109 protein-coding genes, 4 tRNA genes and 1 pseudogene (2 of these 114 only partly in view) are annotated in these 111,754 nt (G+C 61.9%); 49 read left to right on the top strand and 65 right to left on the bottom strand.

What is annotated here, in order from left to right; translation table 11 throughout:
• The 3 genes from AC1DZE_RS00860 to AC1DZE_RS00870 all read left to right on the top strand — a co-directional run.
• A protein-coding gene (locus AC1DZE_RS00860) for a VIT domain-containing protein (protein ID WP_477699679.1) crosses the window boundary here: on the top strand, window positions 1-2,887 show its 3' portion. The gene continues 128 nt to the left of window position 1, outside the view; only the last 2,887 of its 3,015 coding nucleotides appear in the window; its start codon lies off the left edge, out of view; its stop codon occupies window positions 2,885-2,887.
• 230 nt (window positions 2,888-3,117) lie between these two features.
• The gene (locus AC1DZE_RS00865; protein ID WP_477668019.1) at window positions 3,118-4,095 is read left to right on the top strand and encodes a GMP reductase; all 978 of its coding nucleotides are present in this window, start codon (window positions 3,118-3,120) and stop codon (window positions 4,093-4,095) included.
• Window positions 4,096-4,168: 73 nt separating this feature from the next.
• On the top strand, window positions 4,169-4,558 hold the full coding sequence (locus AC1DZE_RS00870) for a tautomerase family protein (protein ID WP_477668020.1): 390 nt from the start codon (window positions 4,169-4,171) through the stop codon (window positions 4,556-4,558).
• A gap of 9 nt (window positions 4,559-4,567) precedes the next feature.
• On the opposite strand, the gene AC1DZE_RS00875 is transcribed toward AC1DZE_RS00870, so the two are convergent.
• On the bottom strand, window positions 4,568-5,458 hold the full coding sequence (locus AC1DZE_RS00875; RefSeq protein WP_477699680.1) for an alpha/beta hydrolase: 891 nt from the start codon (window positions 5,456-5,458) through the stop codon (window positions 4,568-4,570).
• A 134-nt stretch (window positions 5,459-5,592) separates the two neighbouring features.
• Between AC1DZE_RS00875 and AC1DZE_RS00880 the strand changes: the two genes are divergently transcribed.
• The 5 genes from AC1DZE_RS00880 (at window position 5,593) to AC1DZE_RS00900 (ending at window position 10,115) form a co-directional block, all read left to right on the top strand.
• A complete protein-coding gene (locus AC1DZE_RS00880) occupies window positions 5,593-6,279 on the top strand; it encodes a GntR family transcriptional regulator (protein WP_477672408.1) in 687 nt (228 codons plus the stop codon).
• A gap of 31 nt (window positions 6,280-6,310) precedes the next feature.
• Window positions 6,311-7,183, top strand: a complete 873-nt coding sequence (locus AC1DZE_RS00885) for a phytanoyl-CoA dioxygenase family protein (protein ID WP_477668023.1) — start codon at window positions 6,311-6,313, stop codon at window positions 7,181-7,183.
• A gap of 15 nt (window positions 7,184-7,198) precedes the next feature.
• Window positions 7,199-7,771: a hypothetical protein gene (locus AC1DZE_RS00890; RefSeq protein ID WP_477668024.1), complete on the top strand. Its 573-nt coding sequence runs from the start codon at window positions 7,199-7,201 to the stop codon at window positions 7,769-7,771.
• A 19-nt stretch (window positions 7,772-7,790) separates the two neighbouring features.
• Complete coding sequence (locus AC1DZE_RS00895; RefSeq protein WP_477699681.1) at window positions 7,791-9,149, top strand: NAD(P)H-dependent oxidoreductase; 1,359 nt, start codon at window positions 7,791-7,793, stop codon at window positions 9,147-9,149.
• A 69-nt stretch (window positions 9,150-9,218) separates the two neighbouring features.
• A complete protein-coding gene (locus tag AC1DZE_RS00900) occupies window positions 9,219-10,115 on the top strand; it encodes an NAD(P)-dependent oxidoreductase (protein WP_477699682.1) in 897 nt (298 codons plus the stop codon).
• A 5-nt stretch (window positions 10,116-10,120) separates the two neighbouring features.
• On the opposite strand, the gene AC1DZE_RS00905 is transcribed toward AC1DZE_RS00900, so the two are convergent.
• The 3 genes from AC1DZE_RS00905 to orn all read right to left on the bottom strand — a co-directional run bounded on the left by AC1DZE_RS00905 (window position 10,121) and on the right by orn (window position 14,303).
• The gene (locus tag AC1DZE_RS00905) at window positions 10,121-11,032 is read right to left on the bottom strand and encodes a proline dehydrogenase family protein (protein WP_477699683.1); all 912 of its coding nucleotides are present in this window, start codon (window positions 11,030-11,032) and stop codon (window positions 10,121-10,123) included.
• 388 nt (window positions 11,033-11,420) lie between these two features.
• Entirely contained in the window at window positions 11,421-13,358 is a 1,938-nt protein-coding gene (locus AC1DZE_RS00910) for a DEAD/DEAH box helicase (protein WP_477672560.1), read from the bottom strand.
• A 381-nt stretch (window positions 13,359-13,739) separates the two neighbouring features.
• Window positions 13,740-14,303 (bottom strand): oligoribonuclease, encoded by a 564-nt coding sequence (gene orn / locus AC1DZE_RS00915; RefSeq protein WP_457279974.1) that lies wholly within the window; start codon window positions 14,301-14,303, stop codon window positions 13,740-13,742.
• 35 nt (window positions 14,304-14,338) lie between these two features.
• Here orn and AC1DZE_RS00920 point away from each other — a divergent pair, with 35 nt between their 5' ends.
• From AC1DZE_RS00920 to rsgA, 3 genes are read left to right on the top strand one after another with little or no spacing between them, the layout of a single operon-like run.
• Window positions 14,339-15,628, top strand: coding sequence for a M48 family metallopeptidase (locus tag AC1DZE_RS00920; protein ID WP_477672559.1), 1,290 nt, complete (start codon window positions 14,339-14,341; stop codon window positions 15,626-15,628).
• Window positions 15,625-15,945: a 4a-hydroxytetrahydrobiopterin dehydratase gene (locus tag AC1DZE_RS00925; RefSeq protein ID WP_436157846.1), complete on the top strand. Its 321-nt coding sequence runs from the start codon at window positions 15,625-15,627 to the stop codon at window positions 15,943-15,945. Before AC1DZE_RS00920 ends, AC1DZE_RS00925 begins: the two co-directional genes overlap by 4 nt.
• The gene (rsgA, locus tag AC1DZE_RS00930; RefSeq protein WP_477672558.1) at window positions 15,942-16,925 is read left to right on the top strand and encodes a ribosome small subunit-dependent GTPase A; all 984 of its coding nucleotides are present in this window, start codon (window positions 15,942-15,944) and stop codon (window positions 16,923-16,925) included. Before AC1DZE_RS00925 ends, rsgA begins: the two co-directional genes overlap by 4 nt.
• Window positions 16,926-16,962: 37 nt before the next feature.
• On the opposite strand, the gene hisC is transcribed toward rsgA, so the two are convergent.
• The 7 genes from hisC to rpsP form a co-directional block, all read right to left on the bottom strand.
• Window positions 16,963-18,045, bottom strand: a complete 1,083-nt coding sequence (gene hisC / locus AC1DZE_RS00935; RefSeq protein ID WP_477668031.1) for a histidinol-phosphate transaminase — start codon at window positions 18,043-18,045, stop codon at window positions 16,963-16,965.
• A complete protein-coding gene (locus tag AC1DZE_RS00940) occupies window positions 18,042-19,070 on the bottom strand; it encodes a CobD/CbiB family protein (RefSeq protein ID WP_477672557.1) in 1,029 nt (342 codons plus the stop codon). The genes hisC and AC1DZE_RS00940 overlap by 4 nt, the downstream gene beginning before the upstream one ends.
• A gap of 326 nt (window positions 19,071-19,396) precedes the next feature.
• Window positions 19,397-20,104 (bottom strand): CoA pyrophosphatase, encoded by a 708-nt coding sequence (locus tag AC1DZE_RS00945; RefSeq protein ID WP_477668032.1) that lies wholly within the window; start codon window positions 20,102-20,104, stop codon window positions 19,397-19,399.
• A gap of 66 nt (window positions 20,105-20,170) precedes the next feature.
• Window positions 20,171-20,536, bottom strand: a complete 366-nt coding sequence (gene rplS / locus AC1DZE_RS00950; RefSeq protein ID WP_077595343.1) for a 50S ribosomal protein L19 — start codon at window positions 20,534-20,536, stop codon at window positions 20,171-20,173.
• 141 nt (window positions 20,537-20,677) lie between these two features.
• A complete protein-coding gene (trmD, locus tag AC1DZE_RS00955) occupies window positions 20,678-21,457 on the bottom strand; it encodes a tRNA (guanosine(37)-N1)-methyltransferase TrmD (RefSeq protein WP_477668033.1) in 780 nt (259 codons plus the stop codon).
• 58 nt (window positions 21,458-21,515) lie between these two features.
• Window positions 21,516-22,124 carry a ribosome maturation factor RimM gene (gene rimM / locus AC1DZE_RS00960; protein ID WP_477668034.1) on the bottom strand — a complete coding sequence of 203 codons (609 nt, stop codon included), beginning with the start codon at window positions 22,122-22,124 and terminating at the stop codon, window positions 21,516-21,518.
• A 25-nt stretch (window positions 22,125-22,149) separates the two neighbouring features.
• Window positions 22,150-22,410 (bottom strand): 30S ribosomal protein S16, encoded by a 261-nt coding sequence (rpsP, locus tag AC1DZE_RS00965; RefSeq protein WP_457279965.1) that lies wholly within the window; start codon window positions 22,408-22,410, stop codon window positions 22,150-22,152.
• Between the two features lie 186 nt (window positions 22,411-22,596).
• On the opposite strand from rpsP, the gene AC1DZE_RS00970 reads away from it, so the two are divergent.
• Window positions 22,597-23,133: an N-acetyltransferase family protein gene (locus AC1DZE_RS00970; RefSeq protein WP_477674603.1), complete on the top strand. Its 537-nt coding sequence runs from the start codon at window positions 22,597-22,599 to the stop codon at window positions 23,131-23,133.
• Window positions 23,134-23,140: 7 nt separating this feature from the next.
• On the top strand, window positions 23,141-23,617 hold the full coding sequence (locus AC1DZE_RS00975; protein WP_477674602.1) for a TM2 domain-containing protein: 477 nt from the start codon (window positions 23,141-23,143) through the stop codon (window positions 23,615-23,617).
• Window positions 23,618-23,865: 248 nt separating this feature from the next.
• Here the strand turns inward: AC1DZE_RS00975 and AC1DZE_RS00980 are convergent, their stop codons facing one another.
• The 9 genes from AC1DZE_RS00980 to AC1DZE_RS01020 all read right to left on the bottom strand — a co-directional run bounded on the left by AC1DZE_RS00980 (window position 23,866) and on the right by AC1DZE_RS01020 (window position 30,756).
• Entirely contained in the window at window positions 23,866-24,903 is a 1,038-nt protein-coding gene (locus AC1DZE_RS00980) for an inorganic phosphate transporter (RefSeq protein WP_477646378.1), read from the bottom strand.
• Window positions 24,904-24,920: 17 nt separating this feature from the next.
• Complete coding sequence (locus AC1DZE_RS00985) at window positions 24,921-25,568, bottom strand: DUF47 domain-containing protein (protein ID WP_477659753.1); 648 nt, start codon at window positions 25,566-25,568, stop codon at window positions 24,921-24,923.
• A gap of 363 nt (window positions 25,569-25,931) precedes the next feature.
• Window positions 25,932-26,294 carry a DMT family protein gene (locus tag AC1DZE_RS00990; protein ID WP_457279960.1) on the bottom strand — a complete coding sequence of 121 codons (363 nt, stop codon included), beginning with the start codon at window positions 26,292-26,294 and terminating at the stop codon, window positions 25,932-25,934.
• 21 nt (window positions 26,295-26,315) lie between these two features.
• Window positions 26,316-27,278, bottom strand: a complete 963-nt coding sequence (locus AC1DZE_RS00995) for an AEC family transporter (RefSeq protein WP_477668037.1) — start codon at window positions 27,276-27,278, stop codon at window positions 26,316-26,318.
• Window positions 27,279-27,386: 108 nt separating this feature from the next.
• The gene (locus AC1DZE_RS01000; RefSeq protein WP_477672569.1) at window positions 27,387-27,968 is read right to left on the bottom strand and encodes a DUF3299 domain-containing protein; all 582 of its coding nucleotides are present in this window, start codon (window positions 27,966-27,968) and stop codon (window positions 27,387-27,389) included.
• 69 nt (window positions 27,969-28,037) lie between these two features.
• Entirely contained in the window at window positions 28,038-28,322 is a 285-nt protein-coding gene (locus tag AC1DZE_RS01005; protein WP_477668039.1) for a hypothetical protein, read from the bottom strand.
• A 6-nt stretch (window positions 28,323-28,328) separates the two neighbouring features.
• Window positions 28,329-29,546 (bottom strand): ABC transporter permease, encoded by a 1,218-nt coding sequence (locus AC1DZE_RS01010; RefSeq protein ID WP_477672570.1) that lies wholly within the window; start codon window positions 29,544-29,546, stop codon window positions 28,329-28,331.
• Entirely contained in the window at window positions 29,543-30,199 is a 657-nt protein-coding gene (locus AC1DZE_RS01015) for an ATP-binding cassette domain-containing protein (RefSeq protein ID WP_477672571.1), read from the bottom strand. The genes AC1DZE_RS01010 and AC1DZE_RS01015 overlap by 4 nt, the downstream gene beginning before the upstream one ends.
• Window positions 30,196-30,756 (bottom strand): Fur family transcriptional regulator, encoded by a 561-nt coding sequence (locus tag AC1DZE_RS01020; RefSeq protein WP_477672572.1) that lies wholly within the window; start codon window positions 30,754-30,756, stop codon window positions 30,196-30,198. Before AC1DZE_RS01020 ends, AC1DZE_RS01015 begins: the two co-directional genes overlap by 4 nt.
• 174 nt (window positions 30,757-30,930) lie before the next feature.
• Here AC1DZE_RS01020 and AC1DZE_RS01025 point away from each other — a divergent pair, with 174 nt between their 5' ends.
• The 4 genes from AC1DZE_RS01025 to AC1DZE_RS01040 are packed head-to-tail and all read left to right on the top strand — an operon-like array spanning window position 30,931 to window position 33,751.
• Entirely contained in the window at window positions 30,931-31,086 is a 156-nt protein-coding gene (locus tag AC1DZE_RS01025; protein ID WP_477672573.1) for a hypothetical protein, read from the top strand.
• Window positions 31,080-31,889, top strand: coding sequence for a metal ABC transporter ATP-binding protein (locus AC1DZE_RS01030; RefSeq protein ID WP_477672574.1), 810 nt, complete (start codon window positions 31,080-31,082; stop codon window positions 31,887-31,889). Before AC1DZE_RS01025 ends, AC1DZE_RS01030 begins: the two co-directional genes overlap by 7 nt.
• On the top strand, window positions 31,889-32,794 hold the full coding sequence (locus AC1DZE_RS01035) for a metal ABC transporter permease (protein ID WP_477672576.1): 906 nt from the start codon (window positions 31,889-31,891) through the stop codon (window positions 32,792-32,794). The genes AC1DZE_RS01030 and AC1DZE_RS01035 overlap by 1 nt, the downstream gene beginning before the upstream one ends.
• 51 nt (window positions 32,795-32,845) lie before the next feature.
• Window positions 32,846-33,751 carry a metal ABC transporter substrate-binding protein gene (locus tag AC1DZE_RS01040; RefSeq protein ID WP_477699867.1) on the top strand — a complete coding sequence of 302 codons (906 nt, stop codon included), beginning with the start codon at window positions 32,846-32,848 and terminating at the stop codon, window positions 33,749-33,751.
• A 41-nt stretch (window positions 33,752-33,792) separates the two neighbouring features.
• Here AC1DZE_RS01040 and AC1DZE_RS01045 read toward each other — a convergent pair whose 3' ends face one another.
• From AC1DZE_RS01045 to AC1DZE_RS01055, 3 genes are all read right to left on the bottom strand, one after another.
• A complete protein-coding gene (locus AC1DZE_RS01045) occupies window positions 33,793-34,074 on the bottom strand; it encodes a hypothetical protein (RefSeq protein WP_477668044.1) in 282 nt (93 codons plus the stop codon).
• 85 nt (window positions 34,075-34,159) lie between these two features.
• Window positions 34,160-34,429: a hypothetical protein gene (locus AC1DZE_RS01050; RefSeq protein WP_477668045.1), complete on the bottom strand. Its 270-nt coding sequence runs from the start codon at window positions 34,427-34,429 to the stop codon at window positions 34,160-34,162.
• A gap of 99 nt (window positions 34,430-34,528) precedes the next feature.
• Window positions 34,529-34,987 (bottom strand): hypothetical protein, encoded by a 459-nt coding sequence (locus tag AC1DZE_RS01055; protein ID WP_477668046.1) that lies wholly within the window; start codon window positions 34,985-34,987, stop codon window positions 34,529-34,531.
• A 195-nt stretch (window positions 34,988-35,182) separates the two neighbouring features.
• Between AC1DZE_RS01055 and AC1DZE_RS01060 the strand changes: the two genes are divergently transcribed.
• A complete protein-coding gene (locus AC1DZE_RS01060; protein ID WP_477668047.1) occupies window positions 35,183-36,166 on the top strand; it encodes a M14 family metallopeptidase in 984 nt (327 codons plus the stop codon).
• Window positions 36,167-36,479: 313 nt separating this feature from the next.
• Here AC1DZE_RS01060 and msrA read toward each other — a convergent pair whose 3' ends face one another.
• From msrA to AC1DZE_RS01075, 3 genes are all read right to left on the bottom strand, one after another.
• On the bottom strand, window positions 36,480-37,022 hold the full coding sequence (gene msrA / locus AC1DZE_RS01065) for a peptide-methionine (S)-S-oxide reductase MsrA (RefSeq protein WP_457279947.1): 543 nt from the start codon (window positions 37,020-37,022) through the stop codon (window positions 36,480-36,482).
• 116 nt (window positions 37,023-37,138) lie between these two features.
• Complete coding sequence (locus AC1DZE_RS01070) at window positions 37,139-37,417, bottom strand: hypothetical protein (protein WP_477668048.1); 279 nt, start codon at window positions 37,415-37,417, stop codon at window positions 37,139-37,141.
• Window positions 37,418-37,552: 135 nt separating this feature from the next.
• Window positions 37,553-38,446 (bottom strand): LysR family transcriptional regulator, encoded by an 894-nt coding sequence (locus AC1DZE_RS01075; RefSeq protein ID WP_477699684.1) that lies wholly within the window; start codon window positions 38,444-38,446, stop codon window positions 37,553-37,555.
• Window positions 38,447-38,595: 149 nt separating this feature from the next.
• Between AC1DZE_RS01075 and AC1DZE_RS01080 the strand changes: the two genes are divergently transcribed.
• From AC1DZE_RS01080 to AC1DZE_RS01120, 9 genes are all read left to right on the top strand, one after another.
• Window positions 38,596-39,792 carry an acyl-CoA dehydrogenase gene (locus AC1DZE_RS01080; protein WP_477699685.1) on the top strand — a complete coding sequence of 399 codons (1,197 nt, stop codon included), beginning with the start codon at window positions 38,596-38,598 and terminating at the stop codon, window positions 39,790-39,792.
• Window positions 39,793-39,865: 73 nt separating this feature from the next.
• Window positions 39,866-40,642 carry a YdcF family protein gene (locus tag AC1DZE_RS01085; RefSeq protein ID WP_477699686.1) on the top strand — a complete coding sequence of 259 codons (777 nt, stop codon included), beginning with the start codon at window positions 39,866-39,868 and terminating at the stop codon, window positions 40,640-40,642.
• A gap of 173 nt (window positions 40,643-40,815) precedes the next feature.
• On the top strand, window positions 40,816-41,517 hold the full coding sequence (locus AC1DZE_RS01090) for a TetR/AcrR family transcriptional regulator (protein WP_477668052.1): 702 nt from the start codon (window positions 40,816-40,818) through the stop codon (window positions 41,515-41,517).
• Window positions 41,514-42,707, top strand: a complete 1,194-nt coding sequence (locus AC1DZE_RS01095) for an efflux RND transporter periplasmic adaptor subunit (RefSeq protein WP_477668053.1) — start codon at window positions 41,514-41,516, stop codon at window positions 42,705-42,707. Before AC1DZE_RS01090 ends, AC1DZE_RS01095 begins: the two co-directional genes overlap by 4 nt.
• Before the next feature lie 12 nt (window positions 42,708-42,719).
• Window positions 42,720-45,950 carry an efflux RND transporter permease subunit gene (locus AC1DZE_RS01100; protein ID WP_477699687.1) on the top strand — a complete coding sequence of 1,077 codons (3,231 nt, stop codon included), beginning with the start codon at window positions 42,720-42,722 and terminating at the stop codon, window positions 45,948-45,950.
• Window positions 45,951-46,012: 62 nt separating this feature from the next.
• On the top strand, window positions 46,013-46,696 hold the full coding sequence (locus AC1DZE_RS01105) for a protein-L-isoaspartate O-methyltransferase family protein (protein ID WP_477668055.1): 684 nt from the start codon (window positions 46,013-46,015) through the stop codon (window positions 46,694-46,696).
• 63 nt (window positions 46,697-46,759) lie between these two features.
• Window positions 46,760-47,122 (top strand): rhodanese-like domain-containing protein, encoded by a 363-nt coding sequence (locus AC1DZE_RS01110; protein ID WP_477668056.1) that lies wholly within the window; start codon window positions 46,760-46,762, stop codon window positions 47,120-47,122.
• A gap of 56 nt (window positions 47,123-47,178) precedes the next feature.
• On the top strand, window positions 47,179-48,540 hold the full coding sequence (locus AC1DZE_RS01115; protein ID WP_477668057.1) for a TolC family outer membrane protein: 1,362 nt from the start codon (window positions 47,179-47,181) through the stop codon (window positions 48,538-48,540).
• Window positions 48,541-48,596: 56 nt separating this feature from the next.
• Window positions 48,597-49,613 carry a cupin-like domain-containing protein gene (locus AC1DZE_RS01120; RefSeq protein WP_477699688.1) on the top strand — a complete coding sequence of 339 codons (1,017 nt, stop codon included), beginning with the start codon at window positions 48,597-48,599 and terminating at the stop codon, window positions 49,611-49,613.
• A gap of 238 nt (window positions 49,614-49,851) precedes the next feature.
• On the opposite strand, the gene AC1DZE_RS01125 is transcribed toward AC1DZE_RS01120, so the two are convergent.
• The 3 genes from AC1DZE_RS01125 to AC1DZE_RS01135 all read right to left on the bottom strand — a co-directional run bounded on the left by AC1DZE_RS01125 (window position 49,852) and on the right by AC1DZE_RS01135 (window position 53,993).
• Window positions 49,852-51,228 carry a 3-deoxy-D-manno-octulosonic acid transferase gene (locus AC1DZE_RS01125; protein ID WP_477673632.1) on the bottom strand — a complete coding sequence of 459 codons (1,377 nt, stop codon included), beginning with the start codon at window positions 51,226-51,228 and terminating at the stop codon, window positions 49,852-49,854.
• Window positions 51,225-52,283 carry a lipopolysaccharide heptosyltransferase I gene (waaC, locus tag AC1DZE_RS01130; RefSeq protein ID WP_477673631.1) on the bottom strand — a complete coding sequence of 353 codons (1,059 nt, stop codon included), beginning with the start codon at window positions 52,281-52,283 and terminating at the stop codon, window positions 51,225-51,227. Before waaC ends, AC1DZE_RS01125 begins: the two co-directional genes overlap by 4 nt.
• 324 nt (window positions 52,284-52,607) lie before the next feature.
• Window positions 52,608-53,993, bottom strand: a complete 1,386-nt coding sequence (locus AC1DZE_RS01135; RefSeq protein WP_477672846.1) for a phosphomannomutase/phosphoglucomutase — start codon at window positions 53,991-53,993, stop codon at window positions 52,608-52,610.
• Between the two features lie 243 nt (window positions 53,994-54,236).
• On the opposite strand from AC1DZE_RS01135, the gene AC1DZE_RS01140 reads away from it, so the two are divergent.
• The 5 genes from AC1DZE_RS01140 to AC1DZE_RS01160 all read left to right on the top strand — a co-directional run bounded on the left by AC1DZE_RS01140 (window position 54,237) and on the right by AC1DZE_RS01160 (window position 58,884).
• Window positions 54,237-55,745: a DNA-3-methyladenine glycosylase 2 family protein gene (locus AC1DZE_RS01140; protein ID WP_477668062.1), complete on the top strand. Its 1,509-nt coding sequence runs from the start codon at window positions 54,237-54,239 to the stop codon at window positions 55,743-55,745.
• A gap of 215 nt (window positions 55,746-55,960) precedes the next feature.
• The gene (locus AC1DZE_RS01145; RefSeq protein ID WP_477668063.1) at window positions 55,961-56,482 is read left to right on the top strand and encodes a methylated-DNA--[protein]-cysteine S-methyltransferase; all 522 of its coding nucleotides are present in this window, start codon (window positions 55,961-55,963) and stop codon (window positions 56,480-56,482) included.
• Window positions 56,479-57,429 (top strand): DMT family transporter, encoded by a 951-nt coding sequence (locus tag AC1DZE_RS01150; RefSeq protein WP_477672845.1) that lies wholly within the window; start codon window positions 56,479-56,481, stop codon window positions 57,427-57,429. Before AC1DZE_RS01145 ends, AC1DZE_RS01150 begins: the two co-directional genes overlap by 4 nt.
• Window positions 57,426-57,590 carry a hypothetical protein gene (locus tag AC1DZE_RS01155; RefSeq protein WP_477668065.1) on the top strand — a complete coding sequence of 55 codons (165 nt, stop codon included), beginning with the start codon at window positions 57,426-57,428 and terminating at the stop codon, window positions 57,588-57,590. The genes AC1DZE_RS01150 and AC1DZE_RS01155 overlap by 4 nt, the downstream gene beginning before the upstream one ends.
• Window positions 57,591-58,197: 607 nt before the next feature.
• A complete protein-coding gene (locus AC1DZE_RS01160; RefSeq protein WP_477672844.1) occupies window positions 58,198-58,884 on the top strand; it encodes a hypothetical protein in 687 nt (228 codons plus the stop codon).
• A 32-nt stretch (window positions 58,885-58,916) separates the two neighbouring features.
• Here AC1DZE_RS01160 and AC1DZE_RS01165 read toward each other — a convergent pair whose 3' ends face one another.
• The 11 genes from AC1DZE_RS01165 to AC1DZE_RS01215 form a co-directional block, all read right to left on the bottom strand.
• Complete coding sequence (locus AC1DZE_RS01165) at window positions 58,917-59,576, bottom strand: DUF1345 domain-containing protein (RefSeq protein ID WP_477672843.1); 660 nt, start codon at window positions 59,574-59,576, stop codon at window positions 58,917-58,919.
• A gap of 32 nt (window positions 59,577-59,608) precedes the next feature.
• Complete coding sequence (locus AC1DZE_RS01170; protein WP_477699689.1) at window positions 59,609-60,763, bottom strand: aromatic ring-hydroxylating oxygenase subunit alpha; 1,155 nt, start codon at window positions 60,761-60,763, stop codon at window positions 59,609-59,611.
• Between the two features lie 75 nt (window positions 60,764-60,838).
• Window positions 60,839-61,663: a siderophore ferric iron reductase gene (locus tag AC1DZE_RS01175; RefSeq protein ID WP_477672823.1), complete on the bottom strand. Its 825-nt coding sequence runs from the start codon at window positions 61,661-61,663 to the stop codon at window positions 60,839-60,841.
• Window positions 61,660-63,543, bottom strand: a complete 1,884-nt coding sequence (locus AC1DZE_RS01180; RefSeq protein ID WP_477699690.1) for an IucA/IucC family protein — start codon at window positions 63,541-63,543, stop codon at window positions 61,660-61,662. The genes AC1DZE_RS01175 and AC1DZE_RS01180 overlap by 4 nt, the downstream gene beginning before the upstream one ends.
• Window positions 63,540-64,151, bottom strand: a complete 612-nt coding sequence (locus AC1DZE_RS01185) for a GNAT family N-acetyltransferase (RefSeq protein WP_477672825.1) — start codon at window positions 64,149-64,151, stop codon at window positions 63,540-63,542. Before AC1DZE_RS01185 ends, AC1DZE_RS01180 begins: the two co-directional genes overlap by 4 nt.
• Complete coding sequence (locus tag AC1DZE_RS01190; RefSeq protein WP_477672826.1) at window positions 64,141-65,379, bottom strand: MFS transporter; 1,239 nt, start codon at window positions 65,377-65,379, stop codon at window positions 64,141-64,143. Before AC1DZE_RS01190 ends, AC1DZE_RS01185 begins: the two co-directional genes overlap by 11 nt.
• Window positions 65,380-65,400: 21 nt before the next feature.
• The gene (locus AC1DZE_RS01195; protein ID WP_477699691.1) at window positions 65,401-66,714 is read right to left on the bottom strand and encodes a lysine N(6)-hydroxylase/L-ornithine N(5)-oxygenase family protein; all 1,314 of its coding nucleotides are present in this window, start codon (window positions 66,712-66,714) and stop codon (window positions 65,401-65,403) included.
• Window positions 66,715-66,806: 92 nt separating this feature from the next.
• Window positions 66,807-69,200: a TonB-dependent siderophore receptor gene (locus AC1DZE_RS01200; protein WP_477699692.1), complete on the bottom strand. Its 2,394-nt coding sequence runs from the start codon at window positions 69,198-69,200 to the stop codon at window positions 66,807-66,809.
• Window positions 69,201-69,376: 176 nt separating this feature from the next.
• Complete coding sequence (locus AC1DZE_RS01205; protein WP_477674268.1) at window positions 69,377-70,444, bottom strand: FecR family protein; 1,068 nt, start codon at window positions 70,442-70,444, stop codon at window positions 69,377-69,379.
• A gap of 99 nt (window positions 70,445-70,543) precedes the next feature.
• The gene (locus AC1DZE_RS01210; protein WP_477674269.1) at window positions 70,544-71,167 is read right to left on the bottom strand and encodes a sigma-70 family RNA polymerase sigma factor; all 624 of its coding nucleotides are present in this window, start codon (window positions 71,165-71,167) and stop codon (window positions 70,544-70,546) included.
• 242 nt (window positions 71,168-71,409) lie between these two features.
• Window positions 71,410-71,910, bottom strand: a complete 501-nt coding sequence (locus AC1DZE_RS01215; protein ID WP_477685837.1) for an Lrp/AsnC family transcriptional regulator — start codon at window positions 71,908-71,910, stop codon at window positions 71,410-71,412.
• 265 nt (window positions 71,911-72,175) lie between these two features.
• On the opposite strand from AC1DZE_RS01215, the gene AC1DZE_RS01220 reads away from it, so the two are divergent.
• The 3 genes from AC1DZE_RS01220 (at window position 72,176) to AC1DZE_RS01230 (ending at window position 75,534) form a co-directional block, all read left to right on the top strand.
• Window positions 72,176-73,162, top strand: coding sequence for a Bug family tripartite tricarboxylate transporter substrate binding protein (locus tag AC1DZE_RS01220; protein WP_477699868.1), 987 nt, complete (start codon window positions 72,176-72,178; stop codon window positions 73,160-73,162).
• Between the two features lie 133 nt (window positions 73,163-73,295).
• On the top strand, window positions 73,296-74,426 hold the full coding sequence (locus AC1DZE_RS01225) for an ABC transporter substrate-binding protein (protein ID WP_477699693.1): 1,131 nt from the start codon (window positions 73,296-73,298) through the stop codon (window positions 74,424-74,426).
• A gap of 337 nt (window positions 74,427-74,763) precedes the next feature.
• Entirely contained in the window at window positions 74,764-75,534 is a 771-nt protein-coding gene (locus tag AC1DZE_RS01230; RefSeq protein WP_477674271.1) for a tyrosine-type recombinase/integrase, read from the top strand.
• On the opposite strand, the gene AC1DZE_RS01235 is transcribed toward AC1DZE_RS01230, so the two are convergent.
• The 15 genes from AC1DZE_RS01235 to pip form a co-directional block, all read right to left on the bottom strand.
• Window positions 75,500-76,336 carry a phage/plasmid replication domain-containing protein gene (locus AC1DZE_RS01235; RefSeq protein ID WP_477674272.1) on the bottom strand — a complete coding sequence of 279 codons (837 nt, stop codon included), beginning with the start codon at window positions 76,334-76,336 and terminating at the stop codon, window positions 75,500-75,502. The two genes, AC1DZE_RS01230 and AC1DZE_RS01235, sit on opposite strands and share 35 nt — an antisense overlap.
• 305 nt (window positions 76,337-76,641) lie before the next feature.
• Window positions 76,642-77,904, bottom strand: coding sequence for a hypothetical protein (locus tag AC1DZE_RS01240; RefSeq protein ID WP_477699694.1), 1,263 nt, complete (start codon window positions 77,902-77,904; stop codon window positions 76,642-76,644).
• Between the two features lie 281 nt (window positions 77,905-78,185).
• Window positions 78,186-78,578 carry a helix-turn-helix transcriptional regulator gene (locus tag AC1DZE_RS01245; protein WP_477699695.1) on the bottom strand — a complete coding sequence of 131 codons (393 nt, stop codon included), beginning with the start codon at window positions 78,576-78,578 and terminating at the stop codon, window positions 78,186-78,188.
• Between the two features lie 293 nt (window positions 78,579-78,871).
• Window positions 78,872-79,810 (bottom strand): hypothetical protein, encoded by a 939-nt coding sequence (locus AC1DZE_RS01250; RefSeq protein ID WP_477699696.1) that lies wholly within the window; start codon window positions 79,808-79,810, stop codon window positions 78,872-78,874.
• Window positions 79,811-79,857: 47 nt separating this feature from the next.
• On the bottom strand, window positions 79,858-80,466 hold the full coding sequence (locus AC1DZE_RS01255) for a hypothetical protein (RefSeq protein WP_477699697.1): 609 nt from the start codon (window positions 80,464-80,466) through the stop codon (window positions 79,858-79,860).
• A gap of 134 nt (window positions 80,467-80,600) precedes the next feature.
• Window positions 80,601-80,677: transfer RNA gene (locus tag AC1DZE_RS01260), tRNA-Asp, on the bottom strand.
• A gap of 104 nt (window positions 80,678-80,781) precedes the next feature.
• Window positions 80,782-80,857, bottom strand: a tRNA-Glu gene (locus AC1DZE_RS01265).
• A gap of 83 nt (window positions 80,858-80,940) precedes the next feature.
• Window positions 80,941-81,016, bottom strand: a tRNA-Ala gene (locus tag AC1DZE_RS01270).
• A 74-nt stretch (window positions 81,017-81,090) separates the two neighbouring features.
• Complete coding sequence (gltX, locus tag AC1DZE_RS01275) at window positions 81,091-82,485, bottom strand: glutamate--tRNA ligase (RefSeq protein ID WP_477672313.1); 1,395 nt, start codon at window positions 82,483-82,485, stop codon at window positions 81,091-81,093.
• Between the two features lie 8 nt (window positions 82,486-82,493).
• Window positions 82,494-83,708 carry an O-succinylhomoserine sulfhydrylase gene (locus AC1DZE_RS01280; protein WP_477672314.1) on the bottom strand — a complete coding sequence of 405 codons (1,215 nt, stop codon included), beginning with the start codon at window positions 83,706-83,708 and terminating at the stop codon, window positions 82,494-82,496.
• A gap of 2 nt (window positions 83,709-83,710) precedes the next feature.
• Window positions 83,711-85,240, bottom strand: coding sequence for an amidophosphoribosyltransferase (gene purF, locus AC1DZE_RS01285; RefSeq protein WP_477672315.1), 1,530 nt, complete (start codon window positions 85,238-85,240; stop codon window positions 83,711-83,713).
• A gap of 34 nt (window positions 85,241-85,274) precedes the next feature.
• Window positions 85,275-85,760 (bottom strand): CvpA family protein, encoded by a 486-nt coding sequence (locus tag AC1DZE_RS01290; RefSeq protein ID WP_457279912.1) that lies wholly within the window; start codon window positions 85,758-85,760, stop codon window positions 85,275-85,277.
• A gap of 11 nt (window positions 85,761-85,771) precedes the next feature.
• Window positions 85,772-86,563 carry an SPOR domain-containing protein gene (locus AC1DZE_RS01295; protein WP_477672317.1) on the bottom strand — a complete coding sequence of 264 codons (792 nt, stop codon included), beginning with the start codon at window positions 86,561-86,563 and terminating at the stop codon, window positions 85,772-85,774.
• 91 nt (window positions 86,564-86,654) lie between these two features.
• Entirely contained in the window at window positions 86,655-87,971 is a 1,317-nt protein-coding gene (folC, locus tag AC1DZE_RS01300) for a bifunctional tetrahydrofolate synthase/dihydrofolate synthase (RefSeq protein WP_477672318.1), read from the bottom strand.
• A 132-nt stretch (window positions 87,972-88,103) separates the two neighbouring features.
• Window positions 88,104-89,075: a prolyl aminopeptidase gene (pip, locus tag AC1DZE_RS01305; protein ID WP_477699698.1), complete on the bottom strand. Its 972-nt coding sequence runs from the start codon at window positions 89,073-89,075 to the stop codon at window positions 88,104-88,106.
• A 189-nt stretch (window positions 89,076-89,264) separates the two neighbouring features.
• Here pip and AC1DZE_RS01310 point away from each other — a divergent pair, with 189 nt between their 5' ends.
• Entirely contained in the window at window positions 89,265-89,609 is a 345-nt protein-coding gene (locus AC1DZE_RS01310; protein ID WP_477672320.1) for an ArsC family reductase, read from the top strand.
• Window positions 89,610-89,815: 206 nt separating this feature from the next.
• The gene (locus AC1DZE_RS01315) at window positions 89,816-90,520 is read left to right on the top strand and encodes a glycine zipper 2TM domain-containing protein (protein WP_477672321.1); all 705 of its coding nucleotides are present in this window, start codon (window positions 89,816-89,818) and stop codon (window positions 90,518-90,520) included.
• A gap of 75 nt (window positions 90,521-90,595) precedes the next feature.
• Here the strand turns inward: AC1DZE_RS01315 and AC1DZE_RS01320 are convergent, their stop codons facing one another.
• Both AC1DZE_RS01320 and AC1DZE_RS01325 read right to left on the bottom strand, forming a co-directional pair.
• Window positions 90,596-91,366: an anti-sigma factor gene (locus AC1DZE_RS01320; RefSeq protein WP_477699699.1), complete on the bottom strand. Its 771-nt coding sequence runs from the start codon at window positions 91,364-91,366 to the stop codon at window positions 90,596-90,598.
• Window positions 91,366-91,941: an RNA polymerase sigma factor gene (locus AC1DZE_RS01325; protein ID WP_477650164.1), complete on the bottom strand. Its 576-nt coding sequence runs from the start codon at window positions 91,939-91,941 to the stop codon at window positions 91,366-91,368. The genes AC1DZE_RS01320 and AC1DZE_RS01325 overlap by 1 nt, the downstream gene beginning before the upstream one ends.
• Before the next feature lie 230 nt (window positions 91,942-92,171).
• Between AC1DZE_RS01325 and ppnP the strand changes: the two genes are divergently transcribed.
• Window positions 92,172-92,498 (top strand): pyrimidine/purine nucleoside phosphorylase, encoded by a 327-nt coding sequence (gene ppnP / locus AC1DZE_RS01330; RefSeq protein WP_477674520.1) that lies wholly within the window; start codon window positions 92,172-92,174, stop codon window positions 92,496-92,498.
• A gap of 98 nt (window positions 92,499-92,596) precedes the next feature.
• Window positions 92,597-93,928, top strand: coding sequence for an argininosuccinate synthase (gene argG / locus AC1DZE_RS01335; protein WP_477699700.1), 1,332 nt, complete (start codon window positions 92,597-92,599; stop codon window positions 93,926-93,928).
• Between the two features lie 296 nt (window positions 93,929-94,224).
• On the opposite strand, the pseudogene AC1DZE_RS01340 reads toward argG, so the two are convergent.
• The 3 genes and pseudogenes from AC1DZE_RS01340 to murB all read right to left on the bottom strand — a co-directional run.
• Window positions 94,225-94,482 (bottom strand): annotated as a pseudogene (locus AC1DZE_RS01340) (IS21 family transposase); the annotation flags it as partial.
• 283 nt (window positions 94,483-94,765) lie between these two features.
• Window positions 94,766-95,623, bottom strand: coding sequence for a glycine-rich domain-containing protein (locus AC1DZE_RS01345; protein WP_477699701.1), 858 nt, complete (start codon window positions 95,621-95,623; stop codon window positions 94,766-94,768).
• Entirely contained in the window at window positions 95,623-96,687 is a 1,065-nt protein-coding gene (gene murB, locus AC1DZE_RS01350) for a UDP-N-acetylmuramate dehydrogenase (protein WP_477699702.1), read from the bottom strand. Before murB ends, AC1DZE_RS01345 begins: the two co-directional genes overlap by 1 nt.
• 45 nt (window positions 96,688-96,732) lie before the next feature.
• On the opposite strand from murB, the gene AC1DZE_RS01355 reads away from it, so the two are divergent.
• Both AC1DZE_RS01355 and AC1DZE_RS01360 read left to right on the top strand, forming a co-directional pair.
• A complete protein-coding gene (locus AC1DZE_RS01355) occupies window positions 96,733-97,218 on the top strand; it encodes a YajQ family cyclic di-GMP-binding protein (RefSeq protein ID WP_477668081.1) in 486 nt (161 codons plus the stop codon).
• Between the two features lie 7 nt (window positions 97,219-97,225).
• Complete coding sequence (locus AC1DZE_RS01360) at window positions 97,226-97,903, top strand: retropepsin-like aspartic protease family protein (RefSeq protein ID WP_477668082.1); 678 nt, start codon at window positions 97,226-97,228, stop codon at window positions 97,901-97,903.
• A 26-nt stretch (window positions 97,904-97,929) separates the two neighbouring features.
• Here AC1DZE_RS01360 and plsY read toward each other — a convergent pair whose 3' ends face one another.
• The 3 genes from plsY to AC1DZE_RS01375 form a co-directional block, all read right to left on the bottom strand.
• A complete protein-coding gene (gene plsY, locus AC1DZE_RS01365; RefSeq protein WP_457280957.1) occupies window positions 97,930-98,568 on the bottom strand; it encodes a glycerol-3-phosphate 1-O-acyltransferase PlsY in 639 nt (212 codons plus the stop codon).
• A gap of 36 nt (window positions 98,569-98,604) precedes the next feature.
• On the bottom strand, window positions 98,605-99,117 hold the full coding sequence (locus AC1DZE_RS01370) for an aminoacyl-tRNA deacylase (protein WP_477672430.1): 513 nt from the start codon (window positions 99,115-99,117) through the stop codon (window positions 98,605-98,607).
• A gap of 103 nt (window positions 99,118-99,220) precedes the next feature.
• On the bottom strand, window positions 99,221-100,282 hold the full coding sequence (locus tag AC1DZE_RS01375; RefSeq protein WP_477668084.1) for an aldo/keto reductase: 1,062 nt from the start codon (window positions 100,280-100,282) through the stop codon (window positions 99,221-99,223).
• Window positions 100,283-100,554: 272 nt separating this feature from the next.
• Between AC1DZE_RS01375 and AC1DZE_RS01380 the strand changes: the two genes are divergently transcribed.
• The gene (locus AC1DZE_RS01380; protein WP_477672431.1) at window positions 100,555-101,220 is read left to right on the top strand and encodes a YiaD family glycine zipper/OmpA-like lipoprotein; all 666 of its coding nucleotides are present in this window, start codon (window positions 100,555-100,557) and stop codon (window positions 101,218-101,220) included.
• Between the two features lie 152 nt (window positions 101,221-101,372).
• Here AC1DZE_RS01380 and AC1DZE_RS01385 read toward each other — a convergent pair whose 3' ends face one another.
• The gene (locus tag AC1DZE_RS01385) at window positions 101,373-103,283 is read right to left on the bottom strand and encodes an acetate--CoA ligase (protein WP_477672432.1); all 1,911 of its coding nucleotides are present in this window, start codon (window positions 103,281-103,283) and stop codon (window positions 101,373-101,375) included.
• Window positions 103,284-103,291: 8 nt separating this feature from the next.
• On the opposite strand from AC1DZE_RS01385, the gene AC1DZE_RS01390 reads away from it, so the two are divergent.
• The 6 genes from AC1DZE_RS01390 (at window position 103,292) to AC1DZE_RS01415 (ending at window position 110,241) form a co-directional block, all read left to right on the top strand.
• Window positions 103,292-104,227: an alpha/beta fold hydrolase gene (locus AC1DZE_RS01390; RefSeq protein WP_477672433.1), complete on the top strand. Its 936-nt coding sequence runs from the start codon at window positions 103,292-103,294 to the stop codon at window positions 104,225-104,227.
• 74 nt (window positions 104,228-104,301) lie between these two features.
• A protein-coding gene (gene prfB, locus AC1DZE_RS01395; protein WP_477668088.1) for a peptide chain release factor 2 occupies window positions 104,302-105,406 on the top strand; the annotation gives its coding sequence in 2 pieces (ribosomal slippage) (window positions 104,302-104,382 and window positions 104,384-105,406; 1,104 coding nt in all).
• A gap of 68 nt (window positions 105,407-105,474) precedes the next feature.
• A complete protein-coding gene (pepN, locus tag AC1DZE_RS01400; RefSeq protein WP_477672435.1) occupies window positions 105,475-108,198 on the top strand; it encodes an aminopeptidase N in 2,724 nt (907 codons plus the stop codon).
• A gap of 18 nt (window positions 108,199-108,216) precedes the next feature.
• Entirely contained in the window at window positions 108,217-109,074 is an 858-nt protein-coding gene (locus tag AC1DZE_RS01405) for a tetratricopeptide repeat protein (RefSeq protein WP_477699703.1), read from the top strand.
• A 60-nt stretch (window positions 109,075-109,134) separates the two neighbouring features.
• Window positions 109,135-110,142, top strand: coding sequence for a class 1 fructose-bisphosphatase (locus AC1DZE_RS01410; RefSeq protein WP_477699704.1), 1,008 nt, complete (start codon window positions 109,135-109,137; stop codon window positions 110,140-110,142).
• A 23-nt stretch (window positions 110,143-110,165) separates the two neighbouring features.
• Window positions 110,166-110,241, top strand: a tRNA-Thr gene (locus tag AC1DZE_RS01415).
• Window positions 110,242-110,414: 173 nt separating this feature from the next.
• Here AC1DZE_RS01415 and AC1DZE_RS01420 read toward each other — a convergent pair.
• Entirely contained in the window at window positions 110,415-111,254 is an 840-nt protein-coding gene (locus AC1DZE_RS01420) for a lysozyme inhibitor LprI family protein (RefSeq protein WP_477674312.1), read from the bottom strand.
• Between the two features lie 391 nt (window positions 111,255-111,645).
• On the opposite strand from AC1DZE_RS01420, the gene AC1DZE_RS01425 reads away from it, so the two are divergent.
• Window positions 111,646-111,754, top strand: the 5' end (the start) of a protein-coding gene (locus AC1DZE_RS01425) for an O-linked N-acetylglucosamine transferase, SPINDLY family protein (protein WP_477668093.1). It continues 1,982 nt past the right edge of the window; the window shows 109 of its 2,091 coding nt (coding positions 1-109); its start codon is at window positions 111,646-111,648; its stop codon lies beyond the right edge, outside the window.

The following is a 111,754-nucleotide window of genomic DNA, read 5'->3' on the forward strand; positions in this document are numbered from 1 at the left end:
CAACGGAAAATTCGCGCCGCCGCCCGACTGGCGGCCGCCGGTCATCGCCGTGAACCATGCGGGCCAGCCCATCCAGCTGCGGGCCGTTTCCATCGAAGTCGACCTCTTCGGCGACCAGGCCCGTACCAGCGTGGAGCTGCGCCTTTTCAACCCCAACCCCCGCGTGCTCGAAGGCGAGCTGCAGTTCCCACTGCAGGAGGGCCAGGTCGTGACCGGCTTCGCGCTGGATATCAACGGCCAATTGCGCGACGCAGTACCTGTACCCAAGGCCAAAGGGCAAGAGATCTTTGAAGACATACGCCGCCGGCGCGTAGACCCGGGCCTGCTGGAAGCCGCCGCCGGCAACCAGTACAAGCTGCGCGTTTATCCCATCCCGGCCCAGGGGGAGCGCCGCGTGCTCATCACATTCAACGAGACCCTGCCGCGCCAGCGCGATGCGGGTGTACTGAGGGTGCCGCTGGTGTTCGCGTCAAGCGTGGGCCAATTGCAGGTGAAAGTGCGCGCCCACGGCGCCGCCCACCGGGATGTGGAACTGCTGCAGGCGCCCGCCGGCACCGAGCTGAACGCCAGCGCCACCGGCACGGAACTGGCCCTGCAAAAAAACCACTGGCAGGCCCCCCAGGGCCCTGCGGGCTGGCTTCAGCTGGCGCTGCGCCGCACCGGCAAGCCGCAGGTCATGGTCGGTGAATCTGCCGGCAAGCCGTTCTTTGCCGGGCAACTCGATGTGCGCGATGAGCTGGTGAGACGGCCCGCCCCTGCCCACATCGCACTGGTGTGGGACGCATCGGCTTCGGCCGCCGCGCAGGCCCGGGTGCTGCCGGTGCTGGAGGCCTACTTCCGCAAGCTGGGCAAGCCCGTCAAGCTCAGCCTGCTCGTGGTGCGTAACAAGGCCGAGGCTGTGCGCAGCTTCACCGTCACGCCGGGCCGCTTCGGTGAACTGGCCGATGCATTGCGCGCAGAGCCCTTCGACGGCTCCAGCAATTTTGACGACCTGCCCATTCCCGCCGACGTGGACACCACCCTGATGGTGACGGACGGCCTGATGACGGACGGCAAAAAACTCATTCGCTACACCCACACGGCACCGGTGATGGTGATCAATGGCGCAGCCTCCGCCGACATGGCGCGGCTGGCCAGGCTGGCCGACCGCACCGGCGGAGCGCTGGTCGATGCCGCGCTGCAATCGCCCGACGAGGGCGCGCAAGCCATGCTGATGCACGGCTGGCGTATTGAGAAGCTGGACAGCCTGTCCGCGCGGCAACTCGTGACGCCGACAACGCGGATCAACCAGGGCCGCATTTCAGTGGCCGGTGAGCTGCAAGACAGTACCGCCCGCATCGACATCACGCTGGCGCACCCGGACGGCCGCAAACGCACACTGGCGCTGCAGGTCAGCGCCAAGCCGGTCAGCGGCCACTGGCCCGGCCAGCAGTGGGCCCAATGGCGCAGCGCCGAGCTGGCTGAAAATGCCGGCCTGCACAGCGCAGAACTTCAGCGCATCGCGGCGGCGCACGGTGTCGTGGGGCTCAACAGTTCGCTGATCGTGCTGGAGCTGGCCACCGACTATGCCCGCTACAACCTCCCTGCCCCGCCCGAGCTGGCGGATGAAGTGGCGCGGCTGGGCCAGCAGCAACTCGCACAGGCCGTGCAGACGCGGCAGGCGCACATCGAGGCCATGGTGAGGCAGTTTGACGAGAAGCAGCGCTGGTGGGGCAGGGACTTTCCCAAGGAAGCACCCAAACATGCGGAGCCCAAGGCCGAGAAGCACATCAGCCAGGGCGGCCTGGGCAGTCTGGCCGGCACAGCGCGGTCGCGCGAGCAAGCCCAGAGCGCACCCGCAGCACCACTTTCCTTCGCCCCTGCTGCCCCTGCCGCTGCAGCCCCCGCAGCCGCACCCGCCATGATGGCCGAAGCACGCTCCGACGCCATGGACAAACGCAGCGCCAAGGCGGTTACAGCAGCGCCCGTAGCCACCATCGCGCTGCAGGCCTGGGTGCCCGACGCGCCCTACATGAAGCGCCTGCAGAATGCCGGCAAGGACGAGCTGTACCGCGTCTACCTGGATGAGCGCGCCGCCTACTTGAGCAGCAGCTCTTTCTACATGGATGCGGCCGGCGTGTTCTTTGACCGCGGCCTGCCCGAGCTGGGGCTGCGCGTGCTCTCCAACCTGGCGGAAATGAACCTGGAAAACCGCCAGCTGCTGCGCCTGTATGCCTACCGCCTGGTGCAGGCGCGTCGCAACGACCTGGCCGTGCCGGTGTTCGAACGCATCAGCGAACTGGCGCCCAATGAGCCGCAGTCATGGCGCGACCTGGGCCTGGCGCTGGCCGAGAGCGGCCAGCCGCAGCGCGCCGTCAACGCCTTGTGGGAAGTGGTGTCGCAGCCCTGGAACGGCCGCTTCGCCGGCATCAACATGATTGCGCTGGCTGAACTCAACGCGATTGCCGCCCAACCTGCCGCCAGCAGCCAGCCGGCGCTGGACATGAGTCTTGTGGACACGCGCCTGCGCCGCAACCTGCCGCTGGCCTTGCGTGTGGTCATGGCCTGGGATACCGACGACACCGACATCGACATGTGGGTGAGCGACCCGAACGGCGAAAGGGCCAGTTATGCGAACCGGCTGACCCATCAGGGTGGCGCCATGAGCCCCGACGCCACGGGCGGCTATGGCCCCGAGGAGTTTTCATTAAAGACCGCCAAAACCGGCAAGTACAGCATAGAGGCACAGTTCTACGGCCACCGCCAGCAGGTGCTGTCGGCCGGCACCACCGTGATGGTGCGCGTTACCACCGGGTTCGGCACGCCGCAGGCGCGTGACGAGTGGACGACCTTGCGGCTGGCGCGCGGGCGGGAGACCGTGCGCGTGGCCGAGGTCGAGGTGCGCTGAGGCTGGCGCCTCAAGCCCGGGTTATCAAGATGCCACTATGCATATAAAGGCTATACCGCTTTGCGGGGTAGCGCCCGCTTGAGAGGCGCATAGAATCAATCACCGGGCCCAAGCAATTGCGCCCGGTTTTTTGTTTCTGCCTTGTCTACTTGCCAAGCGCCCGCAAACAAAACCGGTCCAGTCCAAGCGCCTTCTGTTTCTTCAACAGTTTTTTCAAAGGCTTGGGAATCATGGAAATCTTCGACTACGACAACATCCTGCTGCTGCCGCGCAAATGCCGCGTGGAAAGCCGTTCCGAATGCGACGCCAGCGCGACGCTGGGCGGGCGCAGCTTTCGCATCCCGGTGGTGCCGGCCAACATGAAGACGGTCGTCAATGAGGAGATCTGCGCCTGGATGGCGAAGAACGGCTACTTCTACGTGATGCACCGCTTCGACCTGGACAACGTCCAGTTCGTGAAAGACATGAAAGCCCGCGGCGCCTACGCCTCGATCTCCTTGGGCGTGAAGAAACCCGACTACGACACGGTGGACCGCCTGGCCGCCGAGGGCCTGGTGCCCGACTACATCACCATCGACATTGCACACGGCCATGCCGACACGGTGCAGAAGATGATCGCCTACCTCAAGCAGAAGCTGCCGGCGTCCTTCGTGATCGCCGGCAACGTGGGCACGCCCGAAGCGGTGATCGACCTCGAAAACTGGGGTGCCGACGCGACCAAGGTCGGCATCGGCCCCGGCAAGGTCTGCATCACCAAGATGAAAACCGGTTTCGGCACCGGCGGCTGGCAGCTGTCGGCGCTCAAGTGGTGCGCGCGCGTGGCGACCAAACCCATCATTGCCGACGGCGGCATTCGCGAACACGGCGACATCGCCAAGTCGGTGCGCTTTGGCGCGACCATGGTGATGATCGGCTCCATGCTCGCAGGCCTGGAAGAAAGCCCGGGCAAGACCGTCGAGGTGGACGGCAAGCTCTTCAAGGAATACTACGGCAGCGCCTCGGACTTCAACAAGGGCGAGTACAAGCACGTCGAAGGCAAGCGCATCCTGGAGCCGGTCAAGGGCACGCTGGCCGATACCTTGCGCGAGATGGAAGAAGACATCCAGAGCTCCATCAGCTACGCCGGCGGCACGAAGCTGCTGGACATTCGCAAGGTCAACTATGTGACCCTGGGCGGCGACAACGCCGGTGAACACCTGCTGATGTAGGCCGACGGTAACAAATAGTAGCAAGGCCGGCTCCGGCGACAATAGGCCTTGTTCCTGAAGAGACTCACTCCCCTTGCCCACCGCAGCCATTGAAGTACGCCGGCCCTATTCCGGCGAAGAAGAAGCAGCCCTCATGGACGCCGTCCAGGAGGCGTTGACCTCTGCGCTGAAGGTACCGCTCTGGACGACCTCCGTCCGGCTTGTTATCCATGAGCCGCAGCGCTTTCGTGCGCCAGCAGACAAAGGGGACCGCTACACGCTGGTGACGATCGACTGCTTTGTCGGGCGATCCCTGGAAACCAAACGCGCCCTGTACCAGGTCATCGTGCAAAAGCTCGGGCTGTGCGGCATTCCCGCAGATCACGTGAAAGTGCTGCTGCGTGAGGCGTCACGCGAAAACTGGGCGATCCGGGGTGGCCTGCCGGCGTCCGACGTGGTGCTGGAGTACGACGTCGATATCTAGGCTGGTTAGCTAACGCTGGCCAGCCGCCAGCAGTTGCAATGCAAGCCGGTGCAGGCGGTGAGACGGCTCCGTCAGCGCCTCCAGGATGCTGAAGTGGTTGCGCCCCAGATGGGATTCGCAGACCGGCACCACCCCGGCGCCCCAGGCCTGCTGGATCAACACGTTCTGTCGCAGGAACTCCGCGCTTTCGTCGGCACCTGCCACGCCGTACAGGGTGCCGCGGCCCGGCGCCGGCAGCAGGGCCGGGCTGGCCTTGAGCACCTGTTCAGGTGTGAGTTTCAGCGAATCCTTCAGGAAAGGCGTGTGGCGCATGGGTTCAAGGTCGTACAGGCCGGAAATCGACAAGGCATTTTTCAGCAGGTCTGCAGGCAGGTCGCCGGCATAGGCCTTCCAGTCGCACGCCATCAGCATGGCAGCCAGGTGCCCACCGGCTGAATGGCCCACCACCGTGATGCGGGATGGGTCCCCGCCGTAATGGGCAATGTGGCGCCAGGTCCAGGCCAGCGCCGCCACCATCTGCATGGTGATCTGGGGAATGGTCACCGCGGGGCAAAGCGCATAGTTCGGCACCACGACACAGGCGCCCGTTTGCGTAAAAGCCGGCGCCACAAAGGAATGGTCGGCCTTGTCGAGAGACCGCCAGTACCCGCCGTGAATGAACACCAGCACCGGCGCACCGGCCAGGCCCTGGGTGCCGCCCTGTGTGGCGAAATCACCCGCCGGAAACACGTCGAGCATTTCACCCGCATGGTTGCCATAGGGAATATCGATCTGGCAGGGCACGCGCTTGCGAATGGCTTGTGAGCTCTCAGCCCAACGAGCGAAATACACCCCGTGGTCCGGTACCAAAGCCCGGTTGTTGTACATGCGGTCAAGCCAGGCGGGATCGGGCTGGGTCATTGTTCTTCTCCTGAAAGTGTCGAAGCGGCTTCAATGTGCCATCTTGGCACAGCCCGGCCGCCCGCAACCATTTACGGGTAAACCCGAAACTTCAGGTCTTCAGTCGCAATGTATTCTGTATACAGAGTACTAACATGCCACAACAACTGATCAAAATCGAATCCACGCCCGACCTCGTCGACCAGGTCTACCGCAGCCTGCTGGACGCCATCAGCGAAGGCTCGCTGGCGCCGGGTGCGCGCATCATGCAGGAAGACATTGCCGAGCAACTCGCGGTGTCGCGACAACCGGTACTGCAGGCTTTGCGCCTTTTGAAGAAGGACGGCTTTGTACTGGACGCCCCGGGGCGCGGCGTGCTGGTGGCGCCACTGGACGTGGCCTGGCTCGTGCAGATCTACCAGGTACGCAGCGCACTCGATGCACTGGCCGCCCGGCTGGCCGCGCAAGGCCGCTGCCGGCTCGACCCGCAACTGATCAGCCGGGGCCGAAAGGCCGCGCGGGGCGGTGACGTCAAGGCCATGATGGCGACCGACGCGCAATTTCACGCGGCCATTTACACCGCCTCGGGCAACCCGCTGATCGCCCAGAGCGCCCAGCTGCACTGGCACCACATCCGCCGCGCCATGGGTGCTGTGCTGCAGGTATCAACCATGCGCGAATCGATCTGGGATGAGCACGAAGCCATTGCCGAGGCCATCGCGGCCGGTGATGAAACCCAGGCCGAAGCGCTGATCCGCGAGCATGGCGAGGAAGCGGGCCACAACCTGGCAAAACTGCTGTCCAGCGCACTCGGCCAAACCGGCGCCCGCGCGGCGCCCTGAACACCCGACAACACGCAACAGGAGACATGCGATGAAACTGACCCCGGAACAACTTGCGCAATTCGACCGCGACGGCTACCTGTTTTTCCCCGGCCTCTTCACGCCTGAAGAAACCCGGGCGCTCAACGATGCCGTGCCCGAGCTCTACAGCCGGCGCGAAGACTACAACGTGCGTGAAAAAGGCAAGGACGCGGTGCGTACCAACTTCGCCGCGCACATGTACAGCGAGCCGTTTGCCCGGCTCGCGCGGCACCCGCGCATGATCGAGCCGGTGGAAGACCTGCTGGGCGAAAAGCTCTACATGCACCAGTTCAAGATCAACGGCAAGATGGCGTTTGAAGGCGACGTGTGGCAATGGCACCAGGACTATGGCACCTGGCTGAACGACGACATGATGCCCACCGAACGCGCGATGAACGTGGCCATTTTCATGGACGACGTGACCGAGCACAACGGCCCGCTGATGTTCATCCCCGGCAGCCACAAAAAGGGCGTGGTCGATGCCAAACACGACCTCACCACCACCAGCTACCCGCTCTGGACGGTGGACAACGATTTGATCCGCCAGCTGGTGCAGCGCGCCGGTGGAAAGCAAGGCGGCATCGTCAGCCCCAAGGGCCCGGCCGGCTCGATGATCCTCTTTCACTCCTGCCTGGTGCACGCCTCGGGCAGCAACCTTTCGCCCTTCAACCGGGTAAGCGTTTACCTGAGCCTGTGCGCGGTGAGCAACCACATCCGCCGCCACAAACGCCCTGAATACATCGCCCACCGCGACTTCACGCCGATTGAATGCCTGCCCGACGACTGCCTGCTCAAAGACTACCCGGTGGACTTGCCGTGGAAAGACGGCGTGCCGGCGAGCGCGCTGCAAACGTCGATGGAAGAACTGAAATTGGCTGCGTAACCATTGGGAGAACTGATGATGAATATGAATCGCCTGGCTTGTATCGCTTTCGGAATTGGCCAATTTATTGCACCACTCGCAATTGCCGAGGAACTCGGTGGTCCAGGCACTCATTGCGAAACGCACGAGCTGGTCGTGTTGTCGTGCCCAATCGCGGGGAAAAGCGATAAACACATGTCGATTTGCCGCACATCTGCCCAGACATCAGCGAATGCCTACATGCAATACCGTTTTGGCAAACTAGGTCAGACTCCCGAGCTGACATATCCGGCTACGACTCAAATGCACGCCAGGGAAGCGTTTCAGTTTTCCGTACGTAGCCCGAATGGTTGGACAGGTGCAGGTAATCTTCATTTCAAAATCGGCCAAGCGTCGTACACCGTGTACCAATTTTCCTCAGCGCGTTTCCCTGAAGAAGAAGCGGGCGTCGTAGTACGCGTGGGAGAAAAAAAAACCATGTACATCGAATGCGCGGAATCAAGAACGAGTCAATACAAAGACCTTATCGAACTGCGCAAATTGGAATTACCTGAGATGACAACCCCCTTCATCTTCGGTCCAAAAGCAAACAAGATCTATCGAAATTAATCAGCAAGACCCCTCATCCATGAACCTTTACACCAAACTCCAGCAGCGCGCGGCCGAAGGCAAACCGGTGCGCATAGGCCTCATAGGCGCCGGCAAATTCGGCTCCATGTACCTGGCGCAAGTGCCGCGGACACCGGGCGTGCACCTGGTGGCGATTGCCGACCTGTCGCCCGACGCGGCGCGCGCCAACCTTGCCCGTGTAGGGTGGAATTCGGCTGCAGCCCAATCTGAATCAGCGCAAGCAGCTATCAAAACAGGAGCAACCTGGGTCACCGACGACTGGCAGGCGGTGGTGACACATCCGCAGATCGACATCATTGTGGAATGCACCGGCAACCCGATTGCGGCGGTAGAGCATTGCCTGAAAGCCTTTGAACACGGCAAGCATGTGGTCAACGTGACGGTGGAAGCCGACGCTTTCTGCGGCCCGCTGCTGGCGCGCAAGGCGGCGGAGGCCGGCGTGGTGTATTCGCTGGCCTTCGGTGACCAGCCGGCACTCATTTGCGACCTGGTGGACTGGGCGCGCACCTGCGGCTTCCCGGTGGTGGCGGCGGGCCGTGGCCACAAGTGGTTGCCGCATTTTTGCGAATCCACGCCCGAAACGGTGTGGGGCAACTACGGCCTCACGCCCGAGCAGGCCGCGCGCGGCGGGCTCAACCCGAAGATGTTCAACAGCTTTCTCGACGGATCCAAGCCTTCCATCGAATCGACTGCCGTGGCCAACGCCACGGGCCTGACCGTGCCCAGCAACGGCCTGCTCTACCCGCCGGCCAGCGTGGAAGACATTCCGTACGTGACACGGCCCATCAGTGAAGGTGGCGTTCTCGAACGCAAGGGCATGGTCGAAGTTATCTCGTCGCTGGAAGCCAACGGCCGCAAGATTCCCTACGACATCCGCATGGGCGTCTGGGTCACCGTTGAAGCCGAGACCGACTACATCAAGAACTGTTTTGAGGAATACAACGCCCACACCGACCCGAGCGGGCGCTACTTCACCTTGTACAAACGCTGGCACCTGATCGGGTTGGAAGTCGGCGTGTCCGTGGCCAGCGTGGCGTTGCGCGGTGAACCCACCGGTGTGGCGACCTGCTGGAACGCCGATGTGGTGGCCACTGCCAAACGTGACCTGAAACCCGGCGACATGCTGGACGGCGAAGGCGGCTATACCGTGTGGGGCAAGCTGCTGCCGGCCGATACTTCCATGAAGATGGGCGGGCTGCCCCTGGGCCTGGCGCATAACGTGAAGGTCGTGCGCGCAGTCAAAAAGGGGCAGAGCCTGAGCTGGGCCGATGTGGCGATGGACACATCGACCCACGCCTGGAAAGTGCGCCAGGAGATGGAAAGCATGTTTGCGCCGGCGCTGAAAAAAGCGGCCTAGAAAGCTGCCTGACAGCCTTCTTCCCGCCGGTTCCTTCATGATGACTCAAAGCCATTCCGAGGACACGAATTGACCATCACCAGCGACACGCCCCTGCCCCGCATCGCATTTTTGGGTACGGGCATCATGGGCCTGCCCATGGCCAGGCGTCTGTGCGAAGCGGGCTACACGCTGCAGGCATGGAACCGCACGCCGGGCAAGGCCGGCCCGCTGGCGGCGCTAGGCGCCACGCAACATACGCAAGCCAGTGCCGCGGTGGCCGCTGCCGACATCGTCATCAGCATGCTCGAAAGCGGCCCGGTCGTGGAAGACGTGCTGTTCACGCAGGGCGTGGCCGCCGCGACGAAACAGGGCGCGCTCTTTCTGGACATGGCCTCCATCCAGCCGCGCGAAGCGCGCGACCATGCAGCTCGCCTGGGCGCATTGGGCATCGCCCATGTGGATGCGCCGGTTTCAGGCGGCCCGGGCGGCGCGCAAAGCGGCACGCTGGCCATCATGGCCGGCGGCAAGGCGGAAGACTTCGCGCGGGCCCTGCCTGTGCTCAAGCACTTTGGCCACGCCGTTCACGTGGGCCCGCACGGCAGCGGCCAGCTCACCAAGCTGGCCAACCAGATGATTGTGGGCATCACCATAGGCGCGGTGGCCGAGGCCCTGCTGTTCACCGCGCGCGGCGGGGCCGACATGGCCAAAGTCAAGGAAGCGATTACCGGCGGCTTTGCCGACAGCCGCGTGCTGCAGCTGCACGGCCAGCGCATGCTGGAGCGCGACTTCGCGCCGCGCGCCCGCATGGACATCCAGCTCAAGGACATGCGCAATGCGCTGGCCACCGCACAGGAGATCGGCTTTGAAGCACCGGTCACGGCACTCTTTGAGCGGCTCTATGCCGAAGGTGTTGAAAACGGCCTGACGGACCTGGACCAGTCGGCGTTGTTTGTCGAACTGGCCAGCCGCAACGGCATGAGCTGAAGCGCTCAGCGAGTCAACAAGGCGCGCACCAGATAACCCGCGATGCGCGGATTTTCCTTGATGCGCCGCATGCTGTAACCGTACCAGTCCTTGCCGCAAGGCACATAGATGCGGACCGCGTAGCCCTCGGCCAACAGCCGGTCCCGCAGGCCTTCACACACGCCGAGCAGCATCTGGAACTCGAACGTCGAGTTGGCCACACGTCGGCTACGCGCCAGTGTGATCACCTGGTCCACAAGTTCCTCGTCATGCGTCGCGACGCCGACAAAGGTGCCGCTGTCAAAGCAACGCGCGATCTGGCGCAGGAAGTGCGGGTTGATCGCGCGCCGGTCGTGCCAGGCGCCCTCCACGAGATGCTCGCGCGCCTCGACATAGATGCCTTTGCAGACGCGCAGGTTTTCACTCGCGCCGAGCAGCGGGCCAATATCGTCATCGGTGCGGTTGAGGTAGGCCTGCAGCACCAGGCCGACATTGGCATATCCACGCTTTTTCAGGCGCAGCAACAAGTCGATCTCGCGCTGCGTGCAGCTGGCGTCCTCCATATCGATGCGCACAAAAATTGAGTGCGCCTTCGCTGCGTCGAGCAGGCGTTCCAGATTGCGCTCGCAATGGGCCGCGTCGAGCAGCAGGCCGAGCGCTGTCGGTTTGACCGAGATGTTCGCGCGCAGTCCCTCACGCGCGATCGCTTCAAGCACCTTGAGGTATTCGCGCGTCGTGTCGTCGGCTTGAGACAAGGATTTGACGGTTTCGCCCAGGACGTCGACGGTCGCGGAAAAACCATCGATATTGAGCGCCACGATGCGGTTGATCGCATCGGCCACGGTGTCACCGGCGATATAACGGCGCGAGACTTTGCGGATCAGCGCGTGCGGCGCCAGCGGGATGGCAGAGGCCACCAGGGTATTGAACAGGGACATGACGATTTCCAAAAAAGAGAGATGAACGTGACCGCGGACGATGCGGGATCGTCACAAATGAAAAAGGCGGTCGGGATCAGGCACCCCGCCTGGGGCGATCCGGCGAGTGCGGGCAGTGCTTCAGCCTTGCAACAGGACGGACGTCCGGGTGCGCAGGAAGCAAAGAGTCAGTTCTTTGAAAGAGGAGGCCAGGCGGCTGCGTGCATGTGGATGTGTTTTTTGGCAAGCGCCGGACTGCCGGCGCGGCCATCGCATCATAACTTCAGCGGGCGTTGCAGGTGTCCGCGGGTGCGGCCCCCAGTCCGCACGGGGCCATAAAAAAAAACGCCCCAGACATTGTCCGGGGCGGCTTTTTTATTTGCCCTTGCTGGCGATGCTTAATTAAGCATCAATCGCGAAAGGGCTTGGAGAACTTGCCGGGTTTCTTGGCCGCATCGCGGGGCACAAACACCTTGCCGGCAGGCTTGGCAAAACCAGGCTTGCGGTTGGCAAAGTCAGGGCGCGGTGCGAAACCTTCATTGCGGGAAGCAAAGCCTTCGTTGCGCGGAGCGAAGTTGCGGTCTTCACGCGGCGCAAAGCCGGTGTTGTTGCCGCCACCAAAACCACGGTCATCCTGACGGCGCGGGCCGCGGTCATTGAAACCGGAACGGTCGCCATAGCCACCCTGTGGTCCAGGAGCGCGGCCCTGGAAGGGAGCACGATCGTCACGGTCGTTGTGACGAGGTGCGCCGAAGCCGCCACCGCCAGCACCACCGCCAAAGCCACCTGCAGGCTTGCGGCCGGCATAGCCGCCACGATCACCACCACCGCCGAAGCTGCGGCCACCGCGGTCGCCGCGGTCACCGCCGAAGTTGCCGCGTGGGCGATCGGAGGTCGGGGCAAAGCGCTGCTGTGGCTCCAGACCGGCGATCACGCTGGGCTTGAGGTTCTGCTGCATGTAGTGCTCGATGTCCTGGATCTTGCGGCGATCGCGGAACTCGGCAATCGTGATCGCCTGGCCTTCGCGGCCGGCGCGGCCGGTACGGCCAATGCGGTGCACGTAGTCTTCGGCTTTCATCGGCAGGCCGTAGTTGATCACGTGGGTGATCGACGGAACGTCCAGGCCGCGGGCAGCCACATCGGTAGCGACCAGGATCTGGACACGGCCGTCGCGGAAAGCCATCAGGCGGCGGTTGCGCAGGCCCTGGCCCAGTGCGCCATGCAGCGCCACAGCGCTGAAGCCTTCCTGCACCAGGTCATTGGCCAGGCCGTCGCATTCAACCTGGGTGCAGGCAAACACGATCGACTGGTTCATGGTGGTGTCGCGCAGCGAATGATCCAGCAGCTTGCGCTTGTGGGTCATGTTGTCGGCCCACAGCAGAGACTGGGTGATCGACGCATGTTTTTCATGCGGCGAGTCGATCTCGACGCGCTGCGGCTGGCGCATCACACGCGTGGCCAGTTGCATGATGCGCGGCGCAAACGTGGCGCTGAACATCATGGTCTGCTTGCGCTCGATCGTGAGCTGGTTGACTTCGGTCAGGTCGTCGGCAAAGCCGAGGTCCAGCATGCGGTCGGCTTCGTCGACGACCAGGAACTGCACCTGGTCCAGCTTGATCTGCATGCTGCGCTGCAGGTCGAGCAGGCGGCCGGGGGTGGCCACCACGAGGTCGGCATTTTGCAGCTTGGCAATTTGCAGCTGGTAAGGAATACCGCCCACCACGTTGGCAATGCGCAGGCCGCGGCAATGGCGAACCAGGTCGATTGCGTCGGCGCAAACCTGCTGGGCCAATTCACGCGTCGGGCACAGGATCAGTGCACCGGGCGTGGCAGCCTTGAAGTTGCGCGGGCTGGTCGGGTCCTTGCGCTTGGGTTTTTTCAGGGGTGCTTCGCCGCGGGCGACGGCTTCGGCGCTCAGGCGTTCAAATTCGGAGCGCTCAAAACGCTCGGCTTCTTCCTGCTGTTTCAGCAGGGTGTGCAGCACGGGCAGCAGGAAGGCTGCGGTCTTGCCGCTACCGGTCTGGCTGGAAACCAGCAGGTCGGTGAATTTGGCTTTGGGGTCGCTTTTGGCGTCATGGTCCAGGGCCTGCATGGCCTTGGGGATCGTGGCCATCTGCACGGACGTCGGCTGGGTGAAACCCATGTCGGCGACAGCTTGCAGGAGTTCCTTGGCCAGGCCCAACTTCACGAAACCATTGGGTTCGGCTGCAACGGCTTCCAGGGAGGTGGGAGCCATCGAAGGCTCGTCCGAAGAGAAGTCCGGAATCACGTGGATCACGGCCTCAGCGGCGGTATCAATATTTGTGTCGGGCAAAACGTCGCCACGAGCCTCAAAAGAGTCAGTCATGTTTTTTCTCACTAATCACCTGTCCGCAACGCTTTTGGCGAAGGAACAGGAAACTTCACCCCCGCGATGCGGAGGATTCGTTCATGGTTAATAAAACATCAACCATCAAACGAATATGCGGTCCAGGCAGCAGAAATGTGCCCGAAGCGGTGACTCCGTTATTGGAATCAAAAGTGTGAGGTAGATGTACAAATGCAGGGCACCCAGTGCACTGCAAGCCCACGATTATAGCGTGCTTTACGGGTTTCTACCAGTCCCCTGCTCAACCGGGGGCATCGCGGCTTCCTGCCGTCAGCCTGTACCGTGCGCACCCGCTATCATTTCAATAGCTGCTTGCGCTTGTCCTGTCTGGCTAAAACCCCGAAATGACTTACGCAGAATTCACTTCAGGAAGTGTTGCCGATAGTGCTCAAGTTCGTCAATCGACTCGTGCACATCGGCCAGGGCGGTGTGGCTCTGGCGCTTTTTGAAGGCGCTGTAAACCTCGGGACTCCAGCGCTTGGCCAGTTCCTTGAAGGTGCTGACGTCAACGTTGCGGTAGTGCAGGAAGGCTTCGAGTTTGGGCATGTACTTGACCAGGAAGCGCCTGTCCTGGCTGATGGTGTTGCCGCACAGCGGTGAAACACCCTTGGGAACGTATCGGGCCAAAAAAGCCAGAATCTGCGCTTCGGCATCTGCCTCGTCCACGGTGCTGGCCTTGACCTTGTCGATCAGGCCGCTGCGCCCATGGGTGCCCTTGTTCCAGTTGTCCATCTGGTCCAGCAACTCGTCGGTCTGGTGGATCGCCAGAACCGGGCCCTCAATGCGCGGCGTGAGTTGCGGGCCTGTGACGATGACGGCGATCTCGATCAGGCGCTCTTTTTCCGGGTCGAGGCCGGTCATTTCGCAGTCCAGCCAGACGAGGTTCTGGTCTGATTTTTTGAGTAGGGGTTCAGTTTCAGGCATCTTGCGATTCTCGCTGATCGCCTAAACTGCCAGCCATGACCGACTATTCGCTTGTTTTCACCGGGGTGTTTTCCGCCTTTCTGGTGTTGGGGCTGCTCACGAAGTTCTACCTGGCTTCGCGGCAGATCCGCCATGTGGCACGGAACCGGAACGCGGTGCCCGCCGCCTTCTCGGCCACCATTTCGCTGCAGGCGCACCAGAAGGCAGCCGACTACACAATCGCCAAGGCACGCTTCGGCATGCTGGAGATGGCCTTCGCCGCCGCCGTGCTGCTGGGATGGACGCTACTGGGCGGCATCGACATGCTGAACCAGGCGATAGCCGGTTCGGGCCTGGCCGCCTGGGGCGCGCTGGTGCCGCAGCTGGCCCTGCTGGCCGCTTTTGGCCTCATCAGCGGTTTGCTCGACCTGCCCTTCACCTTGTACAGCACCTTCCGCATTGAAGAGCGTTTCGGCTTCAACAAGATGACCTTGAAACTTTGGCTGGCCGACCTGGTGAAGTCGACGCTGGTCGGCATCGTCATCGGCCTGCCCATCGTGGCGCTCATCCTGTGGCTGATGGGCAGCGCGGGAAGCCTGTGGTGGCTGTGGGCCTGGGGTGCCTGGATGGGTTTTAACCTGCTGGTGCTGGTGCTCTACCCCACCGTCGTCGCGCCGATGTTCAACAAGTTCAAACCGCTCGAAGACGAGACACTGAAGGCGCGCGTGACAGCCCTGATGCAGCGCTGCGGCTTTGCGGCCAAAGGCCTCTTCGTGATGGACGGCAGCAAACGCTCGGCCCACGCCAATGCCTATTTCACCGGCTTCGGCGCGGCCAAGCGCGTGGTGTTTTACGACACCCTGCTCAAACAGCTCAACCCCGGTGAAGTTGACGCCGTGCTCGCGCATGAGCTGGGCCATTTCAAGCACAAGCACATCATCAAACGCATCGTCTCGATGTTTGCCATGAGCCTGGCCGGTTTCGCCTTGCTGGGCTGGCTGTCGTCACAGGTCTGGTTCTATACCGGCCTGGGCGTGCGGCCCAACCTCACCGGCGCCAATGACGCCCTGGCGCTGCTGCTCTTTTTGCTGGTGGTGCCGCTCTTCAGCTTCTTCATCTCGCCGGTGTTCGCCCAGTTCTCGCGCAAGCATGAGTTCGAGGCCGACGCCTATGCCGTGGCGCAAACGGACGGCAAGGATTTGCAGAGCGCCCTGCTCAAGCTCTACCAGGACAATGCCAGCACCCTCACGCCCGACCCGGTATTTGTGAAGTTTTACTATTCGCATCCGCCCGCCTCCGAACGGCTGGGCCGCATGATTCCTTCTGTTGAAAGCACCGCGACATGAGCAACCCGATCCACCAAAACCGCCGCGCCCTGAGCGCCACGGAAATCGTCACCCAGTTGAGCAAGCTCAATGGCGAGCAGGCCCTGGGCTGGCGCCTGATCGACGGTTCACTGGAAAAAACCTACAGCTTCAAGAACTACTACGAGACCATCGCCTTCGTCAATGCACTGGCTTTCATTGCCAATGCCGAAGACCATCACCCCGACCTGGCCGTGAGTTACGGCAAATGCACGGTGCGTTTCAACACGCACGACGTCGATGGTGTCTCTGTCAGTGATTTTTTCTGCGCGTCGAAGGTTGACGCCTTGCTGGCTTGAGCAAACCAGCACGCCCTGCCGCTGCCCCCGTCGCGGGCACGCGGCCCGGGCTGGTGGTGGCGGGTTTTGGCCGGCACGTGCTGGTGGAGACCGACACCGGTGAACGGGTGATCTGCCACCCGCGCGGCAAAAAAAGCCAGGCCGTGGTGGGAGACCGCATTCGCTGGCTGCCTTCCGAAGACGAAGGCACCATCGAGAAAATTGAAGAGCGCCGCAACCTGTTTTACCGGCAGGATGAGATGCGCACCAAGTCCTTCGCCGCCAACCTCGACCAGGTGCTGATCCTCATCGCAGCCGAGCCCGAGTTCTCGGAAAGCCAGCTGACCCGCGCGTTGATTGCCGCTGAAGCAGAGGGTATCACCCCCATCATCGCCCTTAACAAAAGCGACCTCACCGAGCCTTTCGGGCGCGCCTGGGCCAAGCTGGCGCCCTACCGGGCCATGGGCTACAGAATGCTCTCGCTGGCCATCAAGCCCAAAACAGCGGCAAGCGGGCCGGCCGATGCCCCGCACCCGGAACTGCAGGAACTGACGGACTTGCTGCGGGACAAAAAGACGCTGGTGCTGGGACCTTCAGGCGCGGGCAAAAGCAGCCTGACCAACCTGCTGGTGCCCGATGCACGGGTGCTGACGGCGGAAATATCGCAGGCCCTCAATTCAGGCAAACACACCACCACAAGTACCACGCTGTACTGGGTGAATACCGGGACGGACGGTCAGAGGAGCACCGCGCTGATTGATTCGCCGGGCTTTCAGGAGTTCGGGCTGCACCACATTGACCCAGTGCAGCTGGCCAACTACATGCCCGACCTCAAGGCGCACGCCCAGGACTGCAAGTTCTACAACTGCACCCACCTGCATGAGCCGGGTTGCGGGGTGATTTCAAAGGTCAAATCGGGGCCCAGCCCAGACGGAATCAGCGCAAGCCGCTATCGTTTGTATAGCGAACTATTTGCCGAGCTGTCGCAACCCCGATATTGACGGGAACTGACGGGCAGCGCCCGTCCGGGCAATAGCGTCAGGCCTTGAGCAGCTCGCGGCAGGCCTGCACCAGCGCCTCACACTGCGCCGGCGTGCCCACGCTGATGCGCAAATGCTGGTCGATGCGCGGCTGCCTGAAATGGCGCACCAGGATGTTTTTTTCGCGCAAGCCGGCCGCGAAGGCCGCTGCGTCGTGGCCAGGATGGCGAGCCAGCAGGAAGTTGGCCTGCGATGGCAAGACGTCAAAGCCGAGGCCTTGCAGCTGCCGGCTTAACAGATCACGGCTCTGGATCACGGCCGTGCGAGTCGCTTCAAAATAAGCACGATCCTCGTAAGCCGCCACGGCACCGGCGATGGCCAGGCGGTCCAGCGGATAGGAATTGAAGCTGTCTTTCACCCGCTCAAGGGCTTCAATCAGGTGGCGCTGGCCGGCGGCAAAACCAACGCGCAATCCGGCCAGCGAGCGCGACTTGGACAGCGTGTGCACCACCAGCAGGTTGGGATAACGCGCAATCAGTTCAATGGCGGTTTCGCCGCCGAAATCCACATAGGCTTCGTCTACCAGCACAACCCGCTCGGGCTGTTGCTGCAACAGTTGCTCGATCTGCGCCAGCGGCAGGCCGGTGCCGGTGGGCGCGTTCGGGTTGGCAATCACCACGCCCGCGCATGGCGCGGTGTAATCCGCCACATGGATGCGCAGGGACGCATCCAGCGGCACGAGCCCGGCCTCAATGCCATAGAGCCCGCAGTACACCCTGTAAAAGCTGTAGCTGACATCCGGCATCAACAGCGGCTGGCCGTGGCGGAAAAATGCGCAGAAAGCGTGCGCCAGCACTTCATCCGAACCATTCCCAGCAAACACCTGGCCGGTGTCTATGCCGTGGTAGCCGGCAATCGCCCGCCTGAGTGCATTGGCCTGCGGGTCGGGATAAAGCTGCAGGCCGTTTTGCGCCGCGGCCGTGATGGCGGCAACGACACGGGGCGATGGCGGGTATGGGTTCTCGTTGGTGTTGAGCTTGACCAGGTCCGCAACACCGGGCTGCTCCCCCGGCACATACGGCACAAGACCGCGCACCGCAGGGCTCCAGAAGGATTGCCCGGAAGGCAGGCTGCCGCTCATCCGAGCAGGCGTGCCAGGGTCAGCAGCGCCAGCAAGACCATCCACAGCACCACGGAACGCCACACCAGCCCCACGATGCTTCGCAGGTGCGCCACTTCGGGCTCCCGGCCAGGCGTGGCTTCTGTGGCGATGCCGTCTTCCGCATCCAGGCCACCCGCCTGGAAACTTTGCGAGGTGTCCGCCGAAAACGTGGTCTTGAGCGCTTCGCCGCCCAGGCGCACGTTCACGGCACCGGACGTAGCAGCCAGGATGATCCCGTCGTTGCGGTTTTCAGAGGCCGAAGGTGCGCCAGCTGGAAACCGATGCGTGTAGTTGCGCCAGGCATCAATGGCGTCTTCAAAACTGCCGACCACCGCGAAACCCAGCGAGGTGACACGGGCGGGCACAAAATCAATCACGCCCCAGGCACGGCTTGCGGCAAGCTGCAGCGCCGTGCTGGCGCCCTCGCCTGCAGCGGCGGCGGTCCTTCTTTTATAGGCCCAGTAGCGTGAAACGAACTCACTCATGCGGTAGAGCACGGCGCCTGCGGGCCCCAGCCCCAGCGCAGCGAGCACCGAAAACCAGCCCAGCACGCCGAACACATGGCGGTGCGCGGCCAGCACCGAATATTCAATCACGTGGCGGACAATTTCGCTGCGCGGAAGCTCGCTCGCATCGACCTGGCGCCACTGCGCCAGCAATTCGCGCGCTGTCGTTTCGTCGCCGTCATCCAGCGCGTCGCGTATGTCCGTGAAGTAGTGGCTGAACTGCCGAAAGCCCAGCGTGACATAGAGGATTGCCACGTTCCATGCAAAAGCCAGCACGGGGTTGATGGTCCACAGCAGCCAGTGAATCAGGAAGGTGACCAGCGCCGGCACCAGCACGGCGACCGTCCATGCGATCCAGCCGTGGTGCGGTTTGCCGGCATCCAGGCTGCGGTTGGTCCAGCGGGCCCAGCCCCGAAATCCCGCATGAATCCAGTTGCCGCGGGCCAGCGGACGGGCCTGTTCGATGATGAGTGCAAACAAAACGGCAAAAAAGCTCATGAGGAATCATAACTTGGCCCCCACGCTTTTCACTTCGTGTAATGCGCTGCCCCCCGAGGGGGCCGCCCGCCTGCGGTCTGGCATAGCCAGCCCCGCGGCTCATGCTGGGTTTAAGAGTTCAGTTAGCACAACCCAGCGGGGCCCGTGCGAGCAGGGGCCGCGGAACTGGCTCTGCCAGGCCGTAGGCGCCGTCCCCTGCAAGGGGAAAAGGGCTACACGAAGTGAGCCCGATAGGGGTGTGCTAATTTTTCGGCTTCGCCGGCCCCAGGCGCCGCCCCCTGGAAGGGGGGAACAGGCTACACGAAGTGAGCCTGGACGGTGGTGGGCTAAGCCACCAGAAAACGATAGAGATTACGCAGCATGCCGGCCGTCGCGCCCCAGATATAACGCTCCCTGGCCTCGTTGCCATCACCTTCCACGGAGGGGTCTGAGTACGGCATGGAAAGCCATTGGCGCAGGGCGCCGTCGAACTCCATCTCGTGGCGGCGATGATTGGCCGGGTTCATCAGGTAGCCCAGCGGCACCTCGAAGACATCTGCGACTTCACCCGGATTGGGCTGCAGCACGAACCCGGGCCTCACCAGCGCCACCACCGGCGTGATGATGAAAGCGGTACCGGTGACGTAGGTCGGCAAGGTGCCCAGCACCTCCACATGGTCGCGCGGCAAGCCCACCTCCTCGTGCGCTTCCCGCAGCGCGGTGTCTACCGCATCGCGGTCGGTTTCATCCGTACGGCCGCCGGGCAAGGCGACCTGGCCTGAGTGCGTGGACAGGTTGGTGGTCCGCTCCGTCAGCAGCAGTGTCAGCTCGTCCCGCATGACCAGCGGAATCAGCACCGCAGCCAGCGCAGGCGTGCGGTCGGTGAATGTCTTTTCAACGCTGTGTTCGGGAGTCCACACAGGCGGATGCCGAAAACGCTGGCGCAGGGCCTCCGGTGAAAGGTGCGCCGAAGGGACCCCCGCCAGATGGTCATCAATACCCAGCACCGGGATGCTGCGCGGGTCAAACTTCGGCAGGGGCCGGGTGTTGTTCATGGAGTGAGAGGTTAGCAGGCAAAAAAAAGCCGCTCGACAGAGCGGCTTTTCAGGGCGGAGGTGCTTTTAGGCAGCCTTGGCGCCCAGCTTTTCCTTGATACGTGCGGATTTGCCGCTGCGGCTACGCAGGTAGTACAGCTTGGCACGGCGCACATCACCACGGCGCTTGACTTCAATCTTCGCGATCAGCGGGCTGTAAACCTGGAACGTACGTTCCACGCCTTCGCCGTTAGAGATCTTGCGAACGATGAAGCTGGAATTGAGGCCGCGATTGCGCTTGGCAATCACCACACCTTCAAAAGCCTGCACGCGTTTACGCGTACCTTCCACCACATTGACGCTCACGATCACGGTGTCGCCGGGAGCGTAAACGGGAATGGTCTTGTTCAAGCGGGCGATTTCTTCCTGCTCAAGGGTCTGGATCAGATTCATGGTTTATTCCATCTAACTTCTTCGCTCATACACGCGCTACGCTAAAGACCGCAAATCCATGGAACACCCGCGGGTGTTCAGATGGTTGCAGTGGCCGCCAGAGGATCGAAAAGCCTTTGATTATAGCAAGTCAGTGCTTTTTCAAGCGTCTTTGTCCGGGTTTTCGACCAAATCGGCCAAAAAAGCCTCGTCACTTTCGCTCAAATTCCCACTCTGCCGTGCCATTTGCACCAATTCCGGGCGTTGGCGCTGCGTCAGCGCCAGGCGTTGTTCACGCCGCCAGCGCTCAATATGGGCGTGGTTTCCAGACATCAGGGTGGTCGGAACGGGCTGGCCGCGCCAGCTTTCGGGCCGCGTGTAATGGGGGCAATCCAGCAAGCCGTCGAGTGCAGGATTAAAGCTGTCCAGCTGATGACTGCCCTCGTCATTGAGCACGCCGGGCTGGAGCCGGGCCACCGCATCGAGCAAGGCCATGGCGGCAATTTCCCCGCCCGACAGCACAAAATCGCCCAGGCTGATCTGCAGGTCAACATGGGCCTGGATGAAGCGCTGGTCCAGCCCTTCGTAGCGCCCACAAATCAATACCGCACCGGCGCTGGCCGACCAGCCTTCAACGCCGGCATGGTCCAGCGCCTTGCCCACGGGAGAAAAAAGCACCGTGGGAACCTTGGGCGCACCATTCGCAGCACGGTCAGCCTGTATTTTTTCAAGGCACAGCGCCAGCGGCTCAGCCATCATCACCATGCCGGGGCCGCCGCCGAAAGGCCGGTCGTCCACGCGGCGGTAGTTGCCGTCGGCAAAGTCCCGCAGGTTCCAGAGCTTCACCTCAACAAGGCCCGATTCGTAGGCGCGGCGGGTCACGCCGCTGACCAGGAAGGGCGCAAAAAGCTCGGGGAAAAGTGTGATGATGTCGAAGCGCATGGGGCTATTGTGTGCGAGCCCGGCGCTTCAGGGCAACAGCTCCTTCGGGCTACAAAAATCAGTAGTCCGGCTGCCAGTCAACCGTGATGCATTTGCCGGCGATATCCACCGCGTCGACATACACGGAGACAAACGGGATCATGCGTTCGGCGGTCAGGCTCGTGCCGTCCTCCTGCTGGACGGTGTACTCCACACACAGGACCGAGTGCGGGCCGGTGGCCATCAGGTCACGCACCAGGCCTAATGGCACCCCTTCGCGATTGACCACGTTCAGGCCGATCAGGTCGACCCAGTAGTACTCATCCTTGGAGGCCGCAGGAAAACTGCTGCGGGGCAGGAAGATGCGTGCGCCACGCAAGGCCTCGGCCGCATTGCGGTCATCAAGGCCCAAAAACTTGGCGACGACGGTATCGGAATGAACTTTGGCCTCGTCCACGCTCAGTGAAACGGTGCCGGAAAACACGGTGAACCCCGGGCGGAATTTGGCGTCAGGCGCCTGCAAAAACCAGGATTTGGCTGCAAAAAGCGCTTCTGGATCGGTGCTGTGCGGCAGGATTTTCACCCAGCCCTTGACGCCCCATGCATCCAGGATGCGCCCGACTTCGATGGCGTCGTGCGGAAGGCTTGAGGGCGTCAAGCCTGCCGACGATTGAAGGCCGGGCTGCATCAATCTCTAAATCAGACCGAGTTCTTCAGGCCGTTTTGACAGCAGCCGTAGCACCTTGCTTGACCAGGCGCAGAACGGTAGGAGACGGCTGGGCGCCCACACCGATCCAGTGGGTCAGGCGGTCTTGCGCAATGCGCAGGCCTTCTTCGCCACCTTTGGCAATCGGGTTGTAAAAACCGATGCGCTCGATGAAACGGCCGTCGCGGCGAACGCGTTTGTCAGCCACAACAATATTGAAAAAAGGACGGTGCTTGGAACCGCCGCGTGCAAGTCGAATGACGACCATGATTTATCCTTCGGGTGGTGGGGCTTACCGGTAAGGTAGATACCCCAATGTTCTGCAGCGCTTGAGACACACGACATGGCCACCCGGCCAGCGAATTGCTGCAAAGCCTGAGATTATAGCCTGTGGAACGGTTTTGGCCCAAATTCACCTCCCCGCCCTTCTCCTATCCCCGAAACCACGACAGACATGCCCCTCATACGCCCCAGCCGCGAAGAAGACATTCCCGCCATCACGGCCATTTACGGCCACCACGTCCTGCACAGCACAGGAACGTTCGAAACCGAGCCTCCCAGCGTGGCCGACATGATGACCCGCCGGGCTGACGTACTGTCCAAAGGCCTGCCCTACCTGATCGCCGAGGAGGAAGGAAAAATTGTGGGCTTTGCCTACGGCAACTGGTTCAAGCCCCGCCCGGCCTACCGGTTCTCAGTGGAAGACTCGATCTACCTCGCGCCTGACCTGCATCGCAGGGGCCTGGGCCGTGCGTTGCTGGCCGAGCTGCTGGCACGGCTTGAAGCGGTGGGCGTACGCAAGGCCATGGCCGTGATCGGTGATTCGGCCAACGCCGGCTCGGTGGGCGTACATCGTTCGCTTGGCTTCAAAGAGATCGGCACCATTACCTCCTGCGGCTGGAAGTTCGGCGCCTGGCGCGACATTGTGATCATGGAAAAGACCTTGGGCGCAGGCGACACGCAGCCGCCGGTGGATGCACTCGCCGCATAATCGCCGCATGCAAGCAACCGCCTCCAAAGCCCCTAAAGCGCCCAAAAACAAAACCCTCGCCGCCTGGCTCGCTTTTATCGGCGGTCAACTCGGCGTGCACCGTCTTTACCTGTTCGGCCTTGGCGACGTGTGGGCCTGGCTGCACCCCATCGCAGCGGCGCTGGGCTGGTGGGGAGTCGAGCGCGTACGGCTTTATGGGCAAGATGACCACCTCGCCTGGGTGCTGATTCCGCTACTGGGCTTTACGCTGGCCGGCACGGCATTGACCGCCATTTACTACGGCCTGATGCCAACGGAAAAATGGAATGCGCTGCACAACACGGGCACGCCGGCCACCCAGGCGGGCAACACCAACTGGCTGACCATAGGCGCCGTGGTGTTTGCGCTGTTGTTTGGCACTATCTCACTGATGTCCAGCATAGTCTTCAGCTTCCAACGCTACTTCGAGTACCAGGTCGAAGAGGCCAAGAAAATCAGCCAGTAGATAGAGCCCCCACGGTCGCTCACTTCGTGTAGCTTCCTGCCCCCCGCGAGGGCCGCCCGCCTGCGGTCTGGCAAAGCCAGTCCCGCGGCTCATGCTGGCTTTAAGAGTTCTTTAAGCGCTACCAGCGGGCAGCCGCGGAGCCGGCTTTGCCGGGCCGCAGGCGCCGTCCCCTGCAAGGGGAAAAGGGCTACACGAAGTGAGCCCGATAGGGGTGAACCTATTTCTGCAGTGAGCCCGGACAGGGGTGTTCAAAAAACTTGCAGGCTGACCCAGTACGCGATCGCGGCCACGAAGGCCGAAGCGGGAATGGTGAAAATCCAGGCCCAGACGATGTTGCCGGCCACGCCCCAGCGTACGGCTGAGGCGCGCTGCGTGGAGCCCACGCCCACGATGGCGCCGGTGATGGTGTGCGTGGTGGAAACAGGAATACCCAGCCCGGTCGCCAGGAAGAGCGTCAGCGCCCCGCCTGTCTCGGCGCAGAAGCCGCCCACGGGCTTTAGCTTGGTGATCTTCTGGCCCATGGTTTTCACGATGCGCCAGCCGCCGAACATGGTGCCAAAGCCGATGGCGATGTAGCAGACGATGACCACCCAGATCGGCAGGTGTTCCGTGGTCGCCATCATCCACACGGGCAAGCCCTGCACATTGCTGGTGGTCGCGGCGATCAACAGCAGCCAGATGATGCCGGCCGTCTTTTGCGCGTCGTTGCCGCCGTGCCCCAGGCTGTAGGCGCCGGCGGACACCAGCTGAAGCCGGCGAAACCACCGGTCGGCCTTCGACGGGGTCGTCCTGCGACACACCCAGGCCACCGCCACCATCATCAGCGAGCCCAGCAAGAATCCGAGCAGCGGCGACACGAAAATGAAGGCCACCACCTTGAAAACGCCCGACGCGATCAAGGCACTCGCGCCGGCCTTGGCAATCACAGCCCCTACGATGCCGCCGATCAGCGCATGCGAAGAGCTGCTGGGAATGCCGTAAAACCAGGTCACGATGTTCCAGGTGATGGCGCCCATCAGCGCGCCAAACACCACATGCGTGTCCACCACGCCCGGCATCACGATGCCCTTGCCGATGGTCGCCGCCACGCTCAGGTGAAAGATGAAATACGCCAGGAAGTTGAAGAAGGCGGCGAACAGCACCGCCTGCCCCGGCTTGAGCACACCCGTCGACACCACGGTGGCGATCGAGTTGGCCGCGTCATGAAAGCCGTTCATGAAGTCGAACGCAATGGCCAGGAAGACCAGCAGGAACACCACCCACAGGGCAGCCTGTACGGTTTGCATGGTTCAGGCGCCCGTGATCAGGAGTTCTCGAGGACGATGCCCTCGATCAGGTTGGCCACGTCCTCGCACTTGTCGGTGATGGTCTCTAACAGTTCGTACACCGCCTTGAGCTTGATCACTTCCCGTACATCGGGCTCTTCGCGGAACAGCCGGCTCATGGCAGAGCGCATGACGCGGTCGGCGTCGGACTCGAGCTTGTCGATTTCCTCGCAGGTCTTGAGCGCCGCTTCAGCCGTCGCGGCATCGCTGACTTTTTCGATCAGCGCCACGGCATCCTGCAGGCGTTCGCAGCATTTGACGCTCAGGTCGGTCAACCGCACGATGTCTTCGGTCATGTGGCGCACGTCGTACAGCGCCATGGTTTCCGCCGAATCCTGGATCAGGTCGGCCACGTCGTCCATGGTGTTGATCAGCTTGTGGATCTGCTCGCGGTCGATGGGTGTGATGAAAGTCTTGTGCAGCGCCCGGTTGACTTCATGCGTGATGCGGTCGGCGGCGCGCTCGGCGTGGTCGACTTCGCGGTTGAAAGCTTCGCGCTTTTGCACGTCAGCGTAGTTCGCGACCAGGTTCGAGAACGCGTGGGCGGCCTCGACGATGCGTTCGGCATGCTGGTTGAACATCTCGAAAAAATTGCCTTCGCGCGGCAGCAATTTGCCAAACAGCATGTCAGTTCCTCAGGGAGTAAGTCAAAAATATGACGTTTTTGTAACAGCTAGAAGTTTAACCGCCCGGGATTTTAGGTAGCTTGGGTGTCTGACGGTGGGTTTACTGCTTAGGCTGCTGGCCGGGGGTTGCCCGGCATGCAACTCACTTTCTTTTGCTTCGCCAAAAGAAAGTCACCAAAGAAAAGGCGACCCTGGTTCCTGCGTCCCTTCGCTTCGCTACGGGCAACCTGCGGTGCTCGGTCCAGCCGGGGTCAAAAACAACTCGCCTGCGGCTCAAACAAGTTTTTGCCCTGATCCGTTTGGCCCTGCGCTCCTCGGCGCATACACAAGGGCCAATCAGGGGCGGGGACAGATACCGGGTACTCAGGCGGAACGGAAGATGAAATACACCGCGCCCACCATGCACAGCGCGGCCCACAGGTAATCGAGTTTCAACGGCTCATTCAGGTAAAACACCGCAAAAGGCACGAACACGCTGAGCGTGATCACCTCCTGCATGATCTTGAGTTGCCCGACGCTGAACTGGGTAAAGCCGATGCGGTTGCCGGGCACCTGCAGCAGGTATTCAAACAGTGCGATGCCCCAGCTGATCAGCGCTGCGATATACCAGGGCGAGGTGGCCAGGTTCTTCAGGTGTCCGTACCAGGCAAAGGTCATGAACACGTTGGACAGCAGGAGCAGGCCGATGGTTTGCGCCGATACCGGCAGGGACTGGAGGAACTGCATCAATGGCTCCGTGAATGAAATTTAGACAAACCGCCCGACCAGCAGCAGCACAATGGTCAGCGTCACCAGGGCCAGTGCGGTGGACACCACGACACTGGCAGTAATCAGGTCTTCCGCGACCTTGTAGCGCTGGGAAAACAAAAACACATTGGCACCGATCGGAAGGGCCGATGCCACCACCATCACCGCCATCGGCACGCCACCCACACCCAGCAGGCGGCACAAGCCGAACACCAGCAAGGGATGCAGCAGGTTTTTCACGCCAGCCAAAGCCAGCGCCTGGCGCCAGTGCTCCCCCACACGCGTGTTGGCCAGCGTCACGCCCACCAGCACCAACGCCAGCGGACCGAAGGCATTGGCCAGCAATTCCAGTGGCTTGTCGACCACCGCGGGAATCGTGAGGCCGGTCTGCGCAAACAGCAGGCCCGCCATGATGGGCAGCGGCACCGGGTGCAGCAGCGCGTTTTTCACGGCCATCAACACCGTGGCCACCGGGTGGCGTGGTGCGGTGGTGACTTCATCGGCCGTGCCCAGCTTCTGTTCGTGCGCCACCGCCAGTTCCAGCACCACCGTGGCGCTGGTCAGCAACACCAGCGAATGCACCGAGACCAGCGTAAACAGCGTCACCAACCCTTCGGGGCCATACATCAACCCGACCAGCGCGATGCCGATCATGACGGTGTTGGAGAAGGTGTTGGCCAGTGCCAGTACGGCGGCGCGGCGGTTAAAGCCCTGAAGCAGCAGGGTGCCACCAAACAACACGACCACGGCCAGAAAGTAAGCCAGCACGGGCTTGAAGTCCAGCTGCTCAATACGCACCTTGCTCATGGTGCGAAACAGCAGCGCTGGCGTGAGCAGCAGAAAGACCAGGTTTGAAAGGTCTTTTATCGCTCCGGGCCTTACCCACTGTGCGCGACCAGCTATGAAACCTGTAGCAATCAACAACACGACGGGAAGCAGGGACACGAAGACAAGCTGGTTCATTGCGCAATCTTAGCGTGCGGGTTGCCAGGCCGTCGCGGTGCCGTCTCCGTATTTTTCGGGACGGCTCCGCTTAAAAAGCGTCAGCCACGGCAGTTTTGTGCGCGGCTCTTACCTGACGCTGGTGGCATCCGTAATGCGGTAGTAAAGGCCGTAAGAGTCGTCGTTCAGGACCAGGAAGCGCCCCTCCACCACCACCGGCTCCATGCTGTATTTCACCGGCGTTTTGGTTTTGACTTCGACCATGCTCTCGGGCCCGCCGGGCAGGCAGAAGGCGCAGGTCAGCGGCACTGACGACAGCAAAAAATGCTTTTGCTTTTCGCCCGGATCCAGCGGCATCATGAAGCCCTGGATGCGCTGGGTTTTCTGGTTCAGCGCCATCTGGTCGAGGGTGAAGACCGGCAGGATCCGGTTTTTCTCGTTTTTGGTTTTCACCGCCGTCAGCACCGACCAGGGCACAACGTCCGTGCGGGCCGCCAGCGGTGGGAACGGGCTGTTGGCGCCATGCACGCCCGCACCCTGCCCGACCGGTATGTCAAACGCCGGCCCTGCCGCGGCAGGCTTGCCGCCATTCGCCAGCGGTGAAGACAGCGTTTGCGCCGAAAGGCCTGCAGCGGCCAGCAGCGTGCTGCAGGCCAATGCCCACTTCAATCCGTGAAGGCTTGGAGTGCGAGGGCGAAAAGAGGCAGTCATGCAGTACTCCAGAAAATCCAGAAAAAAGGTGAGGCCACTTCAGGGGCGTCCCGGTGACGTCAGTGGACGTCAATGAACGTGTTTCATCCCGCAGTATTTGCCGACGGCCAGGCCTTTGCAAGCGGCCTGCAGCTCTTTTTCACAAACTTCGTCTTTCTTGCCCGATTCCAGGCATTTGGCGGCGTTTTCATGGGCGGCGGCCATGGCGCGGTGGCGCTGGATGTCTTCCTTGGTTTCCTTGTCGTTGTGCTGCGCATGGGCCAGCGAGAACGTGGCGCTCAGGGCCACCGCCGCAAACGCGGCCGCAACAGGAGACAGGGTGAGGAATTTTTTGATGGAAGAGAGGTTTGTCATAAGAAGTTACCTTGATTGGAGAAGTTCAAACACACTGACCCGGTAGGCTTCCCAGGCAGGCAGCAACGCAGACGCCAGCGCCACACCCAAAGCCAGCACCGGCACACTGACCAGCTCGACCGGCCATGACAGCGCACCGATCAGGACAGATTTTTCAAGTTGCAGCCCCCAGGCCAGCAGCGCCGTCAGCCCCTGCCCCGCCAGCACCCCCAGCACGGTGGCCAGCAGCGCCAGCCATAGCGCTTCGCACAGCAGCAGGCCGGCCACGCGGGCCGGTGGCGCACCCAGCATGCGCAGCAGCGCCAGGTCGGCCCGGCGCTCACGCACGGCGCCCCACAGCGCGATGAAGACACTCAGGCCCGCCGTCAGCAGCAGCACGCCGGCCAGCGCACGCAGCACGTCGGTGCCCACACCCACCATGCTCAAGAGGCGCGTGATCTCCAGCGCCGGCGCCGCAGCCTGCATCTCGGTGCTGCTGTTGATGTAGCGCGGAAAGGTCACGGCCGCCAGCGGCGTCTTGTACTGGATCAGCGCCAGCGTGATTTCGCGTTCCTCTTCCAGCACCTTGCGGTCGTCGTCGTCCAGCGCGGTGTCGGTTTCATGCACCTGCCAGACGGACTCGGTGGCCGTCAGCACCAGGCGGTCCAGCACGGTGTGGCTGCCGGCCAGGATGCCCGACACCACATAGGGGCTCAGCTTGTGCTCTTCACCGCCGCCGCCCAGGCCGTGCGTGCCGGTAAAGCTGTCGCCCACTTTCAGGCCGGTCTGCTGCGCCACCTGCGCGCCAATGACGGCCTGCATGGGCCTGGACCACAGCGCGCCCTGTGCCAGCTGCGCGTCGTAATGGTGGATGTAGTCGGGCGTGGTGCCCACGATGCGAAAGCCACGAAAACTGTCGCCCAGGCTGATCGGAATGATCCTGGCGACCTGCGGATGTCTTTCCAGTTCCTTCACCGCCGCCAGCGGCACGTTGCCCGTCGGTACGTCAAGGTGAAACACACCTGACAGGATCAGCTGCATCGGGCTGCCCTTGGCGCCCACCACCACATCGATGCCGGCCACGTCACGGTCAAACGCCTGGCTGATCTGGTGGCTGACGAGCAGCAGAAAGGTAATGGAGGCCAGCCCCAGGGTGAGCAGCAGCAAATTCAGCGCCGCCGCCAGCGGCCGCGACCACAGGTAGCGCCATGAAAACACAACGGTCTTGAATGCTATCGTTTTCATAGCTGCTTGCGCTCGACCAATAAGGACTGCAGGCCCTTTTTTTCCTTAAAAAAAGCCCAGACACGTGCATCGTGCGTGGCAATCACCAGCGTGGCGCCCTGCTGCTGTGCCGCGCTTTGCAGCAAGGCCAGCGACGCCGCAGCCGCGTCGTCGTCCAGGCTGGCCGTGGGTTCGTCGGCCAGGATCACGCGCGGCTTGAGCAACACCGCACGCGCCAGCGCCACACGTTGCGCCTGCCCGCCTGATAGTTGAGACGGCTTGCGCTGCGCGAGTGCCTGCACATCCAGCGCGACCAGCGCTTCGGCGATGCGGGCCTCGTCGTCCGGCTGGCCGGCGGCCCACTGCGCCATGGCCAGGTTGCCGTGCACTGTGAGCGCCGTGCTCAGGTGAAGCTTCTGCGGCAAAAAACCAATGGTTTTTGCCCGCCACGCGTCACCTGCACGTCCACCCAGCGCCTTGATGGACTGGCCGGCCACCGTGATGTCGCCCTCACTGGGCGCCAGCAAACCCGCCGCCAGCGCCAGCCAGGTGGATTTGCCCGAGCCCGACGCACCGCGCAGCAGCAAGGTGCCACCCTGCGCGACGTCCACGTCCGCGAAGCGCAGCTCGGGGCCGTTGGCATAACGGTAAGCCAGTTGCCGTGTACTGATCATGAAGAAGTCGCGCCGGTGGCGCAGTCGGCGCACACGCCCCGCACGGCAAAGTCCATGCTCATGCCCTGGTAGCCCAGCGCCTTCAGTGCCTCCAGCGCGGTCTGCGCGGCGCGCTCCAGGTCTTTGGTGCTGGCCTTGAGGGCGCCCGAACGCTTTCCCGACAGCGCGCCCGACAAGGGGCTGTCGCGGTGGCAGCTCTGGCATTCAAAGTGGGGAATGGCATGCACGCTGCTCGGCATGGCCTGGTAACGGCGCACRCGATTGGCGTCCACTCGGCACAGCAGCAAGCCCACCTGCGTGAGCCGGTCGATCAGCCGGTACAGCGTGACGCGGTCCAGTGTCACGCCTTCGCCGGCATCATCGTCGCCGCCCAGCGCGGCCTGCAGCTGCGCGTGCGTGTAGCTGGTGTCCGGGTGGGCCAGCAGCCAGCCCAGCACCAGGCGCGCAGCGCTGGTGCGGCGCAGGCCGTGGGCTGACAACAGCACATCAATCGGGTCTGCGTCGGCGGTGATACCGGGCTCGGTTTTGGAACGCCTGACAGGTTGGACGGATGCCATGGGATGAAGCCGTTCGGAAAGAGTTTGGCAAAAGAGCGCGCAGTGTATTTTCGCAATGCGCGCACATAACGCAACAATGTTGCATTAGACTATACAGCAATTCAGTTGCATTATTACCGCAACCGAGTGGCTTTTGATAACTTCCCGGCCCGCCTGTTTGTAAAGACGACTCCCTTGCCAGCTTCACCTCCTCCCTTCCCCCCACAGCCTCCGCGCCGCCGCAGCATCCTCGCCTGGCCGGCCTGGCGCCGGGTGCTCGCGGTGTTGCCGGCCGTGGCGCTGCTGTGGCTGGCGGTCGCCTGGGCTTCGGCGGAAATCGCACCATGGTGAACACCGTGAACAACGCCATGGTCACGCTGGACAACCTCACCGTCAGCTACCGGCAGCATCCGGCGCTGCACCACGTCAGCGGTCACTTCGCGGCGGGTTCGCTGACTGCGGTTGTTGGCCCCAACGGCGCCGGCAAAAGCACGCTGTGCAAAAGCATCATGGGTTTGCTGCCCCGTTCGGGCGGACAGGTCACCACGGCAACGCCGCGCGCGCGCATTGCCTACCTGCCGCAACAGGCTGAGCTTGACCGGAGCTTTCCGATGGACGTGTGCGACGCCGTGCTGCTCGGCTGCTGGCCTTCGCAGGGCGCGTGGGGCGGCGTCAGTGAGGCGCAGTGGGCCGCCGTCGGCGCGGCCTTGCGCGCCGTCGGCCTGGAGGGTTTTGAAGCGCGGCCCATCGGCACGCTTTCCAGCGGGCAGTTCCAGCGCGTGCTGTTTGCCCGCCTGCTGGTGCAAGACGCCCGCCTGATCCTGCTGGACGAGCCCTTTAACGCGATAGACAGCAAGACCACCGCCGCGCTGCTGGCGTTGATTCACCAGTGGCATGGCCAGGGGCGCACCGTGATTGCCGTGCTGCATGACGACGCCCAGGTGCGCGAACATTTTCCGCAAACACTCCTGCTGGCGCGCGAAGCCGTCGCCTGGGGCCCCACCGCACAGGTCATGACCGAAAGCAACCTGGCGCAAGCCCGTGCGATGGCCGAGGCATGGGACGAAAGCGCCGAAGCCTGCCGCATCGACGACAAGGCACTGGCCACCCCAACGGCATTGCACGCGCCCGCGCTGCACAAGGCCGCTGCGTGATGGAAGCCGCGCAGCATTCCATCCTTCACGGCGCCTGGGCCGTTCTGTTTGCGCCGTTCGCCGAATACGCCTTCATGCGCCGCGCGCTGGTGGCCACGATGGCACTATCGCTCAGCGCCGCGCCGCTGGGCGTTTTCCTGACCTTGCGGCGCATGAGCCTGCTGGGCGACGCGCTCAGCCACGCCATATTGCCGGGTGTCGCCATCGGTTTCATGCTGTGCGGCCTGTCGCACACGGCCATGGCCGCGGGCGGCGTACTCGCCGGCATGCTGGTGGCCGCGCTGGCCGGCTTCATCAGCCGCGCCACCACGCTGAAAGAGGACGCCAGCCTGGCTGCCGTTTACCTGGTGGCGCTGGCGCTGGGCGTGACGCTCATTTCCGGCCACGGCACGCAGCTTGACCTGCTGCACATCCTGTTCGGCAGCGCGCTGGGCGTCGACACGCCGGGCCTGCTGCTGGTGGCCGGCGTGGCCAGCATCAGCCTGGTCGCGCTGGCGGCTGCCTACCGCGGCCTGGTGCTCGAAAGTTTTGACCCGGTGTTCCTGGCTGCAACGGGCCGCAGCGCCTCTTTCAAATGGTCCTGGCAGCAAGGCTTTTTGATGCTGGTCGTCATCAACCTCGTGGCCGGCTTCCAGACGCTGGGCACGCTGATGGCCGTCGGCCTGATGATGCTGCCCGCGGTGTCGGCGCGCTTGTGGCACGACACCCTGCCCGCGCAGCTCGCCAACGCCGGCGCGCAGGCCATGGCGGCAGGCTACGCCGGGCTGCTGCTGTCTTACCACTTCGATACACCCTCGGGCCCGACCATCATCGGCTGCGCCGGCGCGCTGTACTTTGCCTCGCTGCTGCTGGCACCCGGCGGCTGGCTGCCGCGCACGTTCGCGCGCACGCACCGCACCGCCTGAAGCTGCGCATCTTTCCTTTCTTTACCAACCCGGAGCCCTTCCATGACTTTCATGAAACACCTGGCGCGCAAACTGCTGACACCCCTGGTCGGAGCCGCACTGCTGGCCACCGCCACCGCCGGCATGGCCGCCGACAAAATCCCTGTGGTCGCCAGCTTCAGCATCCTCGGCGACCTCGTCCGTGTGGTCGGCGGTGACCGCGTCGCCGTCACCACGCTGGTCGGCTCCGACGAAGACGCGCACGTATTCGAACCCAAACCCGTGGATGCCAAAAACCTGTTGCAAAGCAAGCTGCTGGTCAGCAACGGCCTGGGCTTTGAACCGTGGGCGCAAAAACTCGTCAAGTCCGCCGGCTACAAGGGCCAGGCGGTGGTGGCTTCACAAGGCGTGAAGGCACGCACCATGCCCGGTGAAAAAGGCGGGAAAGAAACCGACCCGCACGCCTGGCAGGATCCAACCAACGTCGTGATCTACGTGCGCAACATCGCGGCGGCGCTATCACGGCTCGACCCCACCGGCGCTGCCACCTACAAAGACAACAGCGAAGCCTACGTGAAGGAATTGCAGGCACTCGACACCTGGGCCAAAGAGCAGCTCAGCGCCGTCCCCGCCGCCAAACGCAAGGTCATCACCTCACACGACGCCTTCGGTTATTTCGGCGCGCACTACCAGGTCAGCTTCCTGGCGCCACAAGGAATTTCCACCGAAGCCGAACCCAGCGCCAAAGAAGTCGCCCAACTGATCCGGCAGATCCAGCGCGAAAAGATCAAGGCCGTGTTTTTTGAAAACATGAGCAACCCCAAGCTGCTCGCCCAACTGAGCAAGGACGCGGGTGTGACACCCGGCCCCGCGCTGTATGTCGACGCCCTGTCAAAAGCTGGTGGCCCAGCTGACACCTACCTCAAGCTGATGCGGCACAACGTGATGCAGCTGGTGGCGGGAATCAGGCTGAACTGAGCAGGAAATAAAACGGCTGAATCAGGAAAACCGCGCTGACATCAAACATTGCGAAACGCTGACAACATCAAGCGCACCACCGTCAAAACCGCCAGCTGGGCAAAAAGCCAGACCGCAAACAACAGACCTGTTGCACCCCATTTGATGTTGCAGTTTTCGCCCTGGACTGAATAATTTGCAGATACGCCGCGGGCCACATAAGCACAGAACTCTTCCTGCGGGTTGTGATCAAGCGCTCCGTAGCACATGAAAAAAGCCAGAGGCAGGGCCACTAAAAGCGGGATCAGCACCCATGACACCAAACGATCAACGGTGAAGTTCATTGCCAATCTCACTCATTTTTTGCTCTCGAAAATCTGGCCGTTTGCAGCGCGCCACGAATACGCGGATATCGACAGTCAAATGTGTTCAGTCGCGATAGGGTTCATTACTTCGCGGCGCATCCGGCAACTGTTCATCCAGCGACTGGCGGTAGCGGATGCAGCCGCGAAAGAACTGCGGCCAGTCAGGTACGACGGGCACAGGGTCGGTTCTCTCCGGCAGCAGCGCCCACAGCGCCGGATGATGCCAGCACAACTCGTGGCCCGTGCTGTCGCGGTGCTCGCGAATACCCTGGCGGAGTTTTTTGACTTCCACAATGAGTTGTTCACGCGACAAGCCTTCAAGATCGGTGTCCATGCTGCCTCCGTATTGAACATGAGATGTTCAGAGTGTGCGAACACCGACATCATAGGCACGACGGACCAACCGCACTCTGCCACCGGACGCCGATTGGGATCAGTCGTCGCGTCGCCCCGCAAGTCTTGCATAGGCAATGGCATCCGCCAGTTTTTCATAACGGTACTCACGAAACCCATACAGGCGTCCATCGAATGTGATGCCTAGCTCATGCATCAACGCTTCAGCACTCACTGGTGCTTGCACCGCATCGGGCAGTGGCGAAGGTTCTACCCCCACCTTGCTTGCAGCTGGCGATCTGCGCCGGCCGCGCATCAGATTAATGCCAATGGATGCCGCCACGCCAACTGCTCCCCAAACCATGAATGGCACGATCAGCTCCAGCAGTTGCGGCATCACCAGGATGAAGCTGCAACCTGCGTGGGGGCACGCGCGTTGCAGCCACGCGGACCAGGCAGCGTATCCCAATGCGATCCATCCAATCCAGAAAACTATGTGCATCACGGTCTTTCCAGCGCTTTTATTAGAAGTTAAGCCGCAAACCGAAGCTTGCCGCATGCTTGCGATTCCAACAAGGTTGAAGACAGGTGCATGGTTGCCAACTGCCCACGATCATAGGTTCGAAGCCAAACAACACCATCCCCCAAACGCATGAGGGACTCGCGCGAACAACGTTCTTGCCTCCGCCGAAACCGCTGTATAACCAAGCCATCAACGCCATCCACGTTTATCACCCCCAGAGGTGCACACCCCATGACTTCCACCCCTAGCCCCCACCCTACCCACCTGCGCAGCCACACCTTCCACGGCCTCGCCCCCGGTCCGCGCCTGCTGGTCACCGGCGCCGTACACGGCAATGAAACCTGCGGCACGCGCGCCATCACACAGCTGATGGAAGAAATCGACAACGGCAAGCTGGGCATTGAGCGCGGCACCGTGACTTTTGTGCCCGTGACCAACCCGCTAGCCTACCGGCTCAAGCAGCGCATGGGTGAGCGCAACCTCAACCGCAACATGGCGCCGAGTGCAATTCCGCAGGACTTTGAGGACCGCATCGCGAACGTGCTGTGCCCGCTGCTGGATGCGCATGACGTGTTGCTGGACCTGCACTCTTTTCACACGGGCGGTGCGCCGTTTGTGATGATCGGCCCGCAGAACAACACGGGGGCGCTGGAGCCCTTTGACCATGCCGCGGAAGAAATGCAACTGGCGCTGCACACCGGGCCGCACCGAATCGTGGAAGGCTGGCTGGAGACGTACGCCCGGGGCGTGCAGCGGCGCGCGGCAACGGCTGCGGGCGCTGCGGGGGGCGCCCGCGCGCAGACATTGGTGACCGACCCGAACTACGGCGTAGGCACGACCGAATACATGCGCTCACGCGGCGGCTACGGCGTGACGCTGGAGTGCGGCCAGCATGACGACCCGCAGGCGGTGCAGGTGGCGCGGCATGCAATTCAGCAGACGCTGGGCCTGCTGGGGCTGATTACCCAGAAACCCGCGCCGGTGCCGATGGCGCGCGAGATCCTGCGCCTCGTTGACGTGGTGGATCGCGAGCATGCCGGCGACACCTTCACGCGCGAGTGGCGCAGCTTCGACGCCGTGAAAGCCGGCGAGGCCATTGGCACGCGAAATGGCGGCGCACCTATTGCCGCGCCGGCGGACGGCTTTGTGGTGTTTCCGAATCCGCGGGGGGAAGTGGGCCAGGAGTGGTTTTATTTCGCGCAGCGGCGGGCTTGAGCCCGGATGGGCCGGGCCAGCGCCGTTGCGGGGTGGCTACGGCTTGCCGCAAGGTGCCGACATTGCTATCTATTTAATAGCTGCTTGCGCTCGCCCCTATTGGCTTGCAGGCCAATTTGATGGCTAAACGAAGGGCTTTTTTGCTTCAAAACGGGCTAAAACCCGTTTGAAAACCCGAAAAAATGATTTCAAACAGCCCCAACGGCCGGAAAACATGGTTTTTCAGCATTAAAAACGGCATCAGACCAATACTGACAAGCGCAATCAGCTATCTATTTGATAGCAAACTAACAGCACTCACGCTCCAACCCATTCAATCCTTCACACGTGACGCAAAGGTCTTGCGGAATTTGTCGACCTTGGGGCCGACCACGAACGCGCAGTAACCCTGGTTGGGGTTGTTCTCAAAATAGTCCTGGTGGTAGGACTCGGCGGGCCAGTAGTTTTCGAGCGGCAGCACTTCGGTGACGATGGGTTTGCCAAAGGTTTTGTCCTGGCTGACCTGACGGATGAAGTCGTCGATCTCCGCTTTCTGCTCAGGCGTTGAGTAATAGATGCCGCTGCGGTATTGCGTGCCGGCGTCGTTGCCCTGGCGGTTCAGGCTCGTCGGGTCGTGGATGACGAAGAAAATTTCGAGGATCTCGCGCAGCGTGATGTCGGCCGGGTCGTAGGTAAGTTTGACGACCTCGTTGCTGCCGGTGCGGCCCGTGCAGACCTCTTCATAGCTGGGCCGTGCGGCCTGGCCGTTGCTGTAACCCGACTCCACGTCGGTAACACCGCGCACCTTGACATACACCGCCTCGGTGCACCAGAAGCAGCCGCCGCCGAGCGTGATGGTTTGGGGGGAAGAAGGCATGGAAATCTCCGCTGAAATCCGTTGGTCGTACGGGGAGCGGCAATCTTACGCCGGGGCCCGCGGACCCGCGGAGAGGCCCACACATTGCCCCTGAAGCGAACTGGAAAGCGTCCGGTTCAGTCGCGCCGGCGCGGGCCTTTGGTGACGTGCTGGGGACCGACTGCACGGCGCATCAACCGCAGCAGGGCCAGCGCCAGAAGGCCGCCGGCCACGGCCAGGCCGAGCGAGCCCATGCTGAAGACCTTGTCGTTGGTGGCGCCCTTGCTGAGCAGGGCGGCCACGAAGTCGCCGCCGATGAAAGCGCCGAACATGCCGACGCCGAGGCTTTCGAGGATGAGGATTTTTTCGCGGGTGCCCGCGAGCAGGCAGGCGGCCCCGCCGAGAAGGGCACCCACCAAACACCAGATATACGGGTTGATGCCGTTCTCCTGAAGACTATGAACTGCCCCATGGTGACAGCTTTACGCCCCCAGCGGTGGACATATTTTTACCAAGGTCATTCGCCAGGGCACCTGGGCGGGATGGAATCCTCATGCCTTCGTCGCCGGGGCGATTGCGCGCACCGCCTTCACAAAAGCGGCCAGCGCCTGGTGGTCGCGTGCGGTTTTCCAGAGGCAGTGCGTTTCATAAGGTGTGGTGGCGGCATCCAGCGGCACAAAGGCCGCCCCCGCCATGGCCGACTGCCTGAGCGCAGCCGGCACCAGCGCCACACCCATGCCCTGCGACACCAGCGACACCACACTGAGCCAATGCCGCAGTTCGTAGCGGATCTCCGGGTAAAAACCGGCTTCAGTACAGATCGTCAGGATGCGTTCGTGGTAGTCGGGCGAGACGGTGCGCGACACCACGGCAAAGGGTTCGCCCTGTAACTGCTGCAGCGATATCGAACGCTTTCGCGCCAGCGCGTGCCCCGCGGGCAGGCAACCGACAAAGGCCTGGCTGGACACCAGCACCTGCGACAACTCGGGCGGCACGCGTGTGGTGTGCACAAAGCCGAGGTCCAGCCGGTCATGCGCCAGCTCAATCAGCTGCTCGCTGGAGTTGAGTTCCTTCAGCGTGAGGCGCAGCAACGGGTGTTCGGCCTGGAAGCGCTCCAGGATCCTGGGCAGGCCGCTGTACAGCATGGTTCCTGAAAAGCCGATGGCCAGACTGCCGGCCATGCCCTGCCCCACGTCACGTGCATGGCCAGCCGCCTGCGCGGCCTGATCCAGCAAGGCGCGCGCCGCCGGCACAAAGGCCTGCCCGGCGGCGGTGAGTTGCACCGATTTGCTGTTGCGCGTGAGCAGCCTGGCGCCGACCGAGGCTTCAAGCTGCTGGATGTTCAGCGACAGCGGCGGCTGGGAAATCGACAGGCGCCGGGCCGCCCGGCCGAAATGCAGCTCTTCGGCCAGGACAAGGAAATAGCGGAGGTGACGAAATTCCATAAGCCATCCATGAATATGTTTTTTATATCGTTGGATCGATATTTGATATTAGACAACTATTCATGCTTGTCAAACAATCGAGCTGCCCGCGGGCATCCCAGCCACGCGCCCTACACTGCAAACCAAGCCACCTTTTTCGGAGACAACCCATGAAAACCCAATTCAACTGGCAAGACCCGTTTTTCTTTATGGAGCAGCTGAGCGAAGACGAGCGCGCCATAGCCGACGCCGCCCACGCTTTCTGCCAGGAAAAACTGCAGCCCCGCGTGCTGATGGCCGCACGCCACGAAAAATTCGACCGCGAGATCATGAATGAAGCCGGCGCCATGGGTTTCCTGGGCTCCACCATCGAAGGCTATGGCTGCGCCGGCCTCAATTACGTGAGTTACGGCCTGGTCGCGCGTGAGGTGGAACGCGTCGACAGCGGCTACCGCAGCGCCATCAGCGTGCAAAGCTCGCTGGTCATGCACCCCATCAACGCCTACGGCAGCGAAGCGCAAAAGCAAAAATACCTGCCCAAGCTGGCCACCGGCGAATGGGTGGGCTGCTTCGGCCTGACCGAGCCCAACCATGGCTCCGACCCCGCCAGCATGCTGACGCGCGCCAAGCCGGTGGACAGCGGCTTCATCGTCAAGGGCGCCAAGATGTGGATCACCAACAGCCCGATCGCCGACGTGTTCATCGTCTGGGCCAAGCTGGAAGACCCCGACGGCAAGGTCGGCGGCCAGGAAAGCATTCGCGGCTTCGTGCTTGAGAAGGGCATGAAGGGCCTCAGCGCCCCCAAGATCGAAGGCAAGATGAGCTTGCGCGCGTCGATCACCGGCGAGATCGTGATGGACGACGTGTTTGTGCCTGAAGCCAACCTGCTGCCCAACGTGAGCGGCCTCAAGGGCCCCTTCGGCTGCCTGAACAAGGCGCGCTACGGCATCGCCTGGGGTGCGCTCGGTGCGGCTGAAGACTGCTGGTTCCGCGCCCGCCAGTACACCATGGACCGCCAGCAGTTCGGCCGCCCGCTGGCACAAAACCAGCTCATCCAGAAGAAGCTGGCCGACATGCAAACCGAGATCACGCTGGGCCTGCAAGGCTGCCTGCGCGTGGGCCGGCTGATGGACGAAGACAAGTCCGTGCCGGAAATGATTTCGCTGATCAAACGCAACAGCTGCGGCAAGGCGCTGGACATCGCCCGCCTGGCGCGCGACATGCACGGCGGCAACGGCATCCATGACGAATACCATGTGATCCGCCACATGATCAACCTCGAGACGGTTAACACCTACGAAGGCACGCACGACGTGCATGCGCTGATCCTGGGCCGTGCCCAGACCGGCTTGCAAGCCTTTTATTGATGGCCTTTCAGGGCTCCGGACCAATCAGGACGAGCGCGAGCAGCTATATTTTTCATAGCAATCAATACAACGCATGGAATTCGGCGCGCTCAAGCCTTTGCTAACCAGCCTGGCGCTCCCGCCGGCCTTGCTGCTGTTGCTGGCCCTGCTGGGCCTCGTGCTGGCCTGGCGAAATAAAAAGGCCGGGCTGGCGCTGGCAACCTGTTCAGTACTGCTGCTGGCGCTGCTCAGCTGCCACGGCACGGCCGTATGGCTGGCGCGCACCGTGCTGCCGCAGTTTGCCGCCATGCCGGTGGCCAGCCTCAAGGCCCAAAAGGTGCAGGCCATCGTGGTGCTGGGCGGCGGCGTGCTGCCTGAAGCAGCTGAATACGGCAGCAGCCAGCCGGGCGCGCACACGGCGGCGCGGTTGCGCTACGGTGTTTGGCTGGCCCGGCAGTCGGGCTTGCCGCTGGCCTTTACCGGCGGCATGGGCTGGGCGGCCAGCAGCGCACAGACCGATTCCGAAGCCGTGGTGGCCGCACGCACGGTGCAGCAGGACTATGGCATGACACTGCGCTGGAACGAAGCCCAGTCGCGCGATACATGGGGCAATGCCCGCCTGCTGGCGCCTGTGCTGCGGCAAAGCGGTGTGCAGCGCATCGCGCTGGTCACCGACGCCTGGCACATGCCGCGCGCTGTCCGGGCTTTTGAGCGTGCCGGCCTGACGGTGACGCCCGCCCCCATGGGCCAGGTGCAGCCGGCGCAGCACGACCTGATGGAATGGGTGCCTTCCGCCTCTGGCCTGGTGGTTTCACAGCAGGTACTGCGTGAGTGGCTGGCGCTGATGGTTGGCCGGTTCACACCCGTTTAGACAGCCGGCCTCTCGCGGGGCCCTTTCGCCTGGGCCCGCGGCAGACCCGGCTGCTTTACCGCGGGTTTACCTTTCAGGGCACTACCGGCTCCCCCGCCTCGGTGTAGCCTAGGCGGTTTTGGTTGACGGTCGGAAAGTAAGCAGATATATTACTAACCAGTCAGTCAGTAACTATGTCACTTTCCAAATTATTTTGCGACAAAACCTCCGCGGTCGCCGCCAAACGCGAGCGCCGCAAGGAAGCACGCCCCGGCGAACTGCTGGACGCGGCGCTAGACCTGTTCGTGGAAAAAGGCTTTGCCGCCACCCGCGCCGAAGAAGTGGCGGCGCGCGCCGGGGTCTCGAAAGGCACACTGTTCCTTTACTTCCAGAGCAAGGAAGAACTGTTCAAGGCCGTGGTGCGCGAAAACATTTCGGGCCGCTTCACGGAATGGCGCACCGAGCTGGACACCTTTGAAGGCACCACCCCTGAATTGCTGGCTTACTGCATGAACAGCTGGTGGGAGCGCGTGGGCCTGACGCGCGCGTCGGGCCTGACCAAGCTGATGATGAGCGAGGCCAAGAACTTCCCCGACATCGCGGCCTTCTACCAGCAGGAAGTCATCATGCCGGGCCACGGGCTGATCCGCAGCATCCTGCAGCGCGGCATGGACCGCGGCGAGTTCCGCCCCATGGACCTGGACTATGCGGTCTACCTGGTGGTCGCTCCCATGATTTTCCTGATCCTGTCCAGGCACACCGCCGGCATCTGCATCAGCAGCGACGCGGACCTGGATGCCCAAAAATACATCGCCTTCCAGGTGGAAACCATCCTGAACGGCATCTCCGCGCCAGCCGGCGTCGCCGCACAGGCCAACAGGAAAGCCGCAACATGAAACGATGGGTCAAGTGGGCGGTCGCCGGGCTTATCGTGCTGCTCATCGCGGGCGGCGTACTGCGTGCACTGTCCGCACGCAAGGCCCAGCAACAGGCGCTTGCCGCAAGCACCGCTGTCAAGGACATGGGGCAGGTCGAGCTGGCCGCCACCGATGTGGTCAAGGCCCAGACACGCGACGTGGTTCAGGGACTGCCGGTGTCGGGCTCGCTCAAGGCCGTCAACTCCGCCGTCATCAAGGCGCGCGTGGCCGGCGAGCTGCAGGGTCTCACGGTTCGCGAAGGCGACGTGGTCAAGGCCGGCCAGGTGATTGCGCGCATCGACGCCACCGAATACCAGTCACGCGTGCGCCAGGCCCGCGAGCAGGCCGAGTCGGCCAAGGCACAGGTCGACGTGGTGCAGCGCCAGTACGACAACAACAAAGCGCTGGTTGACCAGGGCTTCATCTCGAAGACCGCGCTCGACACCTCCCTGGCCAATCTCAATGCCGCGCAGTCCACCTACAAGGCAGCCCTGGCCGCCACCGAGGTCGCGGCCAAATCGGTGGACGACACGATCCTGAAAGCCCCCATCTCCGGCCAGGTGTCGCAGCGCCTGGCGCAACCCGGTGAACGCGTGGGCATCGACACCAAAATCGTCGAGGTGGTGGACCTGAGCCGGCTCGAGCTGGAAGCCACCTTGAGCGCCACCGACTCCATGGACGTGCGCGTGGGCCAGACCGCGCAGCTGCAGATCGAAGGCAGCCGCCAGCCCGTCACGGCCAAAGTGGTGCGCATCAATCCCACAGCGCAGGCCGGCAGCCGCAGTGTGATGGCTTACCTCAGCATCGACAACCCGGGCGCAGCAGGCGACGCCGGCGCGCCGCCCTTGCGCCAGGGGCTGTTTGCGCAGGGCACGCTGGGCACGGCCAGCGCTTCGCTGCTGTCGGTGCCGGTCAGCGCCGTGCGCACCGACAAACCCACACCTTATGTGCAGGCGGTTGAAAACGACCTGGTGGTACACAAGAGCGTCGAGCTGGGTGCGCGCGGCACCGCCGGCAAAGACAGCGTGGTAGCCGTCAAGGGCCTGGCCGACGGCGCGGTGGTGATACGCGGCGAGATCGGCCCATTGCGTGAGGGCACCAAAGTGCGCTTCACACAGCTTCCGGCTGCGGCGCAAGCGGCCAGTGCACCCGCCAAGCCGGCGCCCTGAGGACTCACGCGCATGTGGTTCACGCAGGTCAGCCTCAGGAATCCCGTGTTCGCCACCATGGTCATGCTGGCCATCGTGGTGCTGGGACTGTTCTCCTACCAGCGCATGCAGGTCGACCAGTTCCCGAACATCGACTTTCCGGTGGTCGTCATTACCGCCGAATACCCGGGCGCTTCGCCCGAAATCGTTGAAAGCGAAGTCACCAAAAAAATTGAAGAAGGCGTCAACTCGATCGCCGGCATCAACGCGCTGACCTCGCGCAGCTACGAAGGCCAGTCGGTCGTCATCATGGAGTTCCAGCTCTACGTCGACGGGCGCCGCGCTGCCGAGGACGTGCGCGAAAAGATCGCCGCCATCCGGCCCACCCTCCGAGATGAAGTGAAAGAGCCGCGCGTGCTGCGCTTCGACCCGGCAAGCCGGGCGATCTGGTCCGTTGCAGTGTTGCCCAATGCCCAAAGCGGCAATGCCATGTCGGCCGTGGAGCTCACCAACTGGGCCGACCAGGTCTTGAAAAAGCGCCTGGAGAACGTACGCGGTGCGGGCTCCGTCACGCTCGTGGGCGGCACCAAGCGCGAAATCAATGTCTACCTGAATCCGCAGGCCATGGAGTCGCTGGGCATCACGGCCGACCAGGTGGTCAATGCCGTGCGCAACGAGAACCAGGATTTGCCGGTGGGTGCCATCCGCTCGCTGCAGCAGGAGCGCGTCGTCAAGATCGATGCGCGCATGAAGCGCCCCGAAGATTTCGGAAAAATCATTGTGGCGCGCAAGGGCGCTGCGCCGGTCACGGTGGACCAGGTGGCACGCGTTGCCGACGGCGCACAGGAAATCGACAGCCTGGCGCTGTACAACGGCCAGCGCACACTGCTGCTGTCGGTGCAAAAAGCGCAGGACGAAAACACTATTGCCGTGGTCGATGGCTTGAACCAGGCCATCAAGGACATCCAGCCGCAATTGCCGCCCGGTGCGCGACTGGAGCTCATCACCGATGGCTCGCGGCCGATTCGTGTGGCCGTTGAAAACGTGCGCCGCACGCTGATTGAAGGCGCACTGCTGACGGTGCTGATTGTTTTCCTGTTCCTGAATTCGTGGCGCTCCACGGTGATCACCGGGCTCACGCTGCCGATCTCCATCATCGGCACCTTCCTGTTCATGAACCTGTTCGGCTTCACCATCAACATGATCACGCTGATGGCGCTGTCGCTGTGCGTGGGCCTGTTGATTGACGACGCCATCGTGGTGCGCGAGAACATCGTGCGCCATGTGCAGATGGGCAAGGGACCCTACCAGGCCTCGCTGGACGGCACGCAGGAGATCGGCCTGGCCGTGCTGGCCACCACGTTTTCCATCGTGGCGGTGTTCCTGCCGATCGGCTTCATGGGCGGCATCATCGGCAAGTTCTTCCACGAGTTCGGCGTGACCATCGTGGCGGCGGTGCTGATCTCGATGTTCGTGAGCTTCACGCTGGACCCGATGCTCTCCAGCATCTGGCACGACCCTTCGATAGAAGCGCACGGAAAACGCCATGCGCCCGTCACTTTCTACGACAAGACCATAGGCCGCGTCACCGGCTGGTTTGACCACGCCACCGACTCGCTGAGCAACAGCTACCAGGGCATCCTGCGCTGGTCGCTGGGCCACAAGCTGGCCACCCTGGCCCTGGCCGTGATGATTTTTGTCACCAGCATTTTCATGGTGCCGCTGCTGGGCACCGAGTTTGTGCCCAAGGCCGACTTCTCGGAAACCTCACTCAACTTCTACACGCCGGTAGGCTCCTCGCTGGAAACCACCGAAGCCAAGGCGCAGCAGGTGGAAGCCATCATCCGCGAATTCCCCGAGGTGAAATACACGCTGGCCACCCTGAATACAGGCAATGCCCAAGGCAAGATGTACGCCAGCATTTATGTGCGCCTGGTGGACCGCAAGGCACGCACCCGCAGCGTCGACCAAATGTCGGGCGTGCTGCGCGAGCGCCTCAAGCAGGTGCCCGGCATCACCGTGACGCACGTCGGGCTGCTCGACGCGGTGGGCGGCAACAAGCAGGTGGAGTTTTCCCTGCAGGGAACGGATTTGAAAGAGCTGGAGCGCCTCACGCGCGCCATCAACGACAAGATCCGCGGCATCCCCGGCCTGGTAGACCTGGACTCCAGCGTCAAGGCCGACAAGCCGGTGATTGAAATTGATGTGCGGCGCGACGCAGCCTCCGACCTGGGCCTGTCGGTGTCGCAGATCGCTGCCTCATTGCGCACATTGGTGGCCGGGCAGACGGTGGGCAACTGGCGCGCGCCCGACGACCAAACCTACGACGTGAACGTGCGTCTGGCACCCGATGCGCGCAATGCGCCGCAGGACCTGGAGCGTCTGCCCTTCATGAGCACCCCTGGCAGCAGCGCCGACGGCGCCGCGCATATAGTCCGGCTCAACCAGGTAGCCACCGTGAAGGAATCCACCGGGCCCAACCAGATCAACCGGCGCGACATGGCGCGCGAAGTCGCCATCAACGCCAACGTCTACAACCGCTCGGCCGGCGAGGTGTCGAACGACATCAAGGCAGCGCTGGAGAACTTCAGCTTTCCGACCGGTTACCGCTACCAGTTCAGCGGCTCCACCAAGAACATGGCTGAATCCTTTGGCTACGCCGTGTCGGCACTGGTGATGGCCATTTTGTTCATCTACATGATCCTGGCCAGCCAGTTCAAGAGCTTTTTGCAGCCGATGGCGCTGATGACCTCGTTGCCGCTGACGCTGATCGGTGTGGTGCTGGCCCTGCTGCTGTTTCGCTCCACGCTCTCTATGTTTTCCATCATCGGCGTGGTGATGCTGATGGGGCTGGTCACCAAGAACGCCATCTTGCTGGTGGACTTTGCCATTCGCATGCGTGCCGACCAGGTGGACGTGGATGGCCACCGCGTTCCGGGCATGAACCGCAGCGATGCGCTGCTGCATGCCGCCAAGGTGCGGCTGCGCCCCATCCTGATGACCACGCTGGCGATGATTTTCGGCATGGTGCCGCTGGCTTTTGCCCTGACCGAGGGCTCGGAACAGCGCGCGCCCATGGGCCAGGCCGTGATCGGCGGTGTCATTACCTCTTCGCTGCTGACCTTGGTGGTGGTGCCGGTGACGTATTGCTACCTGGACGACCTGGGCCAGTGGTTCAAGCGCAAATTCGGCCCCAGAACACCGCCGCAAGACCCCGCAGACATGCCTGCCGCAACGCCGGCCACCGTCATGGGCGACCGCTAAAATCAAAGGTTTATCTCGTGTACAGCTCACCCTCCCCCATTTCGCCAACCTACAGGTCCGCCATGAACTACGAACAAGCCCGATTCAACATGATTGAGCAGCAAATCCGCCCCTGGGAAGTGCTGGACAACCAGGTCCTTTCCCTGCTGGCCGTGGTCAAGCGCGAAGACTTTGTGCCGGCCGCCCAGAAGGCACTGGCCTTTGTCGACATGGAAATCCCGCTGGGCACCGGGCCCGGCCAGTGCATGCTGGCGCCCAAGGTGGAGGCCCGCATCCTGCAGGAACTGGCCGTGCAAAAGCATGAAAAGGTGCTGGAAATCGGCGCTGGCTCCGGCTACATGGCCGCACTGCTGGCGCACCGTGCGCAGCAAGTGATCACGCTGGAGATCGACCCCAAGCTCGCACAGACCGCACGCGACAACCTGCAAAGGGCAGGCCTTTACAACGCCGAAGTGCGCACCGGCGACGGCGCCGCAAAAATCGCCCAGGCCGTTTCCAGCAACGACCCGCTTCGTGGACCGTTTGACGTGATCGTGCTCAGTGGCTCGGTCGCCGAAGTGCCGGCTTCGCTGCTGTCCCTGCTCAAGGTGGGTGGCCGCCTGAGCGCCATCGTGGGTTTTGAGCCGGTGATGCGCGCGACCCTGGTCACACGCGTAGCCGAAGACGCCTGGCGTACCACCCAGGCCTGGGACACCGTGGCGCCGCGCCTGCTGAATTTCCCTGAGCCCTCGAAATTCAGCTTCTGAGCCTGGCCGCCGTACACAACTTCACCAACGCCAAGCACGCATTCCAACGCAGGACAGCCGACCATGATTCCCCAACTGAGCCCCGTCAACTTCGCCGAGTGGCGCAACAACGCCGGGGAAGGCGCGCCCGCCCTGCCTGTGGTGCTGGACGTGCGCGAGCCCTGGGAACTGCAGACGGCCTCGGTCAAGGAGGACGGCTTCAGGCTGGTGCACATCCCGATGCGGGAAATACCCACGCGCCTGGCTGAGCTGCAGGAAATCGGAGCCGGCACCGGCCAGCCGATCGCCTGCCTCTGCCACCACGGCATGCGCAGCCTGCAGGTGGCCAACTATCTGACACAAAGCGGCTTCACCGAGGTCGTCAACCTGCAGGGCGGCATTGACGCGTGGTCGCAGCAGGTGGACCCGTCGGTCCCTGTGTACTGACCTTTGCCGCCGCTGCGCACCGTACTCACTCCATCCACCCATTCCTCAGGACCTTTATGACCACGCCCAAGAAACCGCCGGCGCTACGCCTGTCGATGTTGCCCCTGTCGATTGCCGTCACCGCAGCGCTGATGATGGCGGCGCCGGCCGCGCAGGCCCAGAGCCTGGTGGAACTGTATGAGTCGGCCCGCGCCTTCGACGCTGCCTACCAGTCGGCCAAGCTGCAGTACGACGCCAACCTCGCCAGGGCCGACCAGGCCAAGGCCGGCATCTTGCCGACGGCAGGCATTTCGGCGGGTGTGTCGCGCACCGGCTTTGAAAACACCGCACCGGTGATAGACCGCAGCTTCAACACACAAAACGCCACGCTCAACCTTTCGCAGCCGCTGTACCGACCGGCCAACTGGGCCACCTACCAGCAGGCCTCCAGGCAGGTCGAGCAGTCCCAGGCGCAACTCGAAACCGCCAACCAGGACCTGATCGTGCGCACCAGCCAGGCGTACTTTGACGTGCTGGCCGCACAGGACACGCTGACGTTTGTCCGGGCGCAAAAAGCCGCAGTGGCCGAGCAGCTGGCGTCGGCCAAGCGCAACTTTGAAGTGGGTACATCCACCATCACCGACACCCGCGAAGCGCAGGCGCGCTACGACCTGGTCATCGCCCAGGAAATCGCCGCCGAAAACGATTTGCGCGTCAAAAAAATCGCGCTGGACACGCTGGTCGGGAAAACCGAAACGCAACCCAAACCCCTGCTGGCGCCCGTCAATTTGCCGGCCGTGGTACCTGCCGATGTGAACATCTGGGTGCAGCAATCAGAAGCAGTGCACCCGAATATCCGTCTGGCGCAAAGCGGGCTGGAGATCGCCGACCTGGAAGTCAAAAAAGCCGAAGCCGGCCACAAGCCGACGCTGGACGCGACGGCCAGCTACAACGTGACGCGCAACCCGTCGGGCACGGCCACCACCATCCCGCCGTTTGCCTTTCGCACCAACACAACCACCATCGGTGTGGTGCTGAACGTGCCGCTGTTCGCCGGTTTTGCGACGCAAAACCGCGTGCGCGAAACCCTCTCGCTGAAAGACAAGGCGCAAAGCGACCTTGAAGGTGCGCGCCGCACCGTGGCCCAGGCCACGCGCACGGCCTATTTCGGCGTGCTGTCGGGCCAGGGCCAGGTCAAGGCGCTGGAAGCCGCCGAGCTGTCAAGCCAGAGCGCACTGGATGCCAACAAGCTGGGTTACCAGGTCGGCGTCCGCATCAACATCGATGTCCTCAACTCGCAGAGCCAGCTGTTCCAGACCAAACGCGACCTGGCCAAGGCGCGCTACGACGTGCTGTTGGGCGACCTGAAACTGCGCCAGGCCAATGGCACGCTGACACCGGAAGACCTGCAAAAAATCAACGCACTGCTGGCCAGGTAAATCGCGGTACGCTTCACAACACTCCAACAAAGGCCCGGCCCGGGGCCAGAATTTCCATGTTGATGCCCGCACACAATCCCCTGCCCTTGCCGATAGAGGCTGAACGCGTGACCGATGCGCCGGTACACATCCCCAAAGGCCCCAGCTTCGAGCTGATCGAGGAAACCACCTGGGAAGAACTCAAGCGCGCGGGACGCCAGCAACCGTTTGACAAACCCGTGCTGGTCAAGGGCGGCATCCATCACTGGCCGGCCTGGAAAAAATGGTCGTTTGAATTCCTCGCCGACGTCTGTGCCGGCAAGGGCGCCGAGGTGCCGGTCAAGTTTACCGATGGCCTGGTCGAACAGGGCGTGACCAAGGGCCGCCCCTTCCTTCCGGTTGCGCCCTACCTGCGGGAACTCGGCAAGGCGGCGCAACGCACGCCGGACCCCATGGCAGGTCTGCTGCCCAAGCCGGTGCGGGACAGCTACAAACCCGGCGAGCGCTTTCACCTGAACTGGGCCCACATGCAGTCGTTCAAGCCGACGACCTTGTACCTGGCGCAGTGGGACATCCTCGAAAAATACCCCGAGCTGCGGCGCGACCTGCTCATCAAGAGCCTGTGGCCCGGCCGCATGACCTGGGAATACGTGTTCATGGGCCCGGCCAATACCGTGACCGGCCTGCACAACGATTTCCCGCACAACTGGTTTGTGCAACTCCAGGGCGTCAAGGAGTTCATCCTTTTCTCACCCGACCAGCGCCAGCACATGTGCCCGGCCGCCAAATACGACTGGGGTGCCACGCTGAGTGACATCAACGTCTCGCGCCTGCCCGAGCAAGTCCGCGAACTCGCCTCCTTCGAAAAAGCCCATGGCTACCACGCCCGCGTTGAAGCCGGCGATGCCCTGTTCATCCCCAAGCGAACCTGGCATTCAGTGGTGTCAGTGGAGCCCTCCATCAGCCTGGGCATGTTTGGCCTGACGCCTTATGAAGTGGCGACCGGCGGCGCCTGGGCCACGCTGCGCGACTGGGCGCATCACCTGCGCCTTTATGCCTGGGGCAACTGCACTTGTCATCAGGTACTGAAGTAGCCCCCAAGCTCCCACTTCGTGTGGCTACCCCCCCCGACGGGCCGCTGCGCCTGCGGTCTGGCAAAGCCAGTCCCGCGGCCCCGGCCTGAAAGGGGAAATCCGTGCTCGCTAGATACTAGATGAGTGTCAGGATGACGTAGGTGCCGAAACCGAAGAGGCACGCGGCCATGAAGAGCAGCATCCAGAACCAGATCGGTACCCGTAGTTTGGTTTTGGATGGTTCGGTCATGGTGTGGCCTTACTTCGCTGGGGCTGCCAAAAAGCTCTCGAGCGCACTCACCGTCTTCACCGTGGCGCCCCGATTGCGGTCGGCGAAGGCCAACCCGGCCGCCACGGAGGCTGCGCGTGCTTCGGGTTTGTCCATCAGCTTTCGGGCGGCACGCACGCCCTGCTCCATGTCGACCACACGCCGGGCTGCACCGCCCTCGATGGCCAGCTCGGCGGCTTCGGTGAAGTTGAAGGTATGGGGGCCCATCACGACCGGGCAGCCACAGGCAGCCGCCTCGATCAGGTTTTGCCCGCCCAGCGGCGCGAAGCTGCCGCCCAGCAAGGCGACATCGCTCATCGCGTAATACAGCGCCATTTCACCCAGCGAGTCGCCCAGCCACACATCCGCATGCAGCGCATCGTCGTTCACGGCCGGACCGCCCGCCGTATCGGGCCAGTGCGAGCGGCGCGAGACGCGCAGGCCGTGCTGCTGCACCAGAGCCTCCACCTCATTGACGCGTTGCGGGTGGCGCGGCACCAGCAACACCCTGAACTGGCTTCCCGGCCCCTCCTTGTGTGCTTCTGCCTGCAATTCATTTGCTACAGAATTGATAGCTTGTTGCGCCCGTTCAGATTGGGCTGTGGCACTTAATTGCTTTAAAAATTCCTGCTCTTCGCCTTCACGTGAGCTGGCAAACATAAGCACCGGAAGTCCGAGCGTCCGGCGCCAGACCTTGCCTTTTTCCAGCTGGGCGTCGTCGGGCGAAGCGTCAAATTTGAGGTTGCCGAACACGCCGCTCACCGCAGCACCCGCCTGGCGAAAGCGCCGGGCGTCGTCATCGGTCTGGGCATACACCGCAGACAACGCCGCGTAAGCCGGAAACGACAGCGGCGACATTTTCAGCGCCTGCTGCAGGGATTTTTCGGACAGCCTGCCATTGACCAGCACCAGCGGCATGGCACGTGCCTGGGCTGCGGCCACCATGTTGGGCCAGATCTCGGTTTCCATCAGCAGGCCCAAGCGTGGCTTGAAGTGGCCAAAAAACCGCGCCACTGCGCCCGGGCTGTCCCAGGGCTGCCATACCTGCACGTCGCCGGGCTGCAGCAGGGCCACGCCCTCGGCACGTCCGGTGGCCGTGCCGTGCGTCAGCAAAATACGCAAGCCGGGGTGTTGCGCGCGCAGCGCCTTGAGCAGCATGGCCGCCGTGCGCGTTTCGCCGAGCGAAACGGCATGCAGCCAAACCAGCTCAGAGGCGGTTTCCACCGGCTGGGTGTAGTGGCCAAACCGTTCCTGCACCGCCTGAAGGTAGCCGGGCTCCTGCCTGCCGCGGCGCGCCAATTTGCGGCGCAGCAGCGGCTGACCCAGCCACATCAGAAGCGAATAAAGTTTCAGGGCCAGCGCACTCATTTCGCCCCGCCGGCACGGGTGGGGCTGCTCACCGCCCAGCAAGCCAGCCAGGCCTGCCAGACGGTTTCCACCGTGGGTGCCGGGCGCGCAAACACGCTGACCTGCCGCCCCCCGTGGCCAAGGGTGCCGGGGCCGGTGCGCCACGCCGTGTCGAAGTTGTAGATCTGCACATGCGGCAAATCCAGCGCCACGGCAATATGGCTGACACCGCTGTCGACACCAATGACACCGGCGCACTGCGCCAGCGCTTCAGTGAGCGCGTCGAGCGGCAGCAGCGGCAGCACCAGGGCGCTGTCCGCGGCGGTTTTGGTCAGCGCCTGCGCAATGGCCTGGCTGGTGGCCAGCTCGTGTGCGTTGCCGTGCGCCAGTGCCACCGGGTAGCCGGCCGCATGGAGGCGCCGCCCCAGCGTGATCCAGTGGTCCAGCGGCCACTCCTTGTCGGCGCGCGAGGTGCCGTGGACCAGTACCACCCGGCCTTTCGACGCTGCAGGTGCTATCTTTTCAGTAGCTGCTTGCGCCCGTCTCTCAAGGGCTGCAGGTATTTTTAATCCAAAATCCGGCGCTCCTTTCGGGGCGTAGCCCAGCGCACGCGCCGCCAGCTCCCGTGAGCGCTGCACCGCGTGAATATGCGGTGTGAGGGTGATGGCCACGTCAGCCACCCATCGCGTAGGTGCCTCATAGCCCGAGCCCTCGGTCTGGTTGGCCAGGGCATAGCGCTTGCCGCCGGGCGCCACCGTGGCAAGCCGCGCTACCAGCGCCGACTTGGTTAAGCCCTGCAAGTCAATGACGGTGTCATAGGCTTCACGTTGAAGGTCCCGCTGGAAGGCACGCCATTCGTTTCGCGTGGCCAGCGTCCAGAATGATTTGCGCCAGCGCCGGATCTCACAGGGAATCACGCGGTGCAAGCCCTTGTGGCGCGCCAGCAGCGGCGCAAATGATTTTTCCACCACCCAGTCAATGCGCGCGTCCGCAAGCGCGGCGTGGATGTCCTGCACCACCGGCAGGGTGTGCACCACGTCGCCCAGGGAGGACAGCTTGACCAGGAGAATTTTCATGAGGTATTTTAGGCCCCCACGGTCGTTCGCTTCGCGTAACTCCCTGCCCCCCGAGGGGGCCGCCCGCCTGTGGCCCGGCAAAGCCGAAAAACTGGCACACCCCTATCGGGCTCACTGCGTGTAGCCCTTTTCCCCTTGCAGGGGACGGTGCCTGCGGCCCGGCAAAGCCGGTTCCGCTGCACCCGCTGGCTTGAAGAGTTCAATGGGCGTAACTAACGGAGGTATTTCACCAGTGGGGGCCGAGGGTCCGGCTTTGCCGGCCCCAGGCGCCGCCCCCTCGAGGGGGGAACAGACTACACGCAGTGAGTCTGGAAGGGGGTGAGCTTAATGTGAGGCGGCAGCGAAGCTGGCGCCGGGCTTGACGCTACGCAGCAGGGTCAGCATGTCGGCCTCGATACGCTCCAGCGCCTGCTGGGTGTGGCCCTCAAAGCGCAGCACCAGCACCGGCGTGGTGTTGGAGGCGCGGATCAGGCCAAAGCCGTCTGGCCAATCCACGCGGACACCGTCAATCGTTGAAATCTTCGCGGGCGCCGCAAACTTCGCCGACTTGATCAAGGCCTCCACCACCGTGTGCGGCTCGCCTTCCTTGCAGGCCACGTTCAGTTCGGGCGTGCTGAAGCTGGTAGGCAGGGCATTGAGCACGATGCCGGCGTCGGGCACGCGGCTCAGGATTTCCAGCAAGCGCGCGCCGGCGTAAGTGCCGTCGTCAAAGCCGTACCAGCGCTCCTTGAAGAAGATATGGCCGCTCATTTCGCCGCCCAGCGGCGAATCGACTTCTTTCATCTTCGCCTTGATGAGTGAGTGGCCGGTCTTGTACATCAGCGGCACACCACCAGCGGCCTCGATCTCGGGCGCCAGGCGCTGCGAGCATTTCACGTCGAACAAGATGGTGCCGCCCGGCACGCGTGAGAGCACGTCGCGGGCAAACAGCATCATCTGCCGGTCGGGGTAAATGTTCTGGCCGTCTTTAGTGACGATGCCGAGGCGGTCGCCGTCGCCGTCAAAGGCCAGGCCCAGTTCGGCCTTGCCGCTTTGCAGGGCCTTGATCAAATCCTGCAGATTTTCGGGCTTGCTGGGGTCGGGGTGGTGGTTGGGGAAATTGCCGTCCACTTCACTGAAGAGTTCGGTCACCTCGCAGCCGAGCGCGCGAAAGATCGCAGGCGCCGAAGCGCCGGCTATGCCGTTGCCAGAGTCGATAACGATTTTGAGCGGACGCTCGAGCTTGATGCCGGACACGATGCGGTCGCGGTAGGCCGTTTCAACATCGACCTGGCGAATGGCGCCGGCCTGGGACGGCAACACCCATGTCTCGCCTTCCATCGCGCGGCGCAGCGCCTGGATTTCTTCGCCATAAATGGCGCGGCCTGCCAGCACCATCTTGAAGCCGTTGTAGTCCTTGGGGTTGTGACTGCCTGTGACCTGGATACCGGAAGCCGTGAGGGTGCTGGCCGCAAAGTACAGCATGGGGGTGGTCACCATGCCGACGTCGATCACTTCCATCCCCACCGCGGCCAGGCCGCGCATCAGCGCTGCACTGAGCGATGGCCCGCTGAGGCGCCCGTCACGGCCTACCGCCACGGATTTCTCACCTTCGGCCAGCGCCGCCATGCCAAAAGCCTTGCCCAGCGCCTCGGCCATTTCCTCATGGATGGTGGAGGGCACGACACCGCGGATGTCGTAGGCCTTGAAGATGGACGGGTTGATTTGCATCGGCGAGATCCTTCAATTTGATGGGTTTGATTGTAGGGGGCGGTCCTTTCGCGAACTGTAGGCCGCCACCGTTTCCAGGGGGCCCGTTCAGACTATGGAAAGCTTCGCCAAAGTGGTATCTAACCGGTCTCCAACGAGGCAAAAAACAGCTAGCCTGGACAGGAATTTTGAAGGCTTTTTCGACCAAAGGGACATGTCCGAAAACGGCTAGTCAACAGCCTGCTGCGGCGTATCATTTCCCTCATGAACCGCGAAACCACCCCTCTTGCCGACAACGACTGCTACCTTGCCCTGAAGGCGCGGGACGCCCGGTTTGACGGCAGCTTTTTCACCGGTGTGACCTCCACCGGCATCTATTGCCGCCCGGTCTGCAGCGTGAAAACCCCCAAGCGCGAAAACTGCCGCTTCTTTCACCACGCTGCCCAGGCCGAGAGCGCGGGCTTTCGTCCCTGCCTGCGCTGCCGGCCCGAGCTGGCGCCGCATTCAGTGGTGTGGTCAATACAGGATGCGTCCTACATCCTGGCGCACCAGGCGGCGCGCCTGCTGGATGAGCCCGAGGTGTGGACCGAGGAAGCACCTTCTGTAGAAAAGCTGGCCGCCAGGCTGGGCGTGAGCGATCGCCACGTGCGACGGATTTTCGAGGCACAGTTCGGCGTCTCGCCCATGCAATACCTGCAGACGCACAGGCTGCACACGGCCAAACAATTGCTGGCCGACACCAATCTGCCCATCACGCAGATTGCGCTGATCAGCGGTTTTGCCAGCGTGCGGCGCTTTAATGCTGCCTTTGTGGAGCACTACAAACTCAACCCCACGCAGCTTCGGCGCCAGGGCCCGGCCCGGGTCGGCGAGGTGGGCGAAGGCGTCATCGTGCGGCTGGGCTACCGCCCGCCCTATGACGTGCAGGCGATGCTGGCCTTCTTCAGCAAGCGCTGCATCAGTGCCATTGAATTCATTGACGCGGACGCTGCGCAGCCCGCTCTGGGCCGGACTTTCAGCATCGAGTCGGGCGGCAAGCTGCATGCCGGCTGGCTGCTCGCAAGCTTTGATGAAAGCCGTTCGCAGTTGGTGCTGCGCGTCAGCGATTCGCTGCGCGAAGTGTTGCCGCTGGTGATACGCCGCGTGCGCACCACCTTTGACCTGGACGCTGATCCGGCCACCATCAACAGCGTACTGCACGACAGTTTTCCCGAAGGCGACGGCCTGCGAGTGCCAGGCGCGCTGGATGGCTACGAGCTGGCGGTGCGCGCCGTGCTGGGCCAGCAGATCACCGTGGCCGCCGCGCGCACGCTGGCGCAGCGCATGGTGGACCGTTTTGGCGAACCCGTGGAAACACCGTGGCCACAGCTGACGCGCCTCTTTCCCGCCCCGGCCGTACTGGCCGCAGCCAGTGGCGATGCGCTCGGGCAACTGGGCATCGTCAGGCAGCGCCAGGCCGCCATCGTGGGAATCGCGCAGGCAGTGGCAGAAAAACGCCTTCAATTGCACAGTGGCGCCGACATCAACACGACGGTGGCTACGCTTAAAGGGTTGCCCGGCATCGGTGACTGGACGGCGCAATACATAGCCATGCGGACATTGCGCTGGCCCGATGCGTTTCCTTCAGGCGATGTGGCGCTACACAAGGCGCTGGGTGTGCAGGAAAAAAAGAACCCGGCACGGGAGGCCGAGTTGGCCTCGGATGCATGGAAACCCTGGCGCAGCTACGCGGTGATACGCGCCTGGAGCGGCACGCTCGAGCGCCCCGGCTGACGGCGCAATAGCGACAACATGCCGATTCATGCGTTCGGGGAATGAATGCAGCGCTTCGATTTCATTGGACGGTCCAGCGCCTTGGCGCGAACATCGCCGGTGAATGATCGAGCCAGTCTTTGCCCGTAAAAGAGACAAGTCAGCTTAAGCCGCCTATTCAGGCCCGAAAAAGACCTGATAAGGCAGAAACTCGAAACCATTCAAAGGTGAACAAGATGAAATTCGACAACTCCGTCGTCCAGACGACCTTCCACAGCCCCCTGGGGGAAATGATCATTGCCGCGACTGACAAAGGCCTGGCCGGCACCTGGTTTGCCGGCCAGCGTCACCTGCCGCCGCAACTCGTGAAACCTTATGTGTGGCGCGAAGACCCGGACCACCCGGTGCTCAGGCAGACCATCAAGCAACTCACGGAATACTATGCCGGCACACGCACCGAATTCGACCTGCCGCTGGACCTGGGTCACGGAACGGCCTTCCAGCAGTCGGTATGGCAGGCGCTGCTGGCCATTCCGCAGGGCGGCACCCTCAGCTACGGCCAGGTGAGCCAGCGTATCGGCAAGCCGCAAGCCGTGCGCGCCGTGGGCGCAGCAGTCGGGCGCAACCCGGTCAGCGTGATCGTGCCCTGCCACCGGGTGCTGGGCTCCGATGGCTCACTCACAGGCTACGCAGGCGGCCTGCACCGCAAAACCGCCTTGCTTAAACTCGAAGGCGCACTTCAGGAGAACACGCTGTGAGTTCCAGTCCCTCCGGTATCGCTGCGCCGGTGGGTGCGGCCCTCACCAGGCCCAAAAACTGGGCTGCCGATTTTGTGATGCTGGCCGCCATCTGGGGCTCGTCCTTCCTCTTCATGCGCATCAGCACGGTGGAGTTCGGTCCCCTGCCCACCGCCGCCGTGCGCGTGGGCATTGCGGCACTGTTCCTGTTGCCCATCGTGTGGCTGCGCGGCCTGTTGCCTCACCTGAAGAAAAACTGGAAGCGGATTTTTTTCATCGGCGTGCTCAATTCAGGCATTCCGTTTGCATGTTTTTCGTTTGCACTGCTGTCCATCACCACGGGCCTGTCGGCCATCCTCAACGCCACCGTCCCCATGTTCGGCGCACTGATCGCCTGGCTGTGGCTCAAGGACAAACCCAATGCCTCGCGCATCCTGGGCCTCTTCGTGGGTTTTGCCGGCGTCGCCATGCTGGCCTGGGACAAAGCCACCTTCAAGCCCGATGCCTCGGGTGTAGCACCGGGCTGGGCCGTGCTGGCCTGCCTGTTTGCCTGCCTCTGCTACGGCATATCCGCCAGTTACACCAAACGTTATCTGTCAGGCATGCCGCCGCTGGTCACTGCGGCGGGCAGCCAGATTGGCGCCACACTGGGCCTGGCCCTGCCGGCCGCCTGGCTGTGGCCGGCGCAGATGCCGGGCGCGCATGCCTGGCTGGCGCTGCTGGCCGTAGGTGTGGTCTGCACTGGGCTGGCCTATATTTTGTTTTTCCGCCTGATCGAAAACGCCGGCCCGCCGCGCGCGCTGTCGGTCACCTTCCTGGTGCCGGTGTTTGCCGTGATCTATGGCGTGATCTTCCTCGGTGAGCATGTGACGGCCTGGATGGTGATCTGCGCCGTGGTGATTGTGTGCGGCACGGCGCTGTCGACCGGCCTGCTCAAGCTGGGCCGCAAAGGCCCGACGCAAGGATGACTTCGGCCCGCAAGACCAAGCTCAAGCTGACCGCGCCCAAGCCTCGCAACCCTCTGGTGGCGCCGGCGTCGCAGCGCAAGGCCGGCTCGCACCGCAAATCCGAAGCGAGCCTGCGCAAGAAGGAAAAGATGGCGCTCAAAAAACAGCTGTTTCAGCTGTAAATATGCGCGTCTCCCGGGTTCGGTGAGAATCGTGGCTCCAACCATCCGATTCAAACAACCAGATCGACTCGCATGCAGCAGTTCGACGTTCATGGCCAGTCGACCTGGCGCCGCACCACTTGATCGACTTCAACAACGTGAATCCAGCGAAACTGATGCCCAATCCCTGTTTCGAGCGAACGCCCAGCCGACAGCTTCGTTGTCCGTCGACGACACGCCCATGCTAAACGTCAGGCCGCACAATCTGCCACCCACCTCATGTCAAGTTCCCACCCTGAAGAGTCGCAGCAACCAAAGCGCGCTACCTGGCGCGGCCTCCTGATAGGCGCTTTTTTGCTCACGATCACCTGGCTCGGCGCTGTAATGCTGGAACCGGATCTTGTGGATGCCTCAGTCCAATCCGCAGATCCTTCCGTCATACGTGTCAACACGCCTATGTATTCTTCGGACAGTTTCCGGCAACCTCGGCCGCCTGGCGCATTGCCTTATGGTCGTTGGGGCTGCCGGTTTCTTTTCTTTTCGGGGCATGGCTAGGCGCGCGGTGGCAAAGTGCGGCCTAAACCTTACCCAATCCGTACCTGACTCGAACTCCAGGCCTATACAAAATATGAACTATCAATACCTGCTCATTGCGATATCCACGGCATCACTGATGGCATGTGCAATTCCACCGACAACAACGGCTCAACAGAAGGCAGTGATAGCAGGACCCAATGATGCCAATGCGAAAAGCTTCCTCCTTACACAGGTGGTCACGCAAGTTCCACTTGGCAGCCGGGTTCTGAATATCCAGTACGGCTGGAGCTGCTTCACTGGCAACTCGGTCGACTGGCGCGGCGGAAGAATCAACCTGACAGATGACGAATTCAAGGATGCCTTTCGCAAAGAGTTCACTCAGTCCAACTACAAGGTTGCGGGCGACCCAAAAGCCCTGTTTGTTGACAAGACCGTTGCGAATGCGGAGTTGCTTGTCGCTGGAGCCATTGAAAAATACGAGTCCAATCTCTGCTTTCCTTTCTCCGGCAGCCCAAATGCAGATATCGGCATTACCGGCAAGCTAAAGGGTTCCACTTACCTGCAGGTTCGCTGGCAAGTCTTTAGCACAGCCTCCGGAAAAGTTGTTTTTGAAACCACGACAGATGGGTCTTTCAACGCTCCGGAAATTACTTCCGGCAGCGTGCCTGAGTTCCTTAAAAAGGCATTTGAGGCAAATGTCAGAAATCTGCTGGCGGAGCAGCGCCTGTATGAACTTGCAAAACCGGGCAAAGATGCCGCAAATGCCAGCCCCATATGATCCATTAGGGACCTCGCGACGTCTGGCTGGCCCTACTGCAACGCGCCCGCCACCACATTGATGCTGAGCGCCAGGATCAGCATATTGAAGCCGAACGACAGCACGCTGTGCACCAGCGTGAGACGGCGCATCTCGCGCGAGGTGACCTGCACGTCGGAGACCTGCGAGGTCATGCCGACCACGTGGGCGTAGTACAAAAAATCGAAATAGTCCGGATCCAGCCCTCCGGGAAAACACAGGCCAGGCCCATCGGGCTCTCCGAGTTTTTCCTCGTGGTAATAGCGGTGCGCGTAGCGAAACGCATAAATGGTCTGCATGAACAGCCAGGAGGCGGCCAGTGCCGCGACTGACAACACGATGCGCAGCGTGCGCTCCATCCCTGACAGATTTTTGGACTGCTGCATCATGACCGTGATGGCCGCGACGCAGGCCATGGTAGCCAGCAGCATCAGCAAAAACAGCACCACGCTGGGCTCATCTTGTGCCTGCGCGCGCTCGCGCGTGCGTTTGGCGTCGAAACGCACGCACAGCCACCAGGCCAGCCACAGGTAAACGCCGACGCCGGCACACCAGCCCAGCAGGCCGCAAAACTGCCAGCCCAGGGGAAGCGGCAGCGCCGCCACGATCAGCCCGGTCACCAAGCCCAGGGTGAGCCGCTGCGGGCCGGTGGTTTCGGAGAAATGTTTGCGCATGGCTGCATTGTGAGGCTAGCGGCATCCCGACTTCAAGGGGGAGACGAGGCACCCATGGTTCGCCGGTACCACTCATGGAAATGCTGCATGCCGTCTTCCAGCGGCGACTGGTAAGGCCCGGTGTCCGAGACGCCGCGCGCCAGCAGCGCGCGCCGGCCCGCATCCATGCGCTCGCCGATCTCGTCGTCCTCCCTGGCGGTTTCCATGTAGGCGGCGCGGTGCGCTTCAATGAATTCCCGCTCGAAGGCCGCGATCTCCTCGGGGTAGTAGAACTCCACCACATTGACCGTGTCCTGCGGCCCCTTGGGGTAGAGCGTGGACAGTACCAGCACATGCGGGTACAGCTCGATCATGTGGGTAGGAAAGTAGGTGACCCATATCGCGCCAAAATCCGGTGGTGTTCCGGTGCGATAGTTCAGGAGGCGGTCGTGCCAGGTGCGGTAGATGTCCGAGCCCGGCGCGTTCAGCGATTCGTGCACGCCGACGCGCTGCATGCTGTACCAGTCGGCAAAATCCCAGCTCAGGTTGTCGCAACTCACGAAGCTGCCCAGGCCCGGGTGGAACGGAGCAACATGGTAGTCCTCCAGGTAGACCTCGATGAAAGTCTTCCAGTTGTAGTTGCACTGGTGAATTTCCACGTGGTCGAGTACGTAATCCGAAAAATCGAACTCGGGCCGCTCGAACAGCGGCGCCATATCCTGAGCCGGGTCGCGCGGGCCTTCGAACAGCTGGCCGTGACAGTTGCGCAAGGAAAAGCGCTGCAGGTTCTTGCAGGGTTTTTGCTCGAACTGCGGCGCGCCCAGCAACTCGCCGCTGCTGTTGTACGTCCAGCGGTGCAAGGGGCAGACGATGTTGCCGCCGGCAGCCGCCAGATTACCTTTCGGGTTGGCTGGCCCGGTCACATTGCCGGTTTCGCCGCCCAGGATCAGGGCTTGCCGGTGCCGGCAGACGTTGGACAACAGCTCCACGCCCTGCGGGTTGCGCACCAGCACGCGGCCGCCGCCTTCCTGCGCGAGCCGGTGCCAGTCGCCGACCTGCGGCACGGCTTTTTCATGGCCGAGGTAGCGGGCGGACTTGTTGAAGATCAATGCCTGTTCGCGCGCGAACAGGGCCTCGTCAAAGTACGCGCCTACGGGCAATTGCGGGTCCGCCGGCAGGACATGCACCAGGCGTGCGATATCGTTCATGGAACTCTCCAGGGCGTGGCGAAACACACCGGCCTTGAGAAAGGCACAGCCGCATCGCGGGATCAATGGCCCGGACTACGAAGGATCGGCCAGCAATCGGGCGATACGCTTGTCGAGCGGGAGCTTGGGGCAGGTGCTGCATTTCTCGCCGTCATGGCGGCGAAAGTAGTGGCAGCACACCTTGCGGTCGAGAGCGAGCGCAGGCGTCCCGTCACGCGCCCGGTAGGCAAAAAGGCCGCAGCCGCCGCTGATGCCGAGCCGGGCCAGCCATTCCTCACCTACCGCGGCGACCTCGCTATCGGCCAGAACTGACCGGCTGCGATGCACTAGCAGCAGCGCGCCCAGCACACACTCAGCCTGCAGCCGGTCGGCGGCGCGTGCATGCAGCGCCACCAGCTGCATGAGTGCCGCCCGCGTGGATTGGCACAGTTCGCGCAGCTCGCCTGTTGCCAGGCGGATGCGTGAAGGCAGCGTCGCGGCCTTCATGGGTGCGTGCACCGGCAATTGAAAGTCGCTGGGAAACCCGTCCACCACGGGTTGTGCCAGGCCGGCGAGCCGCGGAACGTGCGTATCAAGATGCGCGGCGATCACGCTGAGGTACACCGGTTGCCAGATCGCTAGCCCCCAGCAGCGCAGCGCCACATAGTGCGCGCCGGCTTCGGGGTAGGTCTCTGCCCAGTGCCGGCACAGCGCCCGCAACGGGCCCGGCCTGGCCGCTGCGTCGTCGCCATGACGCAGTGCGCTGGGCAGCGGTGCATCGCCCTGCTCGCCGCGCAGCGAGGGTGCGATGCGCCCGGCCAGTTGCAACACGCGGGCGAGGTCAGCGTTGGGCGCGGACGCCCACGCCTGCAGCGGCGCGCCGTCACGCACCGTGTCCTCCGCCCGCATGTCAAAGCTCATGCAACGCTTTCCGCAACCGGTTCTGCCTCGGCCCGGTGCGCGGCGCGGCGGCGGAGCCCGCCTATCGGGTTCACAAGATTGCCGGCCATCTTCAGGCTGGACGCAGGGTCTGCCAGGTTGACCATCTGCACGTTGTTGCCGAGTTGCAGGCGGTTCAGGCAGGAATGCAGGAACTCGGGCACAAACATGTCGTAGTGCGCGAACTTTTCGGCCATCTCAGGGTGGGCATCCTGGTAATCGGATACGCAGTCGGCCACCGATTGCCAGAAGTCTCTCTCGCTGCAGCAGGCGTTTTCCACCAGCACCTGGTTGATGTGGCGCAGCACGCCGTCGAACACATCGATGAAGATGCCCAGCAGCTTGAAGTGGTCGGGCACATCGACCGCCAGCCGGTTGACGCGCTCCGGCAGCAGCGCCTTGGCCTCAATGTTGAGGATGGCGCATTCCTCGGCAATGTCTTTCATGATGGCGCGCACCGGCACATGCTTGTCCAGCACCAGGATCAGGTTCTCGCCATGCGGCATGAAGGTCAGGTCGTGTTTATAGAAGCAATGCAGCAGCGGCGTCAGGTAGGACGCCAGATAGCTTTTCAGCCAGGCCTTTGTGCTTAGGCCAGAGCGGCGGATCAACTCGKGCAGCAGGGCATGGCCGTCCTTGTCGACATGCAGCAGCGCGGCCATGGTCATCAGGCGTTCGCCCGGTTTGAGCAAGGGCAGCGGGCTCTCGCGCCACAGCGCCGAGAACATCTTCTTGTAAGGCGTGTCGACCGGTATTGCAGCCTCATAGTAGTGATTGCGAAAGCCGATGGAGGCGACCTCCTGCAGGATGGTGAAACCGTTCGCGCGCAGGAAGGTGTCGCCGGACACCAGGCCCTTGATGAATTCGTTGATGGCGGGCGTGCCCGACATGTAATACGGTGAGAGGCCGCGCATGAACCCCATGTTCAGGATGGATAGCGAGGTCTTCACATAGCGCTTGCTGCGGTCGCTGGTGTTGAAGAAGGTGCGGATGGACTGCTGGGCGATGTAGTTGTCGCGGCCATAGGCCAGGCAGATGATCTTGCGCTGGGCCACATAACCGGCGAAGGCGATCGACAGCTTGTTGAACCACTGCCAGGGATGGGCCGGCATGAAGTTGTAGTCGGCTGGATCCACGCCCAGCGCGGCCACTTCGCGGCTAAAGCCGTCTACCGTCTCTTGCCCCAGCTCTTCGGCCAGCAACTGCTCGTAGCTGAGCGTGGAGATGCTGGAGAAAGCCGCGTGGTCCTTGTGCACGGCCAGCCAGATGACGCGAATCTCCGAGCCGGCCTCAGGCGCGTAGGCCTGGTAGTCGGCCGCAGTGAAACCCAGCCGCCCGTTGTTGGCAACAAAACCCGGATGGCCTTCCGTCATGGCGACTTCAATGGTCTGGAAGTCAGTGGTGTCGGCCAGCTGGGCGCTGCTGGGTGCGTCTGCCTTCATGCGCTTGTAGGCGCTGCCGAAGAGCGTGCTGCTGATCTCGTCGAGGTAGATGGGCAGCAGCTCCTCGCGTATTCCCAGGCGCTGGCGGCATTCAATGATGAACTGCAGCGCGTCCAGCGACTGGTCTGCGCTGTTCACCAGCTTGCGGATGGATTCCGGTTTGATGTACCAATGGCGCAGCGCCAGACGTTGTGCTTCGAATTGGTAGCACACGGCGCCGTCGTCGGAGCACACCTGGTACAACGCGAAGCCGCCCTGACCGGCACGCAGCAGCTCCGGTTCGATGATGATCTCGTGGGCATATTCGGCAATGGCTTTGCGCAACAGCAGGCGGTTGGCTTGAGCCCAGACCTCCGGCGTCAGGTGGGCGGCGAACTGGGCCGGGTCGTGCGCGATCTGGTGGGCGATGGTGACGTTCATGAATGGACTTCCTCTAAGGTGGCGGCCGTAGCCTGTTCAAAATCCCGCCGTGTGCAAAAGGCGAGGCTGGCGATCTTCTCGGGGAAGACCACATCACGGTCGTAGGCAAAGCCTGCCGACCGGTTCAAGGCATGGACCTTGTGATTGGTGGCGTCGGGCTCCACGACGATGCGCCGCGCGCGCAAGTGTTCGAACATGAAGCGCATCAGCGCATGGAACGCGGTGCGCGAATAACCGACAATGCGCCGCTCAGGCGGCCCGATAAAAATGTGCATGCCCAGGTCACCGGGCCGCACGGTGTAGAAGGCCTTGATGCGGTCCTGCGCGGGGTCGTAGCACTCCGCCAGGAAGGCTGGCTGGCCTTCGTGCCAGCCGATGTAGGGTGTGGCGGTGCCGGAATCCATCATGCGCTGGTAGGCCTCACGAACTTCGTCCTCGGTCTTGTCCTGCATCAGCCAGAAGGCGGCACGCTCCTGGATGAACCAGCGATGCAAAGTCGGGATGTCCTCCGGTATCCGCAACGGGCGGAACACAAAACCCGTCTCGTCGCGGTACAGCCTTTGCACGGCGTCGGCGCGGCGGTGGATCGTGTCAGTCTCAATTGGCATGGGCGGGCTCCTTTAGAGAGGCGGGATGGGCTGACTTGTCGCCTTCCTCCAGATGCCCGGCGCTGGGTACTTTGAGGATCAGGCGATCCAGCAACGCAGTGAGTACAAAGCCACCGGCCGCCAGCAGAAAGGGCACATGCAGCCCGTAGCGATTGACAATCGCGCCCGCCGCAAACGAGGACAGCAGCACGCCCATGTTCTGGAAGAAGTTGGTGATGCTGTAGTCTTGCGCATAGCGCTGCGGCGTGGACAGGCGAAACAGGTTGACCTCCAGCTTGACGATGATCTGGAAGAAGGCCCAGCCGTACAGCACGCGCCCCAGCACGACCAGGAAAGGATCGGGTGCGGCATGCAGCAACAGGCCGACCGCGCCCAGCAGCAGGTTGCCCACCGTGTGGTCGGGCAGGTCCCCGCCGCGTGCCCGTATCCAGGCGTGCAGGCGCAACGCGACGATGGCCACCACGCCCGGTATGGCGAAGGCCATGCCCGACAGCAGCTCGCTGTCGTTGCCAGTGATCTTCTGCCAGTACAGCGCGAAGAAGGGGCGGATCAGGTAGGCGCTGAAGTCAAACATCAGCATCACCAGCGCCAGCTTCAGGATGGGCAGGCGGGCCAGCAGCCCGACGCGGCGCGCTTCGGTGGCTTCGGCCATTGCCTGCTCCCCGGTGTTGACGCGAATGATCTTTCCGCTGCGGATCAGGTAGAAGCAGACCGCCATCTGAAAATAGTCGCCGGCCGCCATGGCAAAAATGCTGGCGCGCGGCCCCCAGGTCTGCAGCACAAAGCCGCCCACCACCGCGCCGAAGATGGCGCCGAAGTGCACCACCACCGACAGGATGCCAATGGTGGCCGCATGCTGCTCCTTGGGGGTCAGGCGCATCATGTACGGGTACATCAGCAGGTAGCTGCTCTTGCACATGAACATCAGCATGGACAGCACCCAGTAGATCTTCACCGTAGGCGCCCAATCGCTCAGCAGGCTGAAGGTGCCGGCGGCAAACTGCGTGTAGACCAGCAGATGCAGCGGCTCGACGCGGCGCGCCACGCGCGCCCACAATGGCAGGGTGCACATCACGGCGATGGAGATCGCCGCCACGTAGGCGCCCACGTGCACAGGGCTGTCGATGCCGTAGCGCACGCTGAAAAACTGCGGGTAAAAGGGAATCAGGATGGCGTCGCTGATGACGGCTAGTACCGTCATCGTGATAATGTGAAATCTCAGGTTCATGTTGGTTGTGTCTCTCAGGCCTCAGAGCAGGACGAAGTCCGCAGTGGACGGAATGGTGAAATCCTGGATCGCGACGCGACGCTCGATCTTGTAGTGCTCCACGCCCGTGAGTTCGCGCAGGATGTAGGAGTTGCGGTAGCAGCTCATGCCCAGGTCCTGGTTGGTCATGCCATGGGTGTGCTGGCCGGCGTTTTGCACGAATATCTCGTTGCCGTTGAAATCGGCGGCGTAATTGCGCGCGAGGCGATAGCGGCCTTGTTCGTCCCAGCGCAGGCGGTGGCGGATGCCGTCAACGAAAGGCGGGATGTTCTCGCGATAACCCGTGGCAAAGACCAGCCCCTCGCTGCGGTGCGCATAACGTGCGTCGCAGTCAAGCTGGCGGAATTCGATCTCGTAGCTGTCACTTCCGGCGTCGTAGCGGCACCCCTGCAACTCGCAATTGGTAATGAGGTGCGTGCGCAGCGGCCCCTGCTTTCGCCTGTCGTCCAGCAGGTCATAGATCTGGTTGATCAGGCTGGCATTGACGCCCTTGTACAGGCTGTCCTGCGCGCGCACGATGCGCTCCTTCTTCCCATCGGCCAGGTTGTAGAAGTAATCGATGTAGTCGGGAGAAAACATCTCGAGCGTGAGCTTGGTGGTCTCCATCTGGAAGAAGCGCGAAGAGCGGGTGATCCAGGTCAGGCTGTAGTCGTGCCCGTCGGCGTCCTTGAGCAGGTCGTGGTAGACCTCGGCCGCGCTCTGGCCGCTGCCGACGATGGTGATGGAGCGCTTCTTCTGCAGCTCGGCCTTGCGGGTGATGTAGTCGGCGGTATGCAGGTAGCGATGCCCGCCCGGCGCGCAACATTGTGGGAAACGGGGCTTGGAGCCAACGCCCAGCACCAGTTTACGGCAGCGCATGACAAAAGGCTCGCGCTGCGGGCCTTGCACACCGGTCACGACATAGCAGCCGTTCTCGATGTCGTGGACGATCTCCTGCACGTCGTACTCGAAGCGCGCGTTGGGCAGGCGCGCCGCCGCCCAACGGCAGTAGGCGTTGTACTCAGCCCGCGTCAGGTAGAAGCTCTCGCGGAAGTAGTACGAATAGATTTTCCCTTCTTCCTTGCAGTAGTTGAGAAAGCTGAAGCAGCTGGTGGGGTCCGCCAGGCTCACCAGGTCGGCCAGGAAGGGGTTTTGCAGTGTGGTGTTGTCAATCAGCATCCCGGGGTGCCAGTTGAACTCCGCATTGCGCTCCAGAAAAACCGCGTTCACCCCGGTGATCGGCTCCGCCAGACAGGCCAGACTCAGATTGAAGGGTCCAAGCCCGATCGCAATAAAGTCATAGACATCATTTTTCATTGCACTGAACTCCCTGATTTCTGGTGCGCCATCCGGCGGCGCATGGTGATCAAAAGAATGCCCGCCGCTGGATACAGCACCGGACCGCGTTCCTACCACTGATACGTCAGGGTCGCGTTGACGCTGCGTGCGTCGCCCCAGTAGCAGTACTGCTGGCTCAGGCACGACGCCACATAGGTCTTGTCGAGGAGGTTATTGACACTCAGGCGAAGGTTGGTGCCCTTGAGCGACGGGTTCAGCTGGGCCAGATCGACGCGCAGCATCAGGTCCACCAGCGTGTAGGGCGGCACCTTCATGCTGTTGGCGTTGTCAACCCAGCTGGAGCCCACATGGCGCACGCCCGCACCCATGGTGTAGCCCTGTGCGAAGTTCCAGTCGCCCCAGACCGAGGCCATATGGCGCGGCGCCTGGTACGGCGTGTTGCCGGTGAAGCCGTCCGACGATTCGGTGAACTTCATGTCGGTATAGGTGTAGCTTGCCAGCACCGAGACCTTGCGGCTCAGCTGCGAACGGGCCTCCAGTTCGAGGCCGCGCGAGCGCACCTTCCCGGTAGGCTCAAAGTAGGTGGCGCCTACCGGGCGTGTGGCGACATTTTTCTGCGACAGGTCGTACACCGCCGCCGACAGCAAGGTGTTGGAGTCCTTGGGCTGGTAGCGTATGCCGACTTCCAGCTGTTTGGTCTCCGCGGGCGGCAGGTTGTTGCCTTGCCGGTCATTGCGCAGGCTGGGATTAAAGCCGTCCGAATAACCCACGTAGGGCGCAACGCCGTTGTCAAACAGATAGACAACGCCGGCCCGCTTGGTGAATTTGGAGCCGCTCCACTGCGCCGGATTTCCCGAACCATACTGGTTGGAGGCCTTGGCCCAGTCCATGCGGCCGCCCAGCGTGAAGCGCCAGCGGTCCAGCTCGGTCTGGTTTTGCAGGTAGAGGCCGGTCTGCTCCAGCTTGCGGTCGATGAGGTCGCTGGTCACGCCGGTCAGGCCCGGGGCGCCGTAACTCGGGTTGAACACATTGACGGGCAGCGCGCTGCCCGACTCCCAGTTCCCACTGACGCGGCGCTTCTGGTAGTCCAGCCCGGTCAGCAGGGTGTGCTTGAGCGCTCCCGTCTCGAAGTGGCCTTCGAGCTGGTTGTCGACCGTGTTGCCGCGTGTCGACTCCGTGGCGCCGGAATAGTAGCGGGTCAACTCGTTGGCGCCGGCCCAGCCATAACCGTAGATCTGGCGCAGCGTGGTATTCGCCGTCACGTGGCGAAAGTTCTGCCGGAACTTCCACGCATCGTTAAAGGCATGCTCGAACTGATAGCCGAGGAAGCGTTGCTTGCGCTGGTATTTCTCGACACTGGAATCTCCATCGAAGAAATACCGCGAAATCAGGCGGCCGTTGTGATTGGCATTGAGACTGGCGTCCGCCGGAACCCCGCTGTGATAGCTGCCCTCCGGGTCATCCTGGAGATAAGCCTGCAGCAACAGGCGCGTGTCGTTTGACGGATTGATCGCCAGGGATGCAGCAATCGCCTGGCGCTCTTCCTTGACTGTGCTGAACTGTGAGTCGAGCGAGCGCGTCAGTGCCGTCAGGCGAAAGGCCATCACACCGTCTTTGTCGATGGGCCCCGAAAGATCGACAGCCGCTTCCCGGCGGTTCCGGTTGCCGGTGGTGACTTGTACTTCCCGGTAAGGCTGGTACTGCGGTGTCATGCTGGTCAGCGCCACCAGGCCGCCCGGCGACGCGCGTCCGTACAGCACAGACGCAGGGCCCCGCACCACGTCAATGCGCTCCAGGAAGTAAGGATCCACCTGCATCGAGGTGTAGCTGCCCTGGTCGCTCAACATGCGCAGCCCGTCAAGCAGGGTGCTGTCTACGCTGCTGTCTTTGAAGCCGCGCAGCGCCACGTAGTCGTAGCGGTTGGACGCGCCCACCAGCCCTGTGAAGGCGCCGGGCGAGTAATTCAAGGCCTCGGAAACGCTGCGCGGTTTCTGGTCTTCCAGCTGCTGCTTGGTCACCACCGAGATCGACTGCGGCGTCTCGATGATGGGCGTGTCAGTCTTGGAGCCCGAGGTACTGCGCTTGGCGACGTAGCCATTGCCGCCGCTGGTGGCCGTTTCCTGCTCCGCGCCGGCCATCACGGTCACCAGCGGCAATGTTGCCGCGCCCGATGACGTTGAAACAGGCTTGACCACAAACACATTGCCGTCGATGGTCGCCGCCAGGCCACTGTCGGCCAGCAACCTGTCCAGCGCCTGCTGCGGCGTCAACCGGCCGGATACCGCGGGCGCCGTCTTGCCAGCCACCAGAGCGGGCTGGACCATCAACTCCAGCCCGGCCTGCTGCGCCAGGTTGTTGAGCGCCTGGGCCAGTGGCTGCGCCGCGAGGCTGATCTGCATGGGGGTGGCGGCGCGCGTGCTGGCGGCCCCCTGGGAGTAAACCACCGAGCTGCCGAGGGCCAGAATCAGGGCCAAAGGGGACAGGTGGAAGCGGGAACGAGGCATGCGTGCAATCTCCGGGAGAAGGTTTAAATAAGAATCCTTCTCATGTAGACGCGTGGGTCCCGGGAAACCCTAGGTCGGGCACAAAGTTTTTTTGTGTCCTGATGTCAGCCGTGCTTCGGCCAGCAGACTAGGCAGCTCAAGCTAATAACCAACGGTTAATGGCGAATGGCGAACGGTTAATGACCGGCGGCGACGATCTCGGCCTCGCCGCCCTGCTCGCGCAGCCGCACCGGCAAAACCTGCGGCAAGACGCGGGCGAAGTTGCCCGGCCGCCGCGGGTCGAACGTGCCCGTCACGCGCAGCGCGGCCACGGCCGGCTCCCGCACCGTCAGGTGCACCGGGCCGTAACGCTCAAACTCGGCCAGGGCCTGGTTCAGCGGTGTGTTGTCAAAACTGACGCGGCTTTCACGCCAGGGCGCAATCCCGGCTGCGGGCACGACAGACACCGCGCCCAGCAATCCCGACATGTCGCTCGCAATTTGCTGGCCCGCGACCAGCTCGACCGCCGCGTCCGTGGCGGACCGTTCGGCGCGCGCCACGCGCACACGCCCTTCTTCCACCGCAACCTGCACACCTGCACGGCCCGGCACACCAGGCGTGTAGCGCACAGAAAACCGCGTGCCGACCACCGTGATGCGCAAAGGCCCGGCCAGCACATCGAAAGGACGCGCCGGGTCACCCATGACCTGGAACATTGCCTGTCCCAGCGGCAGACGTACCACGCGGCGCTCACGGTAAAGCGTGACATCGGCGGTGGTCAGGGTGTCCAGCCTCAGGCGGCTGCCTTCCGGCAAGACCACCTCCAGCTGCTGGCCTCGGGTGGTGGCAAAACTTTGCTCGAACACCGGCTGCTGTTGCCAGAGGCTCCAGGCCATATAGCCCCCGCAGGAAACCATCAACGCCACGGCGGCCAGCGCGCCCTGCGCCACCCAGGCAGACAGCCCCTGCCACCAGGCGCGCTGGCGCGGCGCGGCGCGGGCGGCAGCAACGGCTTTGTCGTCGGCGAGGTTTTGCCTCAGCGTGCGCAAGCCGTCCGCCGGCAGCGCGTCGAGCAAACGCCAGTCGCGCTGGTGGCGCGCGAAGGCTGCGCCGTGGGCGCTGTCTGCCGCAAGCCAGGCCTGGAACGCAGCCTCGTCCGCCGCCTCAAGCTGCCCACCGGTACGCCGCACGAACCAGTCCAGCGCCGCTTCGTCGGGCTCTGTGGACGGTGCGGCTGGCGGATGGGCTGGCGGCGGGGTGTTCATGGTGTGCTTATCGGCTCTTGGATGTAGACGCACGAACAAACTGAAACCCTATGCCGGGAAAGCAAAAATACAAATAAAAATTCATTCGAAAGCCGAAAGTCATTCGCGGGCAGGTTTTCTTCGTCGGAGCACCGGGGTAGAGATGGGGGTAGAAGTTGGGCCGGCGGCGGCGGGCGCCCCGTCGAGCGCGTCTTTGCAGCGCCTGCAGGCGTCCATGGCCAGCTTGATGTGCTGCTCGACCATCTTGCGCGAGATGCCCATCTGCTCGGCCACCTCCGAATGCGGCAGGCCGTCAAACTTGTGCAGGATAAAGGCCTCGCGGCAGCGCAAAGGCAGGGCATCGATCGTGGCCAGCAGGGCATTCACACCCTGCGCGGAAGACGCCGCCGCATCGGGCTCGCAGGCCAGCGGCGCCGCGAGGTTCTCGAGCTCGGCGGCCGAGGCCTCGGCATCGGGATGCAGCGCCTCGCCGCGCACTTCACTGCGGCGGTGCTGGTCGATCTGCAGGTTGCGGGCTGTGCGGTAGAGCAGTGCGCGCGGCTCCGGCACCGCCTGGCCGGAATGCTGCACCGCCAGCACGCGCGCATAGCTCTCCTGCACGACATCAGCCGCGGCATCGCGGTTTCGCACCGTGCGGGAACAGAAGTTCAGCAGTTCTTGGTAATAGCGCTCAAGCACAGGTCGGTCATTGCCATGGAGGTGACGGATCCCTTCAAGCGGCATACGAGATGTGGCGGTGGCTGACCAGGCGCGCGTCGTAGATGGGAATTATTCTCATTATTACCGAAGCGTGCTACCGGGCCAGCACCATTACCTTTGATACCACGCGGCCTTGCTGAACAGCGGTTCGTGAATTCACATGCGGGTCTCAAGGGCCTGAGACATCGCAAGAAGGAAGCGAGGAATGTGCGTTGTCTATGGTCGGTGCGCTTCAACCTTCATCGGGATTGTCAACACCCTGAAAACTACATAACTGGCAGTTCCGTCGTTGAGAGCACCTGCTTCAGCACGACGAAAGTGCGGATCTGCCGCACCCCCGGGAGGTAGAGCAGCTCCGCAGCATGCAGGCGGTTAAACGATTCGTTGTCCTGCGTGCGGACGGTGACGAAATAGTCGAACTCGCCCGTCACCACCACGCATTCCAGGCAGCCCGGCACCTTCTGCACCGCTTTTTCGAAGTCGGCGAAGGACTGCGGTGTGGACCGGTCCAACACCACGCCGATCACGACCAGCATGCCAAGGTTCAGCGAAGCAGGATTGAGCAACGCGACGATGCGCTGTACCAGGCCCATCGACTTCAGGCGCTCCACCCGGCGCAAGCAGGCTGCGGGGCTCAGGTGCACCTTGGCTGCCAGTGCCACATTGGAGATCGATGCATCGCGCTGGAGCAAGCGCAGGATCACTCGATCAACCCGGTCCAAGTCAGGTCGCGGGGCAGTTGTTTCATTCTGTAAACGCACTTTTATTTCTCTTTTTTCTTTAATCACACACTTCTCCAAATTTCTGAATTCAATTATTCGAATAATTGATCTCAAAAGTCAATCATGTTGCAACCCTGTTGCGTGGCCTCGGCGATAGACTTTCCTTGACTCCTCAAGCGGATTTCCGACATGCCCTCCAACTTTGCCGCTTGGGAATTCTGGATATCCCGAAACGCAATGCCTGCAGTTTCCTGTTTCGCAATGGTTGATCAACGCGGCCCATGCCGTATCAAAGAGGAGCAATACGATGATGAACCCAAGGTATGAGAAGCGCTTCTTCCTGGCCATGGCGCTGGTCTTGCTGGCCCCATGGGCCAGCGTTCACGCGCAGGGCTATCCGTCCAAGCCGGTCCAACTGGTCATTCCTTTTCCGCCGGGTGGCGCCACCGACATCGCCGGACGGCTGGTCGCCAAGAAGCTGGGTGAGCGCCTGGGGCAACCTGTGGTTATCGACAACCGGCCGGGCGCCGGCACCGTCGTCGGCGCCGCTTTTGTTGCCAAGGCGGCGCCGGACGGCTACACGCTGCTGATCAGCTCTGGTTCCACCTTCACGGTGAATCCAGCGCTCATGCCCAAGCTGCCTTACGACCCGATCAAGAGTTTCGAGCCTGTCGGAATGGTGGCGCGCGTTCCCCTTGTTTTGCTGGCCAACGCCGATGTCCCGATCAACGACCTGAAGCAACTCATAACAGCAGTGCGCGCCGCGCCGGACAAGTACGTGTACGGGTCGTTCGGCAACGGCACCACAGGGCACTTCGCCGGCGAAATGCTGTGGAGCGCCGCCGGCATCAAGCTGCAGCACATCGCTTACAAAGGCAGCGCACCGGCGATGAACGACTTGATGGCCGGCCAGATCCCCTTCTCGATTGACACCGTCGCGGCGGCGCTGCCGCAGCTGAAGGCGGCCAAGCCGAGGATCAAAGCCATCGCCGTCACTGGCGAGAGCCGCGCGACGCAAATGCCCACGGTGGCGACTGTGGCGGAGAGCGGTTTCAAAGGTTTCTCGGCCGATTCCTGGCTGGCCATTGCCACGCCCAAGGGGGTGCCGGCGGATGTAAAAGCCAAGCTGCAGAAGGCGCTGGCTGAAACCATGAAGGATCCGGAGCTTCGCGAAAAACTCGTTGCGAACGGACTCGAATACGCCTGGGAGCCCGCTGCCACGGTTGCGGCGCGCATCGAAAACGAGCTGCCCCGCATGCGCGTGATTGCCCTGCGTTCCAACATCCGGATCGATTGAACGTGGCGGCCGGCAAGGACCTCGTGGCCTTCTCCGATTGTTACCCGTGGGGCTGGATTCACTATCTACAGCCTCAGGCTTGACAGGTGAAAGCGTTGCACGTGCGAGTTGGACCGCGTTAAGGAAACTGGAAATGAGAACTGGTCAGTTGATTGCCCGCTTGGCGGGCCTGGTTATCGCAAGCGGTATAGCGTCGTCCATACTGGCCGCGCAGCTTGTAGTCGGTCAGGTGGCGCCGTTGACCGGTATTGACGCGAGCCAGGGCCGCGCCTATGCAGCTGGAATGCAGTTGCATTTCAACGCCGTGAACAAGGCGGGCGGGGTCAACGGAAACACCTTCATCCTGGCGCGCCGCGACGACGCTGGACGTCCCGATGAAACACTCACCCAAACGCGCGCGCTTCTGGCCGAGGACAAGCCAGTGGTGCTTGCCGGCTACTTTGGAAGCCGCAATATCGCCCAGCTGGTTAGCGCGGGCGTATTTGAGCGCGAGCGCATCGTGCTGGTCGGCTTCCGCGCGACCGAACTGAATCTGGACGCTCCACAACTTTATGGCGTGCGCGCCACATTGCGGGACGAACTTGCGAGAATCACGGCGCACCTGGCGACAGTCGGAATCACCAGGCTTGGCTTGTTTTACGAAAATGGCCCCGGTGCTGCGCCACTCATCGCCGCCGCACAGGAAGCAGCGGCGAATGCCAAGGCCAGGATCGTACAAACGGCGGGTTATGACGCTGGGACCAGCCGCGTGGCTGCCGCCGCCGACGCCATGCTGCAAGCCTCGCCGCAGGCGATCATCATGATTGCAAGTGGAGGCGCTGCTTCCGGTTTTATTGAGAAATACCGCTCGGCCGGAGGAACGGCTCAGCTGTTTGCACACTCGGGCGCGGACATTGAGCAGATGGCGAAACGGCTTTCTGACGAGCAAATGCAAGGCATCGCGATCGCCCAGGTTACGCCCAGTCCCTACAAATTGACAAATCGGCTTTCCAAGGAGTTCAACGACATCGCGGCAACGGCCGGCGCGCAGGATGTTCCGATCAGCTACGCAATGATGGAAGGCTTCATCGCGGCCAAGGTGATCGTTGAAGCGGCCCGGCGGCAAGGCTCGCGTGTGACCCGTGAAGGTTTTGCTTCCGCTCTGGATGGACTGGACAGCTTTGACCTGGGAGGATATGTCATCGGATTTCGCCCGGGGATGCACAGTGGTTCACGCTTCGTGGAGATGACGATCATCAGCGGGAATGGAAGAATCCGGCAATAGAAAAGCAAGGCCGATACCGCTGCTTTGCGCCCCTCACCCAATCTTGAGGATGCAGTCAGGAAACAAGGGCCGGAAAAGAGAAAAGGGTTAGCAGATACTTACCTGCTAACCCTTATCAATATTGGCGGAGTGGACGTCGCTCACAAAAATAGCCGTCAATATCCATCATTCGCGGCAATCGCAAGCGCCTGAATGATTGCGGCACTGTCGGGTGTCCATCTTTGATCGGCAACTTCCACCCATATCAACGGCTAGATTGATAGCTCATTTGATAGCTAAGTCGAAACGTCCGATAGTCGAACCGGTTATGCTTCCTAAGTGCATTCTAGGAGCAGTCGTGCGCGGGCCAATCAACAAACTTACCGACACAAAGATCGAGGCAAAACTCAAAGAGGCGCAAAAGGCCATCAAGTTGGGACTTGGAAAGCCGATTCTGCTGGGTGACGGAGGGGGGCTGACCCTGCAGATCACCAAAACCGGGACCGCCTCGTGGTTACACCGCTACATGCGACTGGGCAAGCCTATGGCCGTTGGACTCGGCCCGTACCCCACAGTCAGTCTCAAAGTGGCACGCACCAAGGCCGAAGCGTGCCGACAGCAGATCGCAGCCGGCGACGATCCAATCACTGCTAAGCGCGCTGCCGAAACAGCAACCCGCCTGGCGACGTCGAAGGGCAAGACATTTAACGAATGTGCGGCCGAATACATCGCCGATCACCGTGAAGAGTGGAAAAACCCCAAGCACATCCAACAATGGGAAAACACCCTCCTCACATATGCGTCCCCGATCATCGGCAATCGACCGATCTCCAGCATCAGCACCGCAGATCTCAAACGCATACTGAATAGCATCTGGAAGACCAAACACGAAACCGCAACGCGCGTGCGGGGACGCATCGAGGCAGTAATTGATTGGGCAACGGCGCATGAACTGAGAAGCGGCGACAACCCTGCCCGCTGGAAAGGCCATCTTGAACACTTGTTGGCCAAATCCACCGCTGAAATCCTCCCGTTCTTTTTTTGGATTCCGCCAATCCAGGTGCAGCTGCCGCATGGACGCTTGTTTTATCAACTCAACCAGGAACAAGAACCATGGCATCAAAACTAGCAGTCAATACCGCCTTTCCCGAAGGCTTTGAATCCCCGCTTAAAAGAATTTCAATGGAAGAGCGTTGCGATGACGTCATTGCATCTATAGCTAACCGCGCAGGGATCAGCGGACCACCCTCCGAAAAGCGACGCTTCAACCACTTCTGGCGATACACCGCTTCGAGGCGGATGGTTTCATGTGCCAGCAGCATCAGGCGGGAGGTGTTCTGCGTGACCGGGATATTGAGGCGAGTCCTGCTGGCCACCTCGGCGGCCTTGTCGTAAAGCTTCAGCGCAGCCAACTGGGAATGCTGATCGAAATAAACAGACTCGTTGACGTACACGCTGGTGTTGTTTCCAGCAAGTAGACCGGCCAGCGCCAGCCCGTTGATTACAGCGCTAGTTTGCAGGCCGGCTGGTTTCGCGAGCAGAACCGGTGTGTCCACGCGGGTCACGTCCATGCCCCGTCCTCGGACAAACTCCGCTGCGTGCTTCAACGAGAAGCCGAACTTCAAGTCGCGGTTGGCCTCCTGAATGGCGGCGAATGCCAGCATTGGTACATCGCCGGATGAAATGATGTTGTGGCCTTGGCGAAGGAATGCCGGGCTAGTTTCCATCCGGTATTCGCGTTTGGACTTCACCGCCCTGACTTTCAGGGCCTGCTTACCGGCCGCTGTCACGAGCGAGCCCTTAGACCATTGCGCACCGTCGTCGCCGTCGATCTTCATAAACTTGTCGCGCAGTCGAGCGGGATCTGCATCGTGTACACACAGTCCGAGCGTGTCAACCATCATGCAAGCCTCAATGTCCTCAAAGTTCATACGATTTCCTATCTAGAAAATGCACCGCGCCGCCCTGGGCTACTCGCCGCAAAGCTATGTATCGGTGGTGCTGTTAATACGGTTTACGGCCCTGCGGCTGGTGGCAGCTATGCCGTATAGGCTTGCTACTGCTTATCGGCTGCACTGGTACGGCCTGCACTGTTTACAAGCTGTACGGTATTACGACCGCCGCCGGTCGGCTTACAAGCTGTACCGACCGCGAGTACCATGGCGTCTGCACACGCACGCCCGCCGAATACTTCCGCGTGCTGCGCGGCACTGTCGGCGGGCGCCGTTTTCCCTATCTACAGGGAAGTCCCTGACACGGGCAAGACCTCATCGTCATTAATCGACGAAGGCAGCTTTGCTCTCAGCGCCGCGATGGCCTCCGCCACGTTTTTCTTGGAAAGCGTGTGGTCGGCGAAATCAGGGTCATCGCCAGGCAAAAAACGGCTCTCGTAGGCGAGACGGGGGCCTAGGCTCGCGCTGAGGTTCAGTTGAGCGACAACCCAAGGAATCAGAATGTCGATGTTGGCCTCGTCGAGCAGTTCTTTGCGGTAGTCCAGAAAGGCATCGTCGTCATCAAACCAGTCCAGCCGCTTCAAATTCTTGCCTGCGAAGTAGGCGTCCAGTACGGCGCTGGCGCCGTCGGTCAAGCGGCTACGATCCACATCACTCTGATCGGTAGCCAGTGGCAGGTTCAACCACAGGGCATAACGCGTTGCCTCCCAGATGATCCTAAACGGGTCATTCGGATAGTCATCCTTGTTCCACTTGTCGTACCTGGCTGGAAGTTGGTACGTAGCTTCCTCGCCGAAGTGCAATTGCTTGCTCACATCCACTGTGACCTCAACACAGAGAACGCAGCGCGCTCTTGCACGCATGGGCTCTCGCAACTGTGGGGCGATTTTGCCGAAGCTGTAAGGACTCTCCTGATAGTCGCGAGCCAGATGCACCCGCGCTTGGCCGAAGCTCTTGAGGTGAGGAAGGTGAATCAGTTCCACGGTGAAGGCGTGCCGGCTTCCGTCGTCGCTGCGTACACGCGGACCCTTCGTCGTTGATTTGGGATGCGGATAGCTGTCATTGCTGTCCGTCACCTTCGCGTGATTGAGAAGATTCTGAAAAGCCCGGAACGCCTCGGTTTCACTGTCGAACTTGAAGTAATAGACCGCAGTGATGGAGTCCAGCGTGCAATCGTCAGCGGTGATAGATGCCAACTCGTTGTCGGGCAAATCCGGATACTGCTTCCTTACCCAGGCCTTGAAGAGGCTCAGCACGATGGGCAACGCTTGCGGGACCGCGTAGTTCTCGGTGTAGGCGCGCCGACACAGAAGCAAGCCGGCAAGGTCCGCGTTGCAGATGTAGCTGACGTCAGTCACAGTGGATTTATCGCCGGGCTCGTTGGCGACAATCTCCATTGATGCGTGGGTACCCGGGCCGAACCATTCATGCGTCGTGCGGCGCATCTTGGTACCGGATTCCCGTGCCTCAACCTGATGATCGAGTTCTGCGACTGCGCGAGCGAACGAGCTGGGCGGTGAGACCTTGAGAACAACCTTATGCTGCATGATGCGCTCCTGCCTGTTCGGTGATTTGGCGACCGGAGTCGCTGTATTCGACTGTGACGACGGGTTTGGCGGCTTTTCCGCCCTTAGGATGGGAAACGTTAAACATGAAAACTCCAAAAAATGAATGAGCTATCCCTCCCACCAACGTTGTGGTGGTTTTCAATAGCAGGAAGGTGAAGAGAACTCTTAGGGCTCTCGCGGCGGGTCGCGCCCAGAGGGCCACAAATGTGTTGTGATGGTCGGACCGAGAAAGGCCCGCTCAGATGGCTTCGATGGGGAAATCATTGGCCGCCCCCTTTAGGGAAATCGACCGGCGAAATCTCTGTACGAGCCGCTGCTTTGCTCAGAACGAATGCCACGATCTCGTGCTCTAACCACCTTGCAGCGGCTCTGCGGCTGGTGCCAAATTTGATCGGTGCGGGCAGTTCGCCCGTCGCGACCTTGGCATGTACCGCCGACCGTTTGAGTCCGAGCATGTCGCAGACGCGCTCGATGACGATAAGCTTTGGAACACCGTATAAGGGATATCCTGCAACCGTTGTGTGCGAAGCGGGAGCTACCTGGTCCAGCTCCGACTCTGATGCACGTGCAGCAGCAGCGGAGATCGGTGCGCGGACAATCTTGAGCTTTTTTGTGCGGGTCTGTGGAAACTGGCGCGGTGCTGAATCGATCATCAAGAACTCCATCAATATGTGCCATCGAGTGGCATTGATGTGATTGTTCTTGAGCGAACGATCTTGCGGAAGACGCACGAGCCCGGCCGGGCGCTAGCTACTTCTTCGGCAAATATCCGACCGAACGTGATAGCTCAGGCGGTAGAGCGTGCGCAGCGCATTTGCGTTCGCAAGTCAACACGTTTTGTATGAAAAGCGCAAGGACAAGACGTTTGCTTGGAAATTTGGTGGAGGCTGAATTTCCGAGTTTGTACCTTGGAATTTTTAAGGCCAAAAAGCGGCTCGTTGCCGATCTACAACGGTGCCGCGTTCTTGGGGGGCGGCAGGTCCCACTCGTCGAATTTGAGAAGCCCCAAGCATTCCCAGCCGTAGATCATCTTCCAAGCTTTATCGGCATATCTGTAGGCGCGGTCACAACGTTGGGCATCCGTGATTGTTTGTCGTTTATCGTCGGCAACGTCATAGTCGGGCAACAGCGTTGCGGCCTGCTCAATCGTAATCATCCCCGGCTTGCCCCGCCGCTTCGCCATAGGCAGGTGCTCGGTGCCCTCTGACAAGAGGGTCTGGGGATTTGACAGGAGATCGGCCAGTCTGAGGTAGCCGCGGAGCAGTTGCCGATTCGGCTTGTTGGTGGATTCCCTGGCCGCTTCGCCGCCCGTTGTTCGTGATGTTTGCAACAGATTGCTCGTGCTCAGCAGGCGTTCGAGGTACTTGACGGCGAGATCTGCTTGCGTTTGGAGGGCTAGGGTTCCGGGGCCGAATACAGGTGCTAGATCGAAAACGACCGCGACTTGCGCGCCGGGATATTCAATGCGTGGCTGGTGGTGTTTGAAATGGGCGACGGTGTCCTGCATTCGGTCCACCATCGCCGCGATGGGTGTCCAGCGCGGAAGTGAGTCGTTGTGACTTTCACTGTAGTGCTTGACACGCTGCAAGCCAAAACCTGCTTCGTGCGCAGGCGTCGGTCGGTATCCCCATTGGGCAAGATCGAATGACGGGTTGGTGCCGTCTACCATTGCTTGGTAAAAGCGATTTCGCCTGAGAAATTCCCAGGCGTACTCGGAATAGAAGGAGTCGTCATTGAGCGCGGCATACTCTTTCGCGGTTCCCGGTCGGGGAGCTCCGAGTATCTTTTTGGGCTCGAAATGCTCAACTATCGTGGGGTGAATGCGGCCGACCTCACGGGCGAAAGCTGTGTTGGATGGGATCATTCTGTTTTCCTTCATTGTCATTTTCTTGATTTGGTTCGGGTCTGCGAATTTGAGGGCTGGGCCTCAGTTCACGCCTGGCTGCACTGCTGGCCACTTAGAAGGGAGCGAAACTGCTCCTTTCCCTCCTCAGAACTCAGGAAAGCGGACAGATCGCGCATTGTTTCTTGCAGAGCTCGCGAAAATCCCGAGAACACATGGAAAGTGGGCAACGCTTTCTGATATTGCTCCTCAAGAAACGCGTCCGCTTCGAGAAAAGCTTCGAGCGTATTGGGCGCGATGCGATCAAGAAAATGATGGACGAGATGGTTGCGCTGCTCGACCATCAGCTCCCAGTTCTTTCGATGAAGCTCACGGGCCTCTTGGTCCACCTGGAGCCGAAATGAAAAAGACACCCAAGGCTTGTCCAGTTGCGTGGGTTCCGCCGAGCTCTCGGCCTCGTCCGACAGAATGTCATCTAGAAACTGTTCAACCAGCAGCCCAAGCATTTGCTTTGTGATCTTGCGACTTCGATCCTCCCTAAACTGCGCTAGCTCGTTCAAGGTGCCCGAAGCCCTCGCGTTCGCCAGTACAAATTTCAGATGCCCCTCGATCTGCTGATAGAGAAGTAGGTTTCGACCAATCTTTCGCTGGACGGCATCTTTAGCTGCAGTCTTGGCGGTCTCGCTGTCATCATTCATTGCAGTTCCCCCGCGAATGATTATGGGCAATAAAAAAGCCGCTGCGAAATCGCAGCGGCTTTTGATAGTTGCTTTGCTAGTTGAGAAGTGATAAAGTAAAAAGCTTTTACCAATCAACAACTTACAAGCATAACTGGCGGAGTGGACGGGACTCGAACCCGCGACCCCCGGCGTGACAGGCCGGTATTCTAACCAACTGAACTACCACTCCTGGTAGTGACAACATTCGCTCTTTCGAGCCAAGTCGCTTGGCCCTTGCGGGCCGGCGGTTGTCAACTTGCGCCTTGGACATCACACACAAGGTGCGATGAATGCTGGCGACCCTAAGGGGATTCGAACCCCTGTAGCCACCGTGAAAGGGTGGTGTCCTAGGCCTCTAGACGATAGGGTCAAAACCTTGGAACTTCCGGATGAGCCCCTGCTTTCACATGGGCCCACAAAACTTCAAATTCTTCCCGACTAACTTTTAACTTTTGGTGGAGGTAAGCGGGATCGAACCGCTGACCTCTTGCATGCCATGCAAGCGCTCTCCCAGCTGAGCTATACCCCCGTCAAGTTATTGAGGTTTCCCTGCAATTGTCGAGCCTTGAATTATAGCCCGAAAAATTGGCCTATTTCAAATCCTCAAACAAGCTTGAGCCGGGAGACCACATCTTCGCGCTTCATGAGCTCCAGAATCGCGTCGAGGGACGGGGTTTGCGGCGTGCCCATGACCAGCACGCGTACGGGCATTGCCAGCTGCGGCATCTTCAGGCCGGTGTCGGCCAGCACCTGTTTGATGGCGGCCGAGATCGCGGCCTTGCTCCACTCGCAGGCCACCAGGGAACTGCTCAGTTTTGCAATGGCCGGGCGCACTGCCTCCGTGACGTGCGTGCTGATGTCCTCAGCACTGGGCTTGCCCCCGGTCACCAGCAGTTGCAGCCAGCCGGCCAGCTCTACGAGTGTGCTGCAGCGGTCTTTAAAAAGCCCGCAACCGCGCGTCACCCATACCGGGTCCACGCCGGTAATGCCTTGGGCAGCCAGGAAGGGCTGCACCAGCGTTGCCAGTGTGTCATCAGGAGTGGCCTTCAGGTGTTGGGCATTGACCCAGCGCAGCTTGGCTTCGTCGAACTGCGCGGCGCTCTTGCCCAGGTGATCAAGGTTGAACCATTCAATGAATTGCTCGCGGCTGAAGATTTCGTCGTCGCCGTGGCTCCAGCCCAGGCGCGCCAGGTAATTGACCATGGCGTCGGGCAAATAACCTTCGGCGGCGTACTGCGTCACCGGCTTGGCGCCGTTGCGCTTACTGAGTTTTTCGCCCTGCTCGTTGAGCACGGTCGGCAGGTGGGCGTACACCGGAGGCTCTTTACCCAGGGCCTTGAAGATGTTGATCTGGCGCGGCGTGTTGTTCACGTGGTCGTCGCCGCGGATCACGTGGGTCATGGCCATGTCGATGTCGTCGACCACCACGCAAAAGTTGTAGGTCGGCGTACCGTCGGGCCGCGCGATCACCAGGTCGTCGAGTTCGTCGTTGCTGATCTCGATGCGGCCCTTGACCTTGTCGTCCCAGACCACACTGCCGCCCTGCGGGTTCTTGAAGCGCAGCACCGGCTGCACGCCTTCGGGCACGGGCGGCAAGGTCTTGCCGGGCGCCGGGCGCCAGGTGCCGTCATAACGCGGCTTCTCCTTGGCGGCCATCTGCTTTTCGCGCAGGGCGTCGAGCTCGGCCACGCTCATGTAGCAGGGGTAGACCAGGCCATCAACCTGCATCTGCGCAAGCACGGCCTTGTAGCGGTCCATGCGCTGCATCTGGAAAAACGGGCCCTCGTCGTGGTTCAGGCCCAGCCAGCGCATGCCTTCGATGATCACATCGACGGCTTCCTGGCTGGAGCGCTCGACATCGGTGTCTTCGATGCGAAGAACGAAGTCACCGCCAGTGGCGCGCGCAAAAGCCCAGGGGTACAGCGCTGAGCGGATATTCCCGAGGTGGATGAATCCTGTCGGGGAAGGAGCGAAACGGGTTCTTGTTTTTTGGGTCATTGAGGCAGTCATACGATAAGGCTCAGGCCGCGGGAGAGGTCGGCCTTGATGTCGTCTACGTGGTCCAGCCCGACGGCCACGCGAACCAGGCCCTGGCCTATGCCGGCGGCCTGGCGCTGCTCTTCGCTGAGGCGCCCGTGCGACGTGGTGGCGGAATGGCTGATGATGGTTTTGGTGTCACCCAGGTTGGTCGCAATGCTGAGCACCTGCGTGCTGTTGATCACCTTGAAGGCATTGGCGCGTGCCGCTTCCGGTGTGTCTCCACGCACGTCAAACGACAGCACCGCGCCACCCAGTCCCGATTGCTGGCGCATGGCCAGCTCATGCTGGGGATGCGATTCAAGACCGGGGTAATAAACGCGCGCAACCGCAGGCTGCGTTTCAAGCCACCTGGCAACGGCCAAGGCGTTGGCGCTCTGTGCCTGCATGCGGATGTTCAATGTCTCCAGTCCCTTGAGCACGACCCAGGCGTTGAAGGGCGCGAGCGTCATGCCGGCGGTGCGCACGATCGGGCCGAACACATCAACGATGAGTTTGGACGAGCCGCAGAGCGCACCCGCCATCACACGGCCCTGGCCGTCCAGGTATTTGGTGCCGGAATGCATGATGAGGTCGGCGCCGAATTCCACCGGACGCTGCAGCGCCGGTGAGCAAAAGCAGTTGTCCACCGCAAGCAAGGCGCCCACGCTGTGCGCCAGATCAGCCAGTGCCCGGATGTCGCAGACTTCGGTCAGCGGATTGGTCGGGGTTTCAGCAAACAGCAGCTTGGTGCCGGGTCGCAATGCAGCCTTCCACTCGCTCACGTCGGTCTGTGACACAAACGTGGTTTCAACGCCGAACTTCCCGAACTCGCGGCCTATCAAGGCGATCGTCGAGCCAAACATCGAACGCGAGCAAATGACGTGATCGCCGGACTTCAACAGCCCCATGCACATCATCAGGATCGCGCCCATGCCGGTCGAGGCGCCGATGGCGGCTTCGGTGCCCTCCATCGCGGCCAGGCGACGTTCAAAGCTTGTAACCGTCGGGTTGGACGTGCGGCCGTAGGTGTAGCCTTCTGTCGGGTCGGCAAAACGCCGCGCCGAGGTCTCGGCATCAGGCTGCACAAAGCCGCTGGTCAGGTACAGCGCTTCGGAGTTTTCACCGTGCTGGCTGGGCTCCAGCGCCACGCGCACGGCCAGCGTATCGCGGTGCAGGTTGTCAGGCAGTTTTCTTTTCGTCATGCTCAGGCTTCTTGCGGATTGGGCAGCGCCAGGCGGGACACGTCCACGTCACCGTCTTCACCGATTTTCTCGGCGGTATCGGCGCGCTGGGAATTCATCGCGGCGATGGTCTCTGCAGTCACGTCGCCCGTGATGTAAACGCCGTCAAAGCAGGAGGCGTCAAAGCCGTCGAGCTTGCCATTGAGCGAGCCTATGGCGCGCTTCATGCCTTCCACGTCCTGGTAGATCAGCGCGTCGCAGCCAATGACTTCACGGATTTCTTCAATCGTGCGGCCATGGGCCACCAGCTCATCAGGCGTAGGCATGTCGATGCCGTACACGTTCGGATAGCGCACCGGCGGCGCAGCGCTGGCAAGGTAAACCTTGCGCGCGCCCGCGTCACGCGCCATCTGCACGATCTCGCGGCTGGTGGTGCCGCGCACGATGGAGTCGTCGACCAGCAACACATTGCGGCCCTTGAATTCGCTGGCAATCACGTTGAGCTTCTGGCGCACGGACTTCTTTCGCACGCCCTGCCCCGGCATGATGAAGGTGCGGCCCACGTAACGGTTCTTGACGAAACCTTCGCGGTAAGGAATGCCCAGCAAGTGTGCGAGCTGTGTGGCACTCGGCCGGCTGGATTCGGGGATCGGGATGATCACATCGATCTCGCTGGGTGGCACGGTGGAGACCACGCGTTTGGCCAGCGTCTCGCCCAGGTTCAGGCGGGCCTGATAGACCGAGATGCCGTCCAGCACCGAGTCGGGGCGCGCCAGGTACACAAATTCGAAGATGCAGGGGTTGAGCTTGGCGTTGGGTGCACACTGCTCGGCGTGCACCTTGCCCTCCAGGTCCACATACACGGCTTCACCCGGCGCAATGTCGCGCTCGAACTGGTGCGAAGTGCCTTCCAGCGCCACCGATTCGCTGGCCACCATCACGGTCGTGCCGTCTTCGTTCTGCCCGTGCCCTATGCACAGCGGGCGGATGCCGAACGGGTCACGGAACGCCAGCAGGCCGTGGCCGGCGATCAGCGCCACCACGGCATAAGAGCCCTTCACACGCTTGTGCACACCGCGCACGGCGGCGAACACATCAACCGGCTTGAGCGGCAGGCCGCGTGTGGTTTTTTCGAGTTCGTGCGCCAGCACGTTGAGCAGCACTTCAGAGTCGCTGTCGGTGTTGATGTGGCGATGGTCGGTATTGAAAAGCTCGGCCTTCAGCTCGGCCGCGTTGGTCAGGTTGCCGTTGTGCGACAGCACGAGGCCGAACGGCGCGTTGACGTAAAACGGCTGGGCCTCGTCTTCGCTGTAGGCGTTGCCTGCCGTTGGGTAGCGCACCTGGCCCAGGCCCACCGTGCCCGGCAGTGCGCGCATATTGCGGGTGCGGAACACATCGCGCACCATGCCCTTGGCCTTGTGCATGTAGAACTTGCGCCCCTGCTGCGTGACGATGCCCGCAGCATCCTGGCCGCGATGCTGCAGCAGCAGCAGGCCGTCATAAATCAGTTGATTGACCGGGGCTTTGCTGACGACGCCGACTATCCCGCACATGGTGTTCCGATCATGATGAGTTGACTCTTCAAAGTTAAATTAAATACTTGGCAAACTGTTCGGGCAATACCGGCTTCAGGGCCTTGAGCGTGGCCGTCAACACCGGCGCGCCCTTTGATTCCCGCCACCAACTGCTGGACTTCAGCGCCGTCATGTCGATCACAACGGTCGCGGCCAGCAGCAAAACAATTCCGCGCAACACACCAAAAGCGGCTCCGAATACTCTGTCCACAGGCGCCAGGCCGACGGCAGCTACCAGCTTCTTCACCACAAAGGCCAGCAGCCCTGCCGCGAACACGGCGGCGATAAAGATCAGCACAAACGCCGCCGCATAACGCACCGGGTCAGAAGCAGACTGCACTGGCAAGCGGGTGGCCAGGTCGGGCGCAAACCATTGCGCCACAAAAAACGACACCACCCAGCCCAGCACCGACAACACCTCATACACCAGCCCGCGCCATGCGCCTAACAGCATGGAAAAACCCAGCACCCCCAGCAAAATCCAGTCAACAGCCGTCACGAAACTACTAATTACAAGGTCAGGATGGCAGCGGGTAAATCAAGGCCCTTGATCTTGGTCGCCGCCTTGTCGGCCTCGGCCTTGGTGGCAAACGGGCCCACGCGGACCCGGATGCGCTTGCCGTCTTTGGTTTCCGCCACTTGTGTATAGGTTTTGAGGCCTGCCTTTTCCACCTTCAGGCGCGCTTCGCGGGCCTTGGCCACATCGGCAAACGCGCCGACCTGAACCACAAAACGGCCATCCGCCTCGCTGGCAGACGGTTTGGCGGCCGGCACAGCGGTGCCGTTCAGCAGCGCGGCGGCGCGCGTGGCGTCATCGTTCGCAGCGGGCTTGGCTGGCTTGGGTTCCGGTTTGACCGGGGGCTTCACCTCGGGTTTGGTTTCCGGTTTTGCTTCATTTTTGATAGCTGCTGGCGCAGATGCAGCAAGGGCTGGAGCCGGTTTTGATGAAAGAATTTCTTCCTTTGGCGCCAGACTGGCGTCAGCGGTTACTTTTTCGGCGGGCTTGTCGGCCACCTTGGGGGCAGATGCGGAAGTGGCTGCAGGGGCACCAGGCCCGGGAATCACCAGGGGCTTGACCGTGCCCTTGCCGGGAATTTCAATCGGGATGTCGACCGGAATGGGCCTGGGCTGGGTGTCAAACAACAGCGGGAAACCCAACACGCCGATCAGCACCAGCACGGCAGAACCGATCAGCCGGTGTTTGGCACGCTTGCGGATCACTTCCACGCTTTCCGTTTGAGCGGCTGACCCGGCATTGGAGGCAGCGTTGGAGCCGCCCCGGCGGAAGTTGAAAAACGGCATGGTGTGGCTTGGATCCGATAAGGGGTGACGTTAACGGTGAACGTAGGCTGACGGCCCCTCTGAATACTTCAACGGGCCGGTTTGTCCTGCATCAGGTGGCCAGGTGCGGGGCCGAAAGACGCGGCACACCGTCCTTCAAAATGCCGCCCACCGTGTAGAAGGAGCCGAACACGACAATTCTATCAGCGGGGGTTGCGGCCCTGACCGCCGCCTGCAGCGCCGCTTCGGGGGATTTGTAAGTGCCGGCGCTTGCATCAGGCCGGGTATTGGCCGCCGTCCACCTGACCTGCAAATCCTCGGCAGAAGCGGCCCGCGGCGTCGGCAAATCGGTGAAATACCACTTATCGATGAGCGGTGACACCCGCGCCAGCATGGGAGCCAGGTCTTTGTCGGCCATGGCACCGAACACGGCGTGTGTGCAGGGGTAAAAGCCCATGGCATCGAGGTTTTCGGCCAGCGCAGCCACCGAATGGGGGTTGTGCGCCACATCCAGCACCAGCGTGGGCTGGCCCGGCACGATCTGGAAGCGCCCCGGCAACTCGACCATCGAAAGCCCGTTGCGCACCGCCTGGGCGGTGACCGGCAGGCGCTCACGCAAGGCCGTCAGCGCCGCCAGCACGCCTGAAGCGTTGACAAGCTGGTTGGCGCCGCGCAGCGCCGGATACGCCAGCCCGGCATACCTGCGCCCGCGCCCTGCCCAGCCCCACTGCTGCTTGTCGCCCGAGAAATTGAAGTCCGTACCAAAGCGCCACAAGTCAGCACCTACTGCGGCGGCGTAATCAATGATGCTTTGCGGCGGCACCGGATCACTCACGATGACCGGCTTCCCGGCGCGCATGATGCCGGCCTTTTCGCGGCCAATGCTTTCACGGTCGGAGCCCAGGTATTCCATGTGGTCCAGGTCGATGCTGGTGATCACCGCGCAGTCGGCGTCCAGCATGTTGACTGCGTCCAGTCGGCCACCCAGGCCGACTTCAAGGATGACCACGTCCAGTTTGGCGTCGGCCAGCAGTTGCAGGATGGCCAGTGTGGTGAATTCAAAGTAAGTGAGCGAAATCGCGTCACCGCCCTGCGTGCGCGCCGCCTCGACGCGCGCGAACTGGGTCACCAGGTCTGCCGCACTGACGATGTCGCCGCGCACCCGGCAGCGCTCTTCAAAATGCACCAGGTGCGGCGAAGTGAAGACGCCGGTGCGGTAGCCGGCCTGCAGCAAGATGGCTTCAAGCATCGCGCAGGTCGAGCCTTTGCCGTTGGTGCCGGCCACCGTGATGACGGGGCAGCCAAAGGCCAGGCCCATGCGCCTGGCCACAGCGCTGATGCGCGTCAGGCCCATGTCGATGCCGACGGGGTGCAGATGCTCGCAGTAAGCGAGCCAATCATCGAGAGTGTTGAGTTGCGGTTGTTCCATACAGCCCACCATTGTCGCAGGGGGTTGCACACCCCGTCGACGCTCACTTGCGTGTAGCGTCTTCCCCCTTGCAGGGGCGACGCCTGCGGCCGGCAAAGCCGGACCGCGGCCCCTGCTGAAAAAAAGCGGGGGTCAAGCGGCGAAGCGATCGGTGGCGGCTATAAGCTGGCGCAGGATGCCGGGTTCGTTGAAGGCGTGGCCGGCGTTGTCGACCATGTGGAATTCAGCCTCCGGCCAGGCGCGGTGCAGGTCCCACGCGGTTTTGGCCGGCGTGGCCACGTCGTAGCGGCCCTGCACGATCACGCCGGGAATCCCGGCCAGCTTGTGCGCGTCGCGGATCAACTGGCCCTCTTCGAGCCATCCGGCGTGCACAAAATAATGGTTTTCGATGCGGGCGAACGCCAGCGCAAAGGCGTCGTCCCCGTGCTGCGCGGTAAAGGACGGGTCGGGCAACAAGGTAATCGTCTGGCCTTCCCACAGGCTCCAGGCGCGGGCAGCCGCCAGTTGCGCGGCGCGGTCAGCGCCCACCAGGCGTTTGCGGTAGGCGGCAATCAGGTCGCCGCGCTCTGCCGGGGGAATGGGTTTGACGAATTCTTCCCACAAATCAGGGAACAACCAGGACGCCCCCTCCTGGTAGTACCAGAGCAGCTCGGCGCGGCGCAGCGCAAAAATGCCCCGCACGATGAGCGCCGACACTCGGGCCGGATGGGCTTGGGCGTAAGCCAGTGCCAGCGCGCTGCCCCAGGAGCCGCCGAACACCAGCCAGCGCTCCACACCCAGCAGGGTGCGCAAGCGCTCGATGTCGGCCACCAGGTGCCAGGTCGTGTTGTTTTCCAGTGAGGCACTGGGTCGGGAGCGGCCGCAGCCGCGTTGGTCGAACAGCAGCATGCAATAGCGTTCGGGATCAAACAGGCGGCGATGCTCGGGCGAGCAGCCCGCGCCCGGACCACCATGCAAAAACACCGCCGGCTTTCCTTGGGGGTTGCCGCATAGCTCCCAATACACCGAATGGCCGTCACCGGTTTCAAGAATGCCCGTGCGGAAAGGTTCGAGAGGCGGGTAAAGAACGGCGGGGGCAGTGCGCGTGGCTGAAGCAGCGGTCATGAGGCAAGGCATCCATACAAAAAAATTGGGCCGGTCGGCGTTCTTCATTATTCCAGCCTTGCCAAAAGGCTCGCCTACGCGTCCAGGCCCTTGCCTGCCTTCGCAGAAACGCTACCAATTTGATAGCGGCTTGCGCAAGTCCCGCTTGGCCGGAAGGCCTATTTACCTTAAATCTGCGAAAATCAGGCCATGATCATTCTTTACGGCATCCCCAATTGCGACACCGTCAAAAAGGCCCGCGCATGGCTCGGCGGAAAAGGTGTCGACTATCAGTTTCACGATTTCAAGAAGCAGGGCGTGCCGCCCGACCAGCTGGCGCGATGGGCCCAGGCGGCAGGATGGGAAAAGCTGTTGAACCGCCAGGGCACCACCTGGCGAAAGCTGGATCCGGCGTTGCAGGCAGGCGTGCATGACAGCGCCAGCGCCCAAACGCTGATGCTCGCCAACCCCAGCGTCATCAAGCGGCCCGTGGTGGACTGGGGCAAGGACATCACCGTCGGTTTTGACGCCCCAGGCTGGGCTGCGAGGGTTTGAACGCACGGCAGGCCGACCGGTTACGTTTTGCAGCCTGTTTTGCCTCCAACGGGATTAAAAGGGCAGCTTTACCGTCGATTTACCGAACTCCGCGCCCCAAAATGACTCTGACTTACTAAAATTACGTTTGCCACCCGAGCCATCACCCGACCAGGGTGAGCCCTTTGGCGGTGCAACTTCAGCCACGTGCTGAAAAGGGTTGAATCATGAAAAAAGCGCTTGTTCTCTCCGCTCTTGCTGCCGCCTCCGGGTTGGCTGCTGTACCCGCCTCCGCCATGGACATCCTGGCCCGGGTGATTTCAAGCACGCCGGTGGTGCAGCAAGTGGCCGTACCGCGCCAGGTCTGCAGCAACCAACCCGTCGTTGTCCAGCAACCGAATTCGGGCGCAGGTGCGCTGATGGGCGCCCTTGCGGGCGGTGCAGCCGGTAACGCCATCGGCAATGGCGGCGGCCGTGCGGTTGCCACCATGATCGGGCTGGTAGGCGGCGCCATCGTTGGCGACCGCATCGAAGGCTCAAACAACCAGGTTCAAAACGTGCAGCAGTGCACGACACAAACCTATTACGAAAACCGCCCCAGCCACTACAACGTGGTGTACGAATACCAGGGCACGCAGTACAGCACGCAGATGGCCACCGACCCTGGCCAGTATGTGCGCCTGCAGGTCACACCGGTCGGCGCCATGGCACCGGCGCCGCAGACCTTCCAGTCTGCGCCCCAGCAGCCCCAGACCTATGTGCAGCCGGCACCCCAACCGGTGTACGTCCAGCCTGCTGTGACTTATGTGGAGCAGCCGGTGGTTTACCCGGCTTACTACCCCCGTCCCTATTACCAGCCCTACTACGCGCCCATCGGCCTTTCGCTGAACTTCGGTTACAGCCGGGGCTATGGCCACCACCACTGGCGCTAAGACCAACTGGCGGGCTGAACAAAAAAGGGGCGTTGTCAACGCCCCTTTTTGCTGTCCGCGAATATTCGACTGTTGCTATTTGGGCGTTTCAATCAGGGCACCCTTGAACAGCACCGGCCCGGTCGGCCCGCTGCCCGGCGGCACGCCACCCTTGGGCTCCAGCGTGATCGCCAGCGTCGGCACCTGGCGCATGTAGGTACCCGCGGCCGTCAGGCGAACCACGGGGTCCGCACTCATCACACCCAACGATTTGGGCGCCGCGCCGGGCGGCAAAGCCCAGAGTTCCAGGGACTTGTCGGGCTGCTCCCTGAAACCACCTACACGCTTGAGCACCAGCGTTTTGTTCTTCGGGTCAAACGTCACCAGCAGCGACGCCGCAGCCTTGTCATCGGTCAGCACGGCCACGTATTCGATCTCGGGGGTGGCTGTCAGTTTGGCGGTCAGCTCGCTCACCTGCCCGCTCAGCCGGCCGTTCACGTTCAGCCCCACGACAACCGCCGCCGCAGTCGCGAGTGCGCCCGCCACAGCCCCGCCGCGCCACAGGCTCAGGCTGGACCACCAAACCATGGCACTCGGAGCGACCCGCGCCGCCTGCATGGCACGCGCCTCCTTGTCGGCCCTGACCAGGTTTTCAATGCGTTTCCACACGGCGGGGCTGGGCGCCGCCTGCGGCTGCAGCTCAGCCACCGAAGACAGCCGGCTTTGCCAGACCAGCGCCGCAGCACGCAAGGTCGCGTTGTCACGTGCCAGCGTCTCAAACCGGCGACGCGCACCGCCGCGCAAGGTGCCCAGCGCGTAGCTGGCCGCCAGTTGGTCCATCAGGGCGGGGTTGTTCTGGATATTCATTACGCGAACCTCGCCATGCAGCCGCGAAGCTGTTCAAGTCCGCGCCGGATCCAGGTTTTAACGGTACCCAAGGGCAGCTTCAGCTGCTCGGCCAGCTCGCCATGGCTCAAATCCCGCAGGTACGCCAGGCTCACCACTTCACGCTGTTTGTGTTCCAGCTGACCGAGGCACTGATGCAGGGCCCAGGCCTGTTCGCTGGCCTGTGTCGTGTCCATCGGGTTGGGCGAGTCGCCGGCCACGGTGTCGGAAATCACGTCGTCGAGTTCCTGCATCAGGTCGGCCCGGTCCGAAGCCCGGCGCCGCAAAAAATCCAGGCCGCGGCTGCGCACCACCAGCGCCATCCAGGCCATGGGCGGTGACAGGGTCGCCTTGTAGTCGCCGGCGATGCGCCAGATGTTGAAGAAGGCCTCCTGCAGCACGTCCTCAGCCCATTCACGGTTGGTCACCACACGAATCGCGACACCGTAGAGCTTGGACGAAGTCAGCTCATACAGCTCCCGCAGGGCCGACTCATCGGCCTGGGCCACGCGGTCAATCAGTGCGATCAATTGTCTGTCCGGGCTTTCTGGCTTCATGAAGAACATTGTCAGGTATTGGTGGCTATCGGGAAACACCGGCAGGCGGCTGGTACGGGGGGATACGCCACAAAGGGCCAACCGGATTCACCGCGGGCCCGGCGAAGGGCTCCGGGTGACCTAAAATCAACGGTTTGGGCGCCACGCGGTGCTTTCCCGCAGCCCGAAACGGCCCCTTTCGCCCCTTTCGTCTCCTCCCGCCCCTTTCAGTCTCTTTTCAGCACATTCCCATGCCTACCGAAAAAATCGACAACATCAGCGTGACCACCAAGGCCAATGTCTACTTTGACGGCAAATGCGTGAGCCACGGCATCACGCTGGCCGACGGCACCAAAAAATCGGTCGGCGTGATCCTGCCGGCCACCCTGACCTTCAATACCGGCGCACCCGAAATCATGGAATGCGTGGCCGGCGCGTGCGAATACAAGCTGGCCGGCAGCGACAGCTGGGTCAAGTCTTCGGCAGGCGAAAAGTTCAGCGTGCCCGGCAACGCCAAATTCGAGATTCGCGTTGCAGCGGGCGAAGCGGCTTATCACTACATCTGCCATTTCGGCTAAAAAGCGTCTAAGTCCACCCTCAACCGATCCTTCGCTCCTTTTTTCATAGCTGCTCGCGCCCGTTCTGCGCGGCTTACAGCGATATTCAGGCCTAAAACATGTCCAACACCATTCTGCAAAACATCCCCGCCAACCAAAAGGTCGGCATCGCGTTCTCTGGCGGCCTGGACACCAGCGCCGCGCTGTTGTGGATGAAACAGAAGGGCGCCCTGCCCTACGCCTATACCGCCAACCTGGGCCAGCCCGACGAAGCCGACTACGACGAGATTCCGCGCAAGGCCATGGAATACGGCGCCATCAAGGCCCGCCTGGTCGACTGCCGCCCACAGCTCGCCGCTGAAGGCATTGCCGCACTGCAAAGTGGCGCCTTCCACATCACCACCGCCGGCGTCACCTACTTCAACACCACGCCGCTGGGCCGTGCTGTGACCGGCACCATGCTGGTATCGGCGATGAAGCAGGACGACGTGAACATCTGGGGCGATGGCTCCACGTTCAAGGGCAACGACATCGAGCGCTTTTACCGCTACGGCCTGTTGACCAACCCCGCGCTGAAGATCTACAAACCCTGGCTGGACCAGCAGTTCATCGACGAACTGGGCGGCCGCTCTGAAATGAGCGCGTTCATGACGGCCAACGGCTTTGGCTACAAGATGAGCGCCGAGAAGGCCTACAGCACCGACAGCAACATGCTGGGCGCCACGCACGAAGCCAAAGACCTGGAAAACCTCAACAGCGGCATCAAAATCGTCAACCCCATCATGGGCGTGCCGTTCTGGAAAGACGACTGCGTCGTCAAGGCCGAAGAAGTGAGCGTGACCTTTGAAGAAGGCCGCCCCGTAGCACTCAACGGCGTCGCATACCCCGACCTGGTGAGCCTGATCCTCAAAGCCAACGAAATCGGCGGCCGCCACGGCCTGGGCATGAGCGACCAGATCGAGAACCGCATCATCGAAGCCAAGAGCCGCGGCATCTACGAAGCCCCCGGCCTGGCGCTGCTGTTCATCGCCTACGAGCGCCTGGTCACCGGCATCCACAACGAAGACACCATCGAGCAATACCGCGACAACGGCCGCAAGCTCGGCCGCCTGCTGTACCAGGGCCGCTGGTTCGACAGCCAGGCCATCATGCTGCGCGAAACCGCCCAACGCTGGATCGCCAGCGCCATCACCGGCACCGTCACGCTGGAACTGCGCCGCGGCAACGACTATTCGCTGCTCAACACCGAATCACCCAACCTGACCTACGCGCCTGAGCGTTTGAGCATGGAGAAGGTCGAAGACGCGCCGTTCTCGCCGCTGGACCGGATTGGGCAACTGACGATGCGGAATCTGGACATCACGGATACGCGGGCCAAGCTGGGGATTTACTCCAATGCCGGGATGTTGGAGTTGGGTAAGGGGGATGACTTTTTGAAGTTGGGCAGGTAAGCCTCGCTTGATACCCCAAAGAACGAGCCGCCAAATGGAAACTTGGCGGCTTTGTTGTTTGAACCAGCTAAATCACATTCTTGTAAGACTGCTCAATTATTGATGGCCGATGCAGATCGATTGCGCTGGAAATGCTACGGGGCAATCTGTTCGAGTCGCCTGATGAGATCAAGCGCGATAGTTGTTGAATTCCGCTGAAGTCTGACCCGAGTTTTCCATCGAATTTTGACCCACACTCTTTGTGAGCAGAAGGTGCTCACGATGTGGATAAGTTCTTGGTTTTCTCCTTTTTGTGTGTGGATCTGCCTCAAAGTGCGCCGCTGTTTCCGCGATTTTGTTGCCTCGATTACCAGCCAGGTGGCCAGCTTCTCGGCGTAGGGATCGAGCTTACTTGAGCTGACCCGCCTTGGGTACTTGGGCTCGCTCTCTTCCGATCGCAGGTGCTTTTTAATTGTGTTGCGAGCCAGGCCTGTACGCCTTGAGATCTCGCGGATGGACATCTGATCCCGCAATGCCCAACGTCTGATGACATTCAATGTCGCCACGTCTATCACTCCTAAATTCCCCCTGCTTTTAAAACAAGCAGGGTAGTGCCTACGTGGGTCAGTTTTGGATGGAAATTACTGCGATAAGTGGATCAGATTTCGACGGAATTCAACACGAAGGGCGCTCATAAGCCTAAAAAGCTGCGCTGAAGGCTCCAAAACCCTCATTTTCTGTATCAAAAGTGCTCGAAGCCCCCGTCTAACAGGCGCGAGCAGCTATTAAAAACATAGCAAACATCAAAAAGCCRCCTTCGGGCGGCTTTTTCGTTGGCTTTTCGTCCCTCGGCACGCACTAGTCGCCACCCCCGCCGCAACCTCCGCCGCATCCACCACCGTCGCTACCACCATCACTGCCTGCGTCACTGGAGTTACTGCTACTGTTGTCGGAGCCACCAAACCCATCCGCATCGCCGCTGTAGCTACCGTCGGAAAAGCTTTCGCCGCAATAAGCGCCTGCTGAGCCGCCTGTTCCGTCGTCACGCTGAGGCTGGCTGCAGTCGGGCAGGTAATGAAAGCCGTTGGGGATCGCCAGCTTTGCATCCAGGGCAAAGAGCAGCGGCAGGCGGCTGGGGGAGCGCGGCTTGATGGCCTCGTCACGACAGGCCCAGTACCAGGCGCGCCGCAGGCCGTCGTTGCTGGAAGCGCGGCGGCCCAGCACTTCAGCCGGTACATGGTCCATGAAACGGCCCAGCACGAGGTCGCACCACTCGCGGTAGGCGCGCGTGTGCAGGATGAATTCGTGCCACATGCTGTCGACCACGCGTGAGGGCATGGCCACAAACTTGCCCTTGCTGCGCACGCAGGCCAGAAAAAACTGTCGAAGCCCGCGCTCGACCAGCTCGGTGTCTTTGGCGCTCAGGTGCGGATAGGTGTCACGCAGCTTGCGCTTGAGGAACTGCGGCAGCGGCGCCTCGCGCACCAGGCGCTCGCGTTCGCGGCCTGCCCACACGGCCAGCACCACCATGGCCGCGACCAGCCCGAATATTCCGGTTGCCAGCCCCGTCGGTTTGCGCCATCCGGCCTCGCCGACCATCATCAGCACCACCCAGAGGACGGTCAGCACGATCGCAAGCTGCCGCGCATGGCGCAGCACCAAGCGGCGCCAAAGCGCGATATCGGGCCCGGTGTAGACCTTTGCGGCGGTCRCCATCAGACCACCACCGGTTCAGGCTCCAGCAGGATGCCAAAGCGTTCGTACACACTGGTCTGGATGGCCTTGGCCAGCGTCATGACCTCGCCGCCCGTGACCGGGTCGGCTGTGCCGCCGCGGTTGACCAGCACGAGTGCCTGTTTTTCATAGACACCGGCATTGCCGATGGTCTTGCCCTTCCAGCCGCAGGCGTCAATGAGCCATCCGGCGGCCAGTTTGACCGTGCCATCGGCGAGGTGGTAGTGAACGATTTTGGGCTCCCGCTGGATGATGTCGGCGCACTGCTCGGGCGAAACGGTCGGGTTCTTGAAAAAGCTGCCGGCGTTGCCAATGACCTGCGGATCAGGCAGCTTGGCTTTGCGAATCTCGCAGATCCAGTCGTAAATTTGCTGTGCGTCGGGCGCCTGGATGCCGGACTGCGCCATTTTTTTATCGATGTCGGCATAGCCCAGCACCGGTTTCCACGCCTTGGGAAGGGAAAAGCGCACCCGCGTGATGAACGCCTTGCCTTCCAGCCCAAAACCATGGGCGGCCGACTCCGGTGCCGAACTGCTGTGCTTGAACACCGAATCACGGTAGCCAAACGCGCATTGCGCGGCATTCAGGGTAAATGGCTGGCCTGTCGTCAAGTCGATGGCGTCGAGCGACTCAAAGCGGTCTTGCAGCTCCACGCCATAGGCGCCGATGTTCTGTACTGGTGATGCACCGACCGTTCCGGGAATTAATGCCAGGTTTTCCAGGCCCGGGTAGCCGTTTTGCAGCGTCCAGGTGACAAGGTCGTGCCAGTTTTCACCGGCGCCGGCCTCGATGATCCAGGCCTTCGCGTCTTCCCTGAGCAACCGTTTACCCATGATTTCGACCTTGAGCACCAGCGGCTTGACGTCTCCGGTCAGCACGATATTGCTTCCGCCGCCCAGCACAAACTTGGGGGAGGCCTTCAGGGCCGGGTCCTGCAAAGACGCGGCAATATCGGCCTCCTTTGTCACCCGCACCAGGCTGAGTGCCTTGGCGACGATACCAAAGGTGTTGGAATGCTGGAGTGGAACGTTTTTCTCGACTAACATCCGGGTGATTGTCTCACCCCAACCCCCGTAAAAAAGACTTGCACCATGCCCTCTTTCGACACCGTTCTTGAAGCCGATCTGGTCAAGGTCAAAAACGCCGTGGAAAACACCGGCAAGGAAGTCGGCAATCGCTTTGACTTCAAGGGCACCTCGGCCTCCATCGAGCTGAAGGACAAGGACATCATCCTCGTCGGCGACGGCGACTTCCAGATCGACCAGATCAATGACATCCTGCGCTCCAAGCTCGCCAAGGCAGGCGTTGACGTACGCTTTCTGGACACCGGCAAGATTGAGAAAATCGGCGGCGACAAGGTCAAGCAGACCAACAAGGTCCGCAATGGCATCGACACCGAAACCGCCAAGAAGATCCAGGCCGCCATCAAGGCCAGCAAACTCAAGGTGCAGGCCGCCATCCAGGAAGAAAAAGTCCGCGTCACGGGCGCCAAGCGCGACGACCTGCAGGCCGCCATGGCGCTGATCCTGTCCGAGATGAAGGACTTTCCGCTTACTTTTGACAACCGCCGCGACTAGGTCTGCCATGAACCTTCTGCCTGCCCTCACCCAAGCAGCATTTTTGCTGTCCGCGTCTTTGCTGCTGCACGGCGCCGCACAGGCGCAGAGCGAAGGTCAATCCGTGGCGCTGGCCGGCATGATGGGCACCAAGGCCCTGCTGGTGGTCAACGGCGGTTCACCCAAGAGCGTCGCGCCCGGTGAAACACACCAGGGCGTAAAGATTATTTCCACCACCAGCGATCAGGCTGTCATCGAGCAGTCCGGCAAGCGGCACACACTGCGGGTGGGCGATGCGCCGGTGAACTCGGGCGGTAGCACTGCCTCAGCCGGTCGGGGCACGCGCATCACCATCACTGAAAGCGGCGGCGGTCATTTCATGACGGCCGGGCAGATCAACGGAAAGGCCGTGCAGTTCATGGTTGACACCGGTGCGACCAGCATTGCCATGAGCGCGTCGGATGCGGAGCGCTCTGGCATTAACTACAAAGACGGGCAGCCTGTGCGCATGTCCACAGCCAACGGCACCACGCAAGGCTACCGGGTCAAGCTCAACTCGGTACGTGTGGGTGACGTGGAGGTCTTTGACGTGGATGCCGTCGTCATACCGCAACCGATGCCTTTTCTGCTGCTGGGCAACAGTTTTTTATCGCGTTTTCAGATGAAGCGCGACAACAACCTCATGACGCTGGACAAGCGTTATTAGCCCTTCGCGGTGCGTTGCCGGCCGGGCTATTTGGTGGCCTGTTTTGAACCACCCAGCTTCGACTCGGTTCCCTTGATCAGCTTGTTGATGTTCTCGCGGTGGCGATAGATCAGGAGCGCACTGACAACGACCATCATGGCCAGCAGGTTCTTGTCGACATACCAGGCGGCCCGGTCGCCAAACAGGTAATACAGCGGCGAAAAAACGGCCGCCACCAGTGATGCCAGTGAGGAATAGCGCGAAAAGAAGGCGACGATCACCCAGGTTGCCAGCGTGGCAACACCCAACACCCAGCTGACGCCCAGCAGCACGCCCGCCGCCGTCGCGACACCCTTGCCGCCCTTGAACTGAAAAAACACCGGATAGAGGTGCCCCAGGAAAGCCGCCAGCCCGACGGCAGCCATTGTTCCTTCGCCGAGGCCATAGTCACCGCCAAACCACTTGACAAGCACCACAGGCACCCAACCCTTGAGGCCGTCCAGCAGCAGCGTGATGGCCGCCGCGGCCTTGCTGCCGGAACGCAGCACGTTGGTGGCGCCGGGGTTCTTGCTGCCGTAGCTGCGGGGGTCGCTCAAACCCATCACCCGGCTGACGATGACGGCAAACGACAGCGAGCCGATCAGGTAGGCCAGCAAAGTCGCGCCGGCAGAATACACGTAGTCCAAATTCATCTCCCTTGTTATGTGGTGGCCACCGGCATTTCAGCCGTGGCCCGCTGCGTTGTCGATGCTCAATGCACAGTTGACTGATTTTGCACCCAGCAAGGTGACACAAACCTGCGGGTCAATACCAATCAGGTAGCCGCGCCGCCCGCCGTTGATGGCGATTTTGGGCAGGGCCAGGATGCTTTCCTCGATATACACAGGCATCGCCTTGCGCGTGCCGAAAGGCGATGTGCCACCGACCAGGTAGCCGCTGTGGCGGTTGGCGACTTCAGGCTTGCACGGTTCGACCGACTTGGCGCCGATCTGCCGCGCCAGGTTTTTGGTGGAAACCTTGCGGTTGCCATGCATCAGCACCAGCAAGGGTTTGGCGTCCTGGTCCTGCATGACCAGTGTCTTGACGACAGTAAAGGGATCAAAGCCCAGCACCTCGGCGCTATGCTGAGCGCCGCCGTGCTCAAGATATTCGTAAGGGTGCTCAGTGAAGCCGACCTTGTTGGCCTTGAGCAGAGCGGTAGCCGGCGTCTCACTGACGTGGCCCTTCTTGCTCACTGCGGTACCTCTGTTCGCAGGCCAGCGCGGAACCGGCTTTGCCGGGCCGCAGATGGCGCCCCCTGGGGGGAGGCGCCGAAGGCGCTTCGGGGGAGAGTCATTTCTAGAGCGCGGGGTCCCGCAGCTCCCATCGGATTTTGTCAATTTCGGCAAGCACTTCAGCGGACAACTTGGTGCCCCAGGCATCCAAATCTTCATCCAACTGCGCAACCGAGGTCACGCCGATGATGGTGCTGGCCACATGCCACTTGGTGTAGCAGAACGCCAGCGCCAGCTGGGTCGGGGTCAGCTTGTTGTCACGCGCCAGCGCGTTGTAGCGCCGGGCGGCGGCCAGTGCCTCGGGGCGGCCCCAACGCTGTTTGCGCACCGACTCGAATTTGGCAATGCGCGCATCCTTGGGTGCGGCCGGGCCTTCAGTGCCGGACTGGTCGTATTTGCCTGTGAGCAACCCGAAGCCCAGGGGCGAATAGGCCAGCAGCGAGACACCCAGGCGGTGCATGGTTTCGTCCAGGCCGTTTTCCACCGTACGGTTGACGAGGCAATAAGGGTTCTGCACGGTGGCCACACGCGGCAGGCCATGCTGCTCGGCCAGGCGCACAAACTCGTGCACGCCATACGGGGTTTCGTTGGAAAGCCCGATAAAACGCACCTTCCCGGCTTTCACCAAAGCACCGAGTGCCTCGAGCTGCTCATGGATCGGCGTGGCCGAGCGCTCTTGCGCAGGGTTGTAATACAGCGCGCCAAACGCCGGCACGTGGCGTTCGGGCCAGTGAATCTGGTAGAGGTCGATCACGTCGGTCTTCAGCCGCTTCAGGCTGGCATCGCACGAAGCCAGAATGTCTTGGGCCGTCATGCCGCTACCTTCACGCACCCAGGGCATGCCGCGCGAAGGTCCGGCTACCTTGGTAGCAAGCACCAGCTTGTTGCGTGCCGAAGGATTTTTGGCGAACCAGTTGCCGATGATGGTTTCGGTCGAACCACAGGTCTCGGCGCGCGCCGGCACTGAATACATTTCGGCGGTGTCGAGAAAGTTGACGCCGCGCTCCAGCGAGCGGTCCAGGATGGCATGGGACGTGGGCTCATCCACCTGCTCACCGAATGTCATGGTGCCCAGGCAAATGGGGGTCACGTGAAGGTCGCTGGAGCCGAGTTGAACTTTATTCATGGAGGAGCCACATGTGAGATGGAAGAGGCCGTACGACAGCAAAAACGCTGTGACGGAATTCACGAAATTGACAAAACGGCTAGTTTAAGGTCTCCGCAAACGGCGTGCAGGCGCGCCTATATCGCGCCCTTGTCTTACAACTGCTCACTTTTTGCATGCCTAGTATTCACACACCCGCGCTTTAATGCGCTGCTGATTGAAGTGAGACCGACAACCGCTCTCCTTCACTCCCATACCTAGATTACCTACATTAACTTTCCGAGGAGCATTTCATGAACAAACTGACCATCACATCCATTACCTGTGCGGCGCTGGCCGCGCTGGCCATCTCCGGCTGCGCCAACATGAGCGAAACACAGCAGGGCACCGCCAAGGGCGCCGGTATTGGCGCCGTAGCAGGCGCGGTGCTGGGCGCAGCGACCGGCGGATCCAAAGGCGCAGCCACCGGTGCTGTTCTGGGCGGTGCTGTGGGTGCCGGCGGTGGTTATATCTGGTCCAAGAAAATGCAGGACCAGAAAGCTGCGATGGAAAGGGCGACTGTTGGTACCGGCGTAGCCGTCAGCCAGACCACCGACAACCGCCTGAAGCTCGACATCCCCAGCGACGTTTCTTTTGACGTGGGCCGTTCCGCCATCAAGCCGAACTTCGCACCTATCCTGAACCAGTTCGCCACCAGCCTGAACCAGAACCCGGTGACGACAGTGACCATCATCGGCCACACCGACAACACCGGCTCTGACGCCATCAACAACCCGCTGTCCATTGACCGTGCCGATTCGGCCCGCGACTATCTGGTCAGCCGCGGCGTGGCACGCACCCGCATCGTGACGGACGGCCGCGGTTCGCGTGAGCCGGTGGCCGACAACAACACGCAGCAAGGCCGCGACAAGAACCGCCGCGTTGAAATCTACGTGGCCGAACAAGTCGCAGCTAGGTAAATTGCACACCCCTATTGGCGCTCACTGCGTGTAACGCCTTTTCCCCTTGCAGGGGACAGGCGCCTTGGGACTGGCAAAGCCAGATCCCGGCCCCTGCTGGCAGCGCAACAAAAAGCACCCTCGGGTGCTTTTTTCATGGGTGCTTCTTTGTGTCAGCCTGCTGAGTTTTTGAAGCGCTCTTCCTCTTGCAACCGCAGCACGCGCCTTTGCACCTTACCCGTCGTGGTCATGGGCAACGCGTCTATGAACTCGATCTCCTTGGGGTACTCATACGGCGCAAGCATGGTCTTGACGTGGGCTTGCAGCTGCAGCGTCAGTTCATCATCAAATCGGGCTGTACCGCCCTGGTGGCTTGCGCGAGCAGCTATCAAATCAGGAGCGAGCACCACATAGGCTTTCACGACTGCACCGCGCTCGCGGTCGGGTTTGGGCACCACGGCGGCGTTGGCGACAGCTGCGTGCTTGACCAGGCAGTTCTCGATCTCACCGGGGCCGATGCGGTAGCCGGCGGCCTTGAAGACGTCGTCGGCACGGCCTTCGTACCAGAGGTAGCCATCGGCATCGCGCCTTGCCAGGTCGCCTGTGCGGCACCAGTCGCCGGTGAACTTGCCGCGGGTGGCCTCGTCTTTCTTCCAGTACCCGAGAAAGAAAATCGGATCGGGGTCGCCGTGGATGTCGTAGCGGTTGACCGACACATCGCCCGGCACGCCCACCGCGCATTCATTGCCTTCGTCATCAATCACCGCCACGCGGTGGCCCGGGTAGCCTTTGCCCATGCTGCCCGGCCGCGCAGGCCAACCTGCAAACGCCCCCACGCTTTTCACTTCGTGTAATGCGCTGCCCCCCGAGGGGGCTGAGCTTGCTTGGGGCGGCCCGGCGCTGCGCTCGCCATGAACCCTGTTCATGCTGCAGTTGCCCACCACGTAATTGATTTCAGTCTGGCCAAACATCTCGTTGACGATCACACCGAGCTGATCCTTGCAGTACGCAAACACCGCATCGCCCACGGCTTCGCCGGCACTCATCATGGCCTGCAGTTTCAGCTTGAAATGCTGCGCGGGCCTGGGGTAGGCCTTCATCATGGCCTTGAGCGCCGTCGGGAACAAAAAGGTGTGTGTGACGCCCTGTTCCGCCATCAGGCTGAAGGCCAGCTCGGGGCTGAAGCGGCCGTTGAAGGCAACGATGGGCCGGCCGAAGTAAAGGCTGGGCAGCAAGGCGTCCATTAGGCCGCCTGTCCACGCCCAGTCTGCCGGGGACCAGAAAACAGCGTCCGACTTTTTATTGGTTTTGCCGTCAAAGCCAAACCAGTTCTGGCTGCAGATGAAGCCAGGCAGGTTGCCAATCAAGGCGCGATGCGGCAGCAGCGCACCCTTGGGCGGGCCGGTGGTCCCGCTGGTGTAGATCAGGATCGCGCCTTCGTCGGCCTTGGTCTTGACGGCGGTGAAGGCGCTCCTATGTGTCGCTAACGCGGTTTCGTAGTCCACGTCACCCTTGCCCTGCGCCGTACCTGCTGCCACCACCGTGCGCAATGCCGGGCAGTTGCCACGGATGGCATTCAGGCTGTCTATCGAGCTCTCGTCGCAAATAGCCAGCACGGCATCGCTGTCCTGCAACCGGTATTCGAGCGCGTCAGGGCCGAACAGCATGGACAGCGGCATGGCGACCGCCCCCATCTGGAAGACCGCCATGTAAGCCACAGCGGTTTCAAAACGTTGCGGCATCACGATGGCAACGCGGTCGCCGCGCTGAACGCCCAGGCCGGCCAGCACGTGGCTCAGCGCATCGGCAGCGCCCTGCAGTTCCGAATAGGTATAAGAAACGGCTGCAGCGCCCGGCTGGTGAGCGCGAACAGCTATTCTTTTAGTAGCACCCGCCGTTGCACCTTCACCCCTGGCCCAGCGGCTGCAACACACTTCGGCGATGTTGAAGTGCTCGTCAACCTGCCAGCGGAAGCCGGCGTGCAGCGCTGCGTACAGGTCAACCGGTCCACTTTCCGGGGAATTCCTGCCGCCACCGGTCTTGTCGCTGCCTTGACTGCGTTTCGATTCGTGTCTCTTTATCATGGGAACCAATGTACAAAGAAAAACGATCATCACGCAGCGAGTTTGTCCCTATACGTGGCTTGAGTTACCACGTGTGGCTCTGGGAAAGCGCAGCAGGCACGAACCCCTCATTGCCGCCGCTGGTTCTGGTGCATGGCTGGATGGACGTGGCGGCCTCTTACCAGTTCATGGTGGACGCACTGTCGGAGGCCTTCGTCAGCGGCCGGACCATCATCGCGCCCGACTGGCGCGGTTTCGGGTTGACCGGCTCCGGCCCCGCAGGCAGCCCTGCTGACAATTATTGGTTTCCCGATTACCTGGCGGACCTGGACTTTCTGCTCGACCACTACGCGGGTGACAAACCCGTTGATCTGGTAGGCCACAGCATGGGCGGCAATGTCGCCATGCTGTACGCGGGCGTACGGCCGGCGCGCATCCGCAGGCTGGTCAATCTGGAAGGCTTTGGCCTGCCGTCCACCCAGGCCGGGCAAGCCCCCGGCCGCTATGCCCAATGGATGAACGAACTCAAAAGCCTGCATAGGGGTGAGCTGGAACTCAAAGCCTATGCCGACGTGGCCGGTGTGGCGCGCCGCCTGATGAGAACCAACCCGCGCCTGTCCGCCGACAAGGCCGGCTGGCTGGCCAGCCATTGGTCCCGGCCAAATGCCGCAGGGAAATGGGAGATTCTGGGAGAAGCCGCCCACAAGATCACCAGCGCGCAGCTCTACCGCGTCGATGAAGCCCTCGAGGTCTACCGCTGCATCAGTGCTCCGGTGCTGGCCGTCGAAGCGTCCGACGATTCACTGGCTCTGTGGTGGAAGGAAAAATACACCCTGACCGAGTACCACGAACGGCTCAAACAGGTGCGCGAAGCCCGTGTCGCCGTGATCCAGGATGCCGGCCACATGCTGCACCACGACCAACCGGAACAGCTGGCAACACTGATTGAGGGCTTTCTGAGCTGAAACGCGCCGCATCGTGAGAAAATGGGCGGTTCAGCCGCCAATGCGGCAATCACACATCTCAGGACAGAAAAATCATGGAAGCAGAACGCATCAACCTCATCGGCAACCAGCTCATCGACCTCAGCAACCGGGTCAACGAACTTCGGGGGTATCTTTGACTACCCTGCCAAAGAACGAAAACTGAACGAAGTCAACGCCGCACTGGAAGACCCGAAGGTCTGGGACAACCCCAAGCGCGCGCAAGAGCTCGGCAGGGAAAAGAAATCGCTGGAAGACGTGGTCCATGTGATCGACCGCCTGAGCTCCGAGCTGGCCGACAACACCGAACTCTTCGAGATGTCCAAGGCCGAAGGCGATGACGCCGGCATGCAGACGATTGAAGCAGAAGCCGCCAAGGTGGCTACGGAAGTCGAAAAGATGGAATTTCGCCGGATGTTCAACAACCCGGCCGACCCCCTGCCCTGCTTCCTGGACATCCAGGCCGGCGCGGGTGGCACTGAAGCCTGCGACTGGGCCAGCATGCTGCTGCGCCAGTACCTCAAGTACGCCGAGCGCAAGGGTTTCAAGACCACCGTCGAAGACGAATCCCCGGGCGACACGGCAGGTATCAAGGGTGCGACCATCAAGATCGAGGGCGAGTACGCTTTCGGCCTGCTGCGCACGGAAACCGGCGTGCACCGCCTGGTGCGCAAGTCGCCGTTTGACTCCTCCGGCGGGCGCCACACCTCGTTCGCTTCGGTGTTTGTCTACCCCGAGATCGATGACTCGATTGAAATCGAGATCAACCCGTCGGACGTACGCACCGACACCTTCCGCGCCAGCGGCGCCGGCGGCCAGCACATCAACAAGACCGACTCGGCCGTGCGCCTGACGCACATCCCGACCGGCATTGTGGTGCAGTGCCAGGACGGCCGAAGCCAGCACAGCAACCGCGACGTCGCCTGGAAACGCCTGCGCTCGCGCCTGTATGACTTCGAATTGCGCAAGCAGCAGGAAGCCCAGCAAAAACTCGAAGACACAAAAACCGACGTGGGCTGGGGCCACCAGATCCGCAGCTATGTGCTGGACAACAGCCGCATCAAGGACCTGCGCACCAATGTGGAAGTCTCGGCCACGCAGAAAGTGCTGGACGGCGACCTGGACGTGTTTATTGAAGCCTCACTCAAACAAGGTGTGTGAGGGCGTGTGAGCGTGTGACTTTCGACGCGCTCCGGAAGTTGTGAAATTTTGATTTTCAGGAATTAACCATGCTGCATATGCTTGACGGAGCGAGCCCCGGCGCCGCGGTGGTCATCAACCGCGCCGACTACGTCGCGCCCGCCTACTGGATCGACACGGTCGATCTGTGCTTTGACCTGGACCCGCAGAAAACGCGCGTGCTCAACAAAATGAGCCTGCGCCGCAACCCGGACGTACCGGCACAAGCCCTGAAGCTGGACGGCGAAGAGCTCAATCTCTCCCGTGTTCTGGTCAACGGCCAGGGCACCTCATTCAAGATGGAAGGCAACCAGCTGGTGCTGGAAAACCTGCCAGAGGGCACCGAGCCCTTCGAGCTGGAAATCTTCACCACCACCTGCCCCGCCAAAAACACCAAGCTGATGGGCCTGTACGTCAGCAACAACTCCTTCTTCACGCAGTGTGAGGCTGAGGGTTTCAGGCGTATCACCTACTTCCTGGACCGCCCCGACGTGATGGCCAGCTACACCGTGACCCTGCGCGCCGACAAGGCGCAGTACCCGGTGCTGCTGTCCAACGGCAACCTGGTCAGCCAGGGCCCGCTGGAGCCCGGCCCCAACGGCGCGCGGCATTTCGCCAAGTGGGTAGACCCGCACAAAAAACCGAGCTACCTCTTTGCCCTGGTAGCCGGCCAGCTGGTGGCCCGCGAGCAGCGCATCACCTCCCGCGCAGGCAAGGAACACGTGCTACAGGTCTATGTGCGCCCCGGTGACCTGGACAAAACCGAGCACGCCATGACTTCGCTGATGCATTCGGTCGCCTGGGACGAGGCCCGCTTCGGCCTGCCGCTGGACCTGGAACGCTTCATGATCGTCGCCACCAGCGACTTCAACATGGGTGCGATGGAAAACAAGGGCCTGAACATCTTCAACACCAAGTACGTGCTGGCCAACCAGGCCACCGCCACCGATGTTGATTTCTCCAACATCGAAAGCGTGGTCGGCCACGAGTACTTCCACAACTGGACCGGCAACCGCGTGACCTGCCGCGACTGGTTCCAGCTCAGCCTGAAGGAAGGCTTGACGGTCTTCCGCGACCAGGAGTTTTCACAAGACCTGTGCGGCGAAGCCTCGGCCCGCGCCGTCAAGCGCATTGAGGACGTGCGTGTGCTGCGCACCGCCCAGTTCCCCGAAGACGCCGGCCCCATGGCCCACCCGGTGCGGCCCGACAGCTACGTCGAGATCAGCAACTTCTACACCGTCACGATTTATGAAAAGGGCGCCGAAGTCGTGCGCATGATGCAGACGCTGGTGGGCCGCGATGGCTTTGCCCGCGGCATGACGCTTTACTTTGAACGGCACGACGGCCACGCCGTAACCTGCGACGACTTTGCGCAGGCGATTGCCGACGCCAACCCGATGTCGGACCTGGCGCGCCTGCTGCCGCAGTTCAAGCGCTGGTACAGCCAGGCCGGCACGCCGCGTGTGCACGCGCAGGGTGCTTATGACGCGGCGGCGCGCACCTACACCCTGACCTTGTCGCAAAGCTGCATGCCCACGGCAGGGCAAGCCGTGAAGGAGCCGTTTGTCATACCGGTCGGCCTGGGCCTGCTGGGCGCAGATGGCCAGGACTTGCCGCTGCAGCTGGCCGGTGAGAGCCAGGCACCTGCCCGCACCCGTACCGTAGTGCTGACGCAGGCCAGCGAAACGCTGACCTTCGTCAACATCGATGCCGAGCCGGTGCCCTCCATCCTGCGCGGCTTCACCGCCCCGGTGGTGCTGGAGTTTGACTACACCGACGCCCAGCTGCTGCACCTGCTGGCGCATGACAGCGACCCTTTCAACCGCTGGGAGGCCGGGCAACGCCTGGCCGTCAACCGCGCTATCAAATCCATAGCTGGTGGCGCAGGCCCCGTAACGGCTGCAGTGCTCGATGATGCTTATCTTGATGCGATGCGCCAGGTGCTGCGCCACCCCGCGCTGGACTCGGCCTTCAAGGAACTGGTGCTGACGCTGCCGTCTGAGACCTACCTGGCCGAGCAGCTTGACGTGGTGGACCCGCAGCGCATTCATGCAGTGCGCGAAGCCATGCGCCTGCAGCTGGCCACGGCACTGGCAGCCGACTGGCAAGCCGTGTACGAGGCCAACCACGACACCGGCGCCTACACGCCAGACCCGGCCTCCTCGGGCCGCCGCGCGCTCGCGGGTATGGCGCTCACGCACCTGTGCCTGGCAGCGCAGGCTTCTGGCGATACCCTCTGGCCGGGCAAGACCCTGCAGCGCTTCAAGGACGCCGGCAACATGACCGACCGCTTCAACGCGCTGGCGGCCCTGGTCTCCAGCGGCCACGCACTGGCGGCCGAGGCGTTGCCGCTATTCCACGCCATGTTCAAGGACGAAGCCCTGGTCATCGACAAATGGTTTGGCCTGCAGGCCGGCGCGCCGGATCGCGGCGGCAACATCCTGCCGGCGGTCAAACAACTCATGAAGCATTCCGACTTCAGCCTGCGCAACCCCAATCGCGCGCGCAGCGTGGTCAGCACCTACTGCCAGGGCAACCCGGCCGCCTTCCACCGCGCGGACGCCGCGGGTTATGTGTTCTGGAGCGACCGCGTGATGGAGCTCGACGCCATCAATCCGCAAGTGGCCGCCCGCCTGGCGCGCGCGCTCGACCGCTGGAGCAAGCTGGCCGAGCCCTACCGCAGCGCGGCGCGTGAGGCGATCGCGCGCGTTGCAGCCAAGACTGATTTGAGCAAGGACACACACGAAGTCGTCTCTCGCGCACTGGCTGACTGAACGCGGACGGCACCCGCCATGGCATTGTTCACATTCAATAACCCCGCACAGCGGTTTGCGAAGAAGTTCAACCCGCTGCGCGACACGGTGTACGACGCCAGCGGCATGTTCAGCGGTTCACGCATGTCAGCCGACCTGGCCGCGCTGGAGCCCCTGGCCGAGGCCCTGGGCGCCGACTCCGCCGAGCTGGCTGACTTGCTGTGGTTGCAGTTCGTGGTGTTCCGCAAACGCCAGCTGGATGCCGAGGGCCTGCCCCTGGGCCTGCGCGCCCTGGCCATCCGCGCTGCCAAGGACAGCCTCACACCCACCGAGCGCTACGAACAGCATTACGCCATCGGCGAGTCGGCCCTGGAAGCCGAGGAGTACAACACCGCCGTCGAGCACCTTCAGCAGTCGGTCCACTGGGCCGCGCACGAAGGCGCCACCCTGAACACCGACCAGAAGCTGGGTATTCGCGAAGAGACAGGCTACGCCCTGCACGAGGCCGGCCGCTTCGCCGAGGCACTGGCGCACAACCAGCAACTGCTGGCTGATGCACAAAGCGCCTTCGGCTCCGGCACGGACAAGCGCCTCTGCGGCCTCATCAACAACCTGGCGCAAAATACCTACGAGCTCGGCGAGCATGCGCAGGCGCAGGCCTGGCTGCAACAGCGCCTGGCGCTGGGCCAGGCCCTGCAGGACACAGACATCGTGCTGGACACCTTGTTCCAGCTCGGTGTGCTCGCGCACGAAACGGACCAGCCCACCGAAGCGCGCGCCCTCTTCCAGCAACGTGTGGACATTGCCCGCGCGAAGGACGACGAGGACCTGCTGGACGACGCCCTGGCCACGCTCGCCGAATTTGAAGAACGCGAACAGCAAGGCGAGCCTGGCTAAGCGCCCCGCCCAGCCATACGCCGCCCAAACGAACTATCCCTCAATCGAACGGAGCCCCCTATGTCCCAAAAAATCTCCCTGACCCGCTACCTGATCGAACAGCAGCGCATCGACGGTCACATTCCCTCGCAGCTTCGCCTGCTGCTCGAAGTGGTCGCCCGCGCCTGCAAGAGCATCAGCCAGGCCGTCAACAAGGGTGCGCTCGGCAGCGGCATGGGCAGCGCCGAAAGCGAGAACGTGCAGGGTGAGATCCAGAAGAAGCTGGACATCATTGCCAACGAAGTGCTGATTGAGGCCAATGAATGGGGCGGCCACCTGGCCGGCATGGCCAGCGAGGAAATGGAAGGCATTTACGTGGTGCCGAATCGCTACCCCCAAGGTGAATACCTGCTGCTGTTCGACCCGCTCGACGGCTCCAGCAACATCGACATCAACGTCAGCATTGGCACCATCTTCAGCGTGCTGAAAATGCCCGAGGGCGACCGCGCTGTGGATGAAGGCGACTTCCTTCAGGCCGGCCACAAACAGGTGGCGGCGGGTTACTGCATCTACGGCCCGCAGACCACGCTGGTGCTGACGGTGGGCGACGGCGTCGCCATGTTCACGCTGGACCGTGAGCAAGGCTCCTTTGTGCTGATCGAGGAAAACGTGCAGATCCCTGAAGACACCAAAGAGTTCGCCATCAACATGAGCAACATGCGCCACTGGGACGCCCCGGTCAAGCGCTACGTGGACGAGTTGCTGGCCGGCAAGGACGGTCCGCGCGGCAAGGACTTCAACATGCGCTGGATCGCCGCCATGGTGGCCGACGTGCACCGCATCCTGTGCCGCGGCGGCATCTTCCTCTACCCTTGGGACAAACGCGAGCCCGAAAAAGCCGGAAAACTGCGCCTCATGTACGAAGCCAACCCCATGAGCTGGCTCATTGAGCAAGCCGGCGGCGCCGCCACCAACGGCAAAGACCGCATCCTGGACTTGCAACCCACCAAGCTGCACGAACGGGTCAGCGTCATACTCGGCTCCAAAAATGAGGTCGAACGGGTGACCTCCTACCACTCCGGGCTATAATTGAAGGCTGTATTTCATAAAAAGCCGGTGTAGCTCAGTCGGTAGAGCAGCTCATTCGTAATGAGAAGGTCGGGTGTTCGATTCATCTCTCCGGCACCAATTCAGGCGGAAATAGCGATAGTGGTCACTTACCGGTGATCGCTGAGGTCACTTCTGGTGACAGTCGATTTTCCGCATTAAAAATGCCTCCTTTGTGGAGGCTTTTTCTTTTCGGTAGGCAAGCATTTACCGCCGACTCAACCCAAACCTTGTTGATTTCTGCTGCCCTCTCATCAGCAAGACACAAAACCTGTTCTCGCAGCAGCTCTCGCAGCGGTACACACTACAGTGAGGGTTCCAAAATCGTAAAACGCTGAATGACCGATGTCACCGCTGGGCTCAGGAACGCCTATGGGAACAAAGAAGGTTGCTCTATATTCGTTTACCAAACCAGAAGGGTAAGTGAACTTGTCAAGCACCACATAGGCACGCGATAAGTCCGTTTCGGCTACAGAAAGAGCATCTTCTGTCACTGGCACCAGGAGGTTTTTCCTGGTGTAGTTTTTGTCAATGTATGCATCCCGAAATTTTCTTACATCTTCTGCCGTTGCTTTACGAATAATTCCATCTCGAATGGCTTTATCAAGAGCAGGTTGGGGGTCGGGCTCCGCAGACTTGGAGTCTTGTAGCTCGAAGCAAGTTCCTTCCTTGCACTTCAAGATTTCAGCAAGCTCTTTCTCGCGCCTATCCGTCATCTCTTGCCAACACATGGCGATCGCTACACGGCGGAAGCTTCCTCCTTCCCAGTCCCCCGTGGAGAACATGCAATCCGAGTCGCGGAACTCAAGCCATGCCTTCTGCGATTTGCGCAGAGCATTTTTCAAGTCGGTACTCACCAAGCGTCGCATCAATAGCCGATAGGTATCGTTCAGAGCGACGTCCTTCGTGTAGTAGCCATACCAAGTGCAAAGAGCCATGTCTCCAGTGCCATCGCAGCCTTTTGAGATTTCTTCACGAATCTCTTTTTCTGTATAGCCTTTTTGCCCCTGTGCCATAGCTCGGATAGCTCTGTCGTTGCCCAAAGAATAGGTCGTTGTGAGCAAGAGAAGTGCGAGAACTGCAGTGAACTTCATGGTGAGAACTAACGTTGGATTAAATCGATGTCCTGTGTGACTCTATTGTCCGGGGTTTCAGGCATATACAAGGGATGTGATTAGCACCATTTTTGGATCTCCCCCCGTGGGTGTCAAATTTCCGCACTGAGCTGCCCTTAAAAATTGACAGCTTAAAGGCTCCTGTTAGATATATGAAAGCATCTCTTCGGAACCAATTGAAAGTCCGACTCGACTACAGCGCCCCTAAGTTGCACACCCGTCTTTTTCAATAGTGAGGTAAGGACGCCCTCGTCTGGCAATTGCGTGAACGTCCAAAAAAGGGGGTTAGCCCCAGCCTTGGCCTCAGTCGCGCCTGTTTGCGCGTGAAGGGCATGCGAAGATATAACCTCCCGGAAACCAAAAAATCAAAATGCTGGAGCAGCTTCTTTCCAACTACATCGGCAATGCCGGCGCCGCCAACGCTCGCGGTGAATACGCCGCCGCCGCTGAGTGGTGCCAACGTAGTCTTCAACTCGCCC

Source organism: Polaromonas sp. P1_F1 (genome assembly GCF_056405795.1).

Coding starts and splice junctions, on each gene's coding strand:
- AC1DZE_RS01390 (WP_477672433.1), top strand. CDS start 103,292: ATGTACAAAGAAAAACGATCATCACGCAGCGAGTTTGTCCCTATACGT.
- AC1DZE_RS00995 (WP_477668037.1), bottom strand. CDS start 27,278: ATGAACCAGCTTGTCTTCGTGTCCCTGCTTCCCGTCGTGTTGTTGATT.
- AC1DZE_RS00865 (WP_477668019.1), top strand. CDS start 3,118: ATGGAAATCTTCGACTACGACAACATCCTGCTGCTGCCGCGCAAATGC.
- rplS (WP_077595343.1), bottom strand. CDS start 20,536: ATGAATCTGATCCAGACCCTTGAGCAGGAAGAAATCGCCCGCTTGAAC.
- AC1DZE_RS01385 (WP_477672432.1), bottom strand. CDS start 103,283: ATGATAAAGAGACACGAATCGAAACGCAGTCAAGGCAGCGACAAGACC.
- AC1DZE_RS01010 (WP_477672570.1), bottom strand. CDS start 29,546: ATGAAAACGATAGCATTCAAGACCGTTGTGTTTTCATGGCGCTACCTG.
- AC1DZE_RS01355 (WP_477668081.1), top strand. CDS start 96,733: ATGCCCTCTTTCGACACCGTTCTTGAAGCCGATCTGGTCAAGGTCAAA.
- AC1DZE_RS01105 (WP_477668055.1), top strand. CDS start 46,013: ATGAACTACGAACAAGCCCGATTCAACATGATTGAGCAGCAAATCCGC.
- AC1DZE_RS01015 (WP_477672571.1), bottom strand. CDS start 30,199: ATGATCAGTACACGGCAACTGGCTTACCGTTATGCCAACGGCCCCGAG.
- hisC (WP_477668031.1), bottom strand. CDS start 18,045: ATGAGCGGCAGCCTGCCTTCCGGGCAATCCTTCTGGAGCCCTGCGGTG.
- AC1DZE_RS01145 (WP_477668063.1), top strand. CDS start 55,961: ATGAAATTCGACAACTCCGTCGTCCAGACGACCTTCCACAGCCCCCTG.
- ppnP (WP_477674520.1), top strand. CDS start 92,172: ATGCCTACCGAAAAAATCGACAACATCAGCGTGACCACCAAGGCCAAT.
- AC1DZE_RS01125 (WP_477673632.1), bottom strand. CDS start 51,228: ATGAGTGCGCTGGCCCTGAAACTTTATTCGCTTCTGATGTGGCTGGGT.
- AC1DZE_RS01085 (WP_477699686.1), top strand. CDS start 39,866: ATGGAATTCGGCGCGCTCAAGCCTTTGCTAACCAGCCTGGCGCTCCCG.
- AC1DZE_RS01000 (WP_477672569.1), bottom strand. CDS start 27,968: ATGACTGCCTCTTTTCGCCCTCGCACTCCAAGCCTTCACGGATTGAAG.
- AC1DZE_RS01165 (WP_477672843.1), bottom strand. CDS start 59,576: ATGCGCAAACATTTCTCCGAAACCACCGGCCCGCAGCGGCTCACCCTG.
- AC1DZE_RS01005 (WP_477668039.1), bottom strand. CDS start 28,322: ATGACAAACCTCTCTTCCATCAAAAAATTCCTCACCCTGTCTCCTGTT.
- AC1DZE_RS00945 (WP_477668032.1), bottom strand. CDS start 20,104: ATGAACAACACCCGGCCCCTGCCGAAGTTTGACCCGCGCAGCATCCCG.
- AC1DZE_RS01420 (WP_477674312.1), bottom strand. CDS start 111,254: ATGAAGTTCACTGCAGTTCTCGCACTTCTCTTGCTCACAACGACCTAT.
- AC1DZE_RS01220 (WP_477699868.1), top strand. CDS start 72,176: ATGAACCCAAGGTATGAGAAGCGCTTCTTCCTGGCCATGGCGCTGGTC.
- AC1DZE_RS01160 (WP_477672844.1), top strand. CDS start 58,198: ATGAACTATCAATACCTGCTCATTGCGATATCCACGGCATCACTGATG.
- AC1DZE_RS00875 (WP_477699680.1), bottom strand. CDS start 5,458: ATGACCCAGCCCGATCCCGCCTGGCTTGACCGCATGTACAACAACCGG.
- AC1DZE_RS01095 (WP_477668053.1), top strand. CDS start 41,514: ATGAAACGATGGGTCAAGTGGGCGGTCGCCGGGCTTATCGTGCTGCTC.
- AC1DZE_RS01155 (WP_477668065.1), top strand. CDS start 57,426: ATGACTTCGGCCCGCAAGACCAAGCTCAAGCTGACCGCGCCCAAGCCT.
- AC1DZE_RS01380 (WP_477672431.1), top strand. CDS start 100,555: ATGAACAAACTGACCATCACATCCATTACCTGTGCGGCGCTGGCCGCG.
- AC1DZE_RS01200 (WP_477699692.1), bottom strand. CDS start 69,200: ATGCCTCGTTCCCGCTTCCACCTGTCCCCTTTGGCCCTGATTCTGGCC.
- AC1DZE_RS01055 (WP_477668046.1), bottom strand. CDS start 34,987: ATGCGGCAAGCTTCGGTTTGCGGCTTAACTTCTAATAAAAGCGCTGGA.
- folC (WP_477672318.1), bottom strand. CDS start 87,971: ATGGAACAACCGCAACTCAACACTCTCGATGATTGGCTCGCTTACTGC.
- AC1DZE_RS01375 (WP_477668084.1), bottom strand. CDS start 100,282: ATGAATAAAGTTCAACTCGGCTCCAGCGACCTTCACGTGACCCCCATT.
- AC1DZE_RS00925 (WP_436157846.1), top strand. CDS start 15,625: ATGAGCAACCCGATCCACCAAAACCGCCGCGCCCTGAGCGCCACGGAA.
- AC1DZE_RS01410 (WP_477699704.1), top strand. CDS start 109,135: ATGTCCCAAAAAATCTCCCTGACCCGCTACCTGATCGAACAGCAGCGC.
- argG (WP_477699700.1), top strand. CDS start 92,597: ATGTCCAACACCATTCTGCAAAACATCCCCGCCAACCAAAAGGTCGGC.
- orn (WP_457279974.1), bottom strand. CDS start 14,303: ATGCCTGAAACTGAACCCCTACTCAAAAAATCAGACCAGAACCTCGTC.
- AC1DZE_RS01405 (WP_477699703.1), top strand. CDS start 108,217: ATGGCATTGTTCACATTCAATAACCCCGCACAGCGGTTTGCGAAGAAG.
- AC1DZE_RS01050 (WP_477668045.1), bottom strand. CDS start 34,429: ATGGACACCGATCTTGAAGGCTTGTCGCGTGAACAACTCATTGTGGAA.
- gltX (WP_477672313.1), bottom strand. CDS start 82,485: ATGACCCAAAAAACAAGAACCCGTTTCGCTCCTTCCCCGACAGGATTC.
- AC1DZE_RS01360 (WP_477668082.1), top strand. CDS start 97,226: ATGAACCTTCTGCCTGCCCTCACCCAAGCAGCATTTTTGCTGTCCGCG.
- AC1DZE_RS01175 (WP_477672823.1), bottom strand. CDS start 61,663: ATGAGCTTTGACATGCGGGCGGAGGACACGGTGCGTGACGGCGCGCCG.
- pip (WP_477699698.1), bottom strand. CDS start 89,075: ATGACCGCTGCTTCAGCCACGCGCACTGCCCCCGCCGTTCTTTACCCG.
- trmD (WP_477668033.1), bottom strand. CDS start 21,457: ATGCGCTTCGACATCATCACACTTTTCCCCGAGCTTTTTGCGCCCTTC.
- AC1DZE_RS01315 (WP_477672321.1), top strand. CDS start 89,816: ATGAAAAAAGCGCTTGTTCTCTCCGCTCTTGCTGCCGCCTCCGGGTTG.
- AC1DZE_RS01110 (WP_477668056.1), top strand. CDS start 46,760: ATGATTCCCCAACTGAGCCCCGTCAACTTCGCCGAGTGGCGCAACAAC.
- AC1DZE_RS00895 (WP_477699681.1), top strand. CDS start 7,791: ATGAACCTTTACACCAAACTCCAGCAGCGCGCGGCCGAAGGCAAACCG.
- AC1DZE_RS01090 (WP_477668052.1), top strand. CDS start 40,816: ATGTCACTTTCCAAATTATTTTGCGACAAAACCTCCGCGGTCGCCGCC.
- AC1DZE_RS00905 (WP_477699683.1), bottom strand. CDS start 11,032: ATGTCCCTGTTCAATACCCTGGTGGCCTCTGCCATCCCGCTGGCGCCG.
- AC1DZE_RS01080 (WP_477699685.1), top strand. CDS start 38,596: ATGAAAACCCAATTCAACTGGCAAGACCCGTTTTTCTTTATGGAGCAG.
- waaC (WP_477673631.1), bottom strand. CDS start 52,283: ATGAAAATTCTCCTGGTCAAGCTGTCCTCCCTGGGCGACGTGGTGCAC.
- AC1DZE_RS00980 (WP_477646378.1), bottom strand. CDS start 24,903: ATGCAAACCGTACAGGCTGCCCTGTGGGTGGTGTTCCTGCTGGTCTTC.
- AC1DZE_RS00880 (WP_477672408.1), top strand. CDS start 5,593: ATGCCACAACAACTGATCAAAATCGAATCCACGCCCGACCTCGTCGAC.
- AC1DZE_RS01035 (WP_477672576.1), top strand. CDS start 31,889: ATGGAAGCCGCGCAGCATTCCATCCTTCACGGCGCCTGGGCCGTTCTG.
- AC1DZE_RS01280 (WP_477672314.1), bottom strand. CDS start 83,708: ATGACGAAAAGAAAACTGCCTGACAACCTGCACCGCGATACGCTGGCC.
- AC1DZE_RS01060 (WP_477668047.1), top strand. CDS start 35,183: ATGACTTCCACCCCTAGCCCCCACCCTACCCACCTGCGCAGCCACACC.
- AC1DZE_RS00920 (WP_477672559.1), top strand. CDS start 14,339: ATGACCGACTATTCGCTTGTTTTCACCGGGGTGTTTTCCGCCTTTCTG.
- msrA (WP_457279947.1), bottom strand. CDS start 37,022: ATGCCTTCTTCCCCCCAAACCATCACGCTCGGCGGCGGCTGCTTCTGG.
- AC1DZE_RS00885 (WP_477668023.1), top strand. CDS start 6,311: ATGAAACTGACCCCGGAACAACTTGCGCAATTCGACCGCGACGGCTAC.
- AC1DZE_RS01255 (WP_477699697.1), bottom strand. CDS start 80,466: ATGAATGATGACAGCGAGACCGCCAAGACTGCAGCTAAAGATGCCGTC.
- AC1DZE_RS00985 (WP_477659753.1), bottom strand. CDS start 25,568: ATGCTGTTTGGCAAATTGCTGCCGCGCGAAGGCAATTTTTTCGAGATG.
- AC1DZE_RS01320 (WP_477699699.1), bottom strand. CDS start 91,366: ATGAATATCCAGAACAACCCCGCCCTGATGGACCAACTGGCGGCCAGC.
- AC1DZE_RS01250 (WP_477699696.1), bottom strand. CDS start 79,810: ATGACAATGAAGGAAAACAGAATGATCCCATCCAACACAGCTTTCGCC.
- AC1DZE_RS01115 (WP_477668057.1), top strand. CDS start 47,179: ATGACCACGCCCAAGAAACCGCCGGCGCTACGCCTGTCGATGTTGCCC.
- AC1DZE_RS01295 (WP_477672317.1), bottom strand. CDS start 86,563: ATGCCGTTTTTCAACTTCCGCCGGGGCGGCTCCAACGCTGCCTCCAAT.
- purF (WP_477672315.1), bottom strand. CDS start 85,240: ATGTGCGGGATAGTCGGCGTCGTCAGCAAAGCCCCGGTCAATCAACTG.
- AC1DZE_RS01195 (WP_477699691.1), bottom strand. CDS start 66,714: ATGAAAAATGATGTCTATGACTTTATTGCGATCGGGCTTGGACCCTTC.
- AC1DZE_RS01235 (WP_477674272.1), bottom strand. CDS start 76,336: ATGAACTTTGAGGACATTGAGGCTTGCATGATGGTTGACACGCTCGGA.
- AC1DZE_RS01045 (WP_477668044.1), bottom strand. CDS start 34,074: ATGAACTTCACCGTTGATCGTTTGGTGTCATGGGTGCTGATCCCGCTT.
- AC1DZE_RS01040 (WP_477699867.1), top strand. CDS start 32,846: ATGAAACACCTGGCGCGCAAACTGCTGACACCCCTGGTCGGAGCCGCA.
- AC1DZE_RS01240 (WP_477699694.1), bottom strand. CDS start 77,904: ATGCAGCATAAGGTTGTTCTCAAGGTCTCACCGCCCAGCTCGTTCGCT.
- AC1DZE_RS00890 (WP_477668024.1), top strand. CDS start 7,199: ATGATGAATATGAATCGCCTGGCTTGTATCGCTTTCGGAATTGGCCAA.
- AC1DZE_RS01325 (WP_477650164.1), bottom strand. CDS start 91,941: ATGAAGCCAGAAAGCCCGGACAGACAATTGATCGCACTGATTGACCGC.
- AC1DZE_RS01205 (WP_477674268.1), bottom strand. CDS start 70,444: ATGAACACCCCGCCGCCAGCCCATCCGCCAGCCGCACCGTCCACAGAG.
- AC1DZE_RS01100 (WP_477699687.1), top strand. CDS start 42,720: ATGTGGTTCACGCAGGTCAGCCTCAGGAATCCCGTGTTCGCCACCATG.
- murB (WP_477699702.1), bottom strand. CDS start 96,687: ATGTTAGTCGAGAAAAACGTTCCACTCCAGCATTCCAACACCTTTGGT.
- AC1DZE_RS01030 (WP_477672574.1), top strand. CDS start 31,080: ATGGTGAACACCGTGAACAACGCCATGGTCACGCTGGACAACCTCACC.
- AC1DZE_RS00940 (WP_477672557.1), bottom strand. CDS start 19,070: ATGAGCTTTTTTGCCGTTTTGTTTGCACTCATCATCGAACAGGCCCGT.
- AC1DZE_RS01310 (WP_477672320.1), top strand. CDS start 89,265: ATGATCATTCTTTACGGCATCCCCAATTGCGACACCGTCAAAAAGGCC.
- AC1DZE_RS00975 (WP_477674602.1), top strand. CDS start 23,141: ATGCAAGCAACCGCCTCCAAAGCCCCTAAAGCGCCCAAAAACAAAACC.
- AC1DZE_RS01225 (WP_477699693.1), top strand. CDS start 73,296: ATGAGAACTGGTCAGTTGATTGCCCGCTTGGCGGGCCTGGTTATCGCA.
- AC1DZE_RS00990 (WP_457279960.1), bottom strand. CDS start 26,294: ATGCAGTTCCTCCAGTCCCTGCCGGTATCGGCGCAAACCATCGGCCTG.
- AC1DZE_RS01135 (WP_477672846.1), bottom strand. CDS start 53,993: ATGCAAATCAACCCGTCCATCTTCAAGGCCTACGACATCCGCGGTGTC.
- AC1DZE_RS01185 (WP_477672825.1), bottom strand. CDS start 64,151: ATGCCAATTGAGACTGACACGATCCACCGCCGCGCCGACGCCGTGCAA.
- AC1DZE_RS01245 (WP_477699695.1), bottom strand. CDS start 78,578: ATGATCGATTCAGCACCGCGCCAGTTTCCACAGACCCGCACAAAAAAG.
- AC1DZE_RS01170 (WP_477699689.1), bottom strand. CDS start 60,763: ATGAACGATATCGCACGCCTGGTGCATGTCCTGCCGGCGGACCCGCAA.
- AC1DZE_RS01120 (WP_477699688.1), top strand. CDS start 48,597: ATGTTGATGCCCGCACACAATCCCCTGCCCTTGCCGATAGAGGCTGAA.
- AC1DZE_RS01210 (WP_477674269.1), bottom strand. CDS start 71,167: ATGCCGCTTGAAGGGATCCGTCACCTCCATGGCAATGACCGACCTGTG.
- rimM (WP_477668034.1), bottom strand. CDS start 22,124: ATGCAGCCCGGCCTTCAATCGTCGGCAGGCTTGACGCCCTCAAGCCTT.
- AC1DZE_RS01075 (WP_477699684.1), bottom strand. CDS start 38,446: ATGGAATTTCGTCACCTCCGCTATTTCCTTGTCCTGGCCGAAGAGCTG.
- AC1DZE_RS01190 (WP_477672826.1), bottom strand. CDS start 65,379: ATGAACCTGAGATTTCACATTATCACGATGACGGTACTAGCCGTCATC.
- AC1DZE_RS00910 (WP_477672560.1), bottom strand. CDS start 13,358: ATGACTGACTCTTTTGAGGCTCGTGGCGACGTTTTGCCCGACACAAAT.
- rpsP (WP_457279965.1), bottom strand. CDS start 22,410: ATGGTCGTCATTCGACTTGCACGCGGCGGTTCCAAGCACCGTCCTTTT.
- AC1DZE_RS00970 (WP_477674603.1), top strand. CDS start 22,597: ATGCCCCTCATACGCCCCAGCCGCGAAGAAGACATTCCCGCCATCACG.
- AC1DZE_RS01140 (WP_477668062.1), top strand. CDS start 54,237: ATGAACCGCGAAACCACCCCTCTTGCCGACAACGACTGCTACCTTGCC.
- pepN (WP_477672435.1), top strand. CDS start 105,475: ATGCTGCATATGCTTGACGGAGCGAGCCCCGGCGCCGCGGTGGTCATC.